Annotated in this window: 98 protein-coding genes, 1 pseudogene and 2 riboswitches (1 of these 101 running past the window's edge); of the genes and pseudogenes, 64 read left to right on the top strand and 35 right to left on the bottom strand. The window is 71.7% G+C overall.

Going from position 1 to position 115,343, the window contains the following annotated elements:
- Positions 1–1,737: the 5' portion of a M4 family metallopeptidase gene (locus IO30_RS0136515; RefSeq protein WP_031150416.1), read on the bottom strand. Its footprint begins 531 nt before the window's first position; only the first 1,737 of its 2,268 coding nucleotides appear in the window; its start codon is at positions 1,735–1,737; its stop codon lies beyond the left edge, outside the window.
- A gap of 381 nt (positions 1,738–2,118) precedes the next feature.
- On the opposite strand from IO30_RS0136515, the gene IO30_RS0136510 reads away from it, so the two are divergent.
- Positions 2,119–3,594, top strand: a complete 1,476-nt coding sequence (locus IO30_RS0136510) for a sugar transferase (RefSeq protein ID WP_031150415.1) — start codon at positions 2,119–2,121, stop codon at positions 3,592–3,594.
- Positions 3,595–3,618: 24 nt separating this feature from the next.
- Here the strand turns inward: IO30_RS0136510 and IO30_RS0136505 are convergent, their stop codons facing one another.
- Positions 3,619–4,563, bottom strand: coding sequence for a GDP-L-fucose synthase family protein (locus IO30_RS0136505; protein ID WP_031150414.1), 945 nt, complete (start codon positions 4,561–4,563; stop codon positions 3,619–3,621).
- A 224-nt stretch (positions 4,564–4,787) separates the two neighbouring features.
- Between IO30_RS0136505 and gmd the strand changes: the two genes are divergently transcribed.
- From gmd to IO30_RS0136485, 4 genes are all read left to right on the top strand, one after another.
- Entirely contained in the window at positions 4,788–5,801 is a 1,014-nt protein-coding gene (gmd, locus tag IO30_RS0136500) for a GDP-mannose 4,6-dehydratase (protein ID WP_031150413.1), read from the top strand.
- 246 nt (positions 5,802–6,047) lie between these two features.
- Entirely contained in the window at positions 6,048–8,825 is a 2,778-nt protein-coding gene (locus IO30_RS0136495; protein WP_031150412.1) for a CBM96 family carbohydrate-binding protein, read from the top strand.
- 109 nt (positions 8,826–8,934) lie between these two features.
- Complete coding sequence (locus tag IO30_RS0136490; protein ID WP_031150411.1) at positions 8,935–9,612, top strand: hypothetical protein; 678 nt, start codon at positions 8,935–8,937, stop codon at positions 9,610–9,612.
- A 148-nt stretch (positions 9,613–9,760) separates the two neighbouring features.
- Positions 9,761–9,982 carry a DUF6458 family protein gene (locus IO30_RS0136485; protein WP_031150410.1) on the top strand — a complete coding sequence of 74 codons (222 nt, stop codon included), beginning with the start codon at positions 9,761–9,763 and terminating at the stop codon, positions 9,980–9,982.
- Positions 9,983–10,008: 26 nt separating this feature from the next.
- Here the strand turns inward: IO30_RS0136485 and IO30_RS0136480 are convergent, their stop codons facing one another.
- Both IO30_RS0136480 and IO30_RS0136475 read right to left on the bottom strand, forming a co-directional pair.
- Positions 10,009–11,127, bottom strand: a complete 1,119-nt coding sequence (locus IO30_RS0136480; RefSeq protein ID WP_031150409.1) for a glycosyltransferase — start codon at positions 11,125–11,127, stop codon at positions 10,009–10,011.
- Positions 11,124–11,678 carry a WcaF family extracellular polysaccharide biosynthesis acetyltransferase gene (locus tag IO30_RS0136475; protein WP_031150408.1) on the bottom strand — a complete coding sequence of 185 codons (555 nt, stop codon included), beginning with the start codon at positions 11,676–11,678 and terminating at the stop codon, positions 11,124–11,126. Before IO30_RS0136475 ends, IO30_RS0136480 begins: the two co-directional genes overlap by 4 nt.
- An 82-nt stretch (positions 11,679–11,760) precedes the next feature.
- Here IO30_RS0136475 and IO30_RS0136470 point away from each other — a divergent pair, with 82 nt between their 5' ends.
- Positions 11,761–13,272 (top strand): hypothetical protein, encoded by a 1,512-nt coding sequence (locus IO30_RS0136470; protein WP_234321640.1) that lies wholly within the window; start codon positions 11,761–11,763, stop codon positions 13,270–13,272.
- Between the two features lie 39 nt (positions 13,273–13,311).
- Here the strand turns inward: IO30_RS0136470 and IO30_RS0136465 are convergent, their stop codons facing one another.
- From IO30_RS0136465 to IO30_RS0136455, 3 genes are read right to left on the bottom strand one after another with little or no spacing between them, the layout of a single operon-like run.
- The gene (locus tag IO30_RS0136465) at positions 13,312–14,544 is read right to left on the bottom strand and encodes an MATE family efflux transporter (RefSeq protein ID WP_031150406.1); all 1,233 of its coding nucleotides are present in this window, start codon (positions 14,542–14,544) and stop codon (positions 13,312–13,314) included.
- Entirely contained in the window at positions 14,541–16,301 is a 1,761-nt protein-coding gene (locus IO30_RS0136460; protein ID WP_051902814.1) for a lipopolysaccharide biosynthesis protein, read from the bottom strand. Before IO30_RS0136460 ends, IO30_RS0136465 begins: the two co-directional genes overlap by 4 nt.
- The gene (locus tag IO30_RS0136455; RefSeq protein ID WP_051902819.1) at positions 16,298–17,503 is read right to left on the bottom strand and encodes a glycosyltransferase family 4 protein; all 1,206 of its coding nucleotides are present in this window, start codon (positions 17,501–17,503) and stop codon (positions 16,298–16,300) included. The genes IO30_RS0136460 and IO30_RS0136455 overlap by 4 nt, the downstream gene beginning before the upstream one ends.
- 172 nt (positions 17,504–17,675) lie before the next feature.
- On the opposite strand from IO30_RS0136455, the gene IO30_RS0136450 reads away from it, so the two are divergent.
- Positions 17,676–18,164, top strand: coding sequence for an FAD synthase family protein (locus IO30_RS0136450; RefSeq protein ID WP_031150399.1), 489 nt, complete (start codon positions 17,676–17,678; stop codon positions 18,162–18,164).
- Here IO30_RS0136450 and IO30_RS0136445 read toward each other — a convergent pair.
- Positions 18,145–18,867, bottom strand: a complete 723-nt coding sequence (locus IO30_RS0136445; protein WP_031150397.1) for a CDP-alcohol phosphatidyltransferase family protein — start codon at positions 18,865–18,867, stop codon at positions 18,145–18,147. The two genes, IO30_RS0136450 and IO30_RS0136445, sit on opposite strands and share 20 nt — an antisense overlap.
- Positions 18,868–19,043: 176 nt before the next feature.
- Entirely contained in the window at positions 19,044–21,380 is a 2,337-nt protein-coding gene (glgX, locus tag IO30_RS0136440; protein ID WP_031150396.1) for a glycogen debranching protein GlgX, read from the bottom strand.
- A gap of 205 nt (positions 21,381–21,585) precedes the next feature.
- On the opposite strand from glgX, the gene IO30_RS0136435 reads away from it, so the two are divergent.
- The 8 genes from IO30_RS0136435 (at position 21,586) to IO30_RS0136395 (ending at position 31,441) form a co-directional block, all read left to right on the top strand.
- The gene (locus IO30_RS0136435) at positions 21,586–22,782 is read left to right on the top strand and encodes a L,D-transpeptidase (protein WP_308443095.1); all 1,197 of its coding nucleotides are present in this window, start codon (positions 21,586–21,588) and stop codon (positions 22,780–22,782) included.
- 172 nt (positions 22,783–22,954) lie between these two features.
- Positions 22,955–25,144, top strand: a complete 2,190-nt coding sequence (locus tag IO30_RS46540) for a choice-of-anchor A family protein (RefSeq protein ID WP_202205096.1) — start codon at positions 22,955–22,957, stop codon at positions 25,142–25,144.
- 170 nt (positions 25,145–25,314) lie between these two features.
- Positions 25,315–26,070: a L,D-transpeptidase family protein gene (locus tag IO30_RS0136420; RefSeq protein ID WP_078903876.1), complete on the top strand. Its 756-nt coding sequence runs from the start codon at positions 25,315–25,317 to the stop codon at positions 26,068–26,070.
- A 123-nt stretch (positions 26,071–26,193) separates the two neighbouring features.
- Positions 26,194–27,432 carry a L,D-transpeptidase gene (locus IO30_RS0136415; RefSeq protein ID WP_051859101.1) on the top strand — a complete coding sequence of 413 codons (1,239 nt, stop codon included), beginning with the start codon at positions 26,194–26,196 and terminating at the stop codon, positions 27,430–27,432.
- An 87-nt stretch (positions 27,433–27,519) separates the two neighbouring features.
- On the top strand, positions 27,520–28,287 hold the full coding sequence (locus IO30_RS0136410) for an enoyl-CoA hydratase/isomerase family protein (protein WP_031150386.1): 768 nt from the start codon (positions 27,520–27,522) through the stop codon (positions 28,285–28,287).
- A gap of 308 nt (positions 28,288–28,595) precedes the next feature.
- Entirely contained in the window at positions 28,596–29,099 is a 504-nt protein-coding gene (locus IO30_RS0136405; RefSeq protein WP_031150384.1) for an ATP-binding protein, read from the top strand.
- A gap of 372 nt (positions 29,100–29,471) precedes the next feature.
- Positions 29,472–30,257 carry a polysaccharide deacetylase family protein gene (locus IO30_RS0136400; protein ID WP_031150382.1) on the top strand — a complete coding sequence of 262 codons (786 nt, stop codon included), beginning with the start codon at positions 29,472–29,474 and terminating at the stop codon, positions 30,255–30,257.
- A complete protein-coding gene (locus IO30_RS0136395) occupies positions 30,254–31,441 on the top strand; it encodes a YncE family protein (RefSeq protein WP_031150380.1) in 1,188 nt (395 codons plus the stop codon). Before IO30_RS0136400 ends, IO30_RS0136395 begins: the two co-directional genes overlap by 4 nt.
- 78 nt (positions 31,442–31,519) lie before the next feature.
- Here the strand turns inward: IO30_RS0136395 and IO30_RS0136390 are convergent, their stop codons facing one another.
- On the bottom strand, positions 31,520–32,758 hold the full coding sequence (locus IO30_RS0136390) for a cytochrome P450 (RefSeq protein WP_031150378.1): 1,239 nt from the start codon (positions 32,756–32,758) through the stop codon (positions 31,520–31,522).
- The gene (locus tag IO30_RS0136385; protein ID WP_234321639.1) at positions 32,739–33,542 is read right to left on the bottom strand and encodes a tRNA-dependent cyclodipeptide synthase; all 804 of its coding nucleotides are present in this window, start codon (positions 33,540–33,542) and stop codon (positions 32,739–32,741) included. Before IO30_RS0136385 ends, IO30_RS0136390 begins: the two co-directional genes overlap by 20 nt.
- A gap of 254 nt (positions 33,543–33,796) precedes the next feature.
- Between IO30_RS0136385 and IO30_RS0136380 the strand changes: the two genes are divergently transcribed.
- Positions 33,797–34,009 (top strand): EF-hand domain-containing protein, encoded by a 213-nt coding sequence (locus IO30_RS0136380; protein WP_031150374.1) that lies wholly within the window; start codon positions 33,797–33,799, stop codon positions 34,007–34,009.
- A gap of 56 nt (positions 34,010–34,065) precedes the next feature.
- Here the strand turns inward: IO30_RS0136380 and IO30_RS0136375 are convergent, their stop codons facing one another.
- Genes IO30_RS0136375 through IO30_RS0136355 form a run of 5 tightly spaced genes read right to left on the bottom strand, consistent with a single transcriptional unit; the run spans position 34,066 to position 37,318 of the window.
- Positions 34,066–34,626, bottom strand: a complete 561-nt coding sequence (locus tag IO30_RS0136375) for a PadR family transcriptional regulator (RefSeq protein WP_031150373.1) — start codon at positions 34,624–34,626, stop codon at positions 34,066–34,068.
- Positions 34,627–34,667: 41 nt separating this feature from the next.
- Positions 34,668–35,495: an energy-coupling factor ABC transporter ATP-binding protein gene (locus tag IO30_RS0136370; protein WP_031150371.1), complete on the bottom strand. Its 828-nt coding sequence runs from the start codon at positions 35,493–35,495 to the stop codon at positions 34,668–34,670.
- Positions 35,492–36,241 (bottom strand): cobalt ECF transporter T component CbiQ, encoded by a 750-nt coding sequence (cbiQ, locus tag IO30_RS0136365; RefSeq protein ID WP_031150369.1) that lies wholly within the window; start codon positions 36,239–36,241, stop codon positions 35,492–35,494. Before cbiQ ends, IO30_RS0136370 begins: the two co-directional genes overlap by 4 nt.
- Before the next feature lie 4 nt (positions 36,242–36,245).
- Positions 36,246–36,611 (bottom strand): energy-coupling factor ABC transporter substrate-binding protein, encoded by a 366-nt coding sequence (locus IO30_RS0136360; RefSeq protein WP_037896205.1) that lies wholly within the window; start codon positions 36,609–36,611, stop codon positions 36,246–36,248.
- A complete protein-coding gene (locus IO30_RS0136355; RefSeq protein ID WP_031150366.1) occupies positions 36,611–37,318 on the bottom strand; it encodes an energy-coupling factor ABC transporter permease in 708 nt (235 codons plus the stop codon). Before IO30_RS0136355 ends, IO30_RS0136360 begins: the two co-directional genes overlap by 1 nt.
- A gap of 29 nt (positions 37,319–37,347) precedes the next feature.
- Positions 37,348–37,542: riboswitch (cobalamin riboswitch) on the bottom strand.
- 248 nt (positions 37,543–37,790) lie between these two features.
- On the opposite strand from IO30_RS0136355, the gene IO30_RS0136350 reads away from it, so the two are divergent.
- Complete coding sequence (locus tag IO30_RS0136350; protein WP_031150364.1) at positions 37,791–38,504, top strand: flavodoxin family protein; 714 nt, start codon at positions 37,791–37,793, stop codon at positions 38,502–38,504.
- Between the two features lie 70 nt (positions 38,505–38,574).
- On the opposite strand, the gene IO30_RS0136345 is transcribed toward IO30_RS0136350, so the two are convergent.
- Complete coding sequence (locus IO30_RS0136345) at positions 38,575–39,111, bottom strand: AMIN-like domain-containing (lipo)protein (protein WP_031150363.1); 537 nt, start codon at positions 39,109–39,111, stop codon at positions 38,575–38,577.
- 223 nt (positions 39,112–39,334) lie between these two features.
- Here IO30_RS0136345 and IO30_RS0136340 point away from each other — a divergent pair, with 223 nt between their 5' ends.
- Positions 39,335–39,955 carry a hypothetical protein gene (locus IO30_RS0136340; protein WP_031150361.1) on the top strand — a complete coding sequence of 207 codons (621 nt, stop codon included), beginning with the start codon at positions 39,335–39,337 and terminating at the stop codon, positions 39,953–39,955.
- A 105-nt stretch (positions 39,956–40,060) separates the two neighbouring features.
- Here IO30_RS0136340 and IO30_RS0136335 read toward each other — a convergent pair whose 3' ends face one another.
- The 5 genes from IO30_RS0136335 to gcvT form a co-directional block, all read right to left on the bottom strand.
- Positions 40,061–41,443 (bottom strand): L-serine ammonia-lyase, encoded by a 1,383-nt coding sequence (locus IO30_RS0136335; RefSeq protein WP_031150359.1) that lies wholly within the window; start codon positions 41,441–41,443, stop codon positions 40,061–40,063.
- A gap of 142 nt (positions 41,444–41,585) precedes the next feature.
- Positions 41,586–43,253, bottom strand: a complete 1,668-nt coding sequence (locus IO30_RS0136330) for an APC family permease (RefSeq protein WP_051902812.1) — start codon at positions 43,251–43,253, stop codon at positions 41,586–41,588.
- A gap of 171 nt (positions 43,254–43,424) precedes the next feature.
- A complete protein-coding gene (gene glyA, locus IO30_RS0136325; RefSeq protein ID WP_031150356.1) occupies positions 43,425–44,681 on the bottom strand; it encodes a serine hydroxymethyltransferase in 1,257 nt (418 codons plus the stop codon).
- A gap of 15 nt (positions 44,682–44,696) precedes the next feature.
- The gene (gcvH, locus tag IO30_RS0136320; protein ID WP_031150354.1) at positions 44,697–45,077 is read right to left on the bottom strand and encodes a glycine cleavage system protein GcvH; all 381 of its coding nucleotides are present in this window, start codon (positions 45,075–45,077) and stop codon (positions 44,697–44,699) included.
- Positions 45,078–45,189: 112 nt separating this feature from the next.
- Positions 45,190–46,305, bottom strand: a complete 1,116-nt coding sequence (gene gcvT / locus IO30_RS0136315) for a glycine cleavage system aminomethyltransferase GcvT (protein ID WP_031150352.1) — start codon at positions 46,303–46,305, stop codon at positions 45,190–45,192.
- Between the two features lie 162 nt (positions 46,306–46,467).
- A riboswitch (glycine riboswitch) is annotated at positions 46,468–46,571 on the bottom strand.
- Between the two features lie 187 nt (positions 46,572–46,758).
- On the opposite strand from gcvT, the gene IO30_RS0136310 reads away from it, so the two are divergent.
- From IO30_RS0136310 to IO30_RS0136260, 11 genes are all read left to right on the top strand, one after another.
- A complete protein-coding gene (locus IO30_RS0136310; RefSeq protein WP_037896203.1) occupies positions 46,759–47,436 on the top strand; it encodes an AAA family ATPase in 678 nt (225 codons plus the stop codon).
- Between the two features lie 93 nt (positions 47,437–47,529).
- Positions 47,530–48,264: an enhanced serine sensitivity protein SseB gene (locus IO30_RS0136305; protein WP_031150348.1), complete on the top strand. Its 735-nt coding sequence runs from the start codon at positions 47,530–47,532 to the stop codon at positions 48,262–48,264.
- A 61-nt stretch (positions 48,265–48,325) separates the two neighbouring features.
- The gene (locus IO30_RS0136300) at positions 48,326–49,066 is read left to right on the top strand and encodes an enhanced serine sensitivity protein SseB C-terminal domain-containing protein (RefSeq protein WP_031150347.1); all 741 of its coding nucleotides are present in this window, start codon (positions 48,326–48,328) and stop codon (positions 49,064–49,066) included.
- Between the two features lie 494 nt (positions 49,067–49,560).
- The gene (locus IO30_RS0136295; RefSeq protein WP_031150345.1) at positions 49,561–50,553 is read left to right on the top strand and encodes an ABC transporter permease; all 993 of its coding nucleotides are present in this window, start codon (positions 49,561–49,563) and stop codon (positions 50,551–50,553) included.
- A gap of 41 nt (positions 50,554–50,594) precedes the next feature.
- Positions 50,595–52,358 (top strand): ABC transporter substrate-binding protein, encoded by a 1,764-nt coding sequence (locus IO30_RS0136290; protein ID WP_031150343.1) that lies wholly within the window; start codon positions 50,595–50,597, stop codon positions 52,356–52,358.
- A gap of 133 nt (positions 52,359–52,491) precedes the next feature.
- Complete coding sequence (locus IO30_RS0136285; protein WP_031150341.1) at positions 52,492–53,493, top strand: ABC transporter permease; 1,002 nt, start codon at positions 52,492–52,494, stop codon at positions 53,491–53,493.
- Between the two features lie 95 nt (positions 53,494–53,588).
- Positions 53,589–54,605 carry an ABC transporter ATP-binding protein gene (locus IO30_RS0136280; RefSeq protein WP_234321642.1) on the top strand — a complete coding sequence of 339 codons (1,017 nt, stop codon included), beginning with the start codon at positions 53,589–53,591 and terminating at the stop codon, positions 54,603–54,605.
- 5 nt (positions 54,606–54,610) lie between these two features.
- Positions 54,611–55,675 (top strand): ABC transporter ATP-binding protein, encoded by a 1,065-nt coding sequence (locus tag IO30_RS0136275; protein ID WP_051859114.1) that lies wholly within the window; start codon positions 54,611–54,613, stop codon positions 55,673–55,675.
- A gap of 189 nt (positions 55,676–55,864) precedes the next feature.
- On the top strand, positions 55,865–56,521 hold the full coding sequence (locus tag IO30_RS0136270) for a trimeric intracellular cation channel family protein (protein WP_031150335.1): 657 nt from the start codon (positions 55,865–55,867) through the stop codon (positions 56,519–56,521).
- Between the two features lie 47 nt (positions 56,522–56,568).
- Positions 56,569–57,420 (top strand): thioesterase family protein, encoded by an 852-nt coding sequence (locus IO30_RS0136265; protein ID WP_031150333.1) that lies wholly within the window; start codon positions 56,569–56,571, stop codon positions 57,418–57,420.
- A gap of 95 nt (positions 57,421–57,515) precedes the next feature.
- Positions 57,516–58,679, top strand: a complete 1,164-nt coding sequence (locus tag IO30_RS0136260; protein ID WP_031150331.1) for a cysteine desulfurase family protein — start codon at positions 57,516–57,518, stop codon at positions 58,677–58,679.
- Positions 58,680–58,717: 38 nt separating this feature from the next.
- Here IO30_RS0136260 and IO30_RS0136255 read toward each other — a convergent pair whose 3' ends face one another.
- On the bottom strand, positions 58,718–59,374 hold the full coding sequence (locus IO30_RS0136255) for an N-acetylmuramoyl-L-alanine amidase (protein ID WP_031150329.1): 657 nt from the start codon (positions 59,372–59,374) through the stop codon (positions 58,718–58,720).
- 69 nt (positions 59,375–59,443) lie between these two features.
- Here IO30_RS0136255 and mnmA point away from each other — a divergent pair, with 69 nt between their 5' ends.
- Positions 59,444–60,580, top strand: a complete 1,137-nt coding sequence (gene mnmA / locus IO30_RS0136250) for a tRNA 2-thiouridine(34) synthase MnmA (RefSeq protein WP_031150327.1) — start codon at positions 59,444–59,446, stop codon at positions 60,578–60,580.
- Positions 60,581–60,586: 6 nt separating this feature from the next.
- On the opposite strand, the gene IO30_RS0136245 is transcribed toward mnmA, so the two are convergent.
- Positions 60,587–61,510, bottom strand: coding sequence for an NADP-dependent oxidoreductase (locus tag IO30_RS0136245; protein WP_031150325.1), 924 nt, complete (start codon positions 61,508–61,510; stop codon positions 60,587–60,589).
- 114 nt (positions 61,511–61,624) lie between these two features.
- Here IO30_RS0136245 and IO30_RS0136240 point away from each other — a divergent pair, with 114 nt between their 5' ends.
- The 11 genes from IO30_RS0136240 (at position 61,625) to gatB (ending at position 74,303) form a co-directional block, all read left to right on the top strand.
- On the top strand, positions 61,625–62,629 hold the full coding sequence (locus tag IO30_RS0136240) for a GlxA family transcriptional regulator (protein WP_078903875.1): 1,005 nt from the start codon (positions 61,625–61,627) through the stop codon (positions 62,627–62,629).
- Between the two features lie 90 nt (positions 62,630–62,719).
- Positions 62,720–63,064 (top strand): DUF1330 domain-containing protein, encoded by a 345-nt coding sequence (locus IO30_RS0136235; RefSeq protein WP_031150321.1) that lies wholly within the window; start codon positions 62,720–62,722, stop codon positions 63,062–63,064.
- Positions 63,065–63,067: 3 nt separating this feature from the next.
- Complete coding sequence (locus tag IO30_RS0136230) at positions 63,068–64,039, top strand: hypothetical protein (protein WP_031150319.1); 972 nt, start codon at positions 63,068–63,070, stop codon at positions 64,037–64,039.
- Positions 64,040–64,059: 20 nt separating this feature from the next.
- A complete protein-coding gene (locus tag IO30_RS0136225; RefSeq protein ID WP_031150317.1) occupies positions 64,060–64,749 on the top strand; it encodes an SDR family oxidoreductase in 690 nt (229 codons plus the stop codon).
- Positions 64,746–65,729 (top strand): methionine synthase, encoded by a 984-nt coding sequence (locus IO30_RS0136220; RefSeq protein WP_031150315.1) that lies wholly within the window; start codon positions 64,746–64,748, stop codon positions 65,727–65,729. Before IO30_RS0136225 ends, IO30_RS0136220 begins: the two co-directional genes overlap by 4 nt.
- Before the next feature lie 30 nt (positions 65,730–65,759).
- A complete protein-coding gene (gene ligA / locus IO30_RS0136215; protein ID WP_031150313.1) occupies positions 65,760–67,961 on the top strand; it encodes an NAD-dependent DNA ligase LigA in 2,202 nt (733 codons plus the stop codon).
- 388 nt (positions 67,962–68,349) lie between these two features.
- Positions 68,350–70,530 (top strand): putative bifunctional diguanylate cyclase/phosphodiesterase, encoded by a 2,181-nt coding sequence (locus IO30_RS0136210; protein ID WP_078904921.1) that lies wholly within the window; start codon positions 68,350–68,352, stop codon positions 70,528–70,530.
- A gap of 198 nt (positions 70,531–70,728) precedes the next feature.
- Positions 70,729–71,025 (top strand): Asp-tRNA(Asn)/Glu-tRNA(Gln) amidotransferase subunit GatC, encoded by a 297-nt coding sequence (gene gatC / locus IO30_RS0136205; RefSeq protein ID WP_030010586.1) that lies wholly within the window; start codon positions 70,729–70,731, stop codon positions 71,023–71,025.
- A gap of 5 nt (positions 71,026–71,030) precedes the next feature.
- The gene (gene gatA, locus IO30_RS0136200) at positions 71,031–72,530 is read left to right on the top strand and encodes an Asp-tRNA(Asn)/Glu-tRNA(Gln) amidotransferase subunit GatA (protein ID WP_031150309.1); all 1,500 of its coding nucleotides are present in this window, start codon (positions 71,031–71,033) and stop codon (positions 72,528–72,530) included.
- Positions 72,527–72,772, top strand: coding sequence for a hypothetical protein (locus tag IO30_RS0136195; RefSeq protein WP_031150307.1), 246 nt, complete (start codon positions 72,527–72,529; stop codon positions 72,770–72,772). The genes gatA and IO30_RS0136195 overlap by 4 nt, the downstream gene beginning before the upstream one ends.
- A gap of 16 nt (positions 72,773–72,788) precedes the next feature.
- On the top strand, positions 72,789–74,303 hold the full coding sequence (gene gatB / locus IO30_RS0136190) for an Asp-tRNA(Asn)/Glu-tRNA(Gln) amidotransferase subunit GatB (RefSeq protein WP_031150305.1): 1,515 nt from the start codon (positions 72,789–72,791) through the stop codon (positions 74,301–74,303).
- A 116-nt stretch (positions 74,304–74,419) separates the two neighbouring features.
- Here the strand turns inward: gatB and IO30_RS0136185 are convergent, their stop codons facing one another.
- Both IO30_RS0136185 and IO30_RS0136180 read right to left on the bottom strand, forming a co-directional pair.
- Positions 74,420–74,920: a DinB family protein gene (locus IO30_RS0136185; protein WP_031150303.1), complete on the bottom strand. Its 501-nt coding sequence runs from the start codon at positions 74,918–74,920 to the stop codon at positions 74,420–74,422.
- A 42-nt stretch (positions 74,921–74,962) separates the two neighbouring features.
- Complete coding sequence (locus IO30_RS0136180) at positions 74,963–75,775, bottom strand: GNAT family N-acetyltransferase (protein WP_031150301.1); 813 nt, start codon at positions 75,773–75,775, stop codon at positions 74,963–74,965.
- A gap of 54 nt (positions 75,776–75,829) precedes the next feature.
- Between IO30_RS0136180 and IO30_RS0136175 the strand changes: the two genes are divergently transcribed.
- The 6 genes from IO30_RS0136175 (at position 75,830) to IO30_RS0136150 (ending at position 83,549) form a co-directional block, all read left to right on the top strand.
- Complete coding sequence (locus IO30_RS0136175) at positions 75,830–76,213, top strand: cupin domain-containing protein (RefSeq protein ID WP_031150299.1); 384 nt, start codon at positions 75,830–75,832, stop codon at positions 76,211–76,213.
- A gap of 220 nt (positions 76,214–76,433) precedes the next feature.
- Positions 76,434–78,740 carry an MMPL family transporter gene (locus IO30_RS0136170; RefSeq protein WP_031150297.1) on the top strand — a complete coding sequence of 769 codons (2,307 nt, stop codon included), beginning with the start codon at positions 76,434–76,436 and terminating at the stop codon, positions 78,738–78,740.
- A 39-nt stretch (positions 78,741–78,779) separates the two neighbouring features.
- Positions 78,780–79,331 carry a GNAT family N-acetyltransferase gene (locus IO30_RS0136165; RefSeq protein WP_031150294.1) on the top strand — a complete coding sequence of 184 codons (552 nt, stop codon included), beginning with the start codon at positions 78,780–78,782 and terminating at the stop codon, positions 79,329–79,331.
- A gap of 97 nt (positions 79,332–79,428) precedes the next feature.
- Entirely contained in the window at positions 79,429–80,034 is a 606-nt protein-coding gene (locus IO30_RS45760; RefSeq protein WP_031150292.1) for a hypothetical protein, read from the top strand.
- A 177-nt stretch (positions 80,035–80,211) separates the two neighbouring features.
- Entirely contained in the window at positions 80,212–80,379 is a 168-nt protein-coding gene (locus tag IO30_RS46220; protein WP_167347311.1) for a hypothetical protein, read from the top strand.
- Between the two features lie 32 nt (positions 80,380–80,411).
- Positions 80,412–83,549: a helix-turn-helix transcriptional regulator gene (locus tag IO30_RS0136150; RefSeq protein ID WP_078903873.1), complete on the top strand. Its 3,138-nt coding sequence runs from the start codon at positions 80,412–80,414 to the stop codon at positions 83,547–83,549.
- Here the strand turns inward: IO30_RS0136150 and IO30_RS0136145 are convergent.
- The 3 genes from IO30_RS0136145 to IO30_RS0136135 form a co-directional block, all read right to left on the bottom strand.
- Positions 83,512–83,682, bottom strand: coding sequence for a DUF6191 domain-containing protein (locus IO30_RS0136145; RefSeq protein ID WP_342449982.1), 171 nt, complete (start codon positions 83,680–83,682; stop codon positions 83,512–83,514). The genes IO30_RS0136150 and IO30_RS0136145 overlap by 38 nt on opposite strands.
- A 51-nt stretch (positions 83,683–83,733) precedes the next feature.
- Positions 83,734–84,906 carry a PQQ-dependent sugar dehydrogenase gene (locus tag IO30_RS0136140; RefSeq protein ID WP_078904920.1) on the bottom strand — a complete coding sequence of 391 codons (1,173 nt, stop codon included), beginning with the start codon at positions 84,904–84,906 and terminating at the stop codon, positions 83,734–83,736.
- 349 nt (positions 84,907–85,255) lie between these two features.
- Positions 85,256–86,263, bottom strand: a complete 1,008-nt coding sequence (locus tag IO30_RS0136135; RefSeq protein ID WP_031150284.1) for an aldo/keto reductase — start codon at positions 86,261–86,263, stop codon at positions 85,256–85,258.
- 73 nt (positions 86,264–86,336) lie between these two features.
- Here IO30_RS0136135 and IO30_RS0136130 point away from each other — a divergent pair, with 73 nt between their 5' ends.
- The 6 genes from IO30_RS0136130 (at position 86,337) to serA (ending at position 96,088) form a co-directional block, all read left to right on the top strand.
- Entirely contained in the window at positions 86,337–87,293 is a 957-nt protein-coding gene (locus IO30_RS0136130; protein WP_031150283.1) for a 2-hydroxyacid dehydrogenase, read from the top strand.
- A 284-nt stretch (positions 87,294–87,577) separates the two neighbouring features.
- Entirely contained in the window at positions 87,578–90,460 is a 2,883-nt protein-coding gene (locus IO30_RS0136125) for a putative bifunctional diguanylate cyclase/phosphodiesterase (RefSeq protein ID WP_031150282.1), read from the top strand.
- A gap of 204 nt (positions 90,461–90,664) precedes the next feature.
- Positions 90,665–92,551, top strand: a complete 1,887-nt coding sequence (locus IO30_RS0136120; protein WP_031150280.1) for an acetolactate synthase large subunit — start codon at positions 90,665–90,667, stop codon at positions 92,549–92,551.
- A gap of 31 nt (positions 92,552–92,582) precedes the next feature.
- A complete protein-coding gene (ilvN, locus tag IO30_RS0136115) occupies positions 92,583–93,107 on the top strand; it encodes an acetolactate synthase small subunit (RefSeq protein WP_031150278.1) in 525 nt (174 codons plus the stop codon).
- A 102-nt stretch (positions 93,108–93,209) separates the two neighbouring features.
- Positions 93,210–94,211 (top strand): ketol-acid reductoisomerase, encoded by a 1,002-nt coding sequence (gene ilvC, locus IO30_RS0136110; RefSeq protein WP_031150276.1) that lies wholly within the window; start codon positions 93,210–93,212, stop codon positions 94,209–94,211.
- 287 nt (positions 94,212–94,498) lie between these two features.
- Positions 94,499–96,088 carry a phosphoglycerate dehydrogenase gene (gene serA, locus IO30_RS0136105; protein ID WP_031150274.1) on the top strand — a complete coding sequence of 530 codons (1,590 nt, stop codon included), beginning with the start codon at positions 94,499–94,501 and terminating at the stop codon, positions 96,086–96,088.
- 87 nt (positions 96,089–96,175) lie between these two features.
- On the opposite strand, the gene IO30_RS0136100 is transcribed toward serA, so the two are convergent.
- The gene (locus IO30_RS0136100; protein ID WP_031150272.1) at positions 96,176–97,744 is read right to left on the bottom strand and encodes an MFS transporter; all 1,569 of its coding nucleotides are present in this window, start codon (positions 97,742–97,744) and stop codon (positions 96,176–96,178) included.
- Between the two features lie 89 nt (positions 97,745–97,833).
- On the opposite strand from IO30_RS0136100, the gene IO30_RS0136095 reads away from it, so the two are divergent.
- Together IO30_RS0136095 and IO30_RS0136090 are read left to right on the top strand one after the other, a co-directional pair.
- On the top strand, positions 97,834–98,427 hold the full coding sequence (locus IO30_RS0136095; RefSeq protein ID WP_031150270.1) for a TetR/AcrR family transcriptional regulator: 594 nt from the start codon (positions 97,834–97,836) through the stop codon (positions 98,425–98,427).
- Positions 98,428–98,513: 86 nt separating this feature from the next.
- Positions 98,514–99,410 (top strand): hypothetical protein, encoded by an 897-nt coding sequence (locus IO30_RS0136090; RefSeq protein ID WP_157853449.1) that lies wholly within the window; start codon positions 98,514–98,516, stop codon positions 99,408–99,410.
- 29 nt (positions 99,411–99,439) lie between these two features.
- On the opposite strand, the gene IO30_RS0136085 is transcribed toward IO30_RS0136090, so the two are convergent.
- On the bottom strand, positions 99,440–100,708 hold the full coding sequence (locus IO30_RS0136085; RefSeq protein ID WP_031150266.1) for a PucR family transcriptional regulator: 1,269 nt from the start codon (positions 100,706–100,708) through the stop codon (positions 99,440–99,442).
- 199 nt (positions 100,709–100,907) lie between these two features.
- Between IO30_RS0136085 and IO30_RS0136080 the strand changes: the two genes are divergently transcribed.
- Positions 100,908–101,834 (top strand): proline dehydrogenase family protein, encoded by a 927-nt coding sequence (locus IO30_RS0136080; protein ID WP_031150264.1) that lies wholly within the window; start codon positions 100,908–100,910, stop codon positions 101,832–101,834.
- A gap of 32 nt (positions 101,835–101,866) precedes the next feature.
- Entirely contained in the window at positions 101,867–103,498 is a 1,632-nt protein-coding gene (gene pruA, locus IO30_RS0136075) for an L-glutamate gamma-semialdehyde dehydrogenase (RefSeq protein ID WP_031150262.1), read from the top strand.
- Between the two features lie 85 nt (positions 103,499–103,583).
- On the opposite strand, the gene IO30_RS0136070 is transcribed toward pruA, so the two are convergent.
- On the bottom strand, positions 103,584–104,285 hold the full coding sequence (locus tag IO30_RS0136070; RefSeq protein ID WP_031150260.1) for a nitroreductase family protein: 702 nt from the start codon (positions 104,283–104,285) through the stop codon (positions 103,584–103,586).
- Positions 104,286–104,447: 162 nt separating this feature from the next.
- Here IO30_RS0136070 and IO30_RS0136065 point away from each other — a divergent pair, with 162 nt between their 5' ends.
- Positions 104,448–104,987, top strand: a complete 540-nt coding sequence (locus IO30_RS0136065) for a GNAT family N-acetyltransferase (protein ID WP_031150258.1) — start codon at positions 104,448–104,450, stop codon at positions 104,985–104,987.
- A gap of 10 nt (positions 104,988–104,997) precedes the next feature.
- On the opposite strand, the gene IO30_RS0136060 is transcribed toward IO30_RS0136065, so the two are convergent.
- Positions 104,998–107,028, bottom strand: a complete 2,031-nt coding sequence (locus IO30_RS0136060) for a phosphocholine-specific phospholipase C (RefSeq protein WP_031150256.1) — start codon at positions 107,026–107,028, stop codon at positions 104,998–105,000.
- A gap of 119 nt (positions 107,029–107,147) precedes the next feature.
- Positions 107,148–108,161, bottom strand: a complete 1,014-nt coding sequence (locus IO30_RS0136055) for an NADP-dependent oxidoreductase (RefSeq protein WP_031150254.1) — start codon at positions 108,159–108,161, stop codon at positions 107,148–107,150.
- A gap of 101 nt (positions 108,162–108,262) precedes the next feature.
- Between IO30_RS0136055 and IO30_RS0136050 the strand changes: the two genes are divergently transcribed.
- The 4 genes from IO30_RS0136050 (at position 108,263) to IO30_RS0136035 (ending at position 111,987) form a co-directional block, all read left to right on the top strand.
- Positions 108,263–109,150, top strand: a complete 888-nt coding sequence (locus IO30_RS0136050; RefSeq protein WP_031150252.1) for a LysR family transcriptional regulator — start codon at positions 108,263–108,265, stop codon at positions 109,148–109,150.
- A gap of 261 nt (positions 109,151–109,411) precedes the next feature.
- Positions 109,412–109,543: a hypothetical protein gene (locus tag IO30_RS47785; RefSeq protein WP_267886449.1), complete on the top strand. Its 132-nt coding sequence runs from the start codon at positions 109,412–109,414 to the stop codon at positions 109,541–109,543.
- 92 nt (positions 109,544–109,635) lie between these two features.
- Positions 109,636–110,676: a 3-isopropylmalate dehydrogenase gene (locus tag IO30_RS0136040; RefSeq protein ID WP_031150250.1), complete on the top strand. Its 1,041-nt coding sequence runs from the start codon at positions 109,636–109,638 to the stop codon at positions 110,674–110,676.
- A gap of 225 nt (positions 110,677–110,901) precedes the next feature.
- Positions 110,902–111,987, top strand: a complete 1,086-nt coding sequence (locus IO30_RS0136035) for a branched-chain amino acid aminotransferase (protein ID WP_031150248.1) — start codon at positions 110,902–110,904, stop codon at positions 111,985–111,987.
- An 85-nt stretch (positions 111,988–112,072) separates the two neighbouring features.
- Here the strand turns inward: IO30_RS0136035 and IO30_RS0136030 are convergent, their stop codons facing one another.
- The gene (locus tag IO30_RS0136030) at positions 112,073–113,524 is read right to left on the bottom strand and encodes a cytosine permease (protein WP_037896190.1); all 1,452 of its coding nucleotides are present in this window, start codon (positions 113,522–113,524) and stop codon (positions 112,073–112,075) included.
- A gap of 165 nt (positions 113,525–113,689) precedes the next feature.
- On the opposite strand from IO30_RS0136030, the gene ureA reads away from it, so the two are divergent.
- Both ureA and IO30_RS41435 read left to right on the top strand, forming a co-directional pair.
- Entirely contained in the window at positions 113,690–114,427 is a 738-nt protein-coding gene (ureA, locus tag IO30_RS0136025) for an urease subunit gamma (RefSeq protein WP_031150244.1), read from the top strand.
- Positions 114,428–114,474: 47 nt separating this feature from the next.
- Positions 114,475–115,343: pseudogene (locus IO30_RS41435) on the top strand (amidohydrolase family protein); the annotation flags it as partial.

Below are 115,343 nucleotides of genomic sequence, written 5' to 3'. Positions count from 1 at the left end.
GGCCTGGACCTGCAGGCTGACAGCGGTGTTGATCTGGGTGGTCTGGTTGGCGATCGGGGTGACCGAGACGCCGCTCACGATGCGCGGGCCGACGTTGATGGCCGCCCAGGCGTTCGCCGCGTTGTTGTAGGTGACCGAGCCGGCGCCGTAGAGGTCGGCCGCCGCCTGCAGGGTCGCCGTACGGGCGGCCGCGTAGTTGGTGTTCGACTTGAACAGACCGGTGGTCAGCGCGCGGAACCAGATCTTCGAGGCTGCGTCACGGCCGATCGCGGTGACCGGCAGGCCGTCGGAGGTCGGCGAGTCGTAGCTCACGCCGTTGACGACCTTGGCGCCCGAGCCCTCGGAGGCCAGGTAGTACCAGTGGTTGGCCGGGCCCGAGGAGTAGTGGACGTCGATGCCGCCGATGCCGGAGTACCAGGCGTCCTTCGACGAGCCGTCCTTGCTCGGCTTGTCCATGTAGCGCAGCGGGGTGCCGTTGCCGCGGATGTCGATCTTCTCGCCGACCAGGTAGTCGCCGACGTCCTGCGGGTTGTTGGCGTAGAACTCGACGGCCGCGGCGAAGATGTCCGAGGTCGCCTCGTTCAGACCGCCGGGCTCACCGCTGTAGGTCATGTTGCCGGTGACCGAGGTCAGGCCGTGGGTCATCTCGTGGGCGGCCACGTCGGTGGAGGTGAGCGGCTTGGCGTTGCCGTCACCGTCGCCGTACGTCATGCAGAAGCAGGAGTCGTCCCAGAACGCGTTCACGTAGTTGTTGCCGTAGTGGACCCGGCTGTACGGGGAGACGCCGTCGTTGCGCAGACCGTTGCGGCCGTGCACGTTCTTGTAGTAGTCCCACGTGACCTGCGCGCCGTAGTGGGCGTCGGCGGCGGCCGTCTCCAGGTTGGCCGGAAGGCCGTTGCCCCAGGTGTCGTCCGGGCCGGAGAACAGGGTGCCGGTGCCGGAGGTGCCCCGGTTGAGGTTGTTCGTCTTGTGCCCGCCGCGCGTGGCGTCGTTCAGCGTGTAGTTGCTGCCCGACTGCGAGGACCCGATCGTCACCTGGCCGCTGTACATGGTGTTGCCGGTGCCGGTCTCGATGGCCTGCCACTCGGTGATCTTCGCGCCGGTCTTGGCGTTGGTCACCACGTGCAGCTCGTTGGGCGTGCCGTCGTGCTGGAGGCCGCCGACGACGGTCTCGAACGCGAGGACCGGAGCGCCCTCGGCCGCCCAGATCACCTTGCGGGCGCCCTTGGAGGCCTTGGCCTCCTTGGAGCCCTCGGCGCCGGCCGCGGCGACGGCCTGGCTCTCGGCTGCCGCCGGGGTGACCGAGGCGTTGGTGTCCGCGACCTTGATCTCGTGGTTCGTCGCCTTGGTGACGCTCTTGGTCACTCCGTCCTTGGCGTGGACGGTGAGGTCGCCGCCGAGGACCGGGAGGCCGTCGTAGGTGCGCTCGTACGTGGTGTGCGTGGTGCCGTCGGCGTCCTTGACGACGTCACGGACGACCAGCTTCTCGCCGGTGCCGAGGCCGAGGGCCTTGGCAGCCTGCGCGGTGGTGGAGTTGGCCTCGGCGAGGAGCGTCGCACGCTCCGAAGCGCTGAGTACGCGGTTGGCCGCGCCCGGGTTGGACTGGACGGCGCTGCCGGCCTGGGACGCGGTGGCGTCGGCGGTGGCGGTGCCGGTCTGTATGCCTACGGCGAGCAGGGCTGCCGCGGCAATGAGCGCGCCGGCCGCAGTGGCGCGCCGCTGGGGGGTGGACCTCAACGCAGACTCCTTCTGCAAGGGGGGTTCCGGACGGCTGGGTGGGCCTCCGGGCAGATCAGGGCTGGTGCGATGAACGGTCGAAGATTGCCACTTACAGGCTGGGATGTCAGGGCCGCGTCAAAAGGTTGGCCGGAAACGGTTCGTTGTCCGAAGAGACGTATCCGGTATCCGGATCATTCACCTTCGTATGGGATGGGGCAGTCCGGTAATCGGAACGGGCAATACCGGTTGCTAACACTTGCGCAACAAGAGGCCGTGTTAACCCAAACGGCATTTACCGTACGGGTGTTTGTCGTACTGTTTCCCGGTGCGACAGATGTCCGTTGCCCGGGGAAGCCGTGGACACTCGTCACAGTCATAGACCACGTGCCAGGGGGGCCCATGAGGCATGTTCATTTTCCTGCGCAAAGAGTGGCCAGGGCGGCCCAGGGGACGGCTGCACCTGCCCGTAGGCTCGGGGACAAGGCCCGGTGGTACCTGCCCGCGGCCCTCGCCGCGGACTTCCTGGGCGCCGCCGTGCCCGTCGGGCTGGTCTTCGAAGCCGCCCAGCAGGTACGACCGCTGTACTGCGCCCTCGGCGCCGCCGTCGCATGGACCGGCGTCCAGGCGCTGCGCCGCCGTTACGCGGCCCGGCTGCTCGGCGAATCCCGCGGCGTACTGCCCGTCCTGCACGACTGGCTGATTCTCATCGGCGTCCTGGCCGTGGCCCGCGTGGTGACCGAGGAGGACACCCCCCGGCTGTCCGCACTCGGGGCCCTGTTGCCCGCCCTGCTGATCACCGTCGCCTGTCACAAGCTGACCTACCGCCACCTCTCGGCCGCCCGCCGCGAGGCCCAGGCCGTCAGCCGGGTCCTGGTCGTCGGCGAACCCGACGCCGCCGAGGACGTCATCGCCCACCTCGCCGCGCGCACCGACCATCCGTACGTGGTGGTCGGAGTGGTTCCGGTCGGCGACGGATCCCTCGTCAGCGGGGTGCCGGTCGCGGCCCGGCTCGGCGGGGCCATGCCCCAGGCGCTGAACGGCGACTCCGACGAGGTGCTCGGCGCCGTCCGCAGCCACCACGCCGACCTGGTGCTCGTCGCACCGGGTGCCCGGTTCGCCGGGGACCGGCTGCGCCGCGTCGCCTGGGCCCTGCACGACGCCGGGCTGGAACTCGCCGTCTTCCCGGGACTGGTGGAGGTCTCGGTCAAGCGGCTGGAGACCCTGTCCGCGGGCGGCCTCGCCGTGCTGCGGGTGGTCCCGCCGCTCAGCCGCGGCTGGCAGACCCTGCTCAAGGCGGTCCTGGACCGGGCGGGAGCCGCGGTCGGACTGCTGCTGCTGTCGCCGCTCTTCCTCGGGATCTTCCTGGCGATACGTTTCGGCTCCCGTGGCCCGGCCTTCTACCGGCAGCGCCGCATCGGCCGCGACGGAGTCCCGTTCGTCATGTGGAAGTTCCGCACGATGGTCGTCGACGCCGATGCCCGCAAGGCCGAGCTCTCCGGGGCCAACGAGAACGACGGCCTCATGTTCAAGATGCGCCGCGACCCCCGGGTGACCCGGGTGGGACGGCTGCTGCGCCGTACCTCGATGGACGAGCTGCCGCAGCTGATCAACGTGGTCACCGGCCACATGTCGCTGGTCGGGCCGCGCCCGCCGCTGCCGGAGGAGGTGGCGAAGTACGACGAGGTCGAGCTGCGCCGGCTCACCGTGCGGCCGGGCATGACGGGCCTGTGGCAGATCAGCGGGCGCTCGGACCTGTCATGGGACGAAACGATTCAGCTTGATCTCCAGTACGTCGACAACTGGTCCTTCACCAGCGATGTCGACGTCATGGGACGCACGCTCCGCGCCGTCGTCGACGGTCGCGGAGCGTACTGAGGTGCCCAGGACGTGAGTGTCAGATCAGCCCTGCTCGCGCCACCACGCGTAGGTGGAGGCGATGCCGTCCCGCAGCGGGATGCCGGGCTTCCAGCCGAGCGAGGTGAGGCGGCCGACGTCCAGCAGCTTGCGCGGGGTCCCGTCCGGCTTGGACGTGTCCCAGGCGAGCTTGCCCCGGAAGCCGGTCACCTCGGCGACCGTCTCGGCGAGCGCCTTGATGGTCAGGTCCTCGCCGCAGCCGATGTTGACGGGCTCGTCGCCGTCGTAGCTGTTCAGCAGCACCGCGCAGGCGGCGGCCAGGTCGTCCACGTGCAGGAACTCCCGGCGCGGCGTACCCGATCCCCACAGCGTGACCTCGTCGCGGCCCTCGGCGGCGGCCTCGTGGAAGCGCCGGATCAGCGCGGGCAGGACGTGCGAGGACTCGAGGTCGAAGTTGTCGCCCGGGCCGTAGAGGTTCGTCGGCATGGCCGAGATGTACGAGGCCCCGTACTGCTTGCGGTACGACTGGACCTGGACGATGCCCGCGATCTTGGCGAGGGCGTACGCCTCGTTGGTCGGCTCCAGCGGACCGGTCAGCAGGGCGTCCTCGCTGATCGGCTGCGGGGCCAGCTTCGGGTAGATGCAGGAGGAGCCGAGGAAGAGCAGCCGGCCCACTCCGGCCTCGTGCGCCCCGGCGATGACGCTGAGCTGGATCTTGAGGTTGTCCTCGAGGAACTGCACCGGGTACGTGCTGTTGGCCATGATCCCGCCGACCTTGGCGGCGGCCAGCACCACGGCGTCCGGCCGGACGTCCTTCAGGTACGCCGCGGTCGCGGCGGCGTCGCGCAGGTCGAGGTCGGCGCGGCCCCGGGTCAGCACCTCGTGGCCGTCGGCGGTGAGCCTGCGGGCGACCGCGGAACCCACGAGGCCGCGGTGGCCCGCGACGAAGACGCGGGCGTTCGGGGGCAGGAGCGGCAGCGAACTTGTCATACCGCCGATGATGCCAGTCCGCTCCCGCGGGAGTGGCAGTGGTCCGGATCCCGGCTGCCGGGCGCCGCCCGGGGCGATCCGCCCCGGCGTGTACGGTACCCATCCGGTCCCGGGCAGAGCCCCGGAGCGCGTCCCCCCGCCAGGACACAGCACGCGCGGACCGCCCCACACAATGAACCACACCGAATCACCATGAACCGCAACGAATCCCAGGGGGACCCCACATGGGCAAGACCGCACTGATCACCGGCGTCACCGGGCAGGACGGCTCGTACCTCGCAGAGCTCCTGCTCTCCAAGGGCTACACGGTGCACGGGCTCGTGCGGCGGTCCTCCAGCTTCAACACGGAGCGGATCGACCACATCTACCAGGACCCGCAGACCGCCAACCGGTCCTTCGTCCTGCACCACGCCGACCTGTCCGACGGCGTCGCCCTGGTGAACCTGCTGCGCGAGATAGCCCCCGACGAGGTCTACAACCTCGGCGCCCAGTCGCACGTCCGCGTCTCCTTCGACGCACCCCTCTACACGGGTGACGTGACCGGCCTCGGCGCGCTGCGGCTGCTGGAGGCCATCCGGGCCAGCGGGATCGACACCCGCATCTACCAGGCCTCGTCCTCCGAGATGTTCGGGGCGACCCCGCCCCCGCAGAACGAGTCCACCCCGTTCCACCCGCGCAGCCCCTACGGCGCGGCCAAGGTCTTCGCGTACTGGACCACGGTGAACTACCGCGAGGCCTACGGCATGTTCGCCGTCAACGGCATCCTCTTCAACCACGAGTCCCCGCGCCGCGGCGAGACCTTCGTGACCCGCAAGATCACCCGCGCCGTGGCCCGCATCAAGGCCGGTCTCCAGGACCACCTCTACCTCGGCAACCTCGACGCCGTCCGCGACTGGGGCTACGCCCCCGAGTACGTGGACGCCATGTGGCGGATGCTCCAGCAGGACGAGGCGACCGACTACGTGGTCGCCACCGGCGTCGCCGCCACCGTCCGCGAGTTCGTCGAGGCCTCCTTCACGCACGCCGGTCTCGACTGGAACGAGCACGTGCGCTACGACGCCAAGTACGAGCGCCCCAGCGAGGTCGACGCGCTCATCGGCGACGCCTCCAAGGCCAATGCGCTGCTCGGCTGGAAGCCGACGGTCCTCGTGGCCGATCTGGCCAAGATCATGGTCGATGCAGACATCCGCCAGGTCGAGGACCAACTGGCGGGCGTGACCGTGCGCATCGACCGCTAGGCCTTATATTGCCCCTACGCTTTGCCGTGTTCCGGTCATGCTTCACCGTCTTGTGTGGGTGTGACCGGGGCAAAGCTGCCGTATGTCCGTAGTGCACCCTCCGTGCTGAACCCTGTTGATTCCAATTTGGTATGCAAGGGGTCAAGTGAGGTGACCGGGCCCTCGCGTGAGCCCTAGTCTGCGCCAGTACATATGGCTGTTCGGATAGTTTCAGCCATCAAACCGGGCGATTGCCCTGGGGGGCTCATGCGTAGATCCAGAGGGCTGACTGCTGCCCTCGTCCTGTCACTGGCCGGTGCGGGCACCGGCATAGGTCTGGTGCTGATGCCTCAGGCGTCCGCCATCACCCAGCCTGTGGCATTCACCGCCGACCAGCTGCCCACCTGGCAGCCGGACGGCATCGTCTGGGCCATGGCCCAGGCAGGCGGCACCGTCTTCGCCGGCGGTACCTTCTCGACCGTCCGGCCGCCCGAGGGCTCCGGAAGCGGTACCGAGCAGGAGGCCGTGAACTTCGTGGCGCTCGACGCCGCGACGGGTAACCCCACGGCCTGCAAGCTCGCCTTCACCATCGGCGAGGGCACCGCGACCGTGCGCACGCTGGTCGTCTCGAAGGACAACAAGACCCTGTACGCGGGCGGCTACTTCGGTGCCGTCAACGGGACCCCGGTCTCCAGCGTCGCCGCGATCGACATCGCGACCTGCACCCCCAAGGCCTCGTTCCACCCGAGCTTCCCCGCCACCGTGCGCGGGCTCGCCGTCACCGACGACACGCTGTACGCGGCCGGAGACTTCTACCAGGTCGAGGGCCAGACCCGGGAGCGGTTCGCCGCCGTCGACGCCGGCTCCGGCGCCCTGAAGCCCTTCGTCGCCAACGCCGACGAGCCGGGCCGCGCCATCGAGGTCACCCCCGACGGCAAGAACGTGCTGCTCGGCGGCGACTTCTTCAGCGTCAACGGTGCCAACACGCACGCACTGGCCGTGGTGAACTCCACCACCGGTGCGATCACCAAGACGTACACCAACATCCCGTCGAACTCGGTCGTCAAGGACATCTCCACCGACGAAACCGGCTTCTACACGGGCAACGAGGGCTCCGGCGGCGGCGTCTTCGACGGCCGCATCGGCCTGCGCCTGAGCGACTTCAGCGAGAAGTGGCGCGACCGCTGCCTCGGCGCCACCCAGTTCGTGCTGCCGTACCAGGGCGTGCTCTACAGCTCCTCGCACGCGCACGACTGCACCACCGAGCTGGAGTTCCCCGACGGCAAGCGCCACTTCCTGCTGGCCCAGCCGACCGACCACGAAGGCGAAGCCCCCGCCCCCGTGGGCGGCTTCGTCCGCGGCCCGCGCAAGCTCGGCTGGCACCCCACCGCCAACGACGGCATCGGCGAGGGCATCGGCCCGCGCGTCATGGCCGTGGCGGAGAAGAACGACACCAAGTACATGTGGGTCGGCGGTGAGTTCACCCTCATCAACGGCGTCCCGCAGCAGGGCCTGACCCGCTTCGCCTCCACCGGCGACATCGGCGCCCCGACCACGCCGGTCGCCAGCGCCGCCAGCGTCAAGCCGGGCGAGGCCCAGGTCCGCTGGCGCACCAGCTACGACTCGGACGACAGCAAGCTGACCTACCGCATCTACCGCAACGGCTCGGCCACCCCGGCCGCCACCGTGACGGCGGAGTCGCTGGAGTGGGAGCGTCCGCAGGCCTCCTGGACCGACACCACGGTCAAGGCCGGCCAGTCGTACACCTACCGCGTGACCGCCACCGACGCCGCGGGCAACACCAGCGCCCTCTCGGCCACCGCCTCGGTGTCCGTGCCGACCTCGGTCCAGGCGTACCCGAACCAGATCCGTACGGACGGCGCCCAGCTGTACTGGCGCTACGACGACACCGTCAGCCCGTACGTCGCCGACTCCTCGACGGCCAACCTCAGCGGCGTGCAGTTCAACGCCCCGGCCCTGCGCCAGAGCCCCGGAGCCGTCACCGGTTCCAGCACGGCGATGGGCTTCAACGGGACCAGCCAGCTGCTCCACGGCGACCGCCGCCAGAGCGTCGGCGCCACCTTCACCATCGAGACGTGGTTCAAGACGAACACCACGCGCGGCGGCAAGCTGATCGGGTTCGGTGACAACACCACCCGCACCAGCAGCCAGTACGACCGTCACCTGTACATGACCAACACCGGCCGGCTCGTCTTCGGTGTCCACGACGGCTCCACCCGGACCGTCTCCACCGGCCTGTTCGACACGTACAACGACAACAAGTGGCACCACGTCGTCGGTACCCAGGGCCCCAACGGCATCACGCTCTACGTCGACGGCCAGAACAAGGGCTCGCTCAACGCCAAGAGCACCGGGACCTACGGGGGCTACTGGCACGTCGGCGGCGACAGCCTCGCGGGCTGGCCGACCCGCCCGACGAGCAACTTCTTCGCCGGGCAGCTCGACGAGTCGGCCGTCTACCCGACGGCGCTGACCCAGGCCCAGGTCAAGAGCCACTTCGACCTGGCCAAGGCCGCGTCCGACACGGTCGCCGAGGTCAACGCGACCGAGGACACCTACATCAACCAGGGTGCCCCCGGTACCGCCTACGGCACCTCCACCTCGCTCGCGGTGCGCGGCACCTCGGCGTACGAGTCCTACCTGCGGTTCAACCTGCCGGCCGCCCCGGCCGGCCAGGTCCTGAAGGCCGCCTCGCTCCAGATCAAGACCAGCACCCAGGCGGGCGCCGGCACCGCCGACACCGTCTCCGTGGTCCCGGTCACCGGCACCTGGAGCGGCGCGGGCACCACCTTCAACACCAAGCCCACCCTCGGCACCACCCCGCTCGGTTCCATCGCGGGCGTGCCGGACGGCTCGGCGGTCCACAACGTCGAGCTGGACACCGCCGCGGTCTCCGCGCTGCTGGGCACCACCACCAGCCTGGGCCTGACGAGCACGGGCACCGACCCGCTGTGGATCTGGTCCTCGGAGGCGACCGCCGCGGAGGGCACCCCGCAGCTGGTCCTCACCTTCGGCGCGAAGTGACCGAAGCAACCGAGTAACAGAGCAATCGCCTGACGGCGTGCGGGGCCCGGCTCATACGAGGCCGGGCCCCGCACGCCTACTCCACCCCAGTAAGTACGGGAGCCATCCGATGTACCGACGCTCCGCAGCGGCTGCTGTTCTGCTGGCCGCCGCGCTCACGCTGACCGCCTGCAGTTCCGGTGACAAGGCCGAATCCGGCGCGGAGGCGAAGGCGAAGCCCCCGGCCTCGTCCTCGGCCCCCGATCCGGCGGACGCCCCGCCCACCGCGGAGACCACGCCCGAAGCCAAGCCCACCGGCCCCGTGCTCCCCGACGCGAAGATCACCCCGAAGACGGGCAGCTTCACGCCGCAGGAGAAGAAGTACCTGAGCGGGCGGGTCCCGGAGAAGACGGACCCGGCGGCCGTCCTCCAGACCGGCCAGGAGGCATGCCAGCGGGTGGAGCGCACCGCCAAGCGCGACAAGGACGCCGCGACCGGAGCCGTCATCACCGGGGAGATCCCGGTGGCGAAGGACGCGATCACGATCCTGTGCCCCGAGCAGAAGCCGATCCTGGCCGCTGCGGAGAAGGGCTTCCCCGAGGGCCCGCGCACCTCGCCCGCCGCGGGCAACTACCGTGCGCTGACCCAGGCCACGAACTGCACGTGGCAGGCCAAGGGCAAGGACGGTTCCATCCTCGCCTCGGGTCCGGAGACCCCGCCCAAGGAGGGCGACAAGATCACCGCGGCCATCCCGAGCGGCACCGCGGAGTTCAACTCCACGGGCTGCTACGCCTGGGTGCCGGCGTAACACCACCCGCGGGCGACGGCCGCCGCCGCCCGCCACGACGCCCCCGAGGACCGGACCACCGGACCCCGGGGGCGTTTCCGTGTCCGGGTCCGGGGTACCCGCGGAGCCAGCACGTGACCACGACACCGGCAAAGCGGAGGCGAGTCAAATGGGCGGTCTGGGTGGCTGCATAGGCCTGATCGTGGTGGGGGCCATCCTCACCTTCGCCACCGACTGGGAGATGAGCAGCGTCGACCTCGACCTGGTCGGGCTGATCATGATGGCGGTGGGTGCCATCGGCCTCGCCGTGTACACGAGCGTCCTCAAGCGCCGCCGCACCACCATGGGCGCCGTCCCGGTGGTGGAGGAGCACCGCCGGGACGGTATCTAAGCCGGCAAGGGCCGGGCCGGCCCGGCCTAGGCGCGCAGGGCCTTCTCGTAGACGGGGAGCAGCGTGTCCAGCACGGAGTCCATCGAAAAGGACTTGGCGGCCAGTTCGCGCGCCGACAGCGAGGCGGCCCGGTTGGCCTCCGGATCGAGCAGGGACAGCACCGCCGCCGCCACGCCCGCCGGGCCCGGGTCGACCGCGCGGCCCGCGCCCGCGGCGGCGATGTCGCGGGCCAGGCCGTTGGAGTGGGTCACCACCGGGGGGACGCCCACCGCGAGCGCTTCCAGCACCGACATAGGGAACGGCTCGTCCACGGACGGCAGCACGTAGACGTGGGCCCGGCGCAGCTCCGCCAGCACCTCGGCGCTCGACAGGGCCCCCGGGACGGTGAACCGGTCCGTCAGGCCCAGCTCCCCGATCCGGGCCCGTACGGCCGCCAGTTCGCCCTCGTCCGGACCTGCGACCACGAAGTGCGCCTGAGGGTGCTCGGCGAGCACCGCCGGGGCCGCGTCCACGAAGTCCACCGGCCGCTTGCGGGCCTGCAGGCGCGCCGAGTACAGGATCCGCGGCGGCCCGGACGGGGCGGGCCGGGCCTCCTGCGCCGGGGTGCCGTTGACCAGGCGGACCGCCTTCGCCAACGGAGCCCCCACCACCGCGTCCAGGCCCTCGCGCTCGTGCGGGGTCAGGTACAGCACCGCGTCCGCGCCGCGCAGCAGCCTGCGTACCGCCACCGCGTCCAGCACCTTGGCCAGCAGTTTCTCGCTCGGGTCGACCATGCCGTGGGTCTGCAGCACCAGCGGCTTGCCGGCCCGCAGCGCCGCCAGGGCCACCGGCAGGGTCACCAGGTCCCGCGCCAGGTGCACGTGGACGGCGTCCGCGTCGCGCACCAGGCGCCCCGCCGAGGCCAGCAGGGCCGGCGAGGTCATCCCGCTGAAGCCCAGCGGGAGCAGCCGCCTGGCCGGGAAGAGCTTGGCGGGCACGCCCTCGACGTCCGTCGGCCAGGGCTCCGGGAAGCCTTCGCCCAGCGCGAGCAGCCGTGCCTCGTGGCCCCGGGCCCGCAGCCCCTTCGTCAGGTTCAGCGCGACCCGGACCGGCCCGCCGAAGGCGTGCGACGGGGAGTGCAGCGTCACGGCGTGCAGGACTCTCACTTGGGCTCCTCCACCGGGCGGCGACGCCCGTCCTGGGTCTGCAGCGTCAGCTCGGGCAGGTCCTTGTGCACGACGGCGCCCGCGCCCGCGACCGCGCAGCGGCCCACGGTCACCCCGGCCAGCACGGTGGCCCGTACCGCCACCCAGGCGCCGTCCTCGACGACGATCGGCGCGTTGCGGTAGCGGAAGTCGGCGGCCCGGTGGTCGTGCGAGCCGGTGCACAGCAGCGATTCCTGCGACAGGCACACGTTCGCCCCTATCGTCACCGGCTCCAGGTTCAGCAGCCAGGCGCCCTCACCGATCCAGGTGTGGTCCCCGACGGTGAGCTTCCACGGCCACAGCACCCGCACCTTGTGCCGGATCAGCACACCCTCGCCGATCTTCGCCCCGAACGCCCGCAGCAGCGAGACCCGCAGCCGCGCCGGACAGAACCAGGTCATGAACAGCGTGTTCATCACGGCGAACCAGAGCGCCTGCGTCAGCAGCCCGCGGCCCTTGTCGTATCCGGCCAGCGTGAAGGCAGGAAGATCACGCAACTGAAGCCCCTTCATCCTCCCCCGGGAGGCGCCTCCCCGGGCGCCGCCCGCTCAGACTAGACTGCGCCCGGACCAGGCACATGGGGTGGGGGCGGCAGTGGCAACGGACATACGCAGGCCCGCCGTCAAGCCGGAAGTGGCCCTGGCCCAGGACGAGGCGCAGTGGGGGAGGGCGACCCTCCCGCGCACCCTGCTCTCGCGGGCGCTGTCCGTCCCCCTCATCCTCGGTTTCAGCGTCTTCCTGCCGCTGTTCGTCGCCGCCCAGTCCGGCGCGGGACGCCGTGACGCGGCCTTCTGGCTCCAGCTCCTGCTCACCATGTACGCGGGCGCCAGGCTCTCGGCGATGGTCCTCACCAGCCGCCGCAAGCTGCTCCAGGGTTCCTTCTGGCTGTTCGTCTACATGGCGATGGGCGTGGCCCCGCTCGCGCAGGCCGTCCTCGGCCAGGTACCGACCCCGGTGGTCGGCCCCCGCTCCGACCTGACCGCCGCCATCGGCCTGGTCCTGCTCGGCTGCACCGCCTTCGACGTCGGCGTCCTGCTCGCCCGGCACCGGCCCGCCGGGCGGGCGGGCGGCTCCCAGAAGGAGCTGCGCCCGGTCATGGCGCACCGGCGGCGCCTGCAGCTGCTGACCGTGCTCGCCTTCGTGTGCAGCGCGGCCTTCGTGATGAAGCTCGGCGGGCCCGCCGTCTTCTTCTCCAGCCGCCAGGAGATCATCGCGGGCATCGAGGAAGCGGGCGTCTCCAACGGCGACGGCCAGGCGGGCCAGGCCCTGCTGCGCGGCTTCGGCACCGTTCCCGCGCTGCTGGCCCTGTTGCTGTACACGCGCTGGCTGATCACCTCGAAGTTCGCCCGCCGCAAGGTGTCGATCATCGTCACGTGGACGGCGCTGGCCGCGCTGAACCTGGTGGTCAACAACCCGATCTCGAACCCGCGCTACTGGTTCCTCACCGTCATGTTCGCGCTGCTCTTCACCGTCTTCCCGGTGAGCGCCGCGATGTACCGGGTGGCCCTGTCGATGGCCGTGGTCGTGGCGCTGCTCGTCTTCCCGTTCGCGGACCGGTTCCGCTACGACGAGAAGAACTACAAGCCGGTCGAGACCACGTCCTTCCTGGAGCCGATGGCCCTCAAGGACTACGACCAGATCGGCATGTTCGCCAACACCATCACCTTCTCGGATTCGGGTCCGGGCCACTTCTACGGCCGCCAGCTCGCCGGATCGGTCTTCTTCGCGGTGCCCCGCTCGGTGTGGCCGGGCAAGCCGCGCGACACGGGCGTGATGGTCGGCCAGTGGATGGGCACGGTCAACACCAACCTCTCCTCGCCGATCTGGGCGGAGCTGTGGCTGGACTTCGGGCCGCTGGGCATGGGCGGGGGGCTCCTGGCGATGGGGTACGCCGCCGCGCGCGTCGACCGGCGCTACGCGAAGCGGGCCACGCGCAGGTCCCCGCCGGGGAGCCTGATCTCGGTGGTGGTGCCCCTCGTGGCGGGCTACTCCTTCATCCTGCTGCGCGGGCCGCTGCTCCAGGCCTCCGGCCGGGTCGCGATCGCCGCGCTGTGCCTGGCGCTGGTGGCGACGTACCGCCAGGACAAGAAGACCACCCTGCGCTGACGCACCGGCCCGCTGCCGGAAGGGGTTCCCGCTGCCGGGTCAGGGAGCCGGAGCCGGGTGGGGGGCTTCGGTGCGGGGGGCCGCGGGGGTGCGCAGGCGGGCCACCCGCCACCACGCGGCCGCGGCCTTGAGCGCCGAGCCGGCCGCCAGGCCCCACGCCGCGCCCGTCACGCCCCACACGGCGTACCCGCCGAGCAGCAGCGCCACCGAGAGCAGCGAGAAGACGACCTGGAGCGAGAGCGTGGCCTTCGGGGCGAGCACCCGCAGGGTCAGCAGGGCGCAGGTGCCCAGGCCCATCACCGCGTACTGGGCGCCCGTCGCGGGCAGCAGCGCGGAGGCCGCCGCCCAGGTGTCGCCGAGGAGTTCGCGCCCGAGCCGGTCGGGCAGCAGGTACAGGGCCGTGGCCCAGCCCGCGCCGAGCCCGCCCAGCAGCAGCCCCAGCAGCAGGGTCGCCCGGACGGTGGCCCGCTTGCCGCCGAGCCTGGAGAGCACGGGGGGCCCGAAGGCGTTGGCCGAGTTGAACAGGACGTTCAGCGGCCCGAAGAGGGTGGTCGCACCCCGCAGCGCGCCGACGGCCAGCGGCGCGGCGAACACGCCGAGGCCCAGCACGGCGAGCTGACTGGAGCCGTTGCCGACGGCGAACTCGACCACGAACCGCTGCCCGAGGTGCCCGCGTTCCAGGTACGGCCGCAGCCGGACCCGGGCCCCGCGCACGTACGGCCGCAGCAGCCACAGCCCCAGCGCCAGCGCGGGCAGCGCGGACAGGCCCCACACCAGCACCAGCCGCCCCGCCGAGGCCCCTTCGGGCTGCACGGCCAGCGCGGCGACCACGCACACCAGCCGCAGCGCGTCGGCGGCCAGCGCCCGCTCGGGGGTGCGCAGCGCCGAGAAGCAGTACCGCAGCCCGTCCTGGAGCAGGACCAGGGGCAGGACGAGGCCCAGCGCGAGGAAGGCCCGCCCGGTGGCCCCGGGGAGCAGCAGGCCGGTCAGGGCCAGCGCCGCCCCGGCGCAGGCCGAGGCGGCCGCGGTGAACGCGGTCGCGGACCGGCACGCCGTGGCCAGCTGCTCGCCCTTCTCCAGGACGAGGCTCTGGCCGACGTAGGCCATGTTCAGCCCGAGGAGCACGCTGAAGGCCACGTAGACCATCGAGAAGTCGGCGAAGCCGGACGCCGAGGAAAGCCGGGCGGCGAGCACCAGCACCAGGATGTTGGTGGCGCTGGATGCGGCCTGGTCCAGGACCGAGGCGACCGCGGCGAGGCCGCGTCGGCTCATCTGCGGCCCGTGCGGACGGTGCGCAGTGCGACGGTGTCGGTGCCGTCACCGGGGATGTGCTGCTCCGGCTCGGCCACCTCGTAGGGGATCGGCTGCGGCGCCGAGCGCTCCGGAGCGGCGGATTCGGCCGCCCGGGACTCGCTCTGGCCGTCCTTGCCGCGGCCCATGAGGCCGCGCTTCTCGCCGGGGAGCGGGGTGTGCAGGACGGCGCCGAGCACGGTGCCGCCCGCGCCGCTGATCAGCTCGCGGATCCGGGACAGGTCGGTGCGGTGGACGGCGCGCGGGTCGCAGACGACGAGCACGCCGTCGACGCGGTCGACGAGGGCGAGCGCGTCGGCGTACGAGAGCACGGGCGGCGCGAGCACGACGACGGTGGAGTTGGGGGAGTCGGCCTCGGAGACCAGCCGGGTGGCGCGCGGCGAGGTCAGGGCGCGGGCGACGTTGCGCACGCGCTCGCCGGGGATCAGGTCGAAGGCGCCGGACTCGCCGGCGTCCACGACGAGCTGGCGTCCGTCGGGCCAGTCGGAGTCCCCGTGCTGGGGGGTGCGTCCGCCCGCGGCCGGGCCGCCGGGCATCTGGCTCCAGCGGGGGCGGCCGCCCGCGTCGGTCGGCAGCTGGCTGGCCAGGACCGGGGTGCGCAGGTCGGCCTCGATGAGGAGCACGTCCTTGCCGGTCTCGGCGAAGGACGCGGCGAGGTTCACGGCGACCGCGGCCGCGGTCTCGCTGCTGCCGCGCGGAGCGACGACGAGCAGGCGGCGCCGGTCGGCGAAGCGGGCGTCGTAGGCCAGCCGGAAGGCCACCGAGCGGTACTCCTCGGCGAGCCGGGGATCGGCCTCACCGGCCGCGAGCAGCGGCCCGCCGCCGGTCTTGTCCCGCGGCAGGTAGCCCAGGACGGGTGCGCGCAGGGCCCGCGCCACGTCGCCCTCGGAACGCGGCGCCGGGTCGAAGACGAGCCGGACCCAGGCGGCCAGCAGGCCGAGCGCCAGGCCCACGGCCGCGCCGAGCGCGAGCGACATGGGGATGCCGGGGCCGTCGGGCCCGTGCGGGGCGGTCGCCGCGCTGGTGACCCGGCCCGGGGTCATGTCCAGGGCCTGGAGCTTGGCGATGTTGTTGTTGAGGGTGTTGACCTTGCTCTGCAGGTCGGTCTTGGTGACGTACGCCGCGTCGCGCGCGGTGCCCGCGGGCATCGTGGCGATCTGCTTGACGAAGTCGTCGAGCTGCTTGGCCACCGGGTCGCGCTGGTCGGTGTAGCCCTTGACCATCTGGTCGCGGGTCAGGTCGAGGGCTTCCTGCCGCTTGAGCAGGTAGGCCTCGGTCATCGCGTTGGCGCGCTTGGCGGCCTCCTTGGGGGAGGCGGCGGTGTAGGTGAAGCGGAGCACCATCGTCTGCGGCGGGTTGGTCACCTGGAGCCCGCTGCGCAGGGCCGCGAAGCCGGTCGCGGAGACGCCGAGCTTCTTGGCGGCCTCGTTGGCGATGGAGGAGCTGAGCGCGACCTGGCGCTCCGAGCCGATGTTGATCGCCTTGTCGGGGGCGAGGCTCGGGTTGAACGGGTCGTCGGTGGGCGCCCGCAGCACGATGTCAGCGGTCGCGACGTAGGTGTCGGCGGTGGATATGCCGAGGTAGACGCCGCCCAGCAGGCCTATGCCGATGCCCGCGCCGATGAGCCGGCGGTAGCGCAGGAGCTGCCGGAACTGATCCCGGAGGAGGTCGGGTTCGTCCTCCGCCGGGGCCGCTGCAGGGCGGTTCGTCTCGATCACGGCCTGGGCCCCCCAAGTGCTTCGTCCATCAGTGCGTCGATCCTGGCCAGGCCCGCCTCGCGGCTCAGGTGGGCCGCCACGTGGCGTGGTCCGGCCGCTCCCAGCGCGTCCGCGCCCGCCGGGTCCTCGGCCAGGGCCCGTACGGCCTTCAGCAGGGCACCCGGGTCCTCCGGCGGTACGAGTACCCCCGCGCCCGAGCGTTCCACTTCCTGGGCGGTACCGCCCTGCGCCGCCACGGAGGCGACGACGGGCCGGCCGGCCCGGAAGTAGGAGGTGAGCTTCGACGGCACGCTCATGTCCATCACCGCTGCGTGCTGCGTGACCGCGAGCACGTCCGCTGCCGCGAGGATATCCGGGAACTCTCCGTCGGCGGCAGGGGGGATGATGTCCAGATTCGGTACGTCGGCCGCGAGGTCGGCGAGGGCCGCGCGCTGGCTGCCGTCCCCCATGAGGACGAAGCGGACACTGGGATCCAGCCGGGCGGCGCCGACGAGGACCTCCAGCCCCTGCTTGAGGCCCATGTTCCCGGAGTGCAGGACGACCGTCTGGCCCGGGGCCCAGCCGAGGTGCCGGCGGGTCTCGCCGCGCGGCTTGGTGGGCTCCGCGACGTGCGACCAGTTCGGGACGAGGCGGATCCGCTCCGGGTCCACGCCCATGCCGACGACCCGGTCCACGAAGGTCTCGTGGATGACGCCGACGAGGGTGGCCCGCTTCAGGGCGTAGGCCTCGGCGCGTCCGGCGACCGCGGCCGCCTTGTCACCGCCGCTGATCCCGCTCTGTGCGGCCGCGGCGCCCATCAGGTCCTGGACGACCGGGACGTACGGGACCTTCCACCGCGCCGCGAGCCGGGCGGCGAGCACGCCGCCGGCCAGGCTGGGCATCTGGGCCATGACTGCGTCCGGCTTCGGCATCCGGGGCGGGGCCACGGCGCCGTGCAGCAGAACCGATCCTTCGAACAGGGCCCGCTTCACGGCGGTCTGGCGCGGCGGCACGGTGTGCGCACGCCGGTGCACAGTGACCCCCGCGCGCTGTTCCGTGCGCCTGAGCGCCCCCTTGTACTCCGGTTCGAGGGACCAGGCCGGGTAGTGCGGCATGCCCGCGAGGACATGGGTCTCGTGGCCGAGATCCGCCCAGTGCTCCGCGATCTGGGTGGCGTACGGCCCAATCCCCGCGTGCTCGGGAGCGTAATTGGTGGAAACCAGCAGCAGGCGCCGGTGACCGGATCTGGACACTGAAGGTCCCCTTCTCCCCTGGATGATGCGCACGTCACCCTATTCGTTCACCCGCGTGGTGCGGAACGTGCACGCTATTGTCTGCTAATCCGCCACACCGGGGGGTGTGGCTTCTGGGGGGTAACAGATGACGGAGCACGACATGTCCGAACTGGGCGCGCCCACGCGCAGACCGTACCGAGTGGGCTACGCACCAGGTGCGTACGATCTGTTCCATATAGGACATCTCAATATCCTTCGGCACGCCCGGAGTCAGTGCGACTACCTGGTCGCCGGAGTGGTCTCCGACGAGATGGCCGAGCACGCCAAGGGCCGGCGCCCGATGATCCCGCTCGTCGAACGGCTGGAGATCGTCCGCAGCGTCAAGTACGTCGACGCCGCCTTCGTCGAAACCGTGCCGGACAAGGTGGAGACCTGGAAGCAGGTCCGCTTCGACGTCATCTTCAAGGGCGACGACTGGCGCGGCACCCCCAAGGGCGACAAGCTGGAGAAGGACTTCGCCGCCGTCGGCGTCGACGTCGTCTACTTCCCCTACACCGTCCACACGTCCAGCACCCAGCTGCGCCGGGCCCTGGACGCGCTCGCCGAACCCCTCACGGCGGCCGAGGCGCTCACCGCGGAACGGCGCTGAGCTCCCGGAACCACTTGGCGAGGAAGGCCAGCAGGAACAGCGCGGCGACCACGCCCAGGCCCGCGTACGCCCAGCGGAACAGCTCCCCGCCGCCCAGCAGCAGGAACACCAGGCAGAACACCCCGTAGTCCACGGGCAGCAGCGCCACCGCGCGCACGGTCGACGGCGCGGCGGCAGGGCTCCCCGGCGCGGGCTTCGGCTTCAGCTTCTCGGTCAGCAGCCCTCCGAAGAAGGTGACGACCGACGCGAACTGGAAGGCCAGCGGTACCAGCAGCCAGCCGTCGGAACCCGTTCCGTAGGCGTCGGGGAAACGGTAGAAGGCGATCAGCACGCAGGTGTGCAGCGCGGTGAGCTTGGCGCAGTCCACGACGTGGTCGAGCCATTCGCCCGCGGCGCTGCCGCCCCCGCGCAACCGGGCCAGCTGCCCGTCGGCCGAGTCGAAGGCGAAGCCGACGGCCAGTGCCGCCCACACCGCCAGCCCCAGGCCCCAGGAGGGCGCGGCCAGGGCCACCGCGGCCACCGCGGCGAAGCTGAAGGCGGCGCTGACCAGCGTCACCTGGTTCGGGGTGAGCCCCACGGCGTACGACGCGGCGGCCAGATACCGCCCCGCGGGCCGGTTGACGAACCGCGAATAGAGCGACACCCCCTTCGCCGACTTCTGCGCCCCGCGCAGCTCCCGCAGCGCGGTCCCGACACTCGCCATGCGTACCCCTGGACCCCTCGATGGAACGCGTGTCCGTGTGCACGCGCGTACGACGCGCACATCATCGCAGGGCGGAGCCCGCGTTCCGCTCCGGATGATCCCCTACGTCCGGAATCAGCGGTACGGAGCGGAACGCGGCAGGGAGCGGCCGGCGGCGAGGACCGGGGCCGCCCCCCTCAGCTCACCACCCGCAGCAGCAGCACCGACCGGGCCGGGACCGTCAGGCCCTCCCCGCCCCGGTGCACGCTCCCCGGTGCGGCGGCCTGGTCCTCCCGGGAGGTGTCCAGGACCAGCTCGTACCGTGCGGCCCACGGCGCCCCCGGCAGGACCCACTCCGCCGGACGGTCTCCGGCGTGCAGCAGCGCCAGGAAGCTGTCGTCCGTCACCTGCCGCCCCCGCTCGTCACGGCCCGGGATGTCGCGCCCCGACAGGTACAGGCCCAGCGCGGCCGTCGGTGCGTACCAGTCCCGCTCGGTCATCTCCGCCCCCGCGGGCGTGAACCAGGCCAGGTCCCGCAGGCCGTCCGCACCCTGCGCCCGGCCCGAGAAGAAGGCCCGCCTGCGCAGCACGGGATGCTCGTGGCGCAGCTTCACCAGCCGGGCCGTCAGCGCGAACAGCTCGGCCCAGACCGGGTCCTCCAGCAGCGACCAGTCCACCCAGCCCGTCTCGTTGTCCTGGCAGTAGGCGTTGTTGTTGCCGCCCTGGGTGCGCCCGAACTCGTCGCCCGCCACCAGCATCGGCACCCCCGTCGACAGCAGGAGCGTGGTCAGCAGGTTGCGCAGCTGGCGCCGCCGCAGCGCCGCGACCCGGGGGTCGGTGCCCTCCGGGGGCTCCCCCTCCACCCCGCAGTTCCAGGACCGGTTGTCGTTCGTGCCGTCCCGGCCCGCCTCCCCGTTCGCCTCGTTGTGCTTGCGCTCGTAGGACACCAGGTCGCGCAGGGTGAAACCGTCGTGCGCGGTCACGAAGTTCACCGAGGCGTACGGGCGCCGCCCGCCCCAGGCGTAGAGGTCGCTCGACCCCGACAGCCGGTATCCGAGGTCCCGTACGTCGGGCAGCGCGCCCCGCCAGAAGTCCCGTACGGCGTCGCGGTAGCGGTCGTTCCACTCCGTCCACAGCGGCGGGAACGCCCCCACCTGGTAGCCGCCCGAGCCCACGTCCCACGGCTCGGCGATGAGCTTGACCCGCCGCAGCACCGGGTCCTGGGCGATGACCGCCAGAAAGGGCGACAGCATGTCCACGTCGTGCATGGAACGGGCCAGCGCCGCCGCCAGGTCGAAGCGGAAGCCGTCCACCCCCATCTCCGTGACCCAGTACCTAAGGGAGTCCGTGATCAGCCGCAGCACGTGCGGGCGCCCGGCGTGCAGGGTGTTCCCGCAGCCCGTGTAGTCGGAGTACCGGCGCTGGTCGGACTGGAGCCGGTAGTAGCCCCGGTTGTCGATCCCGCGCAGCGACAGCGTCGGCCCCAGCTCGCCCGACTCGGCCGTGTGGTTGTAGACCACGTCGAGGATGACCTCGATCCCGGCCGCGTGCAGTTCCTTGACCATCCGCTTGAACTCGCCGACCTGCTGCCCGGCCGTACCGGAGGCGGAGTAGGCGGCGTGCGGGGCGAAGTAGCCGACCGAGTTGTAGCCCCAGTAGTTGCGCAGCCCGCGCCGCAGCAGGTGGTCCTCGTGGGCGAACTGGTGCACCGGCAGCAGCTCGACCGCCGTCACGCCCAGCTTCACCAGGTGCTCGACCGCCGCCGGATGGGCGAGGCCCGCGTAGGTGCCGCGCAGCTCCGGCGGGATGCCGGGATGGCGCATCGTGAAGCCGCGCACGTGCAGCTCGTAGATCACCGAATCGGCCCAGGGCGTCTTCGGCCGGACGTCGTCCGCCCAGTCGTCGTCGTCGTGGACCACGACCCCCTTGGGGACGTGCGGCGCCGAGTCCCGGTCGTCGCGCACGGTGTCCGCGATGTACTGCTGGGGCCAGTCCCGGACGTGCCCGTACACCTCCGGCGGCAGGGCGAACTCGCCGTCCACCGCCCTCGCGTACGGGTCCAGGAGCAGCTTCGCCGGATTGAACCGGGCGCCCGTCCAGGGGTCCCAGCGGCCGTGGACCCGGAATCCGTACCGCTGACCGGGGCGCACGCCCGGCACGAAACCGTGCCAGATCTCGTGCGTGAGCTCGGTCAGGGTGCAGCGGGTCTCGGCCCCGTCCGCGTCGAACAGGCAGACCTCGACCGACTCCGCGCCCTGGGCCCACAGAGCGAAGTTGGTGCCGGGCGTGCCGTCCGGTCCGGTGTGGAAACGGGCTCCCAGCGGATGCGCGGAGCCGGGCCACACCGGTGGCCGCGGGCGTCCCGACACCCGTAACACCTGCCCTCCGACCAGGCCGTTCGGCTGGCCGTCGGGATGTCCGCCGGGCGGTGCGCTCTGGGGTACGGGCACGGCGAGGCCGCCCCGGACCGTGTCCAGGGCGTCCCCGGCGTTGCTGACGGCTTCCACCGCCTCTTGTTCGGCTGCGCTCGACACTGCCCGCCTCCACGGCTCCTGGGTACCGGCAGGGGGAGGGGAGTGCGGCCCCGGCGTCCCGGCCCGGGCCTGCCCCCGTGTGGTCCTTCCCACTGTTCTGCCCCGAGTGTTCTGCCCGGAACGTACGCCGCCCTCACGTTTCCCCCGGAGGGGCGCGGTCGTTGGACGCTTCGTGATTCTTCTGACGAGGCGGGCAGGGGCGGGCTTGGCCGCCGTGGCGGCATGGGCGGCCCTCCTGGGCGGCCTGGCCGGATGCACCCAGGACGGCCGGTCCCCGGTCGAGATCCAGCTGCCCGGAAAACCGCGCTCGCCGGAGGAGGCCATCCGGGTCAGCCCCGACGACAACGCCAAGGGGGTCCCGGCCGACGGGCGCCTCACGGTCAGCGTCCCCGAAGGGCGGCTGGAGCGGGTCGTGGTGACCAAGGTGGAGGACGCCCAGGAGGAACAGGTCCCCGGTGCCATCGCCGCGGACGGGCTCAGCTGGAGCCCCGACCCCGCGGCGGGCCGGCTCGCCCTCGCGGCCAAGTACACCGTGGACGCGGTCGCCCTCGACGGCCACAACCGCCGCCAGGCCCGGCACACCACCTTCACCACCTACGTGCCCGAGGAACGGTTCATCGGCTACTTCAAGCCCGAGCACCGCTCCACCGTGGGCACCGGCATGATCGTCTCCTTCGGCTTCAACCGCTCCATCGAGCGCCGCGCGGAGGTGGAGCGGGCCATCACCGTCACCTCCGTCCCGCCCGTGGAGGTGGTCGGCCACTGGTTCGGCGACGAGCGGCTCGACTTCAGGCCCAAGCAGTACTGGAAGCCGGGCACCGTGGTCACGGTGCGGCTGAACCTGCGGGACGTCGAGGGCGCGCCCGGCTCGTACGGCATCCAGGACAAGACCGTCACCTTCACCGTGGGCCGGTCCCAGGTCTCCACGGTGGACGCCGCCGCGCACACGATGGAGGTCCGCCGGGACGGGGAGCTGCTGTCGACCGTCCCGATCACCGCGGGCGCCCCGAAGACGACCACGTACAACGGCAAGATGGTGGTCATGGAGCTCTTCGACGTGACCCGGATGAACGGCCAGACCGTCGGGTTCGGCGGCGAGTACGACATCCCCGACGTCCCGCACGCCATGCGGCTCACCAGCTCCGGGACCTTCCTGCACGGGAACTACTGGGCCAGCCCCGACACCTTCGGCACCACCAACGTGAGCCACGGCTGCGTCGGCCTGCGCGACGACAAGGGCGGCGGCTCGGACACCCCGGCCGGCTGGTTCTTCGACCGGACGCTCGTCGGCGACGTGGTGGAGGTCGTCAACTCGCAGGACAAGACGGTGGCCCCGAACAACGGCCTGGGCGGCTGGAACATGTCCTGGACGGACTGGGCGGCGGGCTCCGCCCTCACCTGAGCACCGGCCCGTCCGCTGCCCAGGTATCCGGCCCGGTCACCCGCCCCGTCACCCCCCGGAAGGGTGATTCGTGTGATCGGAATGCCGTAGCGCCGAGTGTCCTGCCGGACCGCCCGCCGGGACCCGCTCCAGCCTGTCAGGGCACATCGGAGCGGGTAACGGACGGAGCGTCATGTCAGCAAGGAACTGGACCCTCGGGCTAGCGATCGGAGCCGTGCTGGCCGCCGGGGCCCCCATGGCTTCCGGGGCCCCCGCGGCCGGGGCGGGGGCCGACCGGCCCGCCGAGGTCCTGCGGGCTCCGCTGCCGGGCGGGCTCGGTCCCTGCGTGGCCGCGGCTCCGCGGGACTGCCCCGATCCGTATCCGCCCATCGGCACCGGCACCGTGTTCAGGGGCCGGGACAACGGCATCAACATCTTCGTCGGCGGTGACTTCCGGGTCCGCGAGCGGGCTTCGGAGGCCGAGGGCCGGCTCGTCGTCCTCGGCGACTTCGACCAGGACAAGGCGACCGGAGCCGACAGCCGCTACAACGTCGGCATCGTCGGCGCCGGCTCGCTGGTGCCACCGCCCGCCGGAGCGGACTTCCTCACCACGGGCGGAGACATCACCGTCGCCACCGGCGAGCGCCTGCTCGCCGACGGCGGCGTCGTCCGCCACGCGGGCACCGTCACGGGCGTGGTGAGCGGCACCCTGCGGCCGGACCCCGCCGCCGCCCTGCCCTACGCGGGACTGCGCGACCGGCTCAGCGCCGCCAGCCAGTGCTACGCCAGGGTCGGCGGGCAGCTCCGTCCGGCCACCGGCACGGTGACCAACCAGGGCTACCAGACCACCCTCCGGGGCGACGGCAGCTCACGCCTCCAGGTCTTCAACGTGGACGCGGACCTGGTCGGCGCCCGCGGGGGACAGCAGGGCGTCGTCTTCCAGGAGATCCCGGCGGGCGCCACCATCCTCGTCAACGTCCTCGGCAACACCCGGACCATCAACACCTACAGCGGCGGCATCGAGGACAGCGATCCCCTCAACGCCTACCGCGACCGGCTGCTGTGGAACTTCCCGGACGCCACCACGGTCAACCTGAACGGCACCGGCCAGTTCCAGGGCAGCTTCCTGATGGGGCAGCAGACCTCCGAGACCAACGTCCGGCTCCCCGGCATCAACGGACGCTTCTTCACCACCGGCTCCGTCACCCACACCAGCGAGCCGGGCGTGGGCGGCGGCCAGGAGTTCCACGCCTACCCCTTCAACGGCGACCTCCCCGACTGCGGCCCCGACCCGCAGCCGGTGACCGGTGAAGTCTCCGTCCTCAAGCGCAACGAGGCGGGCGGCGTACTGCCCGGCGCCCGCTTCGAGCTGTGGCGCGAGACCAACGGCACCGAAGGGCTCCAGGTCACCGGTCCGGGCGCGGACACCCCGGTGACCGGGTGCACCACCGACGAGAACGGCCTCTGCGCGCAGGACGGACTCGAACCCGACCTCTACTACTGGCGCGAGACCGTGGCCCCCGACGGCTACCAGCTGCCGCAGAACCCGGTCTTCCCGGTCACGCTGACCCGGGAGAACGCCCCGGTCGGCGTACGGACGGAGGCGGTCAACACCAGGACCCCGAACCCGGTCACGGTCGAGGTGACCCTGCGCAAGACCGCCGCGGCGGGCGGCGCACTGCTGCCGGGCGCCCGCTTCGAGCTGTGGCGCGAGACCAACGGCCTCACCGGCCTCCAGACCGACGGCGGCCGTCCGGACACCAGGCTGGACGGGAGCTGCGTGACCGGCGCGCAGGGCACCTGCACGGTGCAGCTGCCCGCCGGAGGCTCGTACTACTGGCGGGAGACCGCCGCCCCGGACGGCTACGAACTGCCCGCGAACCCGGTCACGCCCTTCGACGTCGACACCGAGGACGAGCAGACCGGAGTGGTGGTGAACGTCCCCAACGCGGCGGAGCCGCCGGAGTACGAGGGCTCGATCCACCTCCTGAAGAAGGACGCCAAGACCGGCCGCCCGCTGCGGGGCGCCGTGTTCGAGGTGTGGAAGGAGACCAACGGCACCGCCGGTCTCCAGACCCGAGGCATCAACGCCGACGTGCTGGCCAAGCCGGGCTGCGCCACCGACGGGGCCGGCGGCTGCACGTTCACCGGCCTGGAGGAGGGCCAGTACTACCTCGTCGAGACCGCGGTCCCCGAGGGGTACGTGCTGCCGCGCGAGCGGGTCACCGGGCCGCTGCGGCTGGACGGGAACACCCCGGACGGGCGGCTCGTGGTGACGCTGGAGAACCGGCGCGACGACCACGGCAAGGGCAAGGGCGGTAAGGACGGCAAGGGCGGTAAGGACGGCAAGGGCGGTAAGGACGGCAACGGCCCCCGGGCCTGACGCCGGCCGGCCCCGCCCCGGCCCCGCCCGGGCGCGGTGTCGTCGCCCGGTCCCGCGTGCGCCGGTGGAGTGAGCCCCTCACCCCACCGGCGCACCCGCGCGGGCGGCCCCGGGCCCGGTCGTGGTGGGCTGGCCGAGGCGGTCCGGCCGGCGGGCCCGAGGAGGTCCGTATGGCGGCACGCGAAGAGTGGGTCACGACCGGCGCGGGCTCCGCACGCGGGCCCCGCCGCGCACTGCGCGCGCCGGGCGCGCTGACGGTCCTGGCGGCGGTCCTGTGCCTGGCGCTCCCGGCTCCCGCGGCCGCCGCGCCGGGGGCCCGCGCCCCCGAGGAGCCCTGCACCGCGGGCACCGGCCCCTACCAGCGGGAGCTGGAGGCCCATCTGGGCCGCACCGCCGACGGCGTGCAGAGCCCGGCCGACTGCGCAGCCGTCCGGGTCTTCCAGAAGGCCCACGGCATCGAACCGGCCGACGGGTACCCGGGCCTGGCCACCTACCGCACGATGGTCGCCGTGGCCGCCCGCGCCGAGCCCAACGCCGCCGGCGGCTGCCCCGTCCGCAGCTACCGGGTGACCTGTGTGGACATGGAGCGGCAACTGCTCTGGGTGCAGGCCGGCCGGCGCATCGTCTTCCCGCCCGTGCCGGTCCGGACCGGCCGGGACGACCAGGAGACCCGCCCCGGCTGGCACGAGGTGTACTGGCGCAGCATCGACCACAAGTCCACGCTGTACGACGACGCCCCCATGCCCTACGCCCAGTTCTTCGACGGCGGCCAGGCCCTGCACGGGCGCCCCGGGGACCTCTACGCGCACGGCGGTTCGGCAGGCTGCGTGAACCTGTCCGTCCCGGACGCCGAACGCCTGTGGAACCTGCTCACCGAGGGCGACGCCGTCTTCGTGTGGGGGACCAAGCCCGGCACCGACGACTGACCTTCCCGACCCTCCCGTCCTGCCCCGGCACTTGGGACGGAACGGTGACAAGACCGTGCCTTTTCGTGTTCTCCCCATGTGGTTACCTGTCGACAAGCGCGCGACTGTCCGCGCGCGGGGGACATGGGGAGAACACGAGTGAACCTGCAGCCGATACGCGGCCGCGCCCGCACCGGCCTGCCGGCCCTCCTGCTGGGGGCGGCTCTGCTGTTCACCACAGCTTGCAGCGGCGGCGGAGGCGGCAAGAGTGGGAGCGGTGGCGACGATGCCGGGGGCGGCGGCAAGACGGGTACCGAGGCATCGACGGCGGTGGTGACCGTCAAGCCCGACGACGGGGCCAAGGAGGTCGCGACCAGCGGCGTCCTGAAGATATCCAGCACGGGCGGCAAGCTCACCACGGTGACGGTCGCCGACACCAAGGGCAACCAGGTCGAGGGCAAGGTCGCCGACGACGGCGCGAGCTGGGAGCCCGCGCGGCACCTGGCCTCCGCCACCGAGTACAAGGTGCACGCGGTCGCCAAGGACGAGGCGGGCCGGGAGTCCGCCAAGGACACCACCTTCACGACGCTGACCCCGACCAACACCTTCGTCGGCCACTACACCCCGGAGGACGGCGCCACCGTCGGCGTGGGCATGCCGGTGTCGATCAACTTCACCCGCGGGATCACCAACCCGGAGGCCGTGGAGAAGGCCATCACCGTGACCGCCGAGCCCTCCGTCCCCGTCGAGGGCCACTGGTTCGGCAACGACCGCCTCGACTTCCGCCCGGAGAACTACTGGGCCGCGGGCACCAAGGTCACCGTGAAGATCGCCCTCGACGGGGTCGAAGGCCGACCCGGCGTCTACGGCAAGCAGACCCGTACGGTCACCTTCACCATCGGCCGCTCGCAGGTCTCCACCGTGGACGCAGGCACCAAGCAGATGCAGGTCGTCCGTGACGGGCAGGTGCTCAAGAACGTCCCGATCACCGCGGGCGCCCCGTCGACGACCACCTACAACGGGCAGATGGTCATCAGCGAGAAGTACAAGGTGACCCGGATGAACGGCGCCACCGTCGGCTTCGGCGGCGAGTACGACATCCCCGACGTCCCGCACGCGATGCGGCTGTCGAACTCCGGCACCTTCGTCCACGGCAACTACTGGGCCGCGTCCAGCACGTTCGGCTCCGAGAACGTCAGCCACGGCTGCGTCGGCCTGCGCGACGCCCGCGGCGGCGGCGACGGGAACCAGCCCGCCGCCTGGTTCTTCAACGAGTCGCTGATCGGCGACGTGGTCATCGTGAAGAACTCCAAGGACAAGCAGATCGCCCCGGAGAACGGCCTCAACGGCTGGAACATGGAGTGGTCGGAGTGGATCAAGTAGTCCGCTGATCCGCGCAGTACGTGCGGCCCGGTGCTGTGACACACAGCACCGGGCCGCTCCACGTTAACCGGCACTAACCTGGCCCGTATGACCCTCTCTCTCGAAGTCTCCGAAGGCGTCGGCACCCTCCGCCTGGACCGGCCGCCCATGAACGCCCTGGACATCGCCACCCAGGACCGGCTGCGCGAGCTCGCGGTGGAGGCCACCGACCGGTCCGACGTCCGCGCGGTCGTCATCTACGGCGGCGAGAAGGTGTTCGCGGCCGGGGCGGACATCAAGGAAATGCAGACCATGGACCACGCGGCGATGGTCGCGCGGTCCCGCGCCCTGCAGGACGCCTTCACCGCGGTGGCCCGGATCCCCAAGCCCGTCGTCGCGGCCGTCACCGGCTACGCCCTGGGCGGCGGTTGCGAGCTGGCGCTGTGCGCCGACTTCCGGATCGCGGCCGACAACGCGAAGCTCGGCCAGCCCGAGATCCTGCTGGGCCTGATCCCGGGTGCGGGCGGCACGCAGCGCCTGTCCCGGCTGGTCGGCCCGTCCAGGGCCAAGGACCTCATCTTCACCGGGCGCATGGTCAAGGCCGACGAGGCGCTGACCCTGGGCCTGGTCGACCGGGTGGTGCCGGCCGCGGAGGTGTACGAGCAGGCCCACGCCTGGGCCGCGAAGCTCGCCAAGGGGCCGGCCATCGCCCTGCGCGCCGCCAAGGAGTGCGTGGACGCGGGCCTGGAGACCGACATCGACACCGGGCTGACGATCGAACGCAACTGGTTCGCGGGCCTGTTCGCCACCGAGGACCGCGAGCGCGGCATGCGCAGCTTCGTCGAAGAGGGCCCGGGCAAGGCCAAGTTCGTATGAGCGCAGCCGTATGAGCACAGCCGTATGAGCACAGCCGTATGAGCGCAGCCGTGTGAGCGCGGGGCCGCTGACGGGGTGGTCCTCCCTGTGGGTGGATTAGCCAGGCCTTAAGCCAGCCTTAAGGGGAGATGGTGATCCACTCACGGTGATCGCCGCGGTGCGATGTGTCACCGCAGGTCACCCCGGGTATCAGGGGCCTCCGCTTGCCTCATGCATATGACAAGACACCCCCTCGGAGTAGTTGAATCCGAGGGGTGTTTTCCTGCGGAACGGCCCGGACGGGCAGGTCGGCCGTCCATGATGGGTGCATGGCGGGCCTGGAGGGTGTGGAACAGCCGCGGCAGCGCAGCAGCGCTTCGGCCGTGCGGCTGACGGCGGCTCTTGAGGATGAACAAGGCCTCAGGGCACTGGAGTTGTACGGGAACCCGGCCGAGGCGGAAGTGACCCTGCCGTCCGAGCCCGAGTCGGCCGGCACGGCCCGCCGCCTCACCCAGTGCGTGGTGGTCCGGTTGTGGGGCCTCTCGCCGCAGATCGCCGAACACGCCGTCCTGCTGGTCTCCGAGCTCGTCGGCAACGCGGTCCGGCACACCGGGGCCCGCTCCTTCGGTCTACGGATGCTGCGCCGCCGCGGCTGGATCCGCATCGAGGTGCGCGACCCCTCGCGCGGGCTGCCCTGTCTGATGCCGGTCCACGAGCTCGACACCACCGGCCGGGGCCTCTTCCTCGTGGACAAGCTCTCCGACCGCTGGGGCGCGGACCTGCTGCCGCGCGGCAAGATCACCTGGTTCGAGATGCGCGTCGCCGACCGCTGAACGCCAGAAACCCCCTGGCGCCGTGGTGGGGCGGTCCGGGGGTTTCATGGGTGTGCCGAGGATCGGTGGGGGTGTGATCCTCGGCATGGGCGACTTCGCTCGGGTCAATGGGAAGTCGTGAATCCGACTATGGCAGACGCGAGCCCAAACGCCAAAAGTCCCAACACGGACATAAGTGTGCATATCCTAAGAGTTTCCACCTAAATCTTAGGTGAGGTGGGCCACTCACCTCGCAATCAGTGAATAACTATCAACCGCTCTGTGTAATTCGTTGATCGCATAGCGGGCGCACCGCCGGGCGAGGGACTTCTGGCGGAGTCTCGAATTGGGTCAATCATTACCTTTAGCGGCATCCACCCCTTAAATGGGCAGGTGCTCTGTTACCCAGACCGCCGTACGGCCCTGCGCGCCGGAGCGGTGGTCGCCGCCGGTGCCCTCACCGCCGCCTGCGGCACGGGTGGCCGTACCGCCACGCCGTCCCCCGCAGGCTCCACCCCGGCCCGGGCCGCCCCGGACAGGCCCGCCCCCGCCGCCGCGCCGCGCCGGTTCGCCGGGCAGCCCGTGGAGATCGGCCACGGCCCGCGCGACCGGCCCAGGGTCGCCCTGACCTTCCACGGCAACGGGGACCCCGCCACGGCCCGGTCGGTCCTGGCCGAGGCCGAGCGCGCGGGCGCGCGGGTCACCGTACTGGCGATCGGCAGCTGGCTCGACGCCCACCCGGAGCTGGCCCGCCGCATCCTCGACGGCGGCCACGAACTGGGCAACCACACCCAGCGCCACCTCGCCGTCAACTCCATGCCGGAGGCGGAGGCCTACGCCGAGATCACCGGCTGCGCCCAGCGGCTGAGGCGCCTCACCGGCTCCATCGGCACCTGGTTCCGGCCCTCCCAGACCCAGTACGCGACCCCGCTCGTCCAGAAGCTGGCCCAGCGGGCGGGCTACCCGCACGTCCTCTCGTACGACGTGGACTCCCTCGACTTCACCTCGCCCGGTGCCGCGGCCGTGATCCGCACCGTCATCGGGACGATCCGCAGCGGATCGGTGGTGAGCCTGCACTTCGGCTACGCGGACACGGTCGACGCGATGCCGCCCCTCCTCGAAGAACTCGCGCGCCGCGAACTGCGCGCGGTGACCACCACGGAGCTGCTGACCCCATGACGACCGTCCGCCTTCCCCGGAAGGCCACCGTGCTGCTCGCCGGTCTGGTCCTCGCCGCCCTGGCCGGCTGCGGATCAGCCGAAAAGGGACCCGCCGAGGCACTCGGCACCAAGGGCCCGGCCAAGCCCGTCAAGGCCGTCCCGGCCGCCCCGCCCGGCCTGCCCGGAATGCCACCGCTCCTCGATCCGAAGGACGTGTACGCGGCGGACCGGCCCAACCAGCTCTCGCCGGTGGTCAAGGACTTCCCGTCCCGCGTCTACGTGCCGAACACCGACTCCAACACGGTGTCCGTCATCGACCCGGCGACGTACAAGGTCATCGACACCATCCCGGTCGGCGTCCAGCCCCAGCACGTGGTCCCCTCCTGGGACATGAAGACGCTGTGGGTCAACAACAACCGCGGCCACACCCTCACCCCCATCAACCCGGCCACCGGCGAGGCCGGCCAGCCCGTCGAGGTGCACGACCCGTACAACCTGTACTTCACGCCCAACGGCAAGTACGCCATCGTCATGGCCTCGTTGGACAAGGAGCTGGTCTTCCGCGATCCGCACACCATGGACCGGGTCAAGACCGTCCCCGTGACCTGCTTCGGCGTCAACCATGCCGATTTCTCCGCCGACGGCCGGTACTTCATCGTGAGCTGCGAGTTCTCGGGCGAACTGCTCAAGGTCGACACCGAGCGGATGGAGGTCGTCGGGCAGCAGAAACTGCCCTTCGAGGGCGCCATGCCGCAGGACGTCAAGGTCTCGCCCGACGGAAAGACCTTCTACATCGCCGACATGATGGCGCACGGCATGTGGGTCCTCAGCGGAGACACCTTCGAGACGCCCAAGCTGCTCCCCACCGGAAAGGGCTGCCACGGTCTGTACGTCAGCCGGGACTCCAAGGAGATGTACGTCTCCAACCGGGGCGAGGGCAGCATCTCCGTCTTCGACTTCACGCAGAGCAAGCTCACCAAGAAGTGGGAGCTGCCGGACGGCGGCAGCCCGGACATGGGCGGCGTCTCCGCGGACGGCAAGGTGCTGTGGCTGTCCGGCCGTTACAACGCCGAGGTCTACGCGATCGACACCGTGACCGGCAAGCAGCTGGCCCGCATCCCGGTCGGCGGCGGTCCGCACGGCCTCGCCGTGTACCCGCAGCCCGGCCGCTACTCCCTCGGCCACACCGGCATCTTCCGCTAGTACTGCCGCCGGACGCAGCGGTGCCCCGGGAGCTCGCACAGCTCCCGGGACACCGGCATGCGCCCGTCCGCCGCCTCGCTACCAGGCCACGGGAAGCCGCTCCGGAAGCCGCTTGATGAAGCCGGTGCGCCAGACGAGGTTCTCCGCGGGCACCGCGAGCCGCAGCTCCGGCAGCCGGTCGACCAGCACCTCCAGGGCGATCTCGGCGTGCGCACGGCCCAGCGCGGACGCCGGGCAGAAGTGCCGGCCGGCGCCGAAGGCGAGGTTGGCGTTCTTGCTCTCGCGCCCCAGGTCCAGTTCGTCCGGACGCTCGAACGCCTCCGGGTCGAAGTTGGCCCCCTCCAGCAGTACGAGGACCAGCTCGCCCTCCTTGACCAGCACGTCACCGACCTGGACGTCCGCCAGGGCGATGCGCGGCAGGCCGTCGCCGACCGACAGGTTCCAGCGCAGCAGCTCGTCCACGGCCGCGCCCATGCGTTCCGGGTGCTCGCGCAGGTACCCGATCAGCTCCGGCTTCTGGAGCAGGGCGAGCACCGCCAGGACCAGGAAGGCCGAGGTGGAGACCGCGCCCGCGCCGAAGAGCGAGACGGCCACGGTGGCGAACATGTCGTCGGTCAGGTGCGCCGACTCCGGGTCGGCCTCCTTGAGGTCCGCGAACTTGCCGAGGAGCCCCGTACGCTCCTCGGCAGGCAGTGCGAGCTGGGCGCGGAGCTGGTCGGAGAAGTAGCCCACGTCCTTGTACCAGTTGAGCGCCGAGTCGGCGAAGGGTTCGCGCGCGGTCATGAAGGCCACGTCCAGCCCCGACATCAGCCGGCGCCAGTCCTCGAAGGGCACCCCGAGCACCTGACAGTGCAGCGCCGCCGAGAAGGGGTCGGCGAACCCCGCCCGGAGGTCGGCCGGGCCGCCCTCGGCCACGATCTGGTCGACGAGCTCCCCGGCCTTGGCGCGCAGCCAGTCCTGGAGGCCCTTCTGGCGCGGGTTGAGCGCCTTCATCACCGCGTTGCGCAGGCCGGCGCTGTTGATGTTGCCCATGTTGTTGACGACCTCGGGCGGGATCGTCAGCGCGTACTGGCGGGGGACCCCGGCGTTCGCCGTGTCCTTGAGGCTGAACCGCTCGTCCTCCAGCACCTGCTTGGCCAGTGCGTAACTGCTCACCAGCCAGGCCGGGTCCCCGGTCAGGGTCCGGACCTTGGCGACCGGGGCCTTCTCGCGCAGCCAGCCGCACTCCTCGGGAAGCACGTCACCGCGCCGTGAGAGCGGGAAGTCGAGGAGCGGCTGCTCCTGCGTCCCCTGTCCCTCAAGCTGCTCGACGCTCATCGACGGTCCTTTCGGTCGGTACGTGGTTCACGCTGTGGTGCGGTGCCCGGCCTTCGGGCACGCCGTCCCCGGGCACCTCGCGGACGGACTCGGCGGCCTCGGGCCGTACGACGGCGTACGCCTGGTTCCTGGTCGCGCGCAGTCCCCCACCGCGCGCGAAGAGGACGTCCGTCATCGGCATCTTGACGTGGTAGGCCGCCACCGAGGACGGCACGTCGAGAATGCTCGGGGTGTCCACGAAGAACGGGAGCTCGGCCGCCATGTAATCGAAACAGACCTGCAACTGTGCGGCTGTGATCGATTCACCTTCCGGCAACTTGGAGCCGACAAAATGAAGGGCCATTTCCTCGCAGCCCTTGCGGAATACGTCGTCGGTCTCCAGAAAATGCAGCACGCGTCGGTGCAGTAGTTGATATACGGGGTTCTCCTGGAACTCCGAAAGTGCCCTGACGCGGATCTCGGCGTGGGAGGGCCCTGATTCCTCCACGCCCTTGAGTATCCGTCGCCGGACCGCCTTGATCTCCTTCGTGGCGCGCTTCTCCGCGTGTTCCCGGGTATAGCCGAAGGCGGCGAACATCCGGTCCACGTGCAGGTCTGCGTAAACGAAGTCGACCTGCGCGAAGCGGGTCGTGGCCCACTGGGCGAGGCTGGTGATGCGCTCGGAACTGAAGTAGCTGTTGCCAGGACTCACTCCGATGAGCACATGGTCGCCGTCTTCCCAGATATGGCGGCAAGTGCGGGTGAAGGGCAGAACTTCGAATGATGCGTCGACTGTGATCGTCACCTGTGTGATCGCCCTCATTGCCGCTTGTCCCTGGGAGCCCTGCGCTCCTGGTGTGGCGGCAATGTCAGTACGTTATGCCGTGATCCCGGAGCGTGACAAGTCCGGGCTGGATTTGTTGGCTGGAATTATCGCTTCCGCATTACGGAAGGGTAATTGAATTTCTATCTGCCGCTCGAACGGGACCCGAGGCGGGGGAGCCCCCCGGGGGCCGCTACCCTGAGCCGGTCAACAAGCACCAAGAAGGGGTGGACCCAGTGGCGGACATCGAGAGCGCACGGACGACGTTCAACCGGTTCGACGTGAACGGTGACGGCTTCATCACGGCCGACGAGTACAGCGCGGCCATGAAGGCGATGGGCGACGCGTACGTCACCGGTTCGGTCGCGGACGCCGTGGTCGCCTCCAAGGACGCGAACGGCGACGGCCTGCTGAGCTTCGACGAGTTCTGGGCCGCCCTGAACAAGTAGGCACCGCTCCGTCCCTCGCACGCGCCGTCGCCCCATCTGCCCGGGGCGGGGGCGCGTCAGGCTGTGGCGGGGCCGTCCGGCGGCGTCATGTCCTCGACCTCGGCGAGCGCCTCCTCCAGCCAGCTCAGCCAGAAGGTCTCCAGGGCGATCCCGCCGTGCAGGACGAGACGGCGCAGCCGGTCCTCCACGGCGTCCCGCTCCGGCGGGAAGTCCTTCGCCTCGATCGCCTCGTACTTCGCCAACTGCTCCCGGTGCAGCTCCAGATGGCGCCGCAGTTCCGGAGCGAGCCGCAGCGGCCCGACGACCGCCGCCGCCCGGATCCGCAGCAGCAGCGCGTCACGCAGCGGCTTGGGGTCCTGGCTCTCGTCGACCCAGCGGGCGAGCTCGGCGCTGCCGTCGGGCAGCACCTCGTACTCCTTCTTCTGTCCGCGCACGGGTGCCTCGCTGGGCAGTTCCCGGATCAGCCCGGCCTCCTCCAGCCGCCCCAGCTCGCGGTAGATCTGCTGGTGCGTGGAGGACCAGAAGTACCCGATCGACCTGTCGAACCGCCGGGTCAGCTCCAGCCCCGACGAGGGCTTCTCGAGGAGCGCGGTGAGGATGGCGTGCGGGAGCGACATGCGCCCATCCTAGGGAGTGCCACCCCGGTGGACCCGTCCGGTCAGGACGGGCGCCAGGCGGCCAGCGCCTCCGGACTGCGGGGGCCGGGGGAGCCCGCGTCCAAGTGGCCCTGGGCGCGCAGGAACGCGGTGACCGCCGGGGACCAGGCCTGGCGCAGTCCCGCAGAGGCCAGCAGTGCCGGGTCCGACAGGAGGTCCAGGGCCGCGCCCACGCGGATGCCCGACGGGGTGAGCACCGCGGCGTCGTCGGCCCAGCGGACCGCCAGGTCCACGTCGTGGGTGGCCATCACCACGGTGGTGCCGTCGGCCCGCAGTCCCGCCAGGACGTCCAGCAGCCGCTCCTGCCCGTCCGGGTCGAGCCCGGCCGTCGGCTCGTCCAGGATCAGCACGCGCGGAGCCATCGCCACCGCTCCCGCGATCGCCGCGCGCTTGCGCTGCCCGTACGACAGCAGGTGCGTCGGCCGGTCCCGCAGCGCGGTGATGTCGAGGGCCGCCAGCGCCGCGTCGACCCGCTCGCGGACTTCCGGTGCGGACAGGCCCAGGTTCATCGGGCCGAAGGACACGTCCTGTTCGACGGAGGCCGCGAACAGCTGGTCGTCGGGGTCCTGCACCACCAGCTGCACGCCGGTCCGCAGCCGGGTCAGGCCCGCACGGTCGTACGTCACCGTCTCCCCGTCGAGCCGCAGCAGGCCCGAGCCCGGGCGCAGGCCCCCGCTCAGCAGCCGCATCAGCGTGGTCTTGCCGCTGCCGTTGCGGCCCAGCAGGACCAGCGCGCGGCCCTGCTCGATGGCGAAGTCCACGCCGGACAGCACGGGCGGGCCGTCCTCGTAGGCGTAGCCCGCACCGGCCAGTTCCACCAAGCGGGTCACAGATACAGCTCCTTCAGTACGAGGGTCAGGATGACCAGGCCGGCCAGCAGGGTTGCGGAGCAGGTCAGGAACCGCCAGGACAGCGTCGCCTCGGGCACGAGCACCCGCAGCGCGCCGTCGTAGCCGCGCCCGGCGAGACCGCTTTGGAGCCGCGCCGCGCGGTCGAAGGCCCGTACGAACGAGGTCGCGGCCAGCCCGGCCAGCGAACGCCACACCGCGGCCCGGCCGGTCTGCCCGAGGCGCGCGGCCTGGGCCCGGCGGACCTGGGCCATCGAGTCCAGCAGCAGGAAGCCGATCCGGTACATGACCAGGGCCACGTCCACCACGGGAGCGGGCACCCCGGCCCGGACCAGCCGGGGCAGTACATCGGACACGGGTGTGGTGAAGGCGAACAGCAGCACCCCGAGCGAGGCCGCCGAGGTGCGCAGCAGCAGCTGTGCCGCGTCCCGCGGCCCGTCCGGGGCGAGCGCCAGGAATCCCGCCGGACCGCCCACCGAGACCAGCAGCGGCAGCGCCCCGGTGAAGCAGAAGCCGAGCGGGATCCTGAAGGCCCGCCAGAGCTGGCGCCCCGAGACCCCGGCGGGCCCCAGCAGCACCGCCAGGGTCGCGGCGGCGACCAGCGGCCCGCCCGGCCAGGGCGGCAGGCACACCGCCGTGACCGTCAGCCCGACCCCCAGCAGGGCCTTCTCCAACGGGTGGCGGTGACGCCAGCGGCTGCTGTGCGCCGCCACGTCGATCGGCAGCACCGCCCTAGCGCTCCGAGCCGGCCACCGGGGCGGGGCCGGTGCCCGCCGGGGCGGCCGTGCCCGGCCGGTCCGCGGCAGCCGCCTGGCGGCGGCCCTTGCGGACGCCGAAGTAGTACGCGAGCACGCCCGCGCCGATCGCCGCCTGGAGGGCGAACAGGGCCGACTCGATCTCGCCGGACGGGGGTTCGTACAGCGGGGAGAACCACGGCTCGTAGTCCGGCTTCAGCTCGGTGATCGCCGCCTCCGCCTGCGCGTCCGCGCCCGCGAACGGCTCCTCCTTGCCGTCGCCGAGCCCCAGCGCGAGCGGGAGCACGGCCAGCGCCGCCACCAGGAGCAGCAGCAGGGTGTTGATCTTCGCGTTCCTGGTCATCAGGCCACTGCTCCCTGCTTCGTCTCCTGCTGCGTCTTCGATCCGGTGAGCTTCGCGACGCCGAGCCGGATCAGGTCCGACTTGCTGGACTGCATCAGCAGCCGCATCACGAGCACGGTCAGCAGGCCCTCGCTGACCGCGAGCGGGATCTGGGTGACCGCGAAGATGCCGGCGAACTTCTCCAGCGATCCGACGAAGCCGCTGCTGGCGTCCGGGAAGGCCAGCGCCAGCTGGAAGGAGGTCACGCAGTAGGTCACCAGGTCGGCGAAGAAGGCGCCGAAGAAGACGCTCACCATCAGCGGGAGGTCCAACTTGCGCAGCAGCCGGTAGACCGCGTAGCCCGCCCACGGCCCGGCGACGGCCATGGAGAAGACGTTGGCGCCGAGGGTGGTGAGCCCGCCGTGCGCCAGCAGCAGCGCCTGGAAGAGCAGGGTGATCGTGCCGAGCACCGCCATGATCGGGGGCCGGAAGAGGATGGCCCCGAGCCCGGTACCGGTGGGGTGGGAACAACTGCCCGTGACCGAAGGGATCTTCAGGGCGGACAGGACGAAAGTGAATGCTCCCGACGCACCGAGCAGCAGGGTGCTCTCCGGGTTGGCCTTCACCTCGCGGGTGAGGGCGCGGACACCGTGTACGACAAAGGGAGCGGACGCGGCGCCCCAGGCGACCGCGTGCAACGGGGGCAGAAACCCCTCGGCTATATGCATGAGTGGGGAGACCTCTCCAGCACCTCGTGGATGGACAACGCGCCCCGGCCGGTCTCCTGGCTCACGGGTGCTGTTGCCCGGGCTCCGCCTTCCCGGGGCCGGGCGGTCTCCCGCACGGGCCCAGTGGCTTCCCGTAGGAGTGGAGCCGGACTTCCCGATCACAGTGGCGAGGGCCGCACCGGTTTCTCACCGGTTTCCCGAACACCAAGGCCCGCTGACCCTAGTCGGCCGCGAGGACCGGTAACAACCTGCCTCCGGAGGCATGGACCGAATGCCGAATTCCACTTGATCTCACCGCTCGTGCCGGGCCTGCCACCCGCTGCACCAACCGCTCTGCCCGCAGCGGGAGTTCCCGGTGTTCCGAAGCCCGCGGAGGCCCGGCCGGGCCCGGGCCGGCAGGACCCGCCGCACGGACCACCCGGACGGGCGCGGCCGGCTGGCGGCCGCCCGCCGGGGTCCGCAGGCTGAGACGGTGGCTGCCGACTACGACTACTCCGACCTGACCGCCCTCTACGTGAACTGCACGCTCAAACGCTCGCCCGAGACCAGCAACACCGAGGGCCTGATCGACCGGAGCCGTACGGTCATGGAGGCCGCGGGTGCCCGGACCTCACTGATCCGCGCCGTCGACCACGACATCGCGACGGGCGTCTGGCCGGACATGACCGAGCACGGCTGGGAGAGCGACCAGTGGCCGGTGATCTACAGCCAGGTCATGGACGCCGACATCCTCGTCCTGTGCGGCCCCATCTGGCTCGGCGACAACAGCTCCGTGATGAAGCAGGTCATCGAGCGGCTCTACGCCTGCTCCTCGATCCTGAACGCGCACGGCCAGTACGCCTACTACGGCCGCGTCGGCGGGGCGCTGATCACCGGCAACGAGGACGGCGTCAAACACTGCGCCATGAACGTGCTCTACAGCCTCCAGCACCTGGGCTACGCGATCCCGCCGCAGGCCGACGCGGGCTGGATCGGCGAGGCCGGACCCGGCCCCTCCTACCTCGACCCGGGCTCGGGCGGCCCCGAGAACGACTTCACCAACCGGAACACGGCCTTCATGTCGTGGAACCTGATGCACCTGGCCGCGCTGCTCAAGCGCTCCGGCGGCATCCCGGCCCACGGCAACCAGCGCTCCCAGTGGGACGCGGGCTGCCGCTTCGACTTCCCCAACCCCGAACACCGTTAGGGCGTCCCCAGGCCCTGACCGCCCCTCCGCCGGCGGGTGCCCGGGGCGCAGAGGGCCCCGGGCAGCTGCGTCAGCAGGTGTTCGGGTGCGAGACGTCCAGCACGAGCCGCTCGGGCGAGTGCAGGACGGTGGTGCTGTAGTACGGCTTCGTGTCGAAGGCGGCGCCGAAGGTCACGTAACCCTCGTAGTCTCCGGTCAGGGCGATGCCCTTGAGCTTGCTCAGGTAGATCTTCTGAAGGCGCGGACCCTGGTAGACGTTCTGTCCCGCGTCGTCGTGTCCGGCGGCGGGGTTCAGGCGGACCTCCAGGAAGTACTTCCCGGCCAGCGGTACGGGCTTGCCGGACCCGTCGTAGAACAGCTGGGAGACGGGAGTGACGGTGACCCCGGGGACGTAGCCCTGGATGTCGATGACGATCCGGTCGAAGGTGCAGTGCCCGCCCCAGCGGGCATTGACGACGAGCGGGGTCTGGGTGCTCTTGGTGGCGGCGGCCGCGGAAGCCGTGGCCGCGGAAGCCGGTGCCGCGAGCGCGATCCCGGCGGTGAGCAGGGCGCCGGTGGCCAGGGCCACCAGCTGCCGACGGCGTAGACGAGAACGTAGGCGGTTCATGACGTCCCCCCGATTCTCCAGAGACGGGGACAATGCTGTCACTCCCTGAGACACCCGGCGGGCCCCTGTGGTTGCACCCGCGCGGGCAAAGGCTGCGGCGCACGTCCGCGGCGGACCGCCGAAGGTCCGGAAGAGGTGAATCCGGCGCCGCTCAACTCGCTTTGGTGAAAGGGTGGTTGCCTGACAGTGGCCTCGTGTGACTCGTGTGACTGGAGAGAACCGGATGCGATTACACCGTTTCCCCTGGCGTGCACTGGCCGCCGCGGCCCTCGTCCTGGCGGCCACCGCCTGCGCGGGCGGCGACGGCGGCGGCGAGGTCGCGCAGGAGGGCAAGGGGGGCTACCCCTGGAAGGCCACGGACGAGGTCTGCAACACGCTGCCGTACGGGGAGCTCGCCGACCCGCTGGGGGCCCGGGAGGAGGCCGCGGACCGGAACAAGAAGTCGGGCGGGGGAACACCGGGCGTCCAGTGCGTCCAGCCGCTCGTCTCCCCGGGCACGGCCGCGTACGGGAACGTCCAGGTGGAGCTGGACCTCGCCTACGCCGAGAACGTCGCCTTCGCCACGGAGGTCTTCGGCAAGGTGCGCGACGAACCGGCCCAGAAACGGCGCGAGGGGACCTTCGCCGAGGTCGAGGGCGTCGGCAAGGAGGCCTACCGGGTCCTGTACAACGAGCCGGCCGAGCTGCGCCAGGTGCGCACGCTGCACGTGCGGGACAGCAACCTGATGCTCGACGTGACCGTCACGGCCGAGGCCCGCACGACGCCCACCCCGGAGAGCCTGGAGGCCCTCGACGCCGCGGTGGAGGACTTCGCCCGGGGCGTCCTGAAGGCCCTGCGCCGGTAGGCCCGGCTGCCCGGCTGCCCGGCTGCCCGGCTGCCCGGCGGCCCCGGAAACGCAGCGGGGTCCCGGCGCGGGTGCGCCGGGACCCCGCGGGTCAGCCGTGCGGTATCAGCACTCGATGACGTTGACCGCGAGGCCGCCGCGGGCCGTCTCCTTGTACTTCACCTTCATGTCCGCGCCGGTCTCCTTCATGGTCTTGATGACCTTGTCGAGGGAGACCTTGTGGGAGCCGTCGCCGCGCATGGCCATCTTGGCCGCGGTGACCGCCTTGACCGCCGCCATGCCGTTGCGCTCGATGCACGGGATCTGGACCAGACCGCCGACGGGGTCGCAGGTCAGGCCGAGGTTGTGCTCCATGCCGATCTCGGCCGCGTTCTCGACCTGCTCGGGGGTGCCGCCGAGGACCTCGGCGAGGGCGCCGGCCGCCATCGAGCAGGCCGAGCCCACCTCGCCCTGGCAGCCGACCTCGGCACCGGAGATGGAGGCGTTCTCCTTGAACAGCATGCCGATCGCGCCCGCCGCGAGGAGGAAGCGGACCACGCCGTCCTCGTCCGCGCCCGGCACGAAGTTCATGTAGTAGTGCAGGACCGCCGGCAGGACGCCCGCCGCGCCGTTGGTCGGGGCGGTCACCACGCGCCCGCCCGCCGCGTTCTCCTCGTTGACCGCCATCGCGTAGATGGTCGCCCACTCGCTGCGGTGCATCATCGGGTCGCCCTCGGTGCGCAGCTGGCGCGCCGTGGACGCGGCCCGGCGCCGTACGCGCAGCCCGCCGGGGAGGATGCCCTCGCGGGACATGCCGCGCGACACGCAGGACTGCATGACGCGCCAGATCTCCAGGAGGCCCTCGCGGATCTCCTCCTCGGTGCGCCAGGCCTTCTCGTTCTCCAGCATCAGCGAGGAGATCGACAGGCCGGTCTCCTTCGCCAGGCGCAGCATCTCGTCACCGCTGCGGAAGGGGTACTTCAGCACCGTGTCGTCGAGCTTGATCCGGTCCTCGCCGACCGCGTCCTCGTCCACGACGAAGCCGCCGCCGACCGAGTAGTAGGTCTTCTCCAGCAGCGGGGCGCCGGCCTCGTCGTACGCGAAGAGCGTCATGCCGTTCGCGTGGTAGGGCAGCGAGCGGCGGCGGTGCAGGATCAGCTGGTTCGGCTCGTCGAAGGCGATCTCGTGGCCATCGCCTATTTCCGCGCCCAGCAGGCGCAGGCGGCCGCTCTTGCGGATGCGCTCGACCTCGTCGTCGGCGGTCTCCACGTTCACGGTGCGGGGGGAGTGCCCCTCCAGGCCGAGCAGCACCGCCTTGGGGGTGCCGTGGCCGTGGCCGGTCGCGCCCAGGGAGCCGTACAGCTCGGCGCGCACCGATGCGGTCTGGGCGAGGAGACCGTCCTTCTTCAGCCGGGTCACGAACATGCGGGCCGCACGCATCGGGCCGACCGTGTGGGAGGAAGAGGGACCGATGCCGATGGAGAAGAGATCGAAGACCGAGATGGCCACGGTGGCGGACTCCCTTGTCTGCTCGTGGGGTGGGAGGGGGCAGGAGCGGTGGTTTGTTCGGATTTTGTCCGACAGACGAGCTTAACGCGGTGAGGTGAACGGCTCGTCTGCCGGACGGGGTCAGGAGGGGGTACCGGTCGGGTCAGGCGGGTGTCAGCGCACGCTCCGGTACGCCGGCCCCCGCGGACGGCCCGGCCTCGGCGGCCGCCTCGGCGTCCAGGACCGGGTCGGGGCCGGGCAGGCCCGCGTGGTGGGCCCGTACGCCCGCCCGCACGGCCCAGAAGTAGGTGACCAGCGCCATGGCCGCCACCAGGGCGATGTCCACGCCGCCCGGGACGGTGCCCCGGCCGCCGAAGTCGGTGGAGCCCAGCCAGGAGAGCAGGGACAGGGCGCCGAGGAAGAAGACGATCCACCAGGCGGGGGCGAACTGCCGGGAGAGGTTCTTCTCACCCTTGCGGGAGAGCACCAGGGCGGCGACCGGGGCGGCCAGCAGCGTCAGCGCGGTGACGATGCCGGTGTTCGGCCACTTCGACCAGTACAGCGCGCAGGCGGCGAAGACGAAGGTCAGCGGACACAGGATCCTCGCCGCCGGGAGGCGGAAGGGGCGGGGCAGGTCCGGCTTGGTGCGGCGGAAGACACCCACCGCGACCGGGCCGATCAGGTAGGAGATGACCATGGCGGCCGAGATGATCGGGGCCAGGGTCTTCCAGCTGTGGCCGACGGTGACCAGCAGCAGGACCGAGAAGCCGAGGTTCAGCCACATGGCCGGGCGGGCGGTCCCGTAGACCGGGTGGGTCTGCGCCAGCTTCTTCGGGAAGAAGCCGGTCTCGGAGAGGTTCTGGACCATGTACGCGGCGGAGGCCACGTTGGCGATGTTGGAGCCGGCGGGGGAGATGAAGGCGCCGAACTGGAGCATCACCACCACCCAGTGGATCATCAGCAGCTTGGCGAGCTCGGCGAAGGGCGAGTTGAAGTTCACACCGGACCAGCCACCGGCCTGCGCCAGGTGCTCGGGCGGTACGGAGCCCAGGAAGGCGGCCTGCAGGGCGAGGTAGATCACCAGGCCCAGGGAGAGGGCGCCGACCAGGGCGATCGGGATGGCGCGCCCCGGGTTCCTGGCGGCGCCGCCGAGGTTCACCACGGCCTGGAAGCCGTTGAAGGCGAAGACCACGCCCGAGGTGGTGACGGCGGTCAGGACGGCCGTCCAGCCGTTCGGGGCGAAGCCGCCGTGCGCGGTGAAGTTCCCGGTGTGGAAGCCGGAGGCGATCAGGGCGACCACGGCGAGGACCGGGATCGCGAACTTGACCAGGGTCAGCGCCGCGTTGATCTTGGCGAGGAGCTGGACCGACCAGTAGCAGGACAGCCACAGCAGGACGGTGAGCAGCAGGGCCACGCCCATGCCGGAGCCGGTGAGCTGGTGGGAGCGCGCGTCCACCAGGCCCTGGGCCCAGCCGAAGCTCCAGGAGGACATGTACTGGGTCGCGGCGATGGACTCGATCGGGATCAGCGAGGCGACCGCGATCCACACCGCCCAGCCGGTGATGAAGCCGAGGACCGGGCCGTGCGAGATCGAGCCGTAGCGGGCCATCCCTCCGGGTATCGGGTACGCGGCGCCGACCTCGGCGTAGGACATGGCGATCATGCCGATGAACACCGCGCCGATGACCCAGGCGACGAGCGCCGCGGGACCGGCGACCTGGGCGGCCGTGCCGGCGCCGAAGAGCCATCCCGATCCGAAGATCGAGCCGATGCCGATCATGATCAGGGCGAAGAGACTGAGTCCCTTCCGGTTGGCCGCGCTCATGTCCATGGGTGGTGTCCGTCCTGCCAGGGGATGCCGTGTCGCGTGCTGCCTTTATTTCGAGCCTATTTGCCATTTTTTGGATGTTTCAGTGGCAATGGGCCGCATCCACCTGGGGCTTTGGTCATGAAAAGGGCCCGGCCTGTGCACAGAACAAGGCCGGGCCCCTCCCGGGCGCTGCTAGAGCGACGGGTACAGCGGGAACTTCGCGGCGAGCGCGGAGACGCGCGCCTTCAGGTCCTCGCTGTCGTAGGCGGGCTTCAGCGCGGCCGCGATGATCTCCGCGACCTCGGTGAAGTCCTCGGCGCCGAAGCCGCGGGTGGCGAGCGCCGGGGTGCCGATCCGCAGGCCCGAGGTGACCATCGGGGGCCGCGGGTCGTTCGGGATGGCGTTCCGGTTGACCGTGATGCCGATCTCGTGGAGCCGGTCCTCGGCCTGCTGGCCGTCGAGCTCGGAGTTGCGCAGGTCGACCAGGACCAGGTGCACGTCGGTGCCGCCCGACAGGACGGAGACGCCGACCTCGGTGACGTCCGGCTGCACCAGGCGCTCGGCGATGATCTTCGCGCCTTCCAGGGTGCGCACCTGGCGCTCCTTGAAGTCCTCCGAGGCCGCGATCTTGAAGGAGACGGCCTTGGCCGCGATCACGTGCTCCAGCGGGCCGCCCTGCTGACCCGGGAAGACCGCGGAGTTGATCTTCTTGGCCAGCTCCTGCGTCGACAGGATCACGCCACCGCGCGGACCGCCGAGGGTCTTGTGCGTGGTGGTGGTGACGACGTGGGCGTGCGGCACCGGGTTCGGGTGCAGGCCCGCGGCGACCAGACCGGCGAAGTGCGCCATGTCGACCATCAGGTACGCGCCGACCTCGTCCGCGATGCGGCGGAAGGCGGCGAAGTCCAGCTGGCGCGGGTAGGCGGACCAGCCCGCGACGATCAGCTGCGGCTTGGACTCCTTGGCGAGGCGCTCGACCTCGGCCATGTCCACCTGGCCGGACTCGTCGACGTGGTACGGGACCACGTTGTAGAGCTTGCCGGAGAAGTTGATCTTCATGCCGTGGGTCAGGTGACCGCCGTGGGCCAGGTTCAGACCCATGATCGTGTCGCCCGGCTTGAGCAGCGCGAACATCGCGGCGGCGTTCGCCTGCGCACCCGAGTGCGGCTGCACGTTCGCGGCCTCGGCGCCGAACAGCGCCTTGATGCGGTCGATCGCGATCTGCTCGACCACGTCGACGTGCTCACAGCCGCCGTAGTAGCGGCGGCCGGGGTAGCCCTCGGCGTACTTGTTGGTCAGGACCGAGCCCTGGGCCTCCATGACGGCGACCGGAGCGAAGTTCTCCGACGCGATCATTTCCAGGGTGGACTGCTGGCGCACGAGTTCGGCGTCGACGGCGGCGGCGACGTCCGGGTCGAGCTCGTGGAGAGGGGTGTTCAGTACAGACATCAGGGTCCCCTGGGGTCAGTTACCGGCGGTGAGTGCGGCGTACTCCTCGGCGGAGAGCGCGTCCTTCGGCTCCTCCGAGAGGCGCACCTTGAAGAGCCAGCCACCCTCGAAGGGAGCGGAGTTCACCAGCGAGGGGTCCTCCACGACGTCCTGGTTGGACTCGACGATCTCGCCGGAGACGGGGGAGTACAGGTCGCTGACCGACTTGGTCGACTCCAGCTCGCCGCAGGTCTCGCCCTCGGTCACGGTGTCGCCGACCTCGGGGAGCTGGGCGTAGACGACGTCACCGAGCGCGTTGGCCGCGAACTCCGTGATGCCGACCGTCGCGACGCCGTCCACGGCGTCCGACAGCCACTCGTGCTCCTTGGTGTAACGCAGCTTCTCGGGGTTGCTCATGACCTGATTCTCCTGGATGCGGGGGAGTGGATACCAACGGTGGTCTTGGGTACTGAGACGGAGCCCCACGGCACGCCCGAGGGGCGACCCGTACGGCTGAGAGCGTCGATGATTACTTCTGCCGCTTGTAGAACGGCAGGGCCACGACCTCGTACGCCTCATGCGTACCGCGAATGTCGACGCCGACGCCGGAGGTGCCGGGCGCGGCGTGGGCCGCGTCGACGTACGCCATCGCGATCGGCTTGCCCAGCGTCGGGGACGGGGCGCCCGAGGTGACCTCGCCGATGACCTCTCCGCCGGACACGACCGGGAATCCGGCGCGCGGGACGCGGCGGCCCTCGGCGATCAGGCCGACGAGCTTGCGGGGCTCCTTGGAGGCGGCGCGCTCGGCGGCGGCCTCCAGGGCGGCGCGGCCCACGAAGTCGCCCTCCTTCTCGAACTTCACGACCCGGCCCAGCCCCGCGTCGAACGGGGTGAGGGAGGTGGTCAGCTCGTGCCCGTACAGCGGCATGCCCGCCTCCAGGCGCAGGGTGTCGCGGCAGGACAGGCCGGCCGGGACCAGGCCGACGCCCTCGCCCGCCTTGGTCAGCGCCTGCCACAGCTCCACGGCGTGCTCGGGGGCGACGAACAGCTCGAAGCCGTCCTCGCCGGTGTAGCCCGTACGCGCGATCAGCGCGGGCACCCCGGCGACCGTGCCCGGCAGGCCGGCGTAGTACTTCAGGCCGTCCAGGTCGGCGTCGGTGAGCGAGGCGAGGATGCCGGGGGACTCCGGGCCCTGCACCGCGAGCAGCGCGTACGCGTCGCGGTCGTCACGGACCACGGTGTCGAAGCCGGCGGCACGCTCGGTCAGGGCGTCCAGGACGACCTGGGCGTTGGAGGCGTTGGCGACGACCATGTACTCGGTCTCGCCGAGGCGGTAGACGATCAGGTCGTCGACGATCCCGCCGTCCTCCTGACAGATGTGCGTGTAGCGGGCGCGGCCGACGCCGACGGTGGAGATGTTGCCGACCAGCGCGTAGTCCAGGGCCTTGACGGCCTCCGGGCCGGTCAGCGTGATCTCGCCCATGTGGGAGAGGTCGAAGAGACCGGCCTTGGTGCGTACGGCGTTGTGCTCGTCGCGCTCGCTGGCGTACCGCAGCGGCATGTCCCAGCCCGCGAAGTCGGTCATGGTCGCACCGAGGGAACGGTGCAGCGCATCGAGGGCGGTCAGACGGGGGGCAGTGCTCATGGGTGTGGCTCCCGGGTCCCAGGGCATCGACATGACATGACGAGGACGTTCCTCCCCATCTGTCATCGGAACCTGAGAGGTTCGCCGAGAGTTCCCCCTATCAAGGGGACCTCGACTTGCACCTTGGGTGGAGCTGCACAGCAGCTCGCTTTTCAGATCTGCCTCATCCACGCGGTACGGGGCCTGAGAGATTCAAGGGAGGTTCTTGCTCCTTCGGCGCCCGCGCACGGCCTTGCGGCGTGCCGGGACTCTCCCGCGCGGATTCAAGCGGCCGGTATGCAGTTGGTCCAGATGGCGCACATCATTGCACGCCATGGTCGTGATCGGGCGTGCGGGCCCGGAAGTCTGTCCGCGCTTCGGGCAGCCCGACCGGAACCGCGACTGTCGGATTACCGTCTCTTTACACTCAGTGGGCATGGGTCCAGGCGACCCGAATCGGGGGAGGCGAGCACGGTGCGGAGATTCGGACTGCTGGCGACGACCGGGACCGTGGACGGGGTCCCGGCGCAGCGCCGCGTGCGACCGGCCCCGCCGGAAGCCGGGCTCGGCCGGGTACGCGACCTGCGCTGGCCCGGGAACGGCCCGCCGAGGCCGGGGTTCCCGCTCGGCTTCGCCGAGGGCGACATCGTCGTGGTCTCCGGCCTGCCGGGCGGCGGCAAGAGCACCCTGATCAAGCGCGCCGCCGCCGACGGCGGCTCCATCGACTCCCAGGACACCCGCGAGCGCTGGGAGCGTCTGATGCCGGGCGCCCTCCCCTACGCCGTGTACCGCCCGCTGGTCCGGGCCGCGCACTACTGGGGGCTCTGGCGGACCCTGCGCTCCGGAGCCTCGGTCGTCGTCCACGACTGCGGCACCCAGACCTGGGTACGGGGCCTGCTCGCGGCCGCCGCGCGCCGCCGGGGCCGGGCGCTGCACCTGCTGCTGCTGGACAGCAGCGCCGAGGAGGCCCTGGCCGGGCAGGCCGCCCGGGGCCGGCGCGTGTCCGCGTACGCCTTCGCCCGCCACCGCGGGGCGGTGGCCCGGCTGCTGCGCGACGCCGAGTCGGGCCGGCCGCCGGCCGGCTGCGCCTCGGTGACCCTGCTGGACCGCCGCTCCGCGGCGGCCGTGACGCGGATCTCCTTCCACGGCTGAGCCCCGGCTCGGGCGCCCGGCGGCGCAGCGATAACCTCTGGACCACACCACACACCACACACCGCGAACCGGAACCGACGGAGGCAACGGCACATGCAGGGCAGCGGCTGGCCGGGGAATGAGCTGGAGCAGGTGCTCGGGGCGGCACTGGGGCAGCCGGACGCCGGGGGGCGGATCCTGGAGGTGCTCGGGCGCAGCCAGGTGTGGGTGCCGCTGCCCGGCGGTGGCGGCCCCGATTCGGCCGGCCTCAGCCTGCCCACGATGGAGATCGGCGGGGCGGCGTACGTCCCCGTCTACAGCTCCGAGGCCCAGTTCCTCGCCTGCGTCGGTCCCGGTACGGACTTCGCCGTGGCCCCCGCCGTCGAATTCGCCCGCGGGCTGCCCCCGCAGCTCGGCATCGCCGTGAACCCCGAGGGCGCGGTCGGCGTCCCGCTGCCCCCGCCCGCCGTCGCCGAGCTGTGCCGGGCCGGGCGGACCCCGCTCGACGGGCCGGCCACCGGCGGCCGGGTCCGGCTCTACGAGCCCGACTGGCAGGAGGACCCGGTGGACTTCCTGGCGGCCGCCGCCGAGGAGTTCCGGGCCTGCGGGGCGGTCGCGGCCGCCCACCGCTGCCTCGCCAGCGTCGAGGGCGGGGACCCGCAGCTGTTCGTCGGTGTCCGGCTGGTGGGATGGGATCCCGAGGCGCAGAACGCCCCGATGGAGGCGCTCGGGCGGGCCCTGGCGCGCGTCCCGGCGCCCTGGCCCGTGCAGTTGATCCTCCTGGACGCCGTGCAGGACCCGGTGACGGACTGGATTCGTGAGCGCGTACGCCCCTTCTACGTCCCGTAGGGCCGCTTAAGCTGTTCACGCGTTGACGACGGGCGGAAGAAGAGACGAAGAGGGGTACCGGGTGAGTGCGTCAGGCACGGCCGCGGCCGGGCAGGTCGAGCACATGCTGCGCCAGGTGACTCCCGGGCGCTACGAGAGCTACGAGTCGCTCCTGCACGCCCTCGCCGAGGGCCGGCTGTGGATGCTGCTCTGGCAGGGGCGGCCGGGTTCGCCGGACGCCCAGTACGGCGGCATGGAGGTCGAGAGCCTCGGTTACGCGCCCTGCGTGACCTCGCCGCAGGAACTGGCCGCCAGCGGCTGGAACCGGGGCTACGAGGTGGTCACCGGGCGGGACATCGCGCGCGCCCTGTATCCGGACCGCTGGGGGCTGTGGCTCAACCCGCACGCCCAGGGCGGCGGCCTCGGCGTCCCCTGGGCCGACCTGCGCCGGATCGCGACCGGCCTGGACCGGATGCCGGCCGGACCGCTGCGGCTGTCCGAGCCCGCCATCGAGCTGCCGCAGTTCTACGGGCTGCTGACCCAGCACGCGCACCGCACCCCGGCCGTCCGGTCGCTGCGCCGGGCCTGGGTGCAGCCCGCGCTCGGCTCGCCGTACCTCGCGGTCGGGCTGGACCTGTACGACGCCTCCGCGCCCGCGCTGGAGTCCGTACGCGAGATGATGCGCCAGTCGGTCGGGGTGGTCCCCGAGGGCGTCCCGGTGTGCACGGTCGCCCTGGCCGACGAGCACGACCCGGTGGCGATGTGGCTGCGGGCGCAGACCCGACCCTTCTACGACCGCGAGGGCCAGGCGCCGTCGTACTGAACCGGGGCCGTCGCCCTGCCGCTGTATCCGCATATTGAGACATCCGTCTCGAAGGCCGCATCGATCCCATCGGTGCGGCCTTCGGCGTATCCGGAGGTCCGCCCAAGAAGCATGCCTGTTATGGCAGTTGGGAAGGATGTCCGTTCCGGGCCGAACGGGCAGTGTTTCACCGCTCAACAGAGACGGCGGTTCGGATAACGGAAGGTGTAGATGCAGATCACGGTTGCGCATCACATCCCCGGGAGGTCTGGCGGGCGCTTGAGCGCCCGATGAAGACTCCCCACCCAAGAGCCGGTCAGTCCTTCACGACCCGGCTCGGCACGTGCACTTCGCTTGTTGTCCCACACAGCACCGCCGGTAGTTCCTGCACGCAATTCCTGCATGTCACACGCGTCCTGTGTATCCCACGCACTCCGAGCGCCACTCCGCACCAACGCCGCCACAGCGGCGGGCATGGGCCGGCCACCCGTCGGCCGAGAGGGGTCCCCACCACGATGACGGCACCACTGCATGACACGAGCGCGGAAACCCCCGCACCCGTGTCCGTAGCCGACGTCCCTGCCAAGGCCATCGAAGGCCGCTCGCCCGGCCGCATCGCCTGGATGCGGCTCAAGCGCGACAAGGTCGCGCTGACCGGCGGCGTGGTCGTGATCCTCCTGATCCTGGTGGCGGTCTTCGCCCCGCAGATCGTGAGCCTGCTGGGCCACCCGCCCAACGAGTTCCACGAGGACCTGATCGACCCGGACCTGGGCACGCCGATCGGTTCCTTCGGCGGCATGAGCTCCGACTTCCTGCTGGGCGTCGAACCCACCAACGGGCGCGACGTGTTCAGCCGCATCGTCTACGGTGCCCGGATCTCGCTGGTCGTCGCCTTCCTGGCGGCCTTCGTGTCGGTCATCATCGGCAGCCTGCTCGGCGCGCTCGCCGGGTTCCTCGGCGGCTGGGTCGACGGGGTCATCAGCCGCGTGATGGACCTGCTGCTGGCCTTCCCGCAGCTGCTGTTCACCATCGCCCTGGTCTCCGTCGTCCCCAACTCCCTCTGGGGGTTCTCGGGTTCGGGCGTCCGGATGGGCGTACTGATCGTCGTCATCGGCTTCTTCGGATGGCCGTACATCGGCCGCATCGTCCGAGGCCAGACGATCTCCCTGCGGGAGCGCGAGTACGTCGAGGCCGCACGCAGCCTGGGAGCAGGCCGCGGCTACATCCTGATCAAGGAGCTGCTGCCCAACCTGGTCGCCCCGATCCTCGTCTACGCGACGCTGATCATCCCGACCAACATCCTGACGGAGGCGGCCCTCAGCTTCCTCGGCGCCGGCGTCAAGCCGCCGACGGCCTCCTGGGGAAAGATGCTGTCCGACGCCGTCCCCATCTACCAGGACGACCCCATGTACATGGTGGTCCCCGGTATCACGATCTTCATCACCGTCCTGGCGTTCAACCTCTTCGGGGACGGGCTGCGTGACGCACTCGACCCCAAGGGCAGCTGAACCGCTTCAACGCTTCACCCACCTATGGAGGTTGGACAAACGTGATCCGCAGAAAGCAGGCACTCGCGATCACCGCCGTGATCGCCGCCCTGTCCCTGACCGCCGCGTGCGGTGGCAAGGACGGCGAGAAGAAGGAAGAGGGCAAGGGGGGCGGCGCCGCCGCCTTCAACGCCGCGACCACCGGCGTGGTGAACCCGTCCACCGCGAAGGGCGGAGAGCTCAAGCTCTGGTCCCCGCAGGACGTCGACTACCTCGACCCGGCGCGTGCCTACTACGGCTTCGTGTGGAACATGCAGCGCCTGTACGTGCGCCAGCTGCTCGCGTACGACAGCAAGCCGGGCGAGGCGGGCACCAAGCTGGTCCCGGACCTCGCCGAGGCCCTGCCGGTGCTGAGCAACGACGGCAAGACCTACACGCTCAAGATCAAGGACGGCGTCAAGTTCGAGGACGGCTCGCCGATCACCTCGAAGGACATCAAGTACGGCATCGAGCGCGTCTTCGCGCAGGACGTGCTGTCCGGCGGTCCCACGTACCTGATCGACATGCTCGACCAGGGCCAGAAGTACCCCGGCCCGTACAAGGACACCGACCCGAACAAGATGGGTCTGAAGTCCGTCGAGACGCCGGACGACAAGACCATCGTCTTCAACCTGGCGAGCGCCAACTCCGACTTCAGCTACCTGCTGGCCATGCCGTCCTCCTCGCCGGTCCCGGCGGGCAAGGACCAGGGCGCCACCTACACCAACAAGCCGATCGCCACCGGCCCGTACAAGGTGGAGAGCTTCACCGCCGGCAAGGGCGCCACCTTCGTCCGCAACGACCAGTGGGACCCGAAGACGGACACGATCCGCACGGGCCTGCCGGACAAGGTCTCCTTCACGGTGACCACCAACCCGGACGACATGGACCAGCGCCTGCTGTCCGGTGACATCGACCTCGCGGTCGACGGCACGGGCATGCAGCAGGCCGGCAAGAACAAGGTCCTCAAGGACGAGAACCTCAAGAAGAACGCGGACAACCCCTTCACGGGCTACATCCGCTACTTCGCCTTCCCGCAGACGGTCGCGCCGTTCGACAACATCGAGTGCCGCAAGGCCGTCATCTACGCGGCCGACCCGAAGTCGCTCCAGACCGCCCGCGGCGGCCCGACCAGCGGTGACCTCGGCGCCAACATGCTGCCGCCCGGCATCCCCGGCTCGGACAAGTCCTACGACCCCTTCGGTCTGACGAAGGGCGAGCCGCAGGAGGCCAAGGCCAAGGAGGCCCTCAAGGCCTGCGGCAAGCCGGACGGCTTCGAGACCACCATCGCCGTGCGCAACAACCGCGCCCCCGAGGTGAAGTCCGCGGAGTCCCTCCAGGCGGCGCTCGCGAAGGTCGGCATCAAGGCGACCATCGACCAGTACGACGGCAAGCTCTCCTCCTCCACGATCGGTTCGCCCGAGAACGTGAAGAAGAAGAACTACGGCATCATCGTCATGGGCTGGGGCGCCGACTACAACTCCGGCGCCGGCTTCCTGCAGCCGCTGGTGGACGGCTCGTTCATCCTGCCGAACGGCAACAACAACTACACCGAGCTGAACGACCCCGAGATCAACGGGCTCTTCGACAAGGCCGCCGCAGCCGCCACGCCCGAGGCCGCGGCCCCGTTCTACACGGACATCAACAAGAAGATCATGGAGAAGGCCCTCTACCTCCCGATCAACTTCGACAAGGCCTTCGTCTACCACAACCCGCGCCTGACCAACGTCTACTTCAACGACTCGTTGGGCAAGATCGACCTCGCCACGCTCGGCGTCGTCAAGTAACCGCAGGCCAGCACGTACGTAAGTAAGTGCCTTCACCGCACATGCGCTAGTCCGAAGGGCAGGTGAAGGCCGCAGGCGGTGGCCGCCGTCCCCACGAGGGACGGCGGCCACCCGCCCCGGGCGGCCGACTGCAGTGCTCGTCTACCTCATACGGCGTCTGTTCAATGTCGCCGCCACGCTGCTGGTGGTCTCCGTGGTCACCTTCGGCATCTTCTTCGCGGTCCCGAAGCTGACCGGCAGCGACCCCGCGCTCATGTACGCCGGACGCGAGACCAACGAGACCGCCCTGGCGGGCATCCGGGTGAAGATGGGCTTCGACAAGCCCATCTCCGAGCAGTACCTGATGTTCCTCAAGGGCATCTTCGCCGGCCGCGACTACGACGGCGGCACGGACGTCACGCACTGCGCGGCGCCCTGCTTCGGCTACTCCTTCAAGACCGAGGCGCCCGTCTGGGAGACGATGCTCGACCGCATGCCGGTCACCCTCTCGCTCGCCCTCGGCGCAGCCGTGATCTGGGTGATCGCAGGTGTGGCCACCGGTGTGGTCTCGGCGCTCAAGCGCCGCACCGCCATCGACCGCACCGTCATGGTCGGCGCGCTCGCCGGCGTCTCCCTGCCGATCTTCTTCACCGGCATGGTGGCTCCCGCGATCTTCGTCTACAGCCTCGGCTGGCTGGACGTCTCCAACTACCAGCCCCTGACCGAGGATCCAGGAGCCTGGCTCAACAGCCTGATCCTGCCCTGGGTCACCCTGGCCTTCCTCTTCGCCGCCACCTACGCCCGCATCACCCGCGCCACGATGCTGGAGGTCCTCGGCGAGGACTACATCCGTACCGCCCGCGCCAAGGGCCTCAAGGAGGGCGTGGTCATCCGCAAGCACGCCCTGCGCTCCACCCTCACCCCGATCGTCACCATGTTCGGCCTCGACCTCGGCGGACTCCTCGGCGGTGCGGTGCTCACCGAGACGACCTTCAACTTCCAGGGCCTGGGAACGGCGGCCGTGGCGGCGATCGGCGCCGGCGACCTCCCCGTGATCATGGGAGTGACCCTGCTCGCCGCGCTCTTCGTGGTGATGGCCAACCTGATCGTGGACCTGCTGTACGCCGTCATCGACCCGCGCGTGAGGCTGACGTGACCGAGACCCCCGCCTCTTCTTCCGGCACCGGCACCTCCGGTGGGCCCGCCTTCGTCCCCGAACAGGCCGGGCCGCCGGACGGCGCCTACCTCTCGGTGCGCGACCTCAAGGTGCACTTCCCCACGGACGACGGACTGGTCAAGTCCGTCGACGGGCTCTCCTTCGACCTGGAGCGCGGCAAGACGCTCGGGATCGTCGGCGAGTCCGGCTCCGGGAAGTCGGTGACCTCGCTGGCCATCATGGGCCTGCACCGCACCGGCAACGCCCGCAGCCGCCCGCACATCTCGGGCGAGGTCCGGCTCGACGGCGAGGACCTCGTCAGCGCCGACGCCGACCACGTGCGCAAGCTCCGCGGCCGCAAGATGGCCATGGTCTTCCAGGACCCGCTCTCCGCGATGCACCCGTACTACTCGGTCGGCGCGCAGATCGTCGAGGCCTACCGGACCCACCAGGACGTCGACAAGAAGACGGCCCGCAAGCGGGCCGTCGAGATGCTCGACCGGGTCGGCATCCCCGAGCCCCACCGGCGCGTGGACGCGTACCCCCACGAGTTCTCCGGCGGCATGCGCCAGCGCGCGATGATCGCCATGGCCCTGGTCAACAACCCCGAGCTGCTCATCGCGGACGAGCCGACCACCGCCCTGGACGTCACCGTCCAGGCGCAGATCCTGGACCTGATCCGGGACCTGCAGAAGGAGTTCGGCTCCGCGGTCATCATGATCACGCACGACCTGGGCGTGGTCGCGGAGATGGCCGACGAGATCCTCGTGATGTACGGCGGCCGGTGCGTCGAGCGGGGCACCGCCGAGAAGGTGTTCTACGAGCCCCGCCACCCCTACACCTGGGGCCTGCTGGGCTCGATGCCCCGCATCGACCGCGACCAGACCGAGCGCCTCATCCCGGTCAAGGGCTCGCCGCCCAGCCTCATCAACATCCCCAGCGGCTGTGCCTTCAACCCGCGCTGCCCGTACGCCGACGTCCCCAAGGGCGGCATCACCCGCACCCAGCGGCCCGAGCTGATCCAGGACGACAGCCGGCACTGGTCCGCCTGCCACATGTCGCAGGAGGAGCGGACCCGGATCTGGACCGAAGAGATTGCGCCGAAGCTGTGAGCGACATGAAGAAGGACTCCGAGGCGGAGCCGCTGCTGAAGGTGACCGGCCTGGTCAAGCACTTCCCCATCAACAAGGGGCTGCTGCGCCGGCAGGCGGGGGCCGTCAAGGCCGTGGACGGGATCGACTTCGACGTCCGGCGCGGTGAGACCCTGGGCGTGGTCGGCGAGTCCGGCTGCGGCAAGTCCACCATGGGCCGGCTGATCACGCGGCTGCTCGAACCGACCGGCGGAAAGGTCGAGTTCGAGGGCAGGGACATCACGCACCTCGGGGTGGCGGGCATGCGTCCGCTGCGCCGCGACGTGCAGATGATCTTCCAGGACCCGTACGGTTCCCTGAACCCGCGGCACACGGTCGGCGCCATCGTCTCGGCCCCCTTCAAGCTCCAGGGCGTCACCCCCGAGGGCGGGGTCAAGGCGGAGGTGCAGCGGCTGCTGTCCCTGGTCGGCCTGAACCCCGAGCACTACAACCGCTACCCGCACGAGTTCTCGGGCGGCCAGCGCCAGCGCATCGGCATCGCCCGGGCCCTGGCCCTGAAGCCGAAGCTGGTCGTGGCCGACGAGCCGGTGTCCGCGCTGGACGTGTCGATCCAGGCCCAGGTGGTCAACCTGCTGGACGACCTCCAGGAGGAGCTCGGCCTCACCTACGTGATCATCGCGCACGACCTGTCGGTCATCCGGCACGTCTCCGACCGCATCGCGGTGATGTACCTCGGCAAGATCGTGGAGCTGACCGACCGCAAGTCGCTCTACGAGAGCCCGATGCACCCCTACACCACGGCCCTGCTGTCGGCCGTGCCGGTGCCCGACCCGAGGCGGCGGGGCGCCAAGAGCGGCCGCATCCTGCTCAAGGGCGACGTGCCGTCGCCGATCTCGCCGCCGAGCGGCTGCCGCTTCCACACGCGGTGCTGGAAGGCGACGCAGGTCTGCACCACCCAGGAGCCGCCGATGCTGGCGCTGAAGACGGGCCACCAGGTCGCCTGTCACCACCCGGAGAACGCTCCCGACCAGGCCCCGGGCGATCCGGCCCTGCCGGGCGCCGCGGAGGCCGTGGCGCTGGTCACGGACTGATCCGCCCGACTGATCGGCCCGACGGGGCCGGAGCGCGCCTCGCGACGCGCTCCGGCCCCGTCGGCGTGCCCGCGTCGGCGTGCCCGCGTCGGCGTGCCCCCGCCGGCGGGGCCGTGGCGGGCCGGGCCCCGCCGCGGGCCCGGCGCCCGCCGGGCACGGCCGGGGCCCGCCGCAGGTGACAATGGCCGGGTGCTCCACGATCTCTTCCCGCCCGGGATCCAGCATGCCCTGGACCTCGCCGGCATCTTCGTCTTCGCCACCGCGGGCGCCCTGCTCGCCGTCCGCAAGAACTTCGACGTCTTCGGCATCGCCGTCCTCGCCCTGGTCACCGCCCTCGGCGGCGGGCTCTTCCGCGACCTGGTCATCGGCGCCGCCCCGCCGGCCGCCTTCGGGGAGCTCAGCTTCTTCGTCACGCCGCTGGTCGCCGCGGCCCTCGTCTTCTTCCTGCACCCCGAGGTCCAGCGGATCAACCGCGCCATCAACGTCTTCGACGCGGCCGGTCTCGCCCTGTTCTGCGTGACGGGCACGACCAAGGCCTACGAGTTCGGCCTCGGCCTCACCGCGTCCGCCGCGCTGGGCGTGGCCACGGCCGTCGGCGGCGGCGTCCTGCGCGACGTGCTGGTCAACGAGGTGCCCTCGCTGCTGCGCGACCGCGAGATGTACGCCGTACCCGCCGTGGTCGGCGCCTCGACGGTCGCGGTGTCCATCGCCCTGGACGCGCTGAACGCCTTCACCACCGCCCTGGCGATCGTCACCACCTTCGTCCTGCGGATCCTCGCGATGCACTACCACTGGCGGGCGCCGCTGGCCTGGAACCGCCGTTCCGCGGTGGCCGAAGAGCCGTAACAAAAGAAAGCTACCGCTTAGTAGCCTCCCGGTGTACCGTCGGTTTCATGGCATACGCAGCAGCCCAGGCCTCCATAGGCGACAGCGAGTTCGACCGCGACACCACCATCGTCCCGCGCGCGGACGAGCCCGGGGTGTACGACGCGGAACTCTCCGCGGGGTGGACGATCATCACCGCCGTCAACGGCGGATACCTGCTGGCCCTGGTCGGCCGGGCGCTGTCGGCGGCCCTGCCGCACCCGGACCCCTTCACCGTCTCCGCCCACTACCTGACCTCCTCCGTGCCCGGCCCCGCGGTCATCCGCACGCAGGTCGTCCGTACCGGCCGCACCCTTTCCACCGGCCAGGCCTCCCTCTTCCAGTTCGACGAGAGCGGCGCCGAGATCGAGCGGATCCGCGTCCTCGCCTCCTACGGCGACCTCTCGGCCCTGTCCGACGACGTCCGCACGGTCGCCACGGCGCCCGTCATGCCGGCCTACGAGGACTGCCTCGGCGCCGAAGCGGGCCCGGCGCCCATCCCCGGCAGCTCCGCCATCGTGGACCGGCTCCGGCTGCGGCTGGACCCGGCGACGGCGGGCTGGGCGGTCGGCGCACCCTCCGGCAAGGGGGAGATGCGTGCCTGGTTCGAGCTGGCCGACGGCCGTGACGCCGACCCGCTGTCCATGCTCCTCGCGGTGGACGCGCTGCCGCCCACCGCCTTCGACCTGGGCCTGATCGGCTGGGCCCCGACCGTGGAACTCACCACACACGTACGTCCGGCCCCGGGCCCGCTGCGCGTCTCCATCACCACCCGCAATCTCGCGGGCGGCTTCCTCGAGGAGGACGCCGAGGTCTGGGACTCGGCGGACCGCCTGGTGGCCCAGTCCCGGCAGCTGGCTCGCGCGCCGCGCCAGGGCTGAACGGCTCCGCCGGGCGGCGCGGGCCCCGCGGCTCCGGAGGAATCCGGACCACCGCGGGTATCCGCCGCCCGGCGGACTCGTAGAATCGGGGGATCATGGCCTACCTCGACCACGCCGCCACGACGCCGATGCTGCCGGAGGCCGCTGCGGCGATGACCGCGCAGTTCGCCGCCACGGGAAACGCGTCCTCCCTGCACGCTGCCGGCCGCCGCGCCCGCCGTACCGTCGAGGAGGCCCGCGAGGCCTTCGCCGAGGCGATCGGTGCCCGCCCGAGCGAGGTGGTCTTCACCGCCGGCGGCACGGAGGCCGACAACCTCGCCGTCAAGGGCCTCTACTGGGCCCGCCGGGACGCCGATCCCGCCCGGACCCGGGTCCTCGCCGGTCCCGTGGAACACCACGCCGTCCTCGACGCCGTCCACTGGCTGGCCGAGCACGAGGGCGCGCAGGTCGAGTACCTGCCCGTGGACCGCTACGGACGCGTGCACCCCGAGGCGTTCCGGGAAGCGGTCGAACGCGACCCCGCGAACGTGGCCCTGGCCACCGTCATGTGGGCCAACAACGAGATCGGCACCGTCATGCCGGTCCGCGAACTGGCCGCCGTCGCCCGCGAGTACGGCATCCCGCTGCACTCCGACGCCGTCCAGGCCTTCGGCCAGCTCGACGTGCACTTCGGTGACAGCGGCCTCGCCGCCATGACCGTCAGCAGCCACAAGATCGGCGGCCCCTACGGCATCGGCGCCCTGCTCCTGGGCCGCGACCAGACCCCCGTACCCGTCCTGCACGGCGGCGGCCAGGAGCGGCACGTCCGCTCCGGGACCCTCGACGTGCCGGCCATCGCCGCCTTCGCGGTGGCCGCCGTCCTCGCCGCCGAGCGGCGGGAGCGGTTCGCCGCGGAGATCGGGGGCCTGCGGGACGAGCTGATCGCCGCCGTCCGCGCGGCCGTGCCCGACGCCGTCCTCGGCGGCGACCCGGACGACCGGCTCCCCGCCAACGCCCACTTCAGCTTCCCCGGCTGCGAGGGCGACTCCCTGCTGCTCCTGCTCGACGCCCAGGGCATCGAGTGCTCCACCGGATCGGCCTGCACCGCGGGCGTCGCCCAGCCCAGCCACGTCCTGCTCGCCACCGGCACCGACCCGCAGCTGGCCCGCGGCACCCTGCGCTTCTCCCTCGGCCACACCTCCACCAAGGAGGACGTGGCGGCGCTCGCCGCAGCCATCGGCCCGGCCGTGGAACGCGCCCGCACGGCCGGACTCAGCTAGGCCGCAGCCGACACAGGACGGGACGGGACGGCACTGGGCTAGCCCAGTGCCTCGCGGACGAGGCGCAGGTAGCGGTCCCAGTCCCAGTGGCGGCCCGGGTCCGTGTGGTCGGCGCCGGGGACCTCCGAGTGCCCCACGATGTGGGTGCGGTCCACGGGTATGCCGTACCGGCGGCAGACATCGGCCGCCAGCCGCGCCGAGGCCGCGTACAGGGCGTCCGTGAAGTCCTTCGGACGGTCCACGAAGCCCACGTGCTCGATGCCGATGCTCCGCTCGTTCATCTTGCGGTTGCCCGCGTGGAAGGCGACATCGAGCTCGCGCACCATCTGCTCGATGTGGCCGTCCTGGCGCACTATGTAGTGCGCCGACGCCTTGTGCCAGGGGTTCTTGAACGCGTCCACGGACGATGCGAAGCCGCCCTGTGTGACATGCACGACGATCCGGTCCACCCGGTAGTCGTCCGGCCGGTCCGCCAGCCGCCAGTTCGCCGGCGAGGCCGCGGTCCAGTTCGCGCCCGCGTGGTCGAGCTCGCCCTCCTTGCGCGGCTTGGCCACCCCCGGCAGCAGCCACCAGCCCCGTCTGATCTCGTCCCGGCCGACGACGGCCGTCACCGTGAGTATCCCGAGCCCTCCGAACAGCACCGCCCTGCGGGTCCTGCCGCGTTTCGACCCGGCCTTCTCGCCTTCGGTCCCCATGTGATCCACCCCCCGTACCCCGATAACGCGCTGTGACCCCGCGCGGTTCCCCGTACTCTGGACGGTGCTATGACTGAGAACCTGCCGCGCACCGCCCGCCCCCTTCGCGTCCTGGCCGCCATGTCCGGCGGAGTGGACTCCGCCGTCGCCGCCGCCCGCGCCGTAGAAGCCGGGCACGACGTGACCGGCGTCCACCTCGCGCTCTCCGCGAACCCGCAGTCCTTCCGGACCGGTGCCCGCGGCTGCTGCACCATCGAGGACTCCCGCGACGCCCGCCGCGCCGCCGACGTCATCGGCATCCCCTTCTACGTCTGGGACCTCGCCGAGCGCTTCCGCGAGGACGTCGTGGAGGACTTCATCTCCGAGTACGAGGCCGGCCGCACCCCCAACCCGTGCCTGCGCTGCAACGAGAAGATCAAGTTCGCGGCGCTGCTGGACAAGGCGCTCGCGCTGGGCTTCGACGCCGTGTGCACCGGCCACTACGCCACCGTCGTCCTGAACGAGGACGGCACCCGCGAGCTGCACCGCGCCTCCGACATGGCCAAGGACCAGTCGTACGTCCTCGGCGTCCTCGACGAGAAGCAGCTCGCCCACGCCCTCTTCCCGCTCGGCGACACCCTCACCACCAAGGAAGAGATCCGCGCCGAGGCCGAGGAGCGCGGCCTGGCCGTCGCCAAGAAGCCCGACAGCCACGACATCTGCTTCATCGCCGACGGCGACACCCAGGGCTTCCTCGCGAACCGCCTCGGCAAGGCCGAGGGCGACATCGTCGACGAGACCGGTGAGAAGGTCGGCACCCACGAGGGCGCCTTCGGCTTCACCATCGGCCAGCGCAAGGGCCTGCGCATCGGCCACCCCGCCGCCGACGGCAAGCCGCGCTACGTGCTCGACATCTCCCCGGTGAACAACACCGTCACCGTCGGCCCCGTCGAGGCCCTCGACGTCACGGCCCTCACCGCGATCCGCCCCCGCTGGTGCGGATCGACGGCCGCCGCCCCGGGCACCTACACCGCGCAGCTGCGCGCCCACGGCGGCGAGACCGAGGTCTTCGCCGAGCTCGTGGACGGCGAGCTGCGCGTCACCTTCACCGAACCGGTCCGCGGCGTGGCCCCCGGCCAGGCGATTGTCCTCTACGACGGCACGCGCGTGGTCGGCTCCGCCACCATCGCCACGACCACCCGGGCCGCGGCCACCGCGTCCGCCTAGACCGACTCAGGCGACGGTCAGGACGATCTTGCCGGTGGTGCGGCCCTGCTCGCCGATCTCGTGGGCCTTCGCGGCCTGCTCCAGCGGCAGCACCGTGTCGACGAGCGGCTTCAGCAGGCCCTGCTCGACGAGGGCCGCGATCTCCTGGAGGCCCGCCAGGTCCGGCTCCACCAGGACCCAGGCCGCGTGCACGCCCCGCGTGTCGGCCGGGATCCCGTCCGGGCCGGGCAGGGTCACCAGGTGGCCGCCGGGCTTCAGCACCTTCAGCGAGCGCTGCCCGTAGTCCCCGCCGATCGCGTCGAGCACGACGTCCACGTCCGAGACGACGTCCTCGAAGTCCGTCGTGCGGTAGTCGATCACCTCGTCGGCGCCCAGCTCGCGCAGCAGGTCGTGCTTGGCGGCGCTCGCGGTGCCGATCACGTACGCGCCGCGCGCCTTCGCGATCTGCACGGCCAGGTGGCCGACGCCGCCGGCCGCCGCGTGCACCAGCACGCGCTGTCCGGCCGACACGGCGGCCGTGTCCACCAGGGCCTGCCAGGCGGTCAGCGCCGCCAGCGGCAGCGCGGCCGCCTGTACGTGGTCCAGCGAGGCGGGCTTGCGGGCGAAGTGCCGGGCGGGGGCGGTCACGTACTCGGCGTACGCCCCGGCCTGCTGCGGGAAGCGGGGCATCCCGTACACCTCGTCGCCGGCCCGGTACAGGGTCACGCCCGGTCCGACGGCCTCGACGGTGCCCGACACGTCCCAGCCGACCGCCGGTACCGGGCCCCAGGGGATGAGGGCGCCGCTCTCCCGGGTCTTCCAGTCCACCGGGTTCACCCCGGCCGCGCGGACCCGGACGAGGACCTCGCCCATGCCGGGCTCCGGACGTTCGACGTCCGTCTCGACGAGGACCTCGGGTCCGCCCCACTTGCTCACGACGACGGCGCGCATGAATGTCTCCTTGGTTCATTTTCGTGCCGGTTTCCCCGGCCGATGACTCCAGCTTGGCCGCCCGCCGCCCCGCATGGTGTTGGCCGTACGGCCACCATGTGTCAGGATTTGGCCATGCACCGGATCGCCGTACTCGCACTCGAAGGCGTCCCCCCGTTCGAGCTGGGGATCCCCTCCCGGGTCTTCGGCAACGCCCTGGACGACGCCGGGAACCCGCTCTACGAGCTGACCGTCTGCACCGCCGACGGGCAGCCCGTGGCCAGCGACGCGGGCTTCACCGTCGGCGTCTCGGCCGGCCCCGAGGCCCTCGCCGCCGCCGACACCGTGATCATCACGCCCACGCACTCCATGGACGAGCTCGCGCAGGGCGCACCCCTGCCGCAGGCGCTGGCCGACGCCCTCGCCGCGATCAGGCCCGGCACCCGGCTGGTGTCCCTGTGCACCGGCTCCTACGTCCTCGCCGCCGCCGGGCTGCTCGACGGCCGCCCCGCCACCACGCACTGGCTGCACGCGCCGGAGTTCCAGCGCGGCTTCCCGCGCGTGCGGCTCGACGAGGAGGTCCTCTTCGTCGACGACGGGGACATCCTCACCTCGGCGGGCGTGGCCGCGGGCGTCGACCTCTGCCTGTACATGATCCGCCAGGACCACGGCACGGCCGTGGCCAACCGCGCCGCCCGGCTGTGCGTCGTGCCGCCCTGGCGCGACGGCGGCCAGGCCCAGTACATCGACCGGCCCGTGCCCGAGCCCACCGTCGCGACCACCACCGCCACCCGCGCCTGGGCCCTGGAGCGCCTCGGCGAGCCGATCGCGCTCGCCGAGCTCGCCGCCCACGCCCGGATGAGCCTGCGCACCTTCACCCGACGCTTCCGCGACGAGGTCGGCATGACCCCGGTCCAGTGGCTGACCGTCCAACGCCTGGAGATCGCCCGCCAGTTGCTGGAGTCCAGCGACCTCCCCGTCGACCTGGTCGCCCACCGGGCCGGCTTCGGCTCCGCCAACTCCCTGCGCCAGCACATGCGCACGTCCCTCGGCATCTCCCCGATCGCCTACCGCCGCACCTTCCAGCCGCACGCCGCGGCCCCCGCCGGCGTCCCGGCCGCCGTCCCCGCCCCGGCATGACCTCCGGGGTCATCGTCCGGCACCGGCCGCTCGGGCAGGATGGGATCAAGAGCCCGGGACACCGGGCCGGTTGACAGGGGAGTGACCGTCATGACCGCGTACGCCATCGCCCACATACGGCCCGAGACCATGAACGAGGACGTCCTGCGCTACATCGAGGAGATCCAGGCGACCCTGGAGCCCTTCGGCGGCCGCTTCCTCGTCCACGGCGCCGAGGTCGAGGTCCTGGAAGGTCCCTTCCCCGGCACCGTCGTCATGGTCGGCTTCGCCGACATCGAGCGGGCCCGCGCCTGGTACGCCTCGCCCGCCTACCAGGAGCTCCTGCCCCTGCGCACCGACCACATCGCGGGCACGCTCGTCCTCGTCGAGGGCGTCCCCGCCGACTACGACGCCCGCAAGACCGCCGCGCACCTGCGCGCCGCCGCCGGGCTCTGACCGATGGGCAACCGCGCCGCTTTCGTGCTCACCGGCCCCGGAGGCCACACCCTGCACCGCTCCTCCTACGGCGCGGTCGCCCTGGACCTCGACCTCCTGGGCGGGCCGCAAGCGGTGCTCCCGTTCCTGCGCAGCCACGCCCCCGACGCGAGCTGGTACCCCGACGACATGGTCGAGGCGGGCGTCCTCGCCGACCCCGACCGGCGGCTCCTGCTGCTCTTCGCCTGGGAGGGCCCGGCCGCCTCCCACCGCACCCGGGCCGCCGCGCTGGAGCTGCTGCGCCGGGCCTGGCCCGGCTGGGAGGTCCGCTGGCTCTACGACGGCCAGAGCGCGATGCGCACCCACCTCGGCCTCGCGCCGCAGGAGGAACCCCCCTTCGCCGTGCACCCCGGCCCGGCGCTGGAGCCGGGGGACGAGGAGCTCGACGACCCCGACCCGCTGGTGGCCGTGGTCACCGTCGGCCCGGGCCCGGGCTCCGGCCCCGGACGCTGCCACGTCCTCGCCGACATCGCCGCCCATCCCGTCGAGGAGGGGCCCGCCCTGCTGGACCGGCTCCGGGACGCACCCGACCACGGCAGCCACCGGCTGCGCGCCGACGCCGGGATCCACGTGGACCCCGAGCGCCGCCGGGTCGGCTGGTGGCTGAACACGGCCCTGGCACACTCCCGCACCCCCGCCGCGCTCTGGCCCGGCTGGACCGTGGAGTTCTGGGAGGACCGCTGGTCCGAGCACGTCCGGGCCTCGGGCGGCCGCTTCGCCCCGCCCGCACCCGACCGCGCCGCCGCGCTGGCCGAGGTACGGGACGAGGCGCTGGCGCGGTGGGCCGGGCCGCGCGGCGACGTACGGGCCCGGCTCGTCGCGTCGCTCCCGCACGCCACCGTCGGCCGGGGCTTCGCCCCCGCCGTCACGGCGGAGCAGGCCGCCACGGCCCGCGCCGCGATCGAGGCGGCGTACCGCGCGGCCGACGGCGGCTGACGGGTGCGAGCATGGGCCCCATGGCTACTCACCTGATCACCGGTGCCGGATCCGGCATCGGCGCTGCCGTCGCGAACCGGCTGCACGCCCGCGGCGACGACCTCGTGCTCCTCGCCCGTGACGCCGCGCGGGCCCGGCAGCTCGTCGAGCGCTACCCCGGTGCGCGCACCCTCGTCGGCGACCTCGCCGACCCCGACCGGCTCTCGTGGGCGTTCTCGAAGCAGCCGGTCCCCGAGCAGATCGACTCGCTGCTGCACATCGCCGGGATCGTCGACCTCGGCCCGGTGGGCGAGCTGCGCCCCAAGACCTGGCACCAGCAGCTCAACGTGAACCTGATCGCCCCCGCCGAGGTCACCCGGCTGCTGCTGCCGACGCTGCGGGCCTCGCGCGCCACCGTCGTCTTCGTCAACTCCGGCGCCGGGCTGACCGCGCACGCGGAGTGGAGCGCGTACGCCGCCTCCAAGCACGGGCTCAAGGCCCTCGCCGACTCGCTGCGCGCGGAGGAGAAGCCCCACGGCATCCGCGTCACCTCCGTCTACCCGGGCCGCACCGCCAGCCCCATGCAGGCCAAGGTGCACTCGCAGGAGGGCAAGGAGTACGACCCCGCCCACTGGATCGACCCCGAGTCCGTGGCGACCACGATCGTCATGGCCGTCGACCTGCCCCGCGACGCCGAGGTCAACGACCTGTCCGTCAGGCCGGGCCGATGAGCGGGGGCGCCACCGCCATCGGCTCGCTGCCCGGCGGCGACGCCCGCGAGGCCGCGAAGACCGTGACCGGGTCCTTCGAGGAGTTCCCGTACCTCGCCGAGCTGCCCGCCCGGGGGCCCGGCGCGGACATGATCGGGCGCTCGCTGGGGCTGCTCGTCGAGATGTACGCGCACGTCGAACCCAGCGGCTGGCGGATCAGCGACCGCCCCGGACGGGACACGCGCCGGGCCCGGTCCTGGCTGGGCGAGGACCTGGACGCCCTGGAGGAGTTCACCCAGGGCTACACCGGCCGCCTCAAGGTCCAGGCGGTCGGCCCCTGGACCCTGGCCGCCGCTCTGGAGCTGCACGGGGGCGAGGCGATGCTCCAGGACCCCGGCGCCTGCCGCGACCTGGCCGGATCGCTCGCCGAGGGCCTGCGCGGGCACCTCGCCGACGTCCGCAGGCGGATCCCCGGCGCCGAGGTCGTGCTGCAGTTCGACGAGCCGTCGCTGACCGCCGTCCTGCTGGGCCGGGTCCGGTCCGCCAGCGGCTACCGCACCTACCGCGCCGTGGACCGCCAGGTCGTGGAGGGCGCCCTCCGCGAGCTCTTCGCCGTCCACGACGGGGAGGTCGTCGTCCACTCCTGCGCGCCCGAGGTGCCCTTCGGCCTGCTGCGCCGGGCGGGGGCCACGGGCGTCTCGTTCGATTTCTCCTTGCTCACCGAGCGCGAGGACGACGCCATCGGGGAGGCCGTCGAAGGCGGCACGAAACTCTTCACCGGAGTGGTGCCCGGCACCGACGGCCCGTTGTCGGACCCTGCCGGTAGCGTCATGGGTGTCAGGAAGCTCTGGCGCAGGCTGGGGCTGGCCCCGGGGACTCTGGCGGAGTCCGTCGTGGTCACCCCGTCGTGCGGCCTGGCGGGTGCTTCGCCCGCCTACGCCCGTGCGGTGCAGGCCCATTGCGTCAGGGCGGCGAGGTCGCTCGCCGACAACCCTGAGTGACGGTCGAGACGGGCCACGGGAGGACACGGCATGGCAGCCGAACAGCAGGACACGGCAGTACCGGCGGCGGTGCGTGAGCAGCACGCGCTCCTGGCCGAGCAGGTCGAGGAGCACCGCTTCCGGTACTACGTGAACGACCAGCCGGTCGTCAGCGACGCCGAGTTCGACACGCTGCTGCGCTCGCTGGAGGCGCTGGAGGAGCAGTACCCGGAGCTGCGCACGCCCGACTCGCCCACCCAGAAGGTGGCCGGGGCGTACGAGACGGACTTCGCCTCCGTCGAGCACCGGGAGCGCATGCTCTCCCTCGACAACGCCTTCGACGACGAGGAACTGGCCGCCTGGGCCGAGCGGGTGGCCCGCGACGTCAACACCTCGGACTACCACTACCTGTGCGAGCTCAAGGTCGACGGCCTCGCCGTGAACCTCACCTACGAGAACGGCCGCCTCACCCGCGCCGCCACCCGCGGCGACGGCCGCACCGGCGAGGACATCACGCCCAACGTCCGCACCATCGCCGACATCCCGGACCGCCTCAAGGGCGACCGGATCCCGGCGCTGGTCGAGATCCGCGGCGAGGTCTTCTTCCCGATGGAGAAGTTCGAGGAGCTCAACGCCCGCCTGGTCGAGGCGGAGGGCAAGCCCTTCGCCAACCCGCGCAACGCGGCGGCCGGTTCGCTGCGCCAGAAGGACCCCAAGGTCACCGCGAGCCGTCCGCTGCACATGGTCGTGCACGGCATCGGCGCCCGCGAGGGCTTCGAGATCGAGTGCCAGTCGCAGGCGTACGAGCTGCTGCACGAGTGGGGTCTGCCGACCGCGCAGCACAACAAGGTGGTCTCCACGCTCGCCGAGGTCCGGGAGTTCATCGCCTACTTCGGCGAGAACCGGCACTCGGTGGAGCACGAGATCGACGGGGTCGTCGTCAAGCTCGACGAGATCTCCCTCCAGGGCCGGCTCGGTTCCACGGCGCGCGCCCCGCGCTGGGCCATCGCCTGGAAGTACGCGCCCGAAGAGGTCAACAGCAAGCTGATCGACATCAAGGTCGGCGTCGGCCGCACCGGCCGGGTGACCCCGTACGCGCAGGTGGAGCCGGTGACCGTGGCGGGCTCCGAGGTGGAGTTCGCGACCCTGCACAACCAGGAGGTCGTCAAGGCCAAGGGCGTGCTCATCGGGGACACCGTGGTGCTGCGCAAGGCGGGCGACGTCATCCCCGAGATCCTCGGGCCCGTGGTGGACCTGCGCGACGGCAGCGAGCGGGAGTTCGTCATGCCGGTCGCCTGCCCCGAGTGCGGGACGGAGCTGCGGCCGATGAAGGAGGGGGACATCGACGTCCGGTGCCCCAACGCCCAGACCTGCCCGGCCCAGCTCCGGGAGCGGCTGTTCTACCTCGGCGGCCGGCAGTCCCTGGACATCGAGAACTTCGGCATGGTGGCGGCCGCCGCGCTGACCGCGCCGCTGGAGCCCGCCGAGGCGCCGCTGCTGGACGAGGGTGACCTCTTCGGCCTGACCATCGAGCAGCTGCTGCCCATCAAGGCGTACGTCCTCGACGCGGACAGCGGACTGCCCAAGCGGGACCCGAAGACCGGCGAGGAGAAGATCGTCACGGTCTTCGCCAACCAGAAGGGCGAGCCGAAGAAGAACGCCCTGGCGATGCTGGAGAACATCGCGGCCGCCAAGGACCGCCCGCTGGCCCGGATCATCAACGGCCTGTCGATCCGTCACGTCGGCCCGGTCGCCGCGGAGGCCCTCGCCCGCGAGTTCCGTTCGATCGAGCGCATCGAGCAGGCCACCGAGGAGGAACTGACGGCGACCGACGGGGTCGGCGCGATCATCGCGGCCTCCCTCAAGGAGTGGTTCACCGTCGACTGGCACCAGGAGATCCTGCGCAAGTGGCGGGAGGCGGGCGTCCGGATGGAGGAGGAAGGTTCCGCCGAGGAGCAGGGGCCGCGGCCGCTGGAGGGGCTGACCGTGGTCGTCACCGGCACCCTGCAGAGCCACACCCGGGACGGGGCCAAGGAGGCGCTGCAGAGCCGCGGGGCCAAGGTCACCGGCTCCGTGTCGAAGAAGACCTCGTTCGTCGTGGTGGGCGACAACCCGGGGTCGAAGTACGACAAGGCCGTGCAGCTGAAGCTCTCGATCCTCGACGACGCCGGTTTCGCCGTGCTGCTGGAGCAGGGACCGGACGCGGCGCGGGAAGCCGCCCTCCCCGTGGACGGCGGCGGCGCGGCGCAGTAGTACCCCATAGGGGGAACGTCCCCGGGGCGCGTCGAGGGCGAACGGATGCGTGGCGTGCGGCCGTACGGGCGGGCGCACGCCAGGCGCGGTGGCCGGTGGTAAACGGCCGGTACAGGCCTTCTCGCAGGGCGGTGACCTGTCGGATCATCGGAAGGGTGACAGGGGGGCCCGGTCCAGACTCACCCGTTCGGCGGATACCGTACTGATGAGGATGGCTGGGTCGCATTCGGGCAACCGCCGCCGACCGCTGCCCCTGGGACCCTCTCGCGTCCTACTGTTGAGGGGTGCGCCCGTCGTGCACGGCTGCGTGGTGCGATTTTCAGCCGTGATGGCATGACTTCGGGGCCATCGCGTGACATCGGCATCGCCGGCTCTGAGAGGGACGGGCATGAAACCCACCGAAAGCGCCGACCCGTCACCCGAGTTCGGCGGGGACCCCCCGTCCATGCGGGCGGGCCGGTTCGGTGTCCTGGGTGCCAGGGCACCCCAGACGCGACCGTTCGACCCCTGTGAAGGCAGGTCGAAGCGGTCCGACGTCCTGCCCTTCATCCTGGTCGGCCTCTCCGTCGTGGTGCTCGCCGCAGGCATCGTCTCCGCACTGACCAGCCGTCAGGCCCTGTTCCCCGGAGGGGCGGTGGGCTGGGCGCTGGCCCTGCTGACCGGCGTCATCGTCGGACACCTGGTCGCGCTGGGCCGGGACCGCTGGTGGGGAGGGACCGGATCGGGCGCCGCGCTCACCCTCGGCGTCCTGCTGCTCTACGGCTGGGTGCCGGCCGGTCTCGTCTCGCTCGCCGTGGTCTCCCTCGTCGGGGCCGCGCGCCGGCACCGCTGGCGCCAGGGCCTGCTGCACGGCTCCGTCGACATCCTCGGCATCGGCGCGGCCGCCCTCGTGCTCGCAGCCTTCGGCGAGTCGCCCACCGTGGAGGCGCCGTGGATGCCCTCCACCTGGGGGCCGGCCGCCGCGCCCGAGGTGGTCCTGGTGGCCGTCACCTACCTCCTCGTCACGCGTCTCCTGCTCTGGCTGGCGCTGTCCCCGCGCGGTGCGGGCCTGCCCAGCATCGCCCGTACGGCCCTGCTCCGGCAGGCCCTGGTGGCCGTCGCGCTGCTCGGCATCGCCCCGCTGATCTGCGTGGTCGCGGTGACGCAGCCGGTGCTGCTGCCGCTGTTCGCCGTCCCCCTGATCGCCCTGGACTCCACCCTGTGGATCGCCCGCGCCCGGGCCGAGGAACAACTGCGGGACCCGCTGACCGGGCTGCCGAACCGGCAGTGGCTCCTCGAACGGGCCTGGAGCGCGCTGGACGAGGCTGAACGTTCGGGCACGCGGTCAGCTCTTGTGCTGATCGACCTGGACCGCTTCCGGGCGGTCAACGACACCCTGGGCCACCTCGCGGGCGACCGGCTCCTGCTCCAGATCGCCGACCGGCTGCGCCAGGCGCTGCCCGAGGACGCGGAGGCGGCCCGGCTCGGCGGTGACGAGTTCGCCGTCCTGCTGCCCGTGGCCGACTCCACGACCAGCGCCCAGCGGGTCGCCCGCCACCTGGTCGCGGAACTCAGCTCGCCCCTGGACCTGGACGGCCTCACCCTCGTCCTGGAGGCCAGCGCGGGACTCGCCGTCTTCCCCGACCACGCCCTCGACGCGGAGGGACTGCTGCGCCGCGCCGACGTGGCCATGTACCAGGCCAAGCGGGACCGCACCGGCGTGGAGGTGTACGAGTCCAAGCGGGACAGCAACACCCCCGACCGGCTCGGCCTCCTCGGCGACCTGCGCCGGGCCCTGGACGCGGGCGAGGTGGAACTCCACTACCAGCCCAAGGTCCGCTTCGACGGGCAGGTCGCGGGTCTGGAGGCACTGGTGCGCTGGGTGCACCCGGAACGCGGCCGGGTGTCGCCGGACGAGTTCATCGCGATCGCCGAGACCTCCGGGCTGATGCCGCACCTGACGGAGTACGTCCTGGAGACGGCGCTCGCCCAGGTGGCGCGGTGGCGGGCCCAGGGCCTCAAGGTGCCGGTCGCCGTCAACGTGTCGCCGCGCGACGTCCACACCCCTGGTTTCGCGGGAGCGGTGGCCGCACGGCTCGCCCGGCACGGGGTCCCGGCGAGCGGCCTCCAGCTGGAGATAACGGAACACGTGCTCCTCGAAGACCCCCAGCGGGCCGCGGACACCATGGCCGGGCTCACCGGCCACGGCGTGAAGATGTCCCTGGACGACTTCGGCACCGGGTACTCCTCGCTGGTGCACCTGCGGCGGCTGCCGGTCAGCGAGCTGAAGATCGACCGGTCCTTCGTGGGCCGGCTGGCGGTCGACGCCCAGGACGCCGAGATCGTCCGCTGCACGGTGGACCTGGCGCACTCCCTCGGCCTGCTGGTCGTGGCGGAGGGCGTCGAGGACGACGAGACGTGGGAACGCCTGCGGGACCTGGGCTGCGACGCCGTGCAGGGCTGGCTCGTCGCCGCCGCGATGCCGCCGCAGGAGGCCACCGCCTGGCTGCTGGCCCGCGGCGAACGCGGCTGGCGCCGCCCGGCGGACATCACCGCGGAACTGGCGGCGGCCGAGGCCGACGCCGTCTGACGCACCGGTCGGGGAGCCCGGAAGAGGGCGGGGCGGCCGGTCCGGCGAGGGGCGCCGACGGCGGCGTACCGCCCTCGCCCCGGCACGGCCGCAGGGGCTGGTGCGGCGGGTGCGGTTATCCGTTTCGTGGGCGGGGGCCCCGGCCCCATAGGATTGAGCCCGAAACCACACATCCACCCACCCCCAGAGGATCGCTGCATGCCTGGCATTACGCGCGAGGAGGTCGTCCACCTCGCTCGGCTGGCGCGCCTTGAGCTGTCCAGCAACGAGCTGGATCACTTCGCCGGACAGCTCGGCGACATCATCGGCGCGGTCGCCCGCGTTTCCGAGGTCGCCGACCAAGACGTTCCGCCGACCTCCCACCCGCTGCCGCTGACGAACGTCATGCGCGCGGACGAGGTCCGTCCTTCGCTCACCCCCGAGCAGGCGCTCTCCGGCGCTCCCGCCCAGGAGCAGCAGCGTTTCAAGGTGCCGCAGATCCTGGGGGAGGACTAACAACCATGACTGACACCCACATCATCAAGCTCACGGCCGCCCAGACCGCCGAGAAGATCGCCTCCGGCGAGCTCACGGCCGTCGAGGTCACCGAGGCCCACCTGGCCCGCATCGACGCGACCGACGAGAAGGTGCACGCCTTCCTGCACGTCGACCGTGAAGGCGCCCTCGCCCAGGCGGCAGCCGTCGACGCCAAGCGCGAGGCCGGCGAGAAGCTCGGCCCGCTGGCCGGCGTACCGCTCGCCCTCAAGGACATCTTCACCACCGTCGGGGTCCCGACCACCGTCGGTTCGAAGATCCTCGAAGGCTGGATCCCGCCCTACGACGCCACCCTGACGCGCAAGCTCAAGGAAGCCGACGTCGTCATCCTCGGCAAGACCAACATGGACGAGTTCGCCATGGGGTCCTCCACCGAGAACAGCGCCTACGGCCCCACCGGCAACCCCTGGGACCTGACCCGGATCCCCGGCGGCTCCGGCGGCGGCTCCGCGGCCGCGCTCGCCGCCTACCAGGCGCCCCTCGCCATCGGCACGGACACCGGCGGTTCCATCCGCCAGCCCGCCGCCGTCACCGGCACCGTCGGCGTCAAGCCCACCTACGGCGGCGTCTCCCGCTACGGCATGGTCGCCTTCTCCTCCTCCCTCGACCAGGGCGGCCCCTGCGCCCGTACGGTCCTGGACGCGGCGCTCCTCCACGAGGTCATCGCCGGTCACGACCCGCTCGACTCCACCTCCATCGACGCCCCGGTCCCGCCGGTCGTCGAGGCGGCCCGCAACGGCTCCGTCGCCGGCATGCGCGTCGGTGTGGTCAAGCAGTTCGCCGGCGAGGGCTACCAGGCCGGTGTCGTCCAGCGCTTCAACGAGTCGGTGGAGCTCCTGCGCGAGCTCGGCGCCGAGGTCGTCGAGCTGGACTGCCCCTCCTTCGACCTCGCGATGGCCGCGTACTACCTGATCGCGCCGTCCGAGTGCTCCTCCAACCTGGCCCGTTTCGACGCCATGCGCTACGGCCTGCGCGTCGGCGACGACGGCACCAAGTCCGCCGAGGACGTCACGGCCCTGACCCGCGAAGCCGGATTCGGCGACGAGGTCAAGCGCCGCATCATCCTCGGTACGTACGCGCTCAGCTCCGGCTACTACGACGCGTACTACGGCTCCGCCCAGAAGGTCCGCACCCTCATCACCCGGGACTTCGAGAAGGCCTTCGAGCAGGTCGACGTGATCGTCTCCCCGACGACCCCGACCACGGCCTTCCCCATCGGCGAGCGCACCGACGACCCGCTCGCCATGTACCTCGCGGACCTGTGCACCATCCCGACCAACCTGGCCGGGAACTCCGCCATGTCGCTGCCCTGCGGCCTGGCGCCCGAGGACGGCCTGCCGGTCGGCCTGCAGATCATCGCCCCCGCGATGAAGGACGACCGCCTCTACAAGGTGGGTGCGGCCGTCGAGGCCGCCTTCGTCGCACGCTGGGGGCACCCGCTGCTTGAGGAGGCACCGTCGCTGTGAGCACCAGTGCACTGTCCAAGGCCAAGGGCTTCAAGAAGTCCAAGACCGGCACCTACCTGTCGATCGGCACCACCGCCTTCGGCGCGCTCAGCGTGATCAAGCAGGTGAAGAAGGCCCGCACCGAGAACGACGTGCTGAAGCTGGTCGACGCCGCCGTGTCCGCCGCCGCCATCGTCACCGGCCTCGCGATCCTGTACCGCGAGCTGAAGCGCCTGGGCGACGACGACGTCCTGCTGGGCTGAGAGGGAAAGTTTCACCGTGACCACCTTCACCGAACTGCTGTCGTACGAGGACGCTCTCGCCTCGTTCGACCCCGTCATGGGCCTTGAGGTCCATGTCGAGCTCGGCACCAGGACCAAGATGTTCTGCGGCTGCTCGACCGAGCTGGGCGCCGAGCCGAACTCGCAGACCTGCCCGGTCTGCCTGGGCCTGCCCGGCGCGCTCCCGGTCGTCAACGCGATCGGCATCGAGTCCGCCATCAAGATCGGCCTCGCGCTGAACTGCGAGATCGCCGAGTGGTGCCGCTTCGCCCGGAAGAACTACTTCTATCCGGACATGCCGAAGAACTTCCAGACCTCCCAGTACGACGAGCCCATCGCCTTCAACGGCTTCCTGGACGTCCAGCTGGAGGACGGCGAGATCTTCCGCGTGGAGATCGAGCGCGCCCACATGGAGGAGGACACCGGCAAGTCGCTGCACGTCGGCGGTGCCACCGGCCGTATCCACGGCGCGTCCCACTCCCTGCTGGACTACAACCGCGCCGGCATCCCGCTCATCGAGATCGTCACCAAGCCCATCGAGGGCGCGGGCGAGCGGGCCCCCGAGGTCGCCAAGGCGTACGTCGCCGAGCTGCGCGAGGTCATCAAGGCGCTCGGCGTCTCCGAGGCCCGCATGGACAAGGGCCAGATGCGCTGCGACGTGAACCTGTCGCTGCGCCCGAGCCCCGAGGCGCCCTTCGGCACCCGCTCGGAGACCAAGAACGTCAACTCCCTGCGTTCCGTGGAGCGCGCGGCCCGCTTCGAGATCCAGCGCCACGCCGCGGTGCTCACCTCGGGCGGCTCGATCGTCCAGGAGACCCGGCACTTCCACGAGGAGGACGGCTCCACCACGGCCGGCCGCATCAAGGACAACGCCGAGGACTACCGGTACTTCCCGGAGCCCGACCTGGTCCCCGTCGCCCCGGCCCGCGACTGGGTCGAGGAGCTGCGCGGCGGTCTGCCCGAGATGCCGCGCGTGCGCCGCAACCGCCTCCTCCAGGAGTGGGGCGTCACCGAGCACGACATGCAGTCGATCCTCAACGCGGGCGCGGTGGACTCCATCGTCGCCACCATCGAGGCCGGCGCCGACTCGACGGCCGCCCGCAAGTGGTGGATGGGCGAACTGGCCCGCAACGCCAACGAGCAGGGCGTCGTCGTCGACGAGCTGCCCATCACCCCCGTCCAGGTCGCGCGCGTCGCGGCCCTGGTGGCGGCCGGTGAGCTCAACGACAAGCTGGCCCGCCAGGTCCTCGAAGGCGTCCTCGCCGGCGAGGGCACCCCGGACGAGGTCGTCGAGAAGCGCGGTCTGAAGGTCGTCTCCGACGAGGGCGCGCTCGGCGCGGCCGTGGACGAGGCCATCGCGGGCAACGCGGCCATCGCGGACAAGATCCGCGGCGGCAAGGTCGCCGCCGTCGGCGCCCTGGTCGGAGCGGTCATGAAGACCACCCGCGGCCAGGCCGACGCGGCGCGCGTCAAGGAGCTCATCCTGGAGCGCCTGGGCGTCTCCGAGGGCTGATCCCGCGGACCGTCGTCGCGTACGAGGGGCCGCGCCCGGGGAGATCCCGGGCGCGGCCCCTCGCGCATGCGGCCACGGCCGGCGGCTGTTGGATTGCGGACGGCGGGCGGGGGCGCTCAGGCGCCGGTGACGCCGTCGATGCCCTCGCGCAGGAAATCGGCGTGCCCGTTGTGGCGTGCGTACTCGTGGATGAGGTGGAGCATGAGCAGGCGCAGCGAGGCCTCCTCCTCCCACCGCGGTACGAACATCGTCACGTCGAGGGACTCCGCGGCGGCCTCGATCCGCCGGGACCGCTCCACCTCGGCCTCCCAGGCGGCGAAGGCCTCGGCGCGGCTGGAGCCGGAGGCGTCGTAGGCGGCCTGGAAGTCATGGCTGTCCGACCACAGGTGGGGGAGGTCCTCGCCGCTCAGCACGCGACGGAACCAGTGCCTCTCCACCTCCGCCATGTGCCGGACCAGCCCCAGCAGGGACAGCGTGGACGGGGGCATCGACGCACGGCGCAGCTGCTCGTCGGTGAGGCCCTCGCACTTGCGGGCGAGGGTGGCCCGGTGGAAGTCGAGGTAGGCACGGAGGGTTTCGCGTTCGTCGCCGGTCATCGGCGGGCTGATGCGTTCCATGCGGGAGATCCTGCCGGTCGGCCCGGCGGCGGCGGAAGGGGCTCAGGCCGGGGGCGCGGTCCACACGTACGGGACCGTCACGCCCAGGACGCCGAATCCCAGCCGCTCCAGGATCGGGCGGCTGTCCTGCGAGGCGTCCACCTGGAGGTAGGGAATCCCGAGCTCGGCCGCGATGCGGGCGCGGTGGGCGACCAGGAGGCGGTAGATGCCGCGGCCGCGCCACTGCGCAACGGTGCCGCCGCCCCACAGGCCCGCGAACGAGGTCCCCGGCCGCATCTCCATCCGGGCCGCGCTCACCGGGGTGTCTCCCGCCATGGCGACCACGGCGGCGATCGCGTCCGGTTCGTGCGTGACCAGGCTCAGGATCTGTTCGCGGATGCGGGGGCGCTCCTCGCCGAAGGCCCCCGCGTGGGCCTCCATCATCAGGTCCACCCCCGCCTCGTCGGTGACCACCCGCAGCGTGATCCCCTCCGGCGGCTCCACCGGCAGCCCTGCGAGGTCGGCGGTCCGGGCCACCATCAGCGTCTCGGCCGGCTCCGGTACGAGGCCGGCGGCCCGCAGCCGCTCGCCGAGGTCCGCCGGACGGTCGTGGGAGTACAGCTTCCACTCGAACTCGGACGCGAGGCCGGGCCCGGAGAAGAACGCCACCTGCGCCGCGATCTCGGCGTCCGCGTTCTCCTCGTCGAGGTCCGACCACAGCACGACGTTCCAGCCGTGCGGCCCGGGCACGTAGTGCCGTACCACCGCACCGGCCCGTTCGACGCGGGCCTGCGCCGTGTCCGGCTGCGCGTCCCGGCGCATCTCGGCGTCGTAGCGCGCCCGGACCTTCAGAAGCTCATCCGTATGCAGGGTCATCCGCTCAGCTGACCAGGGCCCGGCCCCGCGGCACAACTGCATTAGCCTCACCCCGTGAACGACGACTCCACCATCTACACCGGCAAGGCCGGCCCCGACGCGGCCACCGACCGCGGCTGGCTCCTCGGCCACTTCAAGGACCCCGGCGACCCCCGTCACAGCGCGGACGTGGAGATCAAGTGGGGGGTGCACCCCAAGGGCGACGCGCGGGAGCGCTGGGCGACCGGGGAGAAGCGCACCGCCCTGCTGGTGCTCATCAGCGGACGCTTCCGGCTGGAGTTCCCGGGCCGGACCGTCGTCCTCGCCGAACAGGGGGACTACGTGCTCTGGGGGCGAGGCGTCGACCACTCCTGGTACGCGGAGGAGGAGGCGGTGGTCCTCACCGTCCGCTGGCCCTCGATCCCGGGCTACCGGGCCGATGGGCCCGAGCAGTCCTGACCCGAGGTCCCGGACCGGGCCGGACCGGCCCGGACCCCTGTGACGATGCCCACGAATGGGGCCGACGATCACGAAACGCTGAGATCGTTGAGGTGTAGACCATCTGGGCCGGACTCCCGGGGCGACCCCCCGGGCCGTCGGCCGGGCCTTCACGCGTTCACGTTTCTTTGCAGCGGGCTCTCTCCCGGTAAAGATCCGAACCACCCAGGGAGCACGTCCGTTGGCAGCAATCGCGCGGTGGTGCATGCGCCACCGCCTCCTCGCCGTCCTGATCTGGCTGATCGCCTTCGCCGGGACCGCGGCGGCAGCGGGGAGCGCCGGTGCGGCGTTCTCCAACGACTACGCGGTGCCCGGCACCGAGTCCGGCAAGGCGGGAGACCTCCTCCGCGAGGGCTTCCACGGCCAGGGCGGGGACACCGACACGATCGTGTGGCGGGTCCCGGGCGACCGGCAGGACCGGACGGACCGGCAGGACCGGACGGACGGGCAGGACCGGCCGTACGCGCAGGGAGTGCGCAGCCCGGACGTCGAGCAGCGCATGACGGCGGCCCTCGACACCGTGAGCAGGCTCCCCGGCGTCGGCTCCGTCGTCGGCCCGTACGGGCCCGGCCCCGAGAGCGCCGCCCAGATCAGCCCCGACGGACGCACCGCCTACGCCGTGGTGACCTTCGACCGGCAGGCCGACGCCGTGCCCAGGGACCAGGCCAGGGCGGTCGTCGACGCGGCGAAGAACCCGGCCACCGAGGCCGGCGGGCTCCAGGTGGAACTCGGCGGCCGCGCCATAGGACTGACCGAGGCCCCCACCGCCCACCTCGCCGAGGTCATCGGCGTGGCCGTCGCGGCCCTCGTGCTCTTCCTCGCCTTCGGCTCGCTCGCGGCGAGCCTGCTGCCCATCGCGACCGCCCTGGTCAGCGTGGGCACCGCCTACTTCGGCATCACCCTCCTCGGGCACGCCATGCCGGTCGCGGACTTCGCCCCGATGCTCGGCACCCTCGTCGGCCTCGGCGTCGGCATCGACTACGCCCTGTTCATCGTGACCCGCCACCGCAAGGCGCTCCTGCGCGGACTGCCGGTCGAGGAAGCGGCCGAGAACGCCGTCGCCACCACCGGCCGGGCCGTCGTCTTCGCCGGGGCCACCGTCTGCATCGCCCTGCTCGGCATGCTGGTGCTGCGCCTGAACTTCCTCAACGGCGTCGCGATAGCCGCCTCGGTGACGGTGATCCTGACCGTCGCCGCCTCGGTCACGCTGCTGCCCGCCCTCCTCTCGTACATCGGCCCGCGCGCCCTGTCCCGCCGCGAGCGCCGCAGGCTCGCCGCCGAGGGGCCCCGTCCGGACCCGGCCACCGGCTTCGCCATCCGCTGGTCCGCCTTCGTGGAACGGCACCCGAAGCTGCTGGGCACCTTCGCCACCGTGGTGATGCTGGTGCTGGCCCTGCCCACGCTCTTCCTCCACCTGGGCACCTCCGACCAGGGCAACAATCCGGCCTCTTCCACCACCAGGAAGGCCTACGACCTCCTCGCGGACGGCTTCGGGCCCGGCACGAACGGCCCGCTCACCGTCGTCGCCCGCCTCGACGGGTCCGCGGACCGGCCCGTCGTCGACCGCCTGGCCGGAGAACTCCGTACGGCCGAGGGCGTCGCCTCCGTCGGCCCGGCCGTCTTCAACCGCAGCGGGGACACCGCCGTCCTGACCGTCGTCCCGGACTCCGCACCGCAGGCCCGGGCCACGAGCGAGCTGGTCGACCGGCTGCGCGGGGACGTCGTCCCGCGCGCCGTGCACGGCACCTCCTTGGAGGCGTACGTCGGAGGCGTGACCGCGGGCTACGACGACTTCGCCGAGGTGATCATCGGGAAACTGCCGCTCTTCGTCGGGGTGGTCATCGCCCTCGGCTGCGTGCTCCTGCTGCTGGCCTTCCGGTCCATCGGCATCCCGCTCAAGGCGGCGGTCATGAACGTGGCGGCCGTCGCCTCCTCCTTCGGCGTCGTCGTGGCGGTCTTCCAGTGGGGCTGGGGCAGCGAGCTGCTGGGCCTGGGCAGCGCCGGGCCCATCGAACCCTTCCTGCCCGTGATCATGGTGTCCGTCCTGTTCGGGCTGTCGATGGACTACCAGGTCTTCCTCGTCAGCCGGATGTACGAGGAGTGGCTGGAGACCGGTGACAACCGGCGGGCCGTGCGCGTCGGCCTCGCCGAGACCAGCCGGGTCATCAACTCCGCCGCGGTCATCATGATCTCCGTCTTCCTAGCCTTCGTGCTCAGCGGTGACCGGATCATCGCCATGTTCGGCATCGCGCTCGCCGCCGCCGTGGCCCTCGACGCCTTCGTCCTGCGCACCCTCCTCGTCCCGGCCCTCATGCACATGCTCGGCGGAGCGAACTGGTGGCTGCCCGCCTGGCTCGACCGGCGGCTGCCGAAGATCAGCATCGAGCCCCCGGAACGCCGCCCGCATGCGAAGCTTCCCGGGCAGCGACCCGGCTCGGACCCCGCCACGAGCGAGGACGGAGCCGAGCCCGCCACCAGCTCCCGGTGACGCGGCCACCAGCCGCCCGAGACCCAAGGACGCACGCGCATGTTCTCGATAGACCTCGCCGACGACGCCCGGATGTTCCCGCTGGAACCCCGGCACGCCGAGGAGTTCTTCGCGCACCTCGAACGCGGACGTGACTTCATCGGCCAGTACGTGGCTTTCCCGGACCGGTGCCCGGACCCGGAGTCCGCCCGGACCTTCCTGGCCACGTACGCGCTGAAGGCGGCGGAGGACGGCGCCCGGTTCTTCGGCATCCGGCTCGACGGCACCCTGGTCGGCGGGGTCCTCTTCCCGGTGTTCGACGCACAGGCCGGCAACTGTGAGATCGGCTGCTGGCTGGAGCCCGCCGCGGCCGGCCGCGGCCTGGTGACCAAGGCCTGCCGCGTCCTGATCGACTACGCCTTCGGCGAGCGCGGCATGCGCCGCGTCGAGTGGCGCGCGGCCAGCCGCAACGAGAAGAGCCTCGCCGTCGCCGAACGCCTCGGCATGACCCGCGAGGGCGTCCTGCGGCAGAACCGCCTCCACCGCGGCGTCCTGCTGGACACCGAGATCTGGTCGATCCTCGCCCCGGAGTGGTCCGCCTCCCGCGCATAGCCCCAGGTGGCACGGCCCCGCCCGGCCGCGGGGCCCGTGCTGCATCCGTCACCTGATTCTCAGGAACCTCTCATACGGGCCGCCTACCGTGCCCCGCATGGACACCACGAAGCCCCCCGCCCCGAACGCCCCCGAGGCGGACACCACCCCCGCCGACCTCAAGAAGACCGCGGCCGACGCCGAACCCGCGCTCGCGCCGTCCGCCGAGACCGCCCGGACTCCTGAAACCGCCGAGAACGCCGGTACCGCCGAGGAGCTCGACGAGGACCTGGACCTGGACGGCGCCGAGGGTGAGGACGCCGCGGAGGAGCAGGCCGGCGGCGTGGCCGCCGGGGCCGCCGCGATCGTCGCGGCAGGGCTCTCCCTCGTGGCCCTCAGCGGCACCTGGGTCTCCCGCGTCCTGGCCGAACGCCAGGGCCTCGTGGGCCAGATAGAAGGCAACAAGTCCGCCCCGCCCGCGGACCAGATCGCCGCCCTCTACGGCGACGGCTGGCAGCTCACGGCCCTCGTCAACGGCGTCGTGGCCACCCTGGCCCTCCTGATCGCCGTCTTCGTCCTGGCCCGCCCCGCCTTCGGCGCGCCCGGCCGCACCCTCCCGACCTGGGTCCGCGCCGTCTCCTGGGCCGCCGTGACCCTTGGCGCCCTCGGCATCCTGGTCTTCGGCTTCCTGTACTTCCTCCCCCTTCCCAAGGTCCCTGCCTAGGACGGGCGGGGCCGGTACGGACATGCCTTAGGCCCCCTCAGGGGTCTTGGGCCCCCGGACTAAGGCCCTCTGCCGCCGACAGATGCGGCATGATCCCGATGTGCCCGCACCCCCTGGGAAGCGAATCTTGGATCACACCGAACGAGGTGTCCGAGACAAGCAACCAGGGAGTACGAGATGTTCGAGTACGAGATGGCCTCCGTCCGCCGCGCCGACCTCATCCGCGAGGCCGACGCGTACCGCATGGTCCAGGAGGCCCGCAAGGCGCGCCGTGCCTCGTCCCGGAGCCAGGAACCCGAGGGGCAGGTGAGAGGGGTACGCGGCCGCTTCACCCGCGCCGCGTGACCCCCTCCGCGGACCGCACGGACTGACACGTGATGAGAAGCGCACCGATATCGAGTGCCGCAGGACCGGACGCCTGTGCGATCCTCGGCCGTGTGGAGACCAGATCTGTCAGCCCGGTGTTCGTCGGCCGAGCCGACGAACTGGCCGTACTCACCGACGCCCTGACGCGCGCCGCGGGCCAGGAGCCGCAGGCCCTGCTCATCGGGGGAGAAGCCGGGGTCGGCAAGACCCGCCTCACCGAGGAGTTCCTCTGCGAGGCGGCCCGCCACGGCGCGGTGGTCGCCGTCGGAGGCTGTGTGGAGATCGGGGCCGAGGGACTTCCCTTCGCCCCGTTCTCGACGGCCCTGCGCACCCTGCACCGGCAGCTCCCCGGCGAACTGGCCGCCGCGGCCGCGGGCCAGGAGGACGAACTGGCCCGGATCCTCCCCGAACTCGGCGACACCCCGCGCGGGCCGCACGACGAGGAGAGCACCGCCCGGCTCTTCGAGCTGACGGCCCGCATGCTCGAACGGCTCGCCACCGACCGCACCCTCGTCCTCGTCCTGGAGGACCTGCACTGGGCGGACACCTCCACCCGCCACCTGCTCTCCTACCTCTTCCGTACGCTCGCCAGCGGCCGCCTCGTCCTCGTCGCCACCTACCGCGCGGACGACGTCCACCGCCGCCACCCGCTGCGCCCCCTGCTCGCCGAACTCGACCGGCTGCGCACCGTCCAGCGCATCGAACTTCCCCGCTTCAACCGGGCCGAAGTCCGCCGCCAGCTCGCGGGCATCCTCGCCACGCAGCCCGAAGAGGACTTCGTGGACTCCGTCTTCGACCGGTCCGACGGCAACGCCTTCTTCGTCGAAGAACTCGTCGCCTCCCGGGAGAACGGCTGCCGCGCAGGCCTCACCGAGTCCCTGCGCGACCTGCTCCTCGTCCGCGTCGAGGTCCTGCCCGACGCGGCCCAGCGCGTGGTGCGCATCGTCGCCGAGGGCGGCTCCACCGTGGAGTACCCCCTCCTGCGGGCCGTCGCCGGACTGACCGAGGACGAGCTCATCGAGGCCCTGAGGGCCGCCGTCGGGGCGAACATCCTGCTCGCCACCCCGGACGGCGACGGCTACCGCTTCCGGCACTCGCTGGTCCGCGAGGCCGTCAGCGACGACCTGCTGCCCGGCGAGCGCTCCCGCGTCAACCGCCGCTACGCCGAGGCCATGGAGGCCGACGACGCGCTGATCCGCGCCGAGGAGCGGGTCATCCGGCTGGCCAGCTACTGGTACCACGCCAACGACCCGGCCAAGGCGCTGCCCGCCGTGCTCGCCGCTTCCGTGGCCGCCCGCCGCCGGCACGCCTACTCCGAGCAACTGGGCCTGCTGGAGCGGGCCATGGACCTGTGGGAGAGCGCGCCGCAGGACATCCGCGAGTCGCTGCGCCCCGCGGACTACACCGAGGTGTACCCGCCGTGCGGCTGCGATCCCGCCACCACCCCGCTCAGGCGCCTCGACCTGCTCGCCGAGGCCACCGTGGCCGCCCGCTACGGCGGGGAGCGCGAGCGCGCCCTGAAGATCACCAAGACGGGACTGCGGCTGCTGGAGGAGGATCCGGACCCGGACCCGCTGCGGGCCGCCTGGTTCTGGACCGAACGTTCCCGGCTGGTCTCCAGCCTGGCCCGCGGCGACGGCTGGGAGGAGATCGCCAGGGCGCAGGAGCTCGTCCAGGGGCTGCCCCCGTCCCAGGTGCACGCCGAGGTCCTGGTGCGGGCCGCGGGCTGGGGGATGCTCCACAACCCCGGCCCCGACAACCTCGCGGCAGCCGAACGGGCCGTCGCCTACGCGCGGATGCTCGGCGCCGAGGACATCGAGCTCAACGCCCGGATCACGGTGGGCGCCCTGCTGACCGACGCGGGCGACGTCGAGGGCGGCCTCGCCGAACTGCACGCGGTCAAGGACCGGGCCACCGAACTCGGGCTCACGGTGCTGGCGGGACGTGCTCATATCAACCTCACCTCTCAACTGGAAGGAATGGGCCGTTCACGGGAAGCCGTGGCGCTGGCCGAGCGCGGAGCCGAACTCGTCGGCAAGGCGCGGCTGTTCGACACCGAGGCCTGGGTCCGCGGCAATCTGGCGGAGAGCCTGTACGGACTCGGCCGCTGGGACGAGGCCACCGACGAGGCCCGGCGCACCCTGCGCGTCGGCCAGAGCGCGGCTCCCCGCGGCGCCGCCTCGGCCCGGCTCGCCTACCTGGCCCTGGCCCGCGGCGAACTGACCGAGGCCACCCAGCAACTCGCTGCCGCACACGCCCACTTCGGCAACCACGAGTCCCAGCCGCAGCCCCAGCACCGCCTGCCGCTCTACCGCCTCGCGGTCGGCGTCGCCGCGGGCGAGGGCCGGATAGCCGACGTCCGCACCGAGGTCGCCGAAGCCGTGGCCTTCGGCTTCGCCCTCGGACAGCACCGCTACGCCTGGCCGCTGCTGCTGGCCGCCGCCTCCGCGGAGGCGGACGCCCGCGGGCTGCCCGCCGCCGAAGAGGGCCGGGAGGCGGCCCTGGTCCTGCTGCGCACCGCCGCCCGTTCCCTGGCCACCCCGGTCCCGCTGTGGACCGCCCACGCCGAGTACCTGCGGGCGGAACTGCTCCGGGCCGAGGCCCGGGACACCGTCGCCGACTGGACCGGCGTGGAGGAGGCCGTCCGCACGCTGGACCGCCCCTACCTGCTGGCCCGGGCCCGGCACCGGCTCGCGGAGTCCCTGCTGGCCGCCGGCGCCGACCGGGAGACCGCGGCCCGCCTGCTCCGCGACGCCCACGCCACCGCCGACGGCCTCGGCTCACGCCGGCTGCGGGAGGACCTGGCCCTGCTCGCCCAGCGCGCCAGGCTGCCCCTCACCGCCATCGACGCACCCGTGGAGTCCCCGGCACCCGGCATCGACCCGGTCGAGGCGCTCGGCCTCACCAGCCGCGAGCGGGACGTCCTGCGCCTGGTCGCGGCCGGGAACACCAACCGCCAGATCGCCGTGGAGCTCTTCATCTCCCCGAAGACCGCGAGCGTGCACGTCTCGAACATCCTGGCCAAGCTGGGTGTCTCGGGCCGTGGCGAGGCGGCCGCCCTCGCCCACCGGCTACGGCTCTTCGCCCCCGCCGGTGGCCCCGCCGGGCCGGTCAGCCGTCCGCCGGAGGCTGTTCGTCGAGCCGTATGACCACGGTGCCGGACTCAAGGTCTATCGGACCCCGTCCCGGGTCACCGTCATTGAGGTCGACCCGGGACAGCTCCAGCCGCTTCTTCTCCTCGTCCGTGTGCTTGCGGCCGGGACTGAACAGCTGTTCGATCATGTTGAACACGACGTCCACCGCACCTTTCGCCCCCCAGCGGGGCCCTGCCGCTCACTGCACCGTCAGTGTCAGGATCCTGTCGTCGCCCGCTTCCGGCGACCCGCGCCCGTCCGTCTCGCTCGTGACCAGCAGCAGCTTGTCCCCGCCGAGGGCGACCACCGAGCGCAGCCGGCCGTACTGCCCCGTCAGGAAGGCCTCGGGCTCCGCCACCGGTTGGGCTCCCGCCAGCGGGATCCGCCACAGCCGGCTGCCCTTCAGGCCCGCCATCCACACCGACCCCTGGGCCCAGGCGATACCGCTCGGGGAGGCCTCGTCCGTCTTCCAGACCGCCACCGGGTCCCGCAGGCCGGGCTTGCCCGCCTTTCCCTCGGCCTCCGGCCAGCCGTAATTGCCGCCGGGCTCGATGAGGTTCAGCTCGTCCCAGTCCTTCTGCCCGAACTCGGCCGCCCACAGCCGCTTGTCCTTGTCCCAGGCGAGCCCCTGCACATTGCGGTGCCCGTAGGAGTAGACGACGGAATCCGCCTCGGGATTGCCGTGCACCGGGTCGCCGTCCGGGGTCATGCGCAGGATCTTGCCGCCCAGGGACTTCTTGTCCTGCGCGAGCCCGGTCTCCCCGGTCTCGCCGGTGCCCGCGTAGAGCATCTTGTCCGGGCCGAAGGCGATCCGCCCGCCGTTGTGGACGAGGCCCTTGGGGATGCCCCGGAACACCGTGTCGGGCGCGCCCAGCTGCTGCCCGGCCTGTCTCTGTTCGTCATAGCGCATCCGGGCGATGCGGTTGTCGGACTCGGTGGTGAAGTAGACGTAGACCAGGCGGTCCGTGGCGAAGGTGGGCGACACGGCCAGACCCAGCAGCCCGCCCTCCCCGCCCGGCGCCACCCCGGGCACCTTGCCGATCTGCGTGACCTCGCCCGACCCCACCGCCACCCGGCTGACCGTCCCCTTGTCCCGGGAGGCGACCAGCAGGTCCCCGCCGGGCAGCGGCGCCACACCCCAGGGCGACTCCAGCCCCTTCGCGACCTCGCCGCTCACCGTCACCGCACCCTTGGCGGGCGGTGCCTCCGCGGCGGGCGAGGGGGACGCGCTTCCCGAAGGGGCGGCCGACCCGGCCCCCGGTGAAGCCGCGCCCGGTGGCGCGTCGCCGGGCAGTCCGCCGGAGCCCCCGCCCTGCGAGCACCCCGAGGCCAGCAGGGCGCCGCACCCCGCCAGGGCGACCGCCGCCAGCACCCGCCGCTGCCCTGCGCCCGTGCCTACGCCCGCAACCGTGCCCGTGCCTACGCCCGCAACCGTGCCCGTGCCTACGCCCGCATCCGTGCCCGTGCCTACGCCCGCATCCGCGCCCGTGCCTGTACCCGTACCTGCAACCGCGCCCGTACCCGTCGTGGCGTCCTCGTACCGCCGCCGTCCCGCGCGGAGAACCCGTCCGTATCGCATCGCCCTGCTCCCTTCCGGTCCTTCGGTCGTGCCCTTCATCTGTCTCAACAGCTCCGGCAGCTCCCGAAGTTCCACCACTCGTACACCCGATCGAGTGGTTGCGGGCTCCGCCCCGCCGGCCCCGTCGCGCCCGCCCGGTCCGTCAGTCCCAGGCTCCCACCGCGGCCGGGAGGGCCGCGATCTCGGCCAGGTCCCCGGCCGTCAGCCGCACCTCGGCCGCCCGCGCGTTCTCCACGGCCCAGTGCGCCCGGTCGGCCCCCGGCACCGGCACCACCTGCGGTCCCTGCGCCAGCACCCAGGCCAGCGCCACCTGCGCCGCCGTGACCGCGGGACCGTGCCGCAGCGCCACCCGCCGCAGCCCCGCCACCAGCTCCTGGTTCGAGGCCATCGCGTGCGCCGTGAACCGGGGATGGCGCGCCCGTACGTCCTGCGACTCGAAGCCCTGGCCCGGCGTGAGCGTCCCGGTCAGGAACCCGCTGCCCAGCGGCATCGCCGCCAGGAACCCCACGCCCCGGGCCGCGCACCACGGAAGCAGCTGCCAGGCGGCCTCCGGGGACCACACCGAGAGTTCCGCCTGCACCGCACTCACCGGGAACACCTGCTGCACCCGCTCCAGGTGCCGCACGGTGGTCCCGTACGCCCGGTCCCCGCGCCGCCCCGCACCCGGCCCGGCCCCCGCGCCCAGCGCGCAGAAACCCAGCGCCCGCACCTTGCCCGCGCCCACCAGCTCGGCCATGGCGCCCCAGGTCTCCTCCACCGGCACGTCCGGATCCACCCGGTGCAGCTGGTAGAGGTCTATGACGTCGGTCCGCAGCCGCCGCAGCGAGGCGTCGCAGGCCCGCCGCACGTAGCCCGGCCGCCCGTCGGCCACCACGTGCTGGTCGCCCGCCCGCAGCCCCACCTTGGCCGAGACGAACGCCTCGGACCGCCGCCCGCCCAGCACCCGGCCCAGCAGGAGCTCATTGGTGTAGGGCCCGTACAGATCGGCCGTGTCCAGGAGGTTCGACCCCAGGTCCAGCGCCGCGTGCACCGCGGCCACCGATTCGTGGCCCCGTCTGCGCGAAGGCGCGTACCCCCAGCTCATCGGCATGCAGCCGAGCCCGACGGCGCCCACCGCCAGTGACCCCGCCCCGATCGACCTGCGCTCCACCCCTGCGTCCCCCTCCTGCTGCCGCCCCCAAACTAACGGCTTGATCCGGATGGCCTGGCATAGCCTCTGGATCATGACTGCGAACACCCCGGCCACCCAGGACGTCTGGCTCCCCTTCCCCGCCGAGGAGGTCGAGGGCCTCCCCGACTCCTTCCGGTACCGCCGGTGGGACGGAGAGGACGACTTCCCGGCCGATCCGGCCGACTGCGTCTTCTACGTGACCCCCTACATGAAGTCCACCGAGGTCACCGTGCGCCCGCTGGCCGCGATGCCCGCCCTCCAGGTCGTCCAGACCCTCACCGCGGGCATCGACCACGTCCTCGGCGGCCTCGGCGACCTGCGCCCCGGAGTCCGGCTGTGCAACGCGGTCGGCGTGCACACGGCCAGCACCGCCGAACTCGCCCTCACCCTGACCCTGGCCTCGCTGCGCGGCATCCCCCGCATGGTCCGCGGACAGGACCGCGAGGAATGGCACGGCGGCTTCTACGAGGCCCTCGCCGACAAGTCCGTGCTGATCGTCGGCTACGGATCCATCGGCGCCGCCATCGAGGACCGGCTCGCGGCCTTCGAGTGCGGCCCCGTCTCGAGGGTCGCACGCTCGGCGCGCACCACCGCGCGCGGCCCCGTGCACGCCCTCGCCGACCTGCCCCAACTCCTGCCGACGGCCGACGTGGTGATCCTCTCCACCCCCCTCACCGACGACACCCGGGGCCTGGCCGGAGCCGCCTTCCTGGGCCGGATGAAGGACGGCGCCCTGCTCGTGAACGTCGCGCGCGGACCCGTGGTCGACACCAAGTCCCTGCTGGCGGAACTGGAATCGGGCCGGCTGCGGGCCGCGCTCGACGTCACCGACCCCGAGCCGCTCCCCGCCGGCCACCCGCTCTGGCACGCCCCGAACGTCCTGATCACGCCCCATGTGGGGGGCAGCAGCAGTGCGTTCGAGCCGCGGGCCAAGCGCCTGCTCGCCCGCCAGCTGACCCGGTTCGCCGCCGGGGAGCCCGTGGAACACACGGTCCTCGTCACGGGCTGACCCCCGCCACCGGTACGCTCCGCAGTCACCCGGATGCGTGCAGTCGCCACAACTCCCCGCGTGGTAACGCAGAGTAGAGAAGGTATGTCCCTGAGTGACGAAAGTGGTGTATCGTCCGGAAGAAGGGGCTGCGCCGCGAACGTCTGGCGCTGGGGAGTGATCGGACACTTTGGGGGGCGACGGGCGATGCACGGCCAATGTGCGAAGGATCCGACGCGGCACAGCCGCCGGAGGCGACGATGCCGAAACTGGGCTGCACCGGAACCAGCCGGCGAGGGGGACCGGTGAGTGCCCCGGGGGCGGCGCTCCTGAACCGGCCGCCCGGAGCGGCCGGAGCCAGGGGCCTGGCGATGCAACTGCTCCTCGCCGTGGTCAGCGGCGGGTACGCGGTGGGCGCCGCCCTCAACTGGGGGTCCGAGGAAGTCGCCGAGATCATGGGCGACTTCGGACTCAGCGCCGCAGGCCTGCTCGCCGCGGTCTCCTGCTACTCCTACGCACGGTCGATCGACAGCCGTGAACGCCCCGCATGGCTGCTCTTCGCGTTCTCCTCCCTCATGGGCGCCTCGGGCAATGCGGTCTGGGGCTGGTACGAGGTGGTCCTCGGGACCGAGGTGCCCAAACCCTCGGTCGCCGACTTCGCCTTCCTCTGCTTCGCCCCGCCCGCCATCGTGGGCCTGCTCGTCCTCGCGAAGCGGCCCGTCACCCGAGCCGGCTGGGTCTGCCTGGCCCTCGACTCCTGGCTCATCGGCGGATCCCTGCTCACCCTGTCCTGGAGCCTGGCCCTCGCGCACGCCGCGCAGACCGCCCAGACCGGTGCCCCCGGCAGTGTTCCGCGCGCCGCCCTCTCCCTCGCCTACCCGCTGCTGGACATCGCGCTCGTCTCGATGGTCCTGGTCCTGCACTTCCGGCGGTCCGAGACGAACCGCTCGGCCGTCAACACGGCCATCGCGGCCCTCGCCCTGACCGTGCTCAGCGACGCACTGTTCACCTCGCCCCTGCTGAGCGCCGGCTACCAGTCCGGCCAGCTGCTCGACGCGGGCTGGTTCGCCGGTTCGCTGCTCCTGGCCTACGCGCCCTGGGGCGCCCGGCGCCTGCACCTGGTACCGGAGCAGTCCGGGCACCCCCGGGGGGAACGGCCGCACAGCCGCCCCATCACCGGCTCGCTGCCCGCCCTCACCCCCTACCTCGCCGCCGCCGTCTGCACCCTCGGGATCCTCTACAACGTCGTGGACGGCCGGAAGGTCGACCGGATGGTCGTCTTCACCGGCTGCACCGTCGTGCTCGCCCTCGTCATCCGGCAGGGCATCATGCTCCTCGACAACATCGCCCTCACCCAGGAACTGGCCCAGAAGGAGAACCACTTCCGCTCCCTGGTCCAGGGGTCCAGCGACGTGATCATGATCGCCGCCCCCACCGGGACCCTGCGCTACGTCAGCCCCGCCGCCGCCGGGGTCTACGGACGCGAGGCCGAGGAGCTCGTGGGCACCGAGCTGGCCACCCTGATCCACCCGGACGACCTCGGCCGGGTGGTCCACGAGGTGCGCCGCTTCCTCGCGGCGCCGCCGACCGAGGAGCCCACGACCCGCATCGAGTGCCGCTTCAAGTCCGGCGGCGGCGAATGGCTCAATGTGGAGTCCACCGTCAACCGCCACCAGGGCGGGCTCATCCTCAACAGCCGGGACGTCACCGAGCGGGTCCGGCTCCAGGCGCAGCTCCAGCACAGCGCCGAGCACGACCCGCTGACCGACCTGCCCAACCGGGCCCTGTTCACCCGCCGGGTCCGCCAGGCCCTCACCGGCCGCCGGGCGGGCGACCACAGCACCGCCGTGCTCTTCATCGACCTCGACGGCTTCAAGGCGGTCAACGACACCATCGGCCACCAGGCCGGCGACGAGCTGCTGATCGAGGCCGCGCGCCGGCTCCAGGACTCCGTCCGGGCCGGGGACACCGCGGCCCGGCTCGGCGGTGACGAGTTCGCCGCGCTGATCCTGGGCGACGGCAGCCGGGACCGCAGCGCCCGCGAGTACCAGGTGCACGAGATCGCCGACCGGCTGCGCACCACCCTGTCCCAGCCGTACCGCATCTCGGGCAGCGAGGTCCGGGTCGCCGCCAGCATCGGCGTGGCCTTCGCGGACCCCGGCATCACCCCGTCGGACCTGATGCGCAACGCGGACCTCGCGATGTACCGGGCCAAGGCGGGCGGCAAGGACCGCGTCGAGATGTACGCCCCGCAGATGCAGGCCGAGGTGGTCCGCAGGGCCGAGCTCGCGGGACGGCTGCGGACAGCCCTCCACGAGGGAGAGTTCGCCCTGCTGCACCAGCCGGTGGTCTCGCTGGCCACCGGTGAGGTGTCGGCCGTGGTCGCCCAGGCCCGCTGGCGCTCGGCCCAGGGGATCCTCTTCACCCCCGCCGAGTTCCTGCGGGTCGCCGAGTACAGCGAGGGCAGTGCGGCCGCCGCCGGCGGCCCGGACGCCTCGCGCACCGCCGAGCTGGGGCGCTGGCTGCTGGAGGAGGCCGTGGAGCAGGCCGCCGACCGGCACCGGGCCGGGCACGACGTCCCCGTGGCCGTACGGATGACCGCCCAGCGGCTCCTGGACCGGGCCATGCCCCTGGGCTCGGTGGAAGCCCTGCTGACCAGGCACGGACTGCCCTCGGGAGCCCTGATCCTCGAGCTCGCCGTATCCGACCCCAGAGTGCCCTTCGAGGACCTGGAGCGGCGTCTGGCGGCCCTGCACCGGCTGGGTGTGGGAATCGCCCTGGACGGCTTCGGCAGCGGCTACGCGGCCATCAGCGCCCTGCGCCGCCTCCCGGTGGACATGCTCAAGCTCGACCGGGGCCTGGTGGAGGGCGTCGTCGAGTCCGCCCGCCTCCACAAGATCACGGCCGGGCTGTTGCGGATCGCGAACGACCTGGGGATGCAGTCCGTGGCCGACGGGGTCGACCTCCCGGAGCAGGTCATGGCCCTGCGCGCGATGGGCTGCACCCATGGGCAGGGAGTGGCATTTTCTGGCCCCCTTGACGAGTACAGGCTGCGGCGCGCGCTGGTGCGCGGTACGTTCCCAGTACCGGGCGGAGCAGCCCAGCCGGCCCTGGCCGGGGGCTCCACCGGGGGCTCGATGGTCATCCGTAGAGGCTCACATAATGAGACGCCCGTCCCACCTACTTGACATCAACCTCACGCCGGAGGGAGGGTCAGTGCCATGCGCACCCGAATTCTCGTACTTGGAAAGCGCGTCGGCTGAAGCTGGGACCAGCATGTCCCCGCTCAACGCACCCGACGCGCTCCCCTCGCTTGCCTCCCGGCACGAGGGGTTTTTTGTTGCACTGGCACAGAGTCGAACCCTCGTAAAACCCTCAGCTTCGAGAAGAGAATGCCGATGACCGAGCAGGCCACCGGGGCCCACCATCCGCAGCCGCGGCCCCGTTCCGGCGGACACCAGTCCGCCGCAGTTGAGCACGTCACGGGTGCGCAGTCCCTCATCCGCTCTCTCGAAGAGGTGGGGTGCGACACCGTCTTCGGCATCCCGGGCGGCGCCATCCTCCCCGCGTACGACCCGATGATGGACTCCAAGAAGGTCCGCCACATCCTGGTCCGTCACGAGCAGGGGGCCGGCCACGCCGCCACCGGCTACGCGCAGGCCACCGGCAAGGTCGGGGTCTGCATGGCCACCTCCGGCCCGGGCGCCACGAACCTGGTCACCCCGATCGCCGACGCCCACATGGACTCGGTCCCGCTCGTCGCGATCACCGGCCAGGTCTCCTCCAAGGCGATCGGCACCGACGCCTTCCAGGAGGCGGACATCGTCGGCATCACCATGCCGATCACCAAGCACAACTTCCTGGTCACCAAGGCCGAGGACATCCCGCGGACCATCGCGGAGGCCTTCCACATCGCCGCCACCGGCCGCCCCGGCCCGGTCCTGGTCGACATCGCGAAGGACGCCCTCCAGGCGAAGACCACCTTCAGCTGGCCGCCGGCCATGGACCTCCCGGGCTACCGGCCGGTCACCAAGCCGCACGCCAAGCAGATCCGCGAGGCCGCCAAGCTGATCTGCCAGGCCAAGCGCCCGGTGCTGTACGTGGGCGGCGGCGTCATGAAGTCCGGCGCGACCGCCGAGCTGAAGGTCCTCGCCGAGCTGACCGGCGTCCCGGTCTGTACCACCCTGATGGCCCTGGGCTCCTTCCCCGACAGCCACCCGCTGCACGTCGGCATGCCGGGCATGCACGGCAGCGTCACCGGCGTCACCGCACTGCAGAAGTCGGACCTGCTGATCGCCCTCGGCACCCGCTTCGACGACCGCGTCACCGGCAAGCTGGACAGCTTCGCCCCGTTCGCCAAGGTCATCCACGCGGACATCGACCCGGCCGAGATCGGCAAGAACCGCGCCGTGGACGTCCCGATCGTCGGTGACGCCCGCGAGGTCATCGCCGACCTGATCCAGGCCGTCCAGGCCGAGCACACCGAGGGCAACGCCGGGGACTACTCCGCCTGGTGGAAGGACCTCAGCCGCTGGCGCGACACGTACCCGCTGGGCTACGACCTGCCCGAGGACGGCATGCTCTCGCCGCAGCAGGTCATCGAGCGGATCGGCGCACTCGCCCCCCAGGGCACCGTCTTCGCGGCGGGCGTCGGCCAGCACCAGATGTGGGCCTCGCACTTCGTCAAGTACGAGGAGCCCCGCACCTGGCTGAACTCCGGCGGCGCCGGAACCATGGGCTACGCGGTCCCGGCCGCGATGGGCGCCAAGGTCGGCATGCCGGAGCGCACGGTCTGGGCGATCGACGGCGACGGCTGCTTCCAGATGACCAATCAGGAACTGGTCACCTGCGCGCTGAACAACATCCCGATCAAGGTCGCGATCATCAACAACGGTGCGCTGGGCATGGTCCGCCAGTGGCAGACGCTCTTCTACAACCAGCGCTACTCCAACACGGTGCTGCACGCGGACGAGACCGGCCACGACACCGTCGGCTCCCAGCTCGGCGAGTCCGTCGCCCCCCGCAAGGGCACCCGCGTCCCGGACTTCGTCAAGCTGTCCGAGGCCATGGGCTGCGTCGCCCTGCGCTGCGAGGACCCGGCCGACCTGGACCGCGTCATCGCAGAGGCGAACGCGATCAACGACCGTACGGTGGTCATCGACTTCATCGTCCACGAGGACGCCATGGTGTGGCCGATGGTCGCCGCCGGCACCTCCAACGACGAGGTCCTGGCAGCCCGGGGCGTCCGTCCCGACTTCGGCGACAACGAAGACGACTGAGCCGAGAGAGCCGAGAGAGAGAACGCCTCACATGTCCAAGCACACGCTCTCCGTCCTGGTCGAGAACACGCCCGGCATCCTCGCCCGGATCGCCGCGCTGTTCTCCCGCCGCGGGTTCAACATCGACTCCCTCGCGGTCGGCGTCACGGAGCACCCCGACATCTCCCGCATCACCATCGTCGTGAACGTCGAGGACCTCCCGCTCGAGCAGGTGACCAAGCAGCTCAACAAGCTGGTCAACGTGCTCAAGATCGTCGAGCTGGAGTCGCACAACGCCATTGAGCGCGAGCTCGTCCTCGTCAAGGTCCGCGCCGACAACGAGACGCGCTCGCAGATCGTCGAGATCGTCCAGCTGTTCCGCGCCAAGACGGTCGACGTCTCCCCGGAGGCCGTCACCATCGAGGCCACCGGCGGAGCGGACAAGCTCGGCGCCATGCTCAAGATGCTGGAGCCCTTCGGCATCAAGGAGCTCGTGCAGTCCGGCACGATCGCCATAGGGCGTGGCGGCCGGTCCATCACGGACCGCAGCCTGCGTGCGCTCGACCGCAGCGCCTGACCGTCCCACCGCTTCACCGCTCGCATCGCGAGACCAGCAAACTTCGATTCCGTTCCCCGCCGTACGGTGGGTGCAACACCAGCGCACCAAGGAGATATCCCAGTGGCCGAGCTGTTCTACGAGAACGACGCCGACCTGTCCATCATCCAGGGCCGCAAGGTCGCGGTCATCGGTTACGGCAGCCAGGGCCACGCCCACGCGCTGTCGCTCCGTGACTCCGGCGTCGACGTCGTCGTCGGTCTGAAGGAGGGCTCGAAGTCCAAGGCCAAGGCCGAGGAGCAGGGTCTGAAGGTCGTCTCCGTGTCGGAGGCCGCCGAGTGGGCGAACGTCATCATGATCCTGACCCCGGACCCGCTCCAGGCCGAGATCTACGAGGAGTCCATCAAGGACCACCTCCAGGAGGGCGACGCGCTCTTCTTCGGCCACGGCTTCAACGTCCGCTACGGCTTCATCAAGCCCCCGGCCAACGTGGACGTCGCCCTGGTCGCCCCGAAGGGCCCGGGCCACCTGGTCCGCCGTCAGTACGAGGAAGGCCGCGGCGTGCCCTGCATCGCCGCCGTCGAGCAGGACTTCACCGGCAGCGCCTTCGCGCTGGCGCTCTCGTACGCGGCCGGCATCGGCGGCACCCGCGCCGGCGTCATCAAGACCACCTTCACCGAGGAGACCGAGACCGACCTGTTCGGTGAGCAGGCCGTCCTCTGCGGTGGCGCCTCCGCCCTGGTCAAGGCCGGTTTCGAGACCCTGACCGAGGCCGGCTACCAGCCGGAGATCGCGTACTTCGAGTGCCTGCACGAGCTGAAGCTCATCGTGGACCTCATGTACGAGGGCGGCCTGGAGAAGATGCGCTGGTCGGTCTCCGAGACCGCCGAGTGGGGCGACTACATCACCGGCCCGCGCGTCATCACCGACGCCACCAAGGCCGAGATGAAGAAGGTCCTCGCGGAGATCCAGAGCGGCGAGTTCGCCAACACCTGGATGGCCGAGTACAAGGCCGGTCTGCCGAAGTACAACGAGTACAAGAAGGCCGACGAGGCCCACCTGCTGGAGACCACCGGCAAGAAGCTGCGCAAGCTGATGAGCTGGGTCGACAGCGACGAGAGCTGATCGTGCGGGCGGCGGGGCCGGGCACTGTTCCCCGGCCCCGCCGCGGCACGTCACCGGACGGCCGGGGGAGCCGGGAACACGCGGTCCCACGCATGCTCCTTGTCCACCTCGGCCAACCACGGAAGGGTGATCCTTCCGTACAGGCGGAAATCCGGGCCGTCAGCGCCACTACACTGCTCAACACATACGCGTCAGGCCCACAGTGTCGTGCGTCTTCCACGCGGCTACCCCCTCCACCGCCTGCGGCCGTCGGGACGGCCGTCCGCACTGGACTTGTGAGGACCCACGTGAGCTCGAAACCTGTCGTACTCATCGCCGAAGAGCTGTCGCCCGCCACCGTCGAGGCGCTGGGCCCGGACTTCGAGATCCGGCACTGCAACGGCGCCGACCGCGCCGAGCTGCTGCCCGCCATCGTCGACGTCGACGCGATCCTCGTCCGCTCCGCGACGAAGGTCGACGCCGAGGCCATCGCCGCCGCCAAGAAGCTGCGCGTCGTGGCCCGTGCCGGTGTCGGTCTGGACAACGTCGACGTCTCCTCCGCCACCAAGGCCGGCGTGATGGTCGTCAACGCCCCGACCTCGAACATCGTGACCGCGGCCGAGCTCGCCTGCGGCCTGCTCGTCGCGACCGCCCGCAACATCCCGCAGGCCAACACCGCCCTGAAGAACGGCGAGTGGAAGCGGAACAAGTACACGGGTGTCGAGCTCAGCGAGAAGACCCTCGGTGTCGTCGGCCTCGGCCGCATCGGCGTCCTCGTCGCGCAGCGCATGTCGGCCTTCGGCATGAAGATCGTCGCGTACGACCCCTACGTGCAGCCCGCGCGCGCCGCCCAGATGGGCGTCAAGATGCTGACGCTGGACGAGCTCCTCGAGGTCGCCGACTTCATCACCGTGCACCTGCCCAAGACCCCCGAGACCCTCGGTCTCATCGGGGACGAGGCCCTGCACAAGGTGAAGCCGTCCGTCCGCATCGTCAACGCCGCCCGCGGCGGGATCGTCGACGAGGCCGCGCTGTACACGGCCATCAAGGAGGGCCGCGTCGCCGGCGCCGGCCTCGACGTGTACGCGAAGGAGCCCTGCACGGACTCCCCGCTCTTCGAGCTGGACCAGGTCGTCTGCACCCCGCACCTCGGTGCGTCCACGGACGAGGCCCAGGAGAAGGCCGGCGTCTCGGTCGCCAAGTCGGTGCGCCTCGCGCTCGCCGGTGAGCTGGTGCCGGACGCGGTCAACGTCCAGGGCGGCGTCATCGCCGAGGACGTCCGTCCCGGCCTGCCCCTCGCCGAGAAGCTCGGCCGCATCTTCACCGCCCTCGCGGGCGAGGTCGCGGTCCGCCTCGACGTGGAGGTCTGCGGCGAGATCACCCAGCACGACGTGAAGGTGCTGGAGCTCTCCGCCCTCAAGGGCGTCTTCGAGGACGTCGTCGACGAGACGGTCTCCTACGTCAACGCCCCGCTGTTCGCGCAGGAGCGCGGTGTCGAGGTCCGCCTCACCACCAGCTCGGAGTCCCCGGACCACCGCAACGTGGTGACCGTCCGCGGCACCCTGTCGGACGGCCAGGAGGTCTCGGTCTCCGGCACGCTCGCGGGCCCGAAGCACCTCCAGAAGATCGTCGGCATCGGCGAGTACGACGTGGACCTGGCGCTCGCCGACTTCATGGTCGTGCTGCGCTACGCCGACCGCCCGGGCGTGGTCGGCAAGGTCGGCCAGCTCCTCGGCGAGGCCGGTCTGAACATCGCGGGCATGCAGGTCGCCCGCGCCGAGGCGCACGGCGAGGCCCTCGCGGTCCTGACCGTCGACGCCGAGGTCCCGGCCGGTGTCCTCGCGGACATCGCCTCCGAGATCGGCGCGGTCTCGGCCCGCACGGTCAGCCTCGGCTGATCCGACCCGTACGCAGGAAGGGCCCGGGGGAGTCCCCCGGGCCCTTTCGCGTCCCGCCGGCCGCCCGGGCCGGGCCCCGCCGGGCGGTCAGCGCCGCGCCGCCCCGTGCGCGAGGGCTCCGGGAGCCCCGGTCCGCTCCGCGGGGGCCGGTGCCGGGTCCGGGGCGGGGGGCCGGATCCCCCGCAGCAGGGCCACGGCGAGGACGGCCGCCCCGAGCAGCAGCGCCGTACCGCCCCAGGCCGCGTACTGCATGCCGTGGACGAAGGCCTCGCGGGCCTGGGCCAGCAGCTGCTCGCCCGCGGCCCCGCCGCTCTGCCGGGCGACGGCCACCGCGCCGCCCAGGGTCTCCCGTACGGCGGGTCCGCGATCCGCGAGGTCGGCGCGGTAGACCGCGGTGCCCACGCTGCCCAGGACCGCCATGCCGAGGGCGCCGCCGAATTCGGTGCCGGTCTCCAGCAGGGAGGCGGCGGAACCGGCCTTCTCCGCGGGGGCCGAGGCCAGGGCCATGTCGGAGACCAGGGACATGACGGTCACGATGCCCGAGGCCAGCACCCCGGCGCCGGTCAGCAGCAGCCACAGGGAGTCGGTGTCCACCAGGGAGACCAGGGCGAATCCGGCAGCGGCGAGGACGAACCCGCCTGCGACCACATGGGCCCGGTCCGTCTTCTGTGCCAGGGCGGCGGAGACGGGAGCCGCGGCGCCGATCACCACCGAGGGGGCGAGGCTCCACAGGGCCGCCTCCAGGGTGCCCATGCCGAGCACCGACTGCAGGTACTGGGTGGTGAAGTAGGCCGAGCCCATCATGGCGAAGGCGGCGATCGTGTTCAGGCCGACGCCCGCTCCGAAGCCGCGGCCCCGGAACAGGGCCCGGCCGACCATGGCGTCCTCACGGGTGCGCTGGCGGCGGACGAAGACCCACCCGAAGGCCAGGCCGGCGGCGAGGGCGCCCAGGGAGAGCGGCTGGAAGCCCTCGGCGGCGATCTCCTTGAGGCCGTAGACGGCCGGCAGGACGGCGGCCGCCGACAGCGGCACGCTCAGCAGGTCGAAGCGGCCGGGGTCCGGGTCCTTGAACTCCGGGACCAGGACGGGGACCAGGACCAGCAGGAGCAGCATGGCGGGCACGTTGACCAGGAAGACCGAACCCCACCAGAAGTGGTTCAGCAGCACGCCGCTCATCACGGAGCCGAGGGCGATGCCGCCGGTCATGGCCCCGGACCACAGGGCGATGGCCTTGCCGCGCTGCCTGTCGTCCTGGAAGAGGTTGCGTACGAGGGCCAGGGTGGACGGCATCAGGGTCGCGCCGCCGATGCCGAGCAGGACGCGGGCCGCGATGAGCACCTCGGCGCTGGTGGCGTAGGCGGCGCAGACCGAGGCGAGGCCGAAGGCGGTCGCGCCGGCCAGCAGGAGCCGGCGGCGGCCGATCCGGTCGCCGAGCGAGCCCATCGTGATCAGCAGGCCGGAGAGGGCGAAGGCGTAGCTGTCGAAGATCCAGAGCTGCTGGCCCGCGCTGGGCGCGAGCTCCTCCGTGATGGCGGGGATGGCGAAGTACAGGACGGAGACGTCCATCGAGACCAGGAGCAGGGGCAGCAACAGGACGGCGAAGGCGGTCCATTCGCGGCGGCCGGCGAGCCGGGGCGTGGCGGCGGGGTTCGTCATGAGCAGGACGGTACAGACGTCTTAAACGCTTGTCTAGAACAGATGTATAGAACTTCCGTCTAGGACAGCTGTCTTGCTACCTTGTCGCCATGGGACATCGTGAGGATCTGCTCGAAGGCGCCAAGAAGTGCCTGGTCGAGAAGGGGTTCGTCCGCACCACGGCGCGCGACATCGTCAGCGCCTCGGGGACCAACCTGGCGTCCATCGGCTATCACTACGGCTCGAAGGACGCCCTGCTCACCCAGGCCTTCATCGCCCTCATCCAGGAGTGGGGCGAGGTCTTCCAGAGCGGCCTGCCCGGGGAGGGCGGCACCCTGGAGCGGTTCCGTGCCGTCTGGGAAGGGGTCCTCGCGCAGCACGAGGGCTCGGGGCCGGTCTGGGCGGCCAGCCTGGAGGTGGCGCTCAGCCGCGAACAGCGGCCGGAACTGCGGGAGATGCTCGCGGCCTCGCAGGCCGAGGGGCGCCGGGGCCTGGTCTCGATGCTGACCGGCACCCCGGAGGACGAGCTCGACGAGCGCGACGAGCGGACCCTGGGCGCCTTCTATCAGGCGCTGCTGAACGGCTTCATGGTCCAGTGGCTGTTCGACCCCGCGTCGGCCGCCACCGCGGAGGAGTTCACCGAGGGGATGCGGCGGGCGGCCGAGGCGGCGACGCGGCCCGCGCGGGCCCGCGACGACGGCTGAGCGGAACGGGAACCACCGCCCGGCACGCCCCGTCCCACCCCCGGACCGGCCGCTGCGGCCGGCCCTGCGGAAGCAGAGGGGGAGCCGTGGCGAGGACAGCGGGCGCGAGAACGGCAACGGCGACGGGAGCCGCGGTGATGTGCGGGCTGGCCGCGGTCTTGCTGGCGGCCGGGTGCGGCGCGGCCCGGGTGGAGCAGAGCGCCCCGGAGGACACCCGTCCGCGCCGGGAGAAGGTCGCCGCGGCCTGGGAGGGCTCGGCCGCGGTCAGGCAGTGGCGCGAGGGCTTCCACCCGCTGGACGCCGAGGACTGGCAGCCTCCCGGCGGCTTCCGCTCCGGCGAGGACAAGGCCGCCTACCTGGACCGGAACTTCCTGCTCCGGGCCGAACTGCCCGCCGGGCCGACGCCCGTGACCCCGATCCGCTGGGCCGACGGCAACACCCTGACCCTGCCGTTGCAGGACGCCGCCGAGGCGTACGAGGAGCTCGACCAGGAACCGGACCGCGACCACGCCCTGACGGTGACCGCCGTCCGCTTCGGCGAGACCTCGGTCCCCACCAGCCGCGGCCCGGCCGTGGTGCCCGCCTGGCTGTTCACCGTCGAGGGGTACGACACCCCGCTCGCCCGGATCGCGGTCCGCCCGCAGGAACTGCCCGAGCCCCCGGTCCTGCCCGAGGAGCGCGCGGACTCCGCCGTGGCCCCGCTGATGGGCCATTCGGCCCGGCTCCCGGACACGACCGCCTTCACGGTGAGCGCGGGGCACGGGAGCTGTGATGCGGGAGCGGCCGTCGACGTCCTGGAGGGGGCCGACACGGTGGTGCTGGCCGGGCGCATCCTGGTCCGTACCGACCTGGACCCGGGCGCCGCCTGTGATGCGATGCTGCGCGCGCAGCAGGTGCAGGTCACTCTGGCCCGGCCCTTGGGGGACCGGCTCGTCGTCGACGCCGCGACGGGAGCCCCGCTGCCCTACCGGCCGGACCGTTGATGGGCGGCGACATGACGGACCGTCGGGGCTCAGCCCTGCAGGCGGGCCGCCTTCAGGGCCATGTGGAGCAGCAGGCGGTCCTCGCCCTCGTCCAGGTCGAGGCCGGTGAGCTGCTCCACCCGGCCGAGCCGGTAGTACAGGGTCTGGCGGTGGATGCCCAGGGCCGCCGCGGCGCGGCCCGCCTGTCCGGCGCAGTCCAGGAACACCTCGGCGGTGCGGGCGAGTTCCCGGTGGGCCGGGCCCAGCAGGATGCGGGCCACCGGATCGCCCGCCGGGTCCGCGCCGAGGTCCGCGAGCATCCGGTACGGGCCGATCGCCGACCACTCGGCGACGGGGCCGAGCCGGGGCTGCGCGGCGGCCGCCCGGGCCGCCGAGGAGGCCTGCCGCCAGGCGGCCGAGAGGTCCGAGAGGGCCCTGGCCGGGTCGGCGACCCCTGCCGAGGCCGAGGCCGGGCCCTGGTCCGGCGCGGAGGCCGACGGGGCACCCGTACCCGAAGCCGTGCCGGAGGCGGCGCCCGCCGGTCCGCCCTGCCCGGAGCCGCGGGCCAGCAGCCGCGCGGCCACGTTCACGGCCGGGGTGAGGGTGTCCGTCGACCGGAGCCGGACCAGCACCGCGAGCGCGCGCCCGCTGCCCCGGACGCCCTCGTGGCCGGGCCCGGTCTCGCCGCCGCCGCCCGCGGCCCGCCAGGGGGCCACGCACACGGCCGCCGCACCCGGTACCGACTGCGGGGCCTCGCCGGACCAGGGCGCCAGGCACACCACCGCGTGCACCCCCTCCCCGCCGGCGCCCAGGGCCGCCCGCAGCGCGGCCACCGCCATGTCCTGCTGCCAGCCCCGCCCGGCCGTGAGCACCGCCAGGAACTCCCGTGACAGGTCGGCCCCCGCCTTCGCCTCCTCGGCGAGCAGCACCCCGATCCGCTGTGCCACCTCCATGGCCGCCGCCAGCGCCTGCGGCCCCGGGCCGGGATCCTGGTCGAGGAGCCACACGTAGCCCTGCACGACGCCGCGGTAGCGCACCGGCAGGCAGATCCGCCCGCGGAAGACCCCTGCCTCCGGAGCCGCCGGGATGCGCACCGGGCCGGTGGCCCGGGCGATGCCGAAGCCCTCGAACCAGGACCGCACCGCCGCCGTCGACTGCCGGGTCAGGATCGAGCGGGTGCGCACCGGGTCCATGGCCGTGTCGTCGTCGCTGTCGTGCGCGCCGAAGGCGATGAGGCGGAAGTCCCGGTTCTCCAGGGTCGCCGGTGCGCCGAGCAGCGCCGAGATCTCGTCCACCAGGTCCTGGTAATCGCCTTTCACCCGGACATTCTCCCACCCCCGGCCAGGCTCTTCAGACATCTGTATGAGATCGCGGCCACGGATGCGTGACAGCTGTCGATGGCAGAGGATCGAACCGATCCTTAGGTTTCACGGTGGTTTTACTTGCGTTTCCCTTACGGCCCCGCCCGACCGGCGAAGGACCGAAAGCCTGCTTCAGCCACCCGTTGGAGGTGCCCCCGTGCTGGGTCCCGTGATCCTCGCCGCTTCGCGCAGCGACAAGATGCGCCGTATCGTCTCTGCCGCCCCGGTGACCAAGCCCGTGGTGACCCGGTTCATCCCCGGTGAGACGGTCGACCAGGTGATCCCGATCGTCGAGGACCTCACCCGCAAGGGCCTTGAGGTCACCCTCGACGTCGTGGGCGAGGACATCACCACGGTGGAGCAGTCCTACGCCGCCCGCGACGCCTACCTCGAGCTCATCGAGCACCTCAAGGCCCTGGGCCTGGGCGAGACCGTCGAGATGTCGGTCAAGCTGTCCATGTTCGGCCAGGCGCTGGAGGGCGGCCACGAGCTCGCCCTCGCCAACGTCCGCCCGGTCGTCGAGGCCGCCGCCGCCATCGGCACCACCATCACGCTCGACGCCGAGGACCACACCACCCTCGACTCGATGTTCGCCATCCACGAGGAGCTGCGCCGGGACTTCCCGCAGACCGGCTGCGTGATCCAGGCCTACCTCTTCCGCACGGAGGCCGACGCCCGCCGCCTGGCCGACGCCGGCAGCCGCGTCCGGATCGTGAAGGGCGCTTACAAGGAGCCCGCCGAGGTCGCGTACCTGGACAAGGCCGAGATCGACAAGGCGTACGTCCGGATCATGAAGATCCTCATGGACGGCGACGGCTACCCGATGATCGGGTCCCACGACCCGCGTCTGATCGCGATCGCCCAGGAGCTCGCCCGGCAGGCCGGGCGCAAGCTGGACGAGTACGAATTCCAGATGCTGTACGGCATCCGCAGCGAGGAGCACCTGCGGCTCGCCGCCGAAGGCCACCGGATGCGTGTCTACACCGCGTACGGGACGGACTGGTACGGCTACTTCATGCGCCGCCTCGCGGAGAAGCCCGCGAACCTCCTGTTCTTCCTCCGCTCGATGATCACCAAGAACTAGGCACCCCACTAGCTCAAGGAGTTACCAGCCCCATGGATGCTGTGACCCAGGTCCCCGCGCCGGTCAACGAGCCGGTCCACTCGTACGCTCCCGGCACCCCGGAGCGCGCGCGCCTCGAAACGCAGCTCAAGCTGCTGTCCGAGAACCCGATCGACCTCCCGATGACGATCAACGGCGTCAAGCGGATGGGCGGTGGCGAGCGCTTCGACGTGGTCCAGCCGCACGACCACAAGTCGGTGCTCGGCACCTTCGCCCACGCCACGCAGGCCGATGCGCAGGAGGCCGTCGACGCCGCCCTCGCCGCCGCCCCGGCGTGGCGCTCGATGTCCTTCGACGACCGCGCCGCGATCATCCTGCGCGCCGCCGAGCTGCTGTCTGGCCCCTGGCGCGAGAAGCTCGCCGCCTCCACCATGCTGGGCCAGTCGAAGACGGCGCAGCAGGCCGAGATCGACACCCCCTGCGAGCTCGTCGACTTCTGGCGCTTCAACGTCCACTTCGCCCGCCAGATCCTGGCCGAGCAGCCGGTCGCGAACTCCGCCGGCGTGTGGAACCGCAGCGACCACCGCCCGCTCGAAGGCTTCGTGTACGCGATCACCCCGTTCAACTTCACGGCCATCGCGGGCAACCTGCCGACCGCCCCCGCCCTCATGGGCAACGTGGTCGTGTGGAAGCCGTCCCCGACGCAGACCCACTCCGCGGTCCTCCTCATGGAGCTCCTGGAGGAGGCCGGCCTGCCCAAGGGCGTCATCAACCTGGTGACCGGCGACGGCATCGCCGTGTCCGAGGTGGCGCTGAACCACCCCGAGCTGGCCGGCATCCACTTCACCGGCTCGACCAAGACCTTCCAGTACCTGTGGAAGACGGTCGGCAACAACATCGAGAAGTACAAGTCCTACCCGCGCCTGGTCGGCGAGACCGGCGGCAAGGACTTCGTCGTCGCGCACCCGTCCGCGGACCGCGCCACCCTGAAGACCGCCCTGACCCGCGGCTCCTTCGAGTTCCAGGGCCAGAAGTGCTCGGCGTCCTCGCGCGCCTACGTTCCGGCCTCGATCTGGAACGACGGCTTCAAGGAGGCCTTCGCGGCCGAGGTCGACGGCATCGCCATGGGTGACGTCCGCGACCTCACCAACTTCATCGGCGCCGTCATCGACGAGCGTTCCTTCGCGAAGAACAAGGCCGCGATCGACCGTGCGATCGCCGACCCGACCTGCGAGATCGTCGCGGGCGGCACGTACGACGACTCGGAGGGCTACTTCGTCCGCCCGACCGTCATCGCCTGCACCGACCCGGAGAACGAGGTCTTCACGACCGAGTACTTCGGCCCGATCCTGGCCGTGCACGTCTACGAGGACGCCGACTTCGACGCGATGCTCGCGCAGATGGAGTCCGTCTCGGCCTACGCCCTGACCGGCTCGATCATCGCCGCCGACCGTTACGCGGCCGCGGACGCGATGGAGAAGCTCCGCTTCGCGGCGGGCAACTTCTACATCAACGACAAGTCCACCGGCGCCGTCGTCGGCCAGCAGCCCTTCGGCGGCGGCCGCGCCTCGGGCACCAACGACAAGGCGGGCGCTGCGACCAACCTCCAGCGCTGGACCTCGACCCGCTCCATCAAGGAGACCCTGGTCGCGCCGACCGAGTACGGCTACCCGCACATGGGCTGACCAGCCCCGCTGAACCCCGCCCCCGCTCCGGTACCCCCAAGTCCGGAGCGGGGGCGGTCCCAGTTCCACGGGCGGGTCCCGCCCCCTAGACCTCCACGATGACCTGGTCCAGGGACTTGCGCTGGAGGTCCGGGACCTCGCAGTCGTCCGCCGGGTAGCCGACCGGGATCACCGCGAAGGCCTTCTCGTTCGCGGGCCTGTTCAGGACGTGGGACAGGAAGCGCATCGGGCTCGGCGTGTGGATCAGGGCCGCCAGGCCGCTCAGGTGGAGGGCGGACAGGAGCATGCCGACCGCGATGCCGACCGACTCGTCGACGTAGTAGTGCTTGCGCTTGGTGCCGTCCGGGCCGAGCCAGTGGCGCTGCTGGAAGACCACCACCAGGGCCGGGGCGTCCGTGAGGTGGGTCTTCACCGCGTCCGTGCCCAGGGGGCGCAGGGCCGCGAGCCATTCGTCGCCGAGGCGGCCGTCGTAGGAGAGCAGCTCCTCCTGTTCGGCGGCGGCGCGGATCTGCGCCCGTACGGCGGGGTCCTTCACCAGGACGAAGGTCCAGGGCTGCTGGTGCGCCCCGGACGGGGCCGTCGCGGCGCAGGCGATGGCATCCCGGACGACCTGCTCGGGCACCGGGTCGGCGGAGAAGTGGCGTACGGTGCGCCGCTCGTCCATCCGGGCCCGCAACTCGGCCGCGCGCGCCAGGGATTCGTGGCTCGGCATCCGCTCGGGCCGGTAGGCGACGGGGCGGTACGGATCACCGTGGGTGGGGGTCCACTGCTGGGTCTGAGATGACATGGGGCGAGTGTGCCGAGCCCCCGCCGGGGCCCGCCAGAGCCGCGTCGGCCGATTCCGGCCGGTGGAGGGCGCATCGGCGTCCGCAATGCGGGACGGGCGTCCGTGGCGGCCTTGGTACGGTCCCCGGGCACGCGCGTCACCGGAACACCGACGGGAGCAGTGATGGACACACGGACCGCGCACACCTCGGAGCTGGCCGAAGGGGAGATCGCGGAGATCCGGGCCCTGCTCGACGAGGCCTTCGAGGGTGACTTCGGCGACGAGGACATGGAGCACGCGCTCGGCGGGATGCACGTGCTGGTCCGGGCCGCGGACGGGGTGCTCGTCGCGCACGGCAGCGTGGTGCAGCGGCGGGCCGTGCACCGCGGACGCGCCCTGCGGACCGGGTACGTCGAGGGGGTGGGCGTACGGCCCGGCCTGCGGCGGCAGGGGCTCGGCGGGCAGGTGATGGCGGGCCTCGAACAGGTCATCGGGCGGGCCTACGTACTCGGCGCGCTGTCGGCGTCGCAGGAGGGGGCCGCGCTGTACCTGGCCCGCGGCTGGCAGGTGTGGGGCGGGCGGATCGGTGCGCTGTCGCCGGACGGTCCCGTCCCGCTGCCCGACGAGGAGGGGTCCACGTACGTCTGGGTGCCACCGGGCGGGGTCCGGCCGGACCCCGCCGGGCGCCTCGACTTCGACTGGCGGGACGGGGACGTGCTGTAGCGGCGGCGGCCTACGAGCCCGTGATGCTCGGGGCGCCGGTCTCGATGTGGCCGGTGTAGCGGCGCGACCAGGTGCCGTCGCTGCCCGCGAGGACCGTGAAGTCGTACCAGCCCTTGTGGTAGGCGACCGCGTTGAAGAAGTCCTCGCGGGAGGAGTTCGCCGGGACCGTGTAGGTCCACGGGCCGTCCGTGCGGTAGGCGTTCGAGCGGATCGTGAAGGTGACCGGCGCGGCGGAGGCGTTGGTCATCTTGAAGTAGACCGCCGTCTTGCCGGTGCCCGGTTCGACCGCGAAGCGGGCCGTGACCTCCAGGGCCTTGCCCGGCTTCGTCGCGTCGCCGATGAAGCGCCGCAGGAAGCGGTTCGGGCCGTGCATCGAGATGTCGTACTTGCCGGAGCCGTGGCCGAGCCCGATGTGGAACCAGTCCGTGGCGACCGTGCCCGGGTCCACCGTGTACTGCCAGGCCGTCGTGTCCCGGTGCTGGTGCGGGTGGATCGAGAAGTGCGCCGCCCGCTTGGCCTGCGCACCCTGGTTCGTCATCGAGAACCAGGCCACGATCTGGCCGGCAGCGCCGAACTCCAGGCGGTCCAGGTTGCCGTTCACCTGGTAGGGCAGGGCCCGCGCCGGGCGGGTGCCCGGTTCCTGCGCCGGGAGTGCGTTGTCCTGCGGCGCCGGGTTGGGGAGCGGGGCGCAGGTCGCCTGGCCGATGACCTTGGCGGTGGAGGGCAGGCCCGCGGGGACCCCGTACACCGGGTGCGCGAAGTCGAAGACCCCGGTCAGGTCACCGGTCACCTTGCGGCGCCACGCGCTGATGTTCGGACAGGTGGCGGGGGTGCCGAGGGCGGCCGTCCACTTCTCCATGAACCGCAGCACCGAGGTGTGGTCGAAGACCTCCGAGCTCACCCAGCCGCCGCGGGTCCACGGGGACATCACGATCATGGGGACCCGGAAGCCGAGGCCGATCGGCAGGCCGTCCAGGTACTCGCCGGGGGTGCCGGGCGCGGGGACCGGCGGCGGGACGTGGTCGAAGAAGCCGTCGTTCTCGTCGTAGTTGAGGAAGAGGACCGTGGAGTCGAAGACCGCCCGGTCCGCGGCCAGCGCGCGGTACACCAGGTCCACGAAGTGCGCGCCGTCCCCGGGCGGGGCGTACGGGTGCTCGGAGAAGGCCTCGTTGGCCACGACCCAGGAGACCTGGGGGAGGGTGCCCGCGACGACGTCCGCGCGGATGGCGGCGGCGATGTCGTCGGGGGTGGAGCCGGTGACCCGGGGGACGGAGGACATGCCCCGGTCGTGCAGCGGGTCGCCGGGCCCCGCGTCCGTGAACTTCTTGAAGTAGGCCAGGCCGTTGTCCCCGTAGTTGTCCTGGGCGTTCTGGTAGACCTTCCAGCTCATCCCGGCGCGCTGGAGCGCCTCCGCGTACGTCTCCCAGGTCAGCCCGGACTCGTCGCCGCCGTCCTTGCTGGTGGCGTCGATCATCCCGCTCCACAGGAAGGTCCGGTTGGGGCCGGTCGCGCTGAGCGCGGAGCAGAAGTAGGCGTCGCAGATCGTGTAGTGGTCGGCGAGCGCGTAGTGGAAGGGGATGTCGGCGCGGTCGAGGTGGCCGAGGGTGCGGGTGCTCGCGACACCGGTGACCCAGTTGTCCATCCGGCCCTTGTTCCAGGCGGCGTGCTGCGAGGTCCAGCTGTGCGGGAGGTCGCCGGTGCACTGCGCCAGGGTCGCCCCGTCCGCCCCGCCCGCGGGCGGGGTGGCGGAGAGCTTCCACGGGTACTGCCGGCCGCCCCAGTTGGGCTGGTTGAACATGCCCCAGCCGCCCGGGATGTTCCCGGCGGCGCGGTCGCCGAAGCCCCGGACGCCCTTGAGCCTGCCGAAGTAGTGGTCGAAGCTGCGGTTCTCCTGCATCAGCACCACCACGTGCTTCACGTCGGCGATCGTGCCAGTGGCGGCGGCCGCGGCCGCCGCGCCCGGGGCGATCGCGGGCACGGCCGCCCCCGCCGCCAGACCGGCGCCGATTCCGACGAAACCCCTGCGGCTGATCGGTGTCACTGGCCCCTCGCCTTCAACTCACGTGCCCCGTCGGCACATTGACGGCAAGAGTGACGGTGTGCGGCCCAAAGGTCTACATCCGTGCGGTAAGAACTCGGTGAACATCCGGACGGCTGGAATCAGCCGTCGATCCGGACGAGCATCTTGCCCAGGTTCTCGCCCCGGAAGAGCCCGAGGAAAGCGTCCACGGTGTGGTCGAACCCCTGCGCAACGGTGGTATCCGTACCGATCCGGCCGCTGCGCAGATGAGGCACCAGAAGGTCCTCCAGCTCCTTCTGCAGATTGGTGTGATTGCGAACCAATACCCCTTCCAGACGCAGCGACTTGTGTACGACCTCGAAGAGGTTGCGGGGAGCGGCGGGGGCCCGGTCGCCGTTGTAGAGGGAGACGGCGCCGACCCAGGCGATCCGTCCGTACTCGCGCAGGACGTCGATCGCCCCCTCCAGGTGGTCGCCGCCGACGTTGTCCACGTAGACGTCGATGCCGTCGGGGGCGGCTGCGGCGAGCTGCTCGCCGACCGGCCCGTCGTGGTAGTCGAAGGCGGCGTCGAAGCCGAGGGCCCCGGTGAGGTGGGCGACCTTGGCCGCGGAGCCCGCGCTGCCGATGATGCGGCGGGCGCCGAGCAGCCGGGCGATGTGCCCGGTGGCGGTGCCGACGCCGCCCGCGGCGGCGGAGACGTACAGGTCCTCGCCCTCCCGCAGGGCCGCGGTCCGGGTCAGGGCGGCGTACGCGGTCAGGCCGGTCCCGCCGAGGACGGACAGGTACGCCTCCAGCGGGACCCCGGCGTGCCCGGGCAGTTTGCGGGTGCCGTCCCGGCCGAGGGTGACCAGCGCGTGGGTGCGCCAGCCCTCGCGGTGGAAGACGAGGTCGCCCTCGGCGAGACCGGGGTCCCGGGAGGCGGTCACCCGGCCCACCGAACGGCCCTCCAGCGGGGCGCCCAGGTCGAAGCCGCCCTCGCCGCCGTCCATCAGGCCCCGGTGGTACGGGTCCACGGAGAGCAGCAGGTTCTCCACCAGGGCGGTGCCGGGCGCCGGCTCCGGCACCGGACCTTCCACGTAGGTGAAGTCGCGGGCGGTGGGGAAGCCGTCGGGGCGGGCGCTCAGGTGGACGGCGCGAGCGGTGCGGTTGGTCATGTCCCTGAAGTTACGAAGGAATCCCGCGGCCGGGCAGGGGGTTGGGTTCATGGAAGCCCCGCACCCATGAATCCCGCTCATAGAACGAGGTGAGAGCCCCCGTGGCCGAGCTCCTCCCGCAGGAACTGCGCATCCTGGTCGCCGTCGCCGAGACCGGCGGCTTCACCGCCGCGGCCGGCCGCCTCGGCCTCACCCAGTCCGCCGTCTCGCACGCCGTGCGCGGCATCGAGACCAAGGTCGGCGCGGTGCTCTTCGAGCGTGGGCGGTCCGGGGCCTCGCCCACCGCGGCGGGGGAGCGGGCCGTCGGGCACGCCCGCCGGATCCTTCGGATGTACGAGGTCCTCGCGCAGGAGGCGCGCGCCGCCGGCCGGGCCGGGCCGCAGGGCGGCGCGGCCGAGGGGGTGCTCCGGATCGCAGCCTTCCGCAGCGCGGCCCTGCACCTGCTGCCGCCCGCCCTGGAGCGGCTCACGGCCCGGCACCCCGGCATCCGCCCCGAGGTCCGGGTGGTCCGCGAGCTCGGCGCGGGCACGGCCGGGGAGGTCCTGGCGGGCCGGGCCGACCTCGCCCTGGCCACCCTGGGCGGCGGCCCGGACGAAACTGCGCCGGGCCTGCTGACGGGGGTGCTCAGGCAGGAGGCGTACGCACTGGTCCACCCGGCAGGGCACCCCGACCCGAAGGCGCTGCCCCTGCTGGACTGGGACGAGAACTGCGGCTCGTACACCCGCGACTGGTGGCGGTCCCAGGACTGGATCCCGCGGGCCACGGTCAAGGCGGAGGACGATGCGATGGTGCTGACGATGGTCGGCCGGGGGCTCGGCATGGCGATCATGCCCGAGCTGTCGCTGCGCGAGGCCGGGGACGCGGTGGAGATCACCGGTCTGGGCCCCCGGGGGCCGGTGAGACAGGTGGGATACGTCACCACACCGGAATCGGCTGCGACCGTGGCCGTAAGGGCTCTGATCAGGGAACTTCGCTCCGAGAAGGCCTGAAAACGGATCCCCGGCGGGGGTTCTTCCAGGGGGTTCGGCGTCTCAGATAGTAGGAAGTCCGAGTAATTGCGGAGACATACAGCGGGACCTGCCCTAGCTTTGTAGGAGCCGAACGTCTCGCCGATCAGGCGAATGGCGGTCGAGAGCGCGCGCCCCTGGCAGGCAACCCCTGCGGCGTCCCGCTCCCCGCCTCTTCCGGCGCCTTGAAGGAACCCCTCATCCGTGGCTCAGCCACGCCGTGATCTCAAGGAGTCGATCCACATGACCCCCACCACCGCTGCCGTCCGCCGCATCCGCCACTCCTCCACCGCCGATGCCGACCGCAAGAACGCCGCCGCTGCCCTCCAGCGGGCGCTCGACCGCCGTGACAACGGCGGCTCCACCGGCCACTGACCAGCAATCCGGCCCGGACATGTTGCGTCCCCATTGGTCCAAATGCTGGACGCAATATGTCTGAGGGCTGGGACACGGAGTACGGTTCCGTCATGTCGACCAGCATCAATCTCGCAGTGATCCCCGGTGATGGCATCGGCCAGGAAGTCGTGGCTCAGGGCCTCAAGGTCCTTACCGCGGTCCTGCCCCAGGATGTGAAGCTGGAGACCAAGGAATACGACCTCGGCGCCCAGCGCTGGCACCGCACCGGTGAGACCCTCCCGGACGCGGAGCTCGAAGCCCTGCGCCACCACGACGCGATCCTGCTGGGCGCCATCGGCGACCCCTCGGTCCCGTCCGGCGTACTGGAACGCGGCCTGCTGCTGAAGCTTCGCTTCGCCTTCGACCACTTCATCAACCTGCGCCCCTCGAAGCTCTTCCCCAACACGGCCACCCCGCTCGCCGGCCGCCCGGAGATCGACTTCGTCGTGGTCCGCGAGGGCACCGAAGGCCCGTACACCGGCAACGGCGGCAGCCTGCGCACCGGCACCCCCGCCGAGGTCGCCACCGAGGTCAGCATCAACACCGCCTACGGCGTGGAGCGCGTCGTCCGCGACGCGTACGAGCGCGCCAACGGCCGCCCCCGCAAGAAGCTGACGCTGGTCCACAAGAACAACGTCCTCGTGTACGCGGGCCACCTGTGGAAGAACATCTTCGACAAGGTCGGCCAGGAGTACCCCGAGGTCACCACGGACTACCTGCACGTCGACGCCGCGACGATCTTCTTCGTCACCCAGCCCGAGCGCTTCGACGTCATCGTCACGGACAACCTCTTCGGTGACATCCTCACCGACCTGGCCGCCGCCGTGACCGGCGGCATCGGCCTCGCCGCCTCCGGGAACGTCAACCCGACCGGCGCCTTCCCGTCCATGTTCGAGCCCGTCCACGGCTCGGCCCCGGACATCGCCGGCACCGGCAAGGCCGACCCGACCGCGACGATCCTCTCGGTCGCCCTCCTGCTGCGCCACCTCGGTTACGAGACCCAGGCCGCCCGCATCGAGGACGCGGTCTCCGCCGACCTGGCGGAGCGCGACGGCACCTTCCGTTCCACCGACGAGATCGGCGACGCCCTCGCCGCGCGAGTAGCCGGCTGATCCTGGCCGCTCCACCTAGGGAAGCCGCCAGGCAACAAGATGCCCGGCGGCTTTTCCTGTGCGGCCCCGGGTGTCACCATCTCCCCTGGGCCGCATCCCCCATTTCACCGAAGCCTGCTTGCGCGCGATAATCGAACGCGAGGCCGCGGAATGCGGGGAAGCTCGGACGTCCTAGTACGCCGTGAGCGCGGTCCGCCATACACAACCGGTGAAGGACAAGCACTCATGACGACGCCCACGATCGAGCTCAAGCCCTCCTCGAACCCGCTGTCCGACGCGGAGCGCGAGGCGATCCTGGCCTCCCCCGGCTTCGGCCGCCACTTCACCGACCACATGGTGACGATCAAGTGGACCGAGGGCCGTGGCTGGCACGACGCCGAGCTGGTCCCGTACGCGCCGCTGTCGATCGACCCGGCGAACATGACCCTGCACTACGCGCAGACGATCTTCGAGGGCCTGAAGGCCTACCGCCAGCCCGACGGCACCGTCGCCACCTTCCGCCCGCAGGCCAACGCCGAGCGGTTCCAGGCCTCCGCGCGCCGCATGGCGATGCCGGAACTGCCCGTCGAGCTGTTCATCGAGGCCTGCGACGCACTCATCAAGCAGGACCGCGCGTGGGTCCCGGACTCCGGCGAAGCCTCCCTGTACCTGCGGCCGTTCATGTTCGCCAGTGAGGTCGGCCTCGGTGTCCGCCCGGCCAACGAGTTCCTCTTCATCGTCATCGCCTCGCCCGCCGGCGCGTACTTCCCCGGCGGCGTCAAGCCCGTCTCGGTCTGGCTCTCCGAGGAGTACGTCCGCGCCGTCAAGGGCGGCACGGGCGCGGCCAAGACCGGCGGCAACTACGCGGCTTCGCTCGTCGCGCAGGCCCAGGCCGCCTCGCACGGCTGCGACCAGGTGGTCTGGCTCGACGCCGTCGAGCACCGCTGGATCGAGGAAATGGGCGGCATGAACCTGTACTTCGTGTACGGGGACCGGATCGTCACCCCGGAGCTGACCGGCTCGCTCCTTCCCGGCATCACCCGCGACTCCCTCCTCACCATCGCCCGCGACCTCGGCTACACCGCCGAAGAGGGCCGCATCACCACCGAGGACTGGAAGCGCGACAACGAGAACGGCACCCTGACCGAGGTCTTCGCCTGCGGCACCGCCGCCGTCATCACCCCGGTCGGCTCGGTGAAGTCCGAGCGCGCCGACTGGACCCAGGGCGACGGCGAGCCCGGCCCGGTCACCATGCGCCTGCGCAAGGCCCTGCTGGAACTCCAGACCGGCCACGCCGCCGACAGCCACGGCTGGATGCACCCGCTCGGCTAGGCGGTTCCCCTCCCGTACGTACGAAGGCCCGCGCCCCCGATCCAGGGGCGCGGGCCTTCGTACGTACGGGCCGTGCGGGGAGGGCCTACACGGCGGCCGGCTCCTCGGCCGAGGCCGAGGGCGAGCCCGGGGAGGAGGCGGGCCCGGGCGCCGGGGCCGCCGTGCCGCGGGTGGTCAGCGCCGCGTAGACCAGGGCGCCGACGAGGCCGGACAGGACGAAGGAGCAGTCCACGCCGCCGGTGAGGGAGAGCAGCGGGCCCTGGTAGAAGGGGGTGGTCACCGCGAGCAGGCCGACCCCGGCGCCGATCGCCCAGGAGACGGTGGCGGCGAGGTTCCAGCCGCGCCGGTACCAGTAGATCCCGCCCACGGAGCGGCGGTTGAAGACCTGGAGGGCGTCGGCGTCGTACTGCCCGCGGCAGCGCACGTAGCCGATGAGGGTGATCACGGCCCACGGTGTGCCGAGCGCGGTCAGCAGCAGGACGAACGAGGTCATCGCGGACTGCACGTCCCACTCGAAGGAGCCGACGAACACGAAGGCGGTGGCCACGCCCGCCGCGACCAGCGTGGCGGTGGTCCGGGTGGCCCTGGGCACGATCGCGTCGAGGTCGAGGCCCATGGAGTACAGCATCAGGCCCGCGTTGCCCACGGATCCTGCCGCGGCGGCGACGAGCAGCGGCGCCAGGTACCACAGCGGTGCGGCGTCGACCAGCGGCCCGGCGTAGTCGGCGCCGGCCTTGGCGGCGAGCGCGGTGTAGGTGCCGAACAGCTGCGGGACCAGCAGGCCCACGAGCAGGCCGAGGCCGGTGGCCCACAGCACCTTGCGGGAGCCGTGCCGGCGCGGGGAGATGTAGCGGGTGTAGTCGCCGAGCAGGGTGATGAAGGCGACCGGGCCGCTGAGCCCGGCGGCGACGGCGGCCAGCAGCCACGTCGGCCAGAACGAGCCGAGCAGGTACGGAGTCTCCGGCGGTGCGGCGGTGGTGAAGTCCGGCGCGTAGGCGAAGACGCCGGCGGCCAGCAGGACCAGCATCCCGATGGAGAGGATCTTGCTCATGCGCAGCAGCAGCCGGTAGCCGAAGACGGCAGCGACGACCGTGAACGCGGCCAGGGCCCCGTACATCACGGACCGCGAGACCCCGGTGTCGGGGAGCCCGGTGAGCCGGGACAGGACGCCGACCATCACGTCTCCGCCGATCCACAGGGTCAGCGCCGTGTAGCCGAGGGAGAGCAGCAGGCCGACCACCGAGCCGACCAGACGGCCGCGGACGCCGAACTGGGCCCCGCTGGAGGTGGAGAGGTTGGTGGCGGTGCGCAGCGAGACGAGGGCCAGCGGCGCGGTGAAGGCGATGCCGACGAGGGTGCCGGTCACGATGGCGGTGACCGAGGGCCACAGGCCCAGCCCGAAGGACGGGGGCAGCCAGCCGAAGACGATCACACCGAGACAGAGGTTGGAGCCGAGCAGGATCGAGACCAGGTCGCGGGGACCGCTCGTCCGCTCCTCCTCGGGGATGGTGTCGACTCCGCGCTGTTCGATGGGCATGGGGAGACTCCCTTGGCAGGGCGGCGGGGGAACCGGAGGGGCGCTCAATGTTTGAGCGACACTCAATGTGACTCAAGGCCTGCTCCCAGGTCAATGATTCCCACCCAGGAAATGAAGAGTTAGAGTGATGCTCTAACCCATCGACTCAAGAGGTGGTGGATCGGCGTGCGGCTGACCCCTACGGAGCGCGACCGGCTGCTGCTGCGCAGCGCGGCGGAACTGGCGAGGGCCCGGCGGGCCCGGGGCCTGAAGCTCAACGTCCCCGAGGCCACCGCGCTGATCGCGGACACGGTCTGCGAGGCCGCGCGCGACGGCAAGCGGCTGGCGGAGGCCATCGAGGAGGCCCGCAGCGTGCTGGGCCCCGGTGACGTCCTGCCCGGCGTGGCGGACGTGGTCACCGAGGTGCACGTGGAGGCCGTCTTCGACGACGGGTCCCGCCTCGCGGTGGTCTCGTCCCCCATCCAGGGCGCCGCATCGCTCGGCGAGGACGCCCCGGGCGCGGTCGTTCCCGGTCCCGGCGCCCCCCAGCCGGAGCCGGCCGTGCACCTGCACGTGCGCAACACCGCCGCCGTGCCGGTCAGCGTCACCTCCCACTTCCACTTCTTCGAGGCCAACCCGCGCCTCGACTTCGACCGGGCCGCGGCCTACGGGATGCGGCTGTGCGTACCGGCCGGTTCGTCCGTACGGTTCGACCCCCACGGGGAGGGCGAGGTCGGGCTGGTCCCGATCGGCGGCGACCGCATCGCGATCGGCTTCGCCGGGCTGGTCGACGGCCCCCTGGACGCCCCCGGAGCCAAGGAGCTCGCCCTGGAGCGGGCGGCGGCCTGCGGCTACCTGGGCGCGGCGCCGGGCCCGGGCCCCGGCCAAGGCGCCACCGAGCACGCGGACGGAGACCAGTCGTGAGCAAGAAGACCCCGCACAGCGACCACTGTGCCCCCGGCAGTCGGCACATCGACCCGCACGAGTACGCCTCCGTCTTCGGGCCCCGCGCCGGGGACCGGGTCCGGCTCGGCGACTCCGGGCTCACCGTGCGGGTGGAGTCCGACGCGCAGACTGTGACGTCGTGATCAGCAATGTGCTGGTGATCGATGCGGTCCTGGGCATCCGGAAGGTGTCGATCGGTATCCGTGAGGGCCGGATCCACGCGATCGGGCGGGCCGGGAACCCCGACACCCTCGACGGGGTCGACGTGGTCGTGGGCACCGGCACCTCGATCGTCTCCGGCGAGGGCCTCATCGCCACCGCGGGCGCCGTGGACACCCACGTGCACCTGCTTTCCCCGCGGATCATGGAGGCCTCGCTCGCCGCGGGCGTGACCACGATCATCGGCCAGGAATTCGGCCCGGTCTGGGGCGTCGGCGTCAACTCGCCGTGGGCGCTGAAGCACGCCTTCAACGCCTTCGATGCCTGCGGTTTCAAGGTGCACGAGGACATGGGTGCGCACACGCGGGCGCTGGACACGGCGCTGCGGGTGGCGGAGGAGTACGACGTGCAGGTGGCCCTGCACAGCGACGGTCTGAACGAGTGCCTGTCGGTGGAGGACACCCTGCGGGTGCTGGACGGGCGGACCATCCATGCCTTCCACATCGAGGGCTGCGGCGGCGGTCACGTGCCGAACGTGCTGAAGATGGCGGGCGTGCCGAATGTGATCGGTTCCTCCACCAATCCGACGCTGCCGTTCGGGCGGGACGCGGTGGCCGAGCACTACGGCATGATCGTCTCGGTCCATGACCTGAAGCCGGACCTGCCGGGGGATGCGGCGATGGCCCGGGACCGGATCCGGGCCGGGACGATGGGGGCCGAGGACGTCCTGCACGAC

This window comes from Streptomyces xanthophaeus (assembly GCF_000725805.1).
GTDB classification, from domain to species: Bacteria; Actinomycetota; Actinomycetes; order Streptomycetales; family Streptomycetaceae; genus Streptomyces; species Streptomyces xanthophaeus.
The sequence above is the reverse complement of the archived record's forward strand: the minus strand, read 5'-3'. Positions and strand labels throughout refer to the sequence as shown.

Bases quoted from the DNA above. Each gene is read 5' to 3' on its own strand.
- IO30_RS0136145 (WP_342449982.1), bottom strand. From the start codon at position 83,682: ATGATCGAACAGCTGTTCAGTCCCGGCCGCAAGCACACGGACGAGGAG.
- IO30_RS0136130 (WP_031150283.1), top strand. From the start codon at position 86,337: ATGACTGCGAACACCCCGGCCACCCAGGACGTCTGGCTCCCCTTCCCC.
- IO30_RS0136035 (WP_031150248.1), top strand. From the start codon at position 110,902: ATGACGACGCCCACGATCGAGCTCAAGCCCTCCTCGAACCCGCTGTCC.
- IO30_RS0136295 (WP_031150345.1), top strand. From the start codon at position 49,561: ATGACGGCACCACTGCATGACACGAGCGCGGAAACCCCCGCACCCGTG.
- IO30_RS0136305 (WP_031150348.1), top strand. From the start codon at position 47,530: ATGCAGGGCAGCGGCTGGCCGGGGAATGAGCTGGAGCAGGTGCTCGGG.
- IO30_RS0136465 (WP_031150406.1), bottom strand. From the start codon at position 14,544: ATGAGCCGACGCGGCCTCGCCGCGGTCGCCTCGGTCCTGGACCAGGCC.
- IO30_RS0136260 (WP_031150331.1), top strand. From the start codon at position 57,516: ATGGCCTACCTCGACCACGCCGCCACGACGCCGATGCTGCCGGAGGCC.
- IO30_RS0136180 (WP_031150301.1), bottom strand. From the start codon at position 75,775: ATGACCCTGCATACGGATGAGCTTCTGAAGGTCCGGGCGCGCTACGAC.
- IO30_RS0136510 (WP_031150415.1), top strand. From the start codon at position 2,119: ATGAGGCATGTTCATTTTCCTGCGCAAAGAGTGGCCAGGGCGGCCCAG.
- IO30_RS0136495 (WP_031150412.1), top strand. From the start codon at position 6,048: ATGCGTAGATCCAGAGGGCTGACTGCTGCCCTCGTCCTGTCACTGGCC.
- IO30_RS0136390 (WP_031150378.1), bottom strand. From the start codon at position 32,758: ATGAGCGTCGAGCAGCTTGAGGGACAGGGGACGCAGGAGCAGCCGCTC.
- gmd (WP_031150413.1), top strand. From the start codon at position 4,788: ATGGGCAAGACCGCACTGATCACCGGCGTCACCGGGCAGGACGGCTCG.
- IO30_RS0136120 (WP_031150280.1), top strand. From the start codon at position 90,665: ATGCCGATGACCGAGCAGGCCACCGGGGCCCACCATCCGCAGCCGCGG.
- IO30_RS0136415 (WP_051859101.1), top strand. From the start codon at position 26,194: ATGGGGAGAACACGAGTGAACCTGCAGCCGATACGCGGCCGCGCCCGC.
- IO30_RS0136185 (WP_031150303.1), bottom strand. From the start codon at position 74,920: ATGGAACGCATCAGCCCGCCGATGACCGGCGACGAACGCGAAACCCTC.
- IO30_RS0136345 (WP_031150363.1), bottom strand. From the start codon at position 39,111: ATGAACCGCCTACGTTCTCGTCTACGCCGTCGGCAGCTGGTGGCCCTG.
- IO30_RS0136150 (WP_078903873.1), top strand. From the start codon at position 80,412: ATGAGAAGCGCACCGATATCGAGTGCCGCAGGACCGGACGCCTGTGCG.
- IO30_RS0136475 (WP_031150408.1), bottom strand. From the start codon at position 11,678: ATGAAGGGGCTTCAGTTGCGTGATCTTCCTGCCTTCACGCTGGCCGGA.
- IO30_RS0136055 (WP_031150254.1), bottom strand. From the start codon at position 108,161: ATGACCAACCGCACCGCTCGCGCCGTCCACCTGAGCGCCCGCCCCGAC.
- mnmA (WP_031150327.1), top strand. From the start codon at position 59,444: ATGACTGAGAACCTGCCGCGCACCGCCCGCCCCCTTCGCGTCCTGGCC.
- ligA (WP_031150313.1), top strand. From the start codon at position 65,760: ATGGCAGCCGAACAGCAGGACACGGCAGTACCGGCGGCGGTGCGTGAG.
- IO30_RS0136165 (WP_031150294.1), top strand. From the start codon at position 78,780: ATGTTCTCGATAGACCTCGCCGACGACGCCCGGATGTTCCCGCTGGAA.
- IO30_RS46540 (WP_202205096.1), top strand. From the start codon at position 22,955: ATGTCAGCAAGGAACTGGACCCTCGGGCTAGCGATCGGAGCCGTGCTG.
- IO30_RS46220 (WP_167347311.1), top strand. From the start codon at position 80,212: ATGTTCGAGTACGAGATGGCCTCCGTCCGCCGCGCCGACCTCATCCGC.
- pruA (WP_031150262.1), top strand. From the start codon at position 101,867: ATGGATGCTGTGACCCAGGTCCCCGCGCCGGTCAACGAGCCGGTCCAC.
- IO30_RS0136360 (WP_037896205.1), bottom strand. From the start codon at position 36,611: ATGACCAGGAACGCGAAGATCAACACCCTGCTGCTGCTCCTGGTGGCG.
- IO30_RS0136265 (WP_031150333.1), top strand. From the start codon at position 56,569: ATGGCATACGCAGCAGCCCAGGCCTCCATAGGCGACAGCGAGTTCGAC.
- IO30_RS0136505 (WP_031150414.1), bottom strand. From the start codon at position 4,563: ATGACAAGTTCGCTGCCGCTCCTGCCCCCGAACGCCCGCGTCTTCGTC.
- IO30_RS0136375 (WP_031150373.1), bottom strand. From the start codon at position 34,626: ATGTCGCTCCCGCACGCCATCCTCACCGCGCTCCTCGAGAAGCCCTCG.
- IO30_RS0136245 (WP_031150325.1), bottom strand. From the start codon at position 61,510: ATGCGCGCCGTCGTCGTGAGCAAGTGGGGCGGACCCGAGGTCCTCGTC.
- IO30_RS0136490 (WP_031150411.1), top strand. From the start codon at position 8,935: ATGTACCGACGCTCCGCAGCGGCTGCTGTTCTGCTGGCCGCCGCGCTC.
- ilvN (WP_031150278.1), top strand. From the start codon at position 92,583: ATGTCCAAGCACACGCTCTCCGTCCTGGTCGAGAACACGCCCGGCATC.
- IO30_RS0136255 (WP_031150329.1), bottom strand. From the start codon at position 59,374: ATGGGGACCGAAGGCGAGAAGGCCGGGTCGAAACGCGGCAGGACCCGC.
- IO30_RS45760 (WP_031150292.1), top strand. From the start codon at position 79,429: ATGGACACCACGAAGCCCCCCGCCCCGAACGCCCCCGAGGCGGACACC.
- IO30_RS0136485 (WP_031150410.1), top strand. From the start codon at position 9,761: ATGGGCGGTCTGGGTGGCTGCATAGGCCTGATCGTGGTGGGGGCCATC.
- IO30_RS0136405 (WP_031150384.1), top strand. From the start codon at position 28,596: ATGGCGGGCCTGGAGGGTGTGGAACAGCCGCGGCAGCGCAGCAGCGCT.
- IO30_RS0136220 (WP_031150315.1), top strand. From the start codon at position 64,746: ATGAGCGGGGGCGCCACCGCCATCGGCTCGCTGCCCGGCGGCGACGCC.
- gatC (WP_030010586.1), top strand. From the start codon at position 70,729: ATGCCTGGCATTACGCGCGAGGAGGTCGTCCACCTCGCTCGGCTGGCG.
- gcvH (WP_031150354.1), bottom strand. From the start codon at position 45,077: ATGAGCAACCCCGAGAAGCTGCGTTACACCAAGGAGCACGAGTGGCTG.
- IO30_RS0136210 (WP_078904921.1), top strand. From the start codon at position 68,350: ATGAAACCCACCGAAAGCGCCGACCCGTCACCCGAGTTCGGCGGGGAC.
- IO30_RS0136340 (WP_031150361.1), top strand. From the start codon at position 39,335: ATGCGATTACACCGTTTCCCCTGGCGTGCACTGGCCGCCGCGGCCCTC.
- IO30_RS0136100 (WP_031150272.1), bottom strand. From the start codon at position 97,744: ATGACGAACCCCGCCGCCACGCCCCGGCTCGCCGGCCGCCGCGAATGG.
- IO30_RS0136395 (WP_031150380.1), top strand. From the start codon at position 30,254: ATGACGACCGTCCGCCTTCCCCGGAAGGCCACCGTGCTGCTCGCCGGT.
- IO30_RS0136330 (WP_051902812.1), bottom strand. From the start codon at position 43,253: ATGGACATGAGCGCGGCCAACCGGAAGGGACTCAGTCTCTTCGCCCTG.
- glyA (WP_031150356.1), bottom strand. From the start codon at position 44,681: ATGTCTGTACTGAACACCCCTCTCCACGAGCTCGACCCGGACGTCGCC.
- IO30_RS0136225 (WP_031150317.1), top strand. From the start codon at position 64,060: ATGGCTACTCACCTGATCACCGGTGCCGGATCCGGCATCGGCGCTGCC.
- IO30_RS0136420 (WP_078903876.1), top strand. From the start codon at position 25,315: ATGGCGGCACGCGAAGAGTGGGTCACGACCGGCGCGGGCTCCGCACGC.
- gatA (WP_031150309.1), top strand. From the start codon at position 71,031: ATGACTGACACCCACATCATCAAGCTCACGGCCGCCCAGACCGCCGAG.
- IO30_RS0136450 (WP_031150399.1), top strand. From the start codon at position 17,676: ATGTCCGAACTGGGCGCGCCCACGCGCAGACCGTACCGAGTGGGCTAC.
- IO30_RS0136275 (WP_051859114.1), top strand. From the start codon at position 54,611: ATGAAGAAGGACTCCGAGGCGGAGCCGCTGCTGAAGGTGACCGGCCTG.
- IO30_RS0136235 (WP_031150321.1), top strand. From the start codon at position 62,720: ATGACCGCGTACGCCATCGCCCACATACGGCCCGAGACCATGAACGAG.
- IO30_RS0136240 (WP_078903875.1), top strand. From the start codon at position 61,625: ATGCACCGGATCGCCGTACTCGCACTCGAAGGCGTCCCCCCGTTCGAG.
- IO30_RS0136410 (WP_031150386.1), top strand. From the start codon at position 27,520: ATGACCCTCTCTCTCGAAGTCTCCGAAGGCGTCGGCACCCTCCGCCTG.
- IO30_RS0136445 (WP_031150397.1), bottom strand. From the start codon at position 18,867: ATGGCGAGTGTCGGGACCGCGCTGCGGGAGCTGCGCGGGGCGCAGAAG.
- IO30_RS0136040 (WP_031150250.1), top strand. From the start codon at position 109,636: ATGTCGACCAGCATCAATCTCGCAGTGATCCCCGGTGATGGCATCGGC.
- IO30_RS0136065 (WP_031150258.1), top strand. From the start codon at position 104,448: ATGGACACACGGACCGCGCACACCTCGGAGCTGGCCGAAGGGGAGATC.
- IO30_RS0136095 (WP_031150270.1), top strand. From the start codon at position 97,834: ATGGGACATCGTGAGGATCTGCTCGAAGGCGCCAAGAAGTGCCTGGTC.
- IO30_RS0136230 (WP_031150319.1), top strand. From the start codon at position 63,068: ATGGGCAACCGCGCCGCTTTCGTGCTCACCGGCCCCGGAGGCCACACC.
- IO30_RS0136030 (WP_037896190.1), bottom strand. From the start codon at position 113,524: ATGCCCATCGAACAGCGCGGAGTCGACACCATCCCCGAGGAGGAGCGG.
- IO30_RS47785 (WP_267886449.1), top strand. From the start codon at position 109,412: ATGACCCCCACCACCGCTGCCGTCCGCCGCATCCGCCACTCCTCCACC.
- gcvT (WP_031150352.1), bottom strand. From the start codon at position 46,305: ATGAGCACTGCCCCCCGTCTGACCGCCCTCGATGCGCTGCACCGTTCC.
- IO30_RS0136070 (WP_031150260.1), bottom strand. From the start codon at position 104,285: ATGTCATCTCAGACCCAGCAGTGGACCCCCACCCACGGTGATCCGTAC.
- IO30_RS0136355 (WP_031150366.1), bottom strand. From the start codon at position 37,318: ATGCATATAGCCGAGGGGTTTCTGCCCCCGTTGCACGCGGTCGCCTGG.